We start from the raw sequence: 115,343 nt of genomic DNA on the forward strand, positions 1-115,343 counted from the left end.
AGCAGTTGCTAAATCACCTATCGGTAGGGGATTCCGAAAAGGCTATAGCTTTGTTACATCGTCATATCGATGAGGCAGGTAAAGAGCTGGTGTCCTATTTGAAAGCAACGAGTTAATGAGATCAATGTAGGTCAAGCTAAGTGGATAAAGCACTTTTTCACAGAAACGCCTCACAGAATTCTACTATTTATGCAGGATTAACTGCATTAGTTGCGGACGAGTTTGAAAACTCAAGAGTGTCGATTCGCCAAATGTTACAGGGCTTAGGTGTTCAGAACGTTGATCAAACAGCCAGTGGCAAAGGTGTATTAGAATCCTGTCGGGCTCGACGTTATGACATTATTTTGTGTGACTTCCGCTTAACCGGCGGAAAAAATGGCCAGCAGGTCCTGGAAGAATTGCGTGAGTTGAAGCTACTCAAGCCAACAAATATTTTTATTATTGTTTCCGCTGAAACCAGCCGAGATGTAGTAATGGGGATTATGGAGTCCCAGCCTGATGAGTATCTTTCTAAGCCTTTTACGCAGGCTGTGCTCGCGCGCCGTTTAGAACGGCAATTCCTACAGACTCAAGCGCTCGCCAAAATGAAGGAAAACCAAGCAAAGGGTCGTTATTCTCAGTTAATTCAAGCTTGTATTGAACATATTCAAGAAGAAGGTCGCTATACCCCTTGGTGTAAGCGTACCTTGGTAGATGCCTATTTGGCGACCCAACAATTCGACCAAGTTGAGCAGTTATGTCAGGCCGAGCTGAGTGTTCGAGATCTAGATTGGGCCTTGTTGGGCCTCGCCAAAAAAGAAGCTGCGCAGGGGCATAACGATGCAGCAATCGTCATACTTGAAAAATTATTACGCCTGTTTCCTCAAACAATTAATGCTTATGATTTGATGGCTAAATGTCTAGAAGACTCAGGTCGACTAGAGGAAGCGCAATCGGTATTAGATGACGCCATTAAGATTTCACCAAGGATTCATAAGCGCCAGAAACATATGGCCACAGTTAGTATGGCTAATGGTGATACTCAAAGCGCTCTTAAAGCCAGTCAGCAAACGGTTCGTCTTGGCATTAATTCTATTCATGAGAACCCAGATGATTATATTCAATTGGTGGATATCGTTGCTGAGTCGGCCGACTCTGTTGAAAGTAGCGTCGATCGAAAGCGATTGCTTAATGAGGCGAGTCAAGCATTGGCAATAGTCGGTAAGCGTTTCGCAGATGACGATTCGGTCAAGTTACGAAAATCACTAGCTGAAAGTCGTTTTCACGCAGCTCAAGGCCAAAAGAAAGAAGCTCAAAATGCGCTAACCAATGCTAAACAAATCGCAGCGGAGATGGAAGGCGGACTTCCTCCGGATTTAGTCGTTGAGTATGGTAAAACGCTCTACAATGCTGGTGAGCATGAACAGGCTGAATCGATTTTAGCCTCATTAGTAAATGACCAAAACAGCAGTGCTCATTTAAAGCAGCTGGCGGCTGATTTCTTGGATGAGCCTGTCAGCTCAGGTGCCAAAGCACAAGCTAAGGCGCTTAATAAAGATGGCCTAGCGAGTTATGCTAAAAAAGAATATTTAGAGGCAATTGAGCAATTCAAAACGGCGCTAAATTATTCTCCAAGACACCCAGGATTGAATCTTAATTTGGTCCAAACCTGCCTTAAATTAATGGAGGCAAAGGGAGAAGAGGCCTATTTAGTAGCAGAGTGCGTACAAGCGTTTCAACGCCTACGTCATGTCTCTCCTGCACATAAGCAGCACAAGCGACTTATCTCTTTGAAAGAATATCTTGTCAAGCATTACAACGTTACATTCTAGGAGCACGCTAGTATGCCTAAGGAAAATCCACTGCACTTTAAAAATGTCATCAGCGCATCGGTACAAGATATGCGTAATTCACTTGGCCAGGTGTTGTATAAGTTGGACACATTGATGGCACAGCATCTCAAGGATGAAGAAAAATACGACTTAGTCGATGCGCAGTATGAAATCGTGCGGATGCAAAACGTGATTAATCAGCTACATGGCTTGTATTTGATTGAAACCGATGCATTAACGGTACAAATGCAAGACTCTTATGTACTTGAGCTACTAGAAGATACCTTGGCTAGCTTTGAAGCATTGTTAGAAAATAAGCAAATTGACGTTGAAGTGTCTGGTGAGGATATTAGCTGGTACTTGGATCCGCATTTAATTGGCTCAATTTTACAAATTATTCTGCTTAACGCCATTCGTTATACCAAAGATAAGATCCAAATTAGTTTAGAACGACAGGATCATGGCTTGATGATTTCTGTGATAGACAATGGTAAAGGCTATCCTGATTCTGTTTTGGAAAGTTTTAATGCATTGGTATCAGGAGAAGTCATTACTGGTGTTTCTGGACAAAATGCTGGATGGTTATATTGCGAGAAGATCGCTAAGCAGCATAAAAATCAAGGTAGAGTCGGTTTCACGAGGCTAGGAAATGATCCAGTTACTGGTGGTGGGCGAATCGACTTGTATATTCCCTGATTTGGAAAGCCCAGAAAACAAAGTTTGTCAGGGCTTTAGCGAGAATGGTTCTTGCTATTGAGGAATATAAATAGCCAGTTTTGCACCACCTAAGCGCTCTGACTTGAGCTTTTTAATGACACCTTTACGATCTTCGATAGAGTGGGCTTCAGCAGAGAGCTCAGCAAAATATAATCCAAGTCCCGTATTTGTAGTGAACAACATATCATCTACTTTTTCGTCATTGGCTGTAAAGCCTTTGCCATCATCTTCAATCGATATGATTAGGTAAGAGTCTTCCATGGTTGCATTGATCTCGATTTTTGACTTGGCGAAGCGCAATGCGTTGTACACAGCAGTGCTGACGACTGCCGTCATTAATCGCTCATCAAAAACAGCCGTTAACATGTCATCCGCTTTATAAGTTAACGACAGCTCTTTCGCCATAGCTGAAGGTTTGAGAGCAAAGACTTGGTCATCTAGAAATTCTTCTAATGCATGTGAGTCATAATTAACATCGTAGCCGTCAGACGCCAATCGATAAAGGTATAGATATTCAACCCATTCATCATTCAGCTGTTTCATGCCTTCTTCGATTTTAGTTAGGGTTTTCTTCCCCTCAGAGCCTAACTCAAGACGCTTTAATGCTTCTAATTGATAGAGGAGGGAACCAAGCTGATTTTTGCTCTCATGTATTGCACTGGCTAGAATAGTAGTTAGTTCAATTTTCTGCATAGGGTTACTTTAAACTCTTGATCTGGTCTATTCGTCTTTTTGACGTTGCGGATAGGGGCGCAGCTTGACCTGATTCGATGTCGTGGTTTAAGACTTCTTCAATTTGATTCATGGTTTTCTTGTCCCCCAATGCTGAGTATAGCTCCATTTCTAACAAATAAGCTTCGCTACGCACTTCTGGAGAATTGAAAAAATTTTGGTGAACTTTACTAAGGGTGGTTTGAAAATTGTCTACTTGTCGACTCGGGATTTCACCTTCCCGAGCCAATGCAACGATTGAGGCCATATGCTGTAAGTAAACTTCTGCTTCATTAAAACAAGAGTGTTTAGCAAGGAACACTGCACGGCGAAAGGACATCTCAGCCATTAGGTTATCATTAACTTCCAAGCTCAATTTACCTAGCTCTATTTGACGCATTAGGTTTTTGGGTGAGCGGCTAACGGCATCCACTAAAACTGCTTGAGCTGAGTCAAGCTCGCCTTTTTTAACTAATGTTTTGGCTAGCCAATCGTAAGCGCTAACAAAAAACTTGTTATCTAGTGTCAGTTGGCGAAATTTTGCTTCTGCTTTATCGATATTGTTCAAGAAATAATGGCATTTAGCTTCACCGAACACTGCCCAAGGCATCTTAGAGTCCTTGCGACTTTCGACAAAAACATCAAGTGCTTCTTGATAGCGTTCTAAACTGATCAAAGCATCACCGATAATACGCTGGCAACGACTTTGTAAAGCAGGGTGTTTGTTGGCTACGACTTTTGCTTCTTGGATGGCGGTATCGTAATCATTGGCATCTAATGCTTTATTAACTTTGATCAGCAGCTCTTTATTTTCCATCAATTTTAACAATCGACGCTCAAGCATGGCTTGAGAAAAGGGTTTGGTAATGTAACCATCTGGGGCGTATTCAATAGCTCCCATCACCATCTCTGTTGATGTTTCGGCGGTAACCATTAGATAGGTTGATGTGTTTGGAATGAGATGAGAATGACGTACTTCTTCCAACAGTTGTTGACCATCTTTACCATTGCCTAAATTGTAGTCTGATAAGATGACGTCATAGGAATGAGAGCGTAATAACTCGATAGCGCTTTCCGCTTTCATAGCAATCTCTATGGATTTAAAACCAAAATCATTCAGCATTTTTTTCTGCATGATTCGAGCTTCAGCCATGTCTTCTATCAGTAATGCCTTTTTATCTGAAAAGTTTGGCTTATTCATCCAGGTTCCATCTCTCTTATACTAAAGGAACGATTTATTCGGGTTTGCAACAAGGTCATCAGAGAAAATCTCATCCTCTTCTGAGCTTTGTTGGGGAATGCTATAGCTTTCACTAGCCCACTCACCCAAGTCAATAAGCTTACAGCGTGCACTGCAAAAAGGTCGATCTTTGTTCTCAGTAGACCATGGAGTCTTTGTGCCACAAGTAGGGCAGGCAATCAGTGTTTTATTTTCCATTAATTTTTAGGATAGCAAGGTTTGTAATTTATTGTGAATTTGTACGACTTTAACACTCAAATCCGCGCTGTTACTAGTATTTTCCAAGATAAAATCTGCTTTGCTACAGCGAGCCTCATTACTTAATTGCGTATCTAAAATCCGTTCTACTTGCTCTTGAGTGTTATGATCACGCTGCATCACTCGTTCAATCTGTAACTCTCTTGGGACACTGATGGCAATTGTATAGTCACAGAGCGTATTTTGTCCTGTTTCAAACAACAAGGGATGCACCAATAGAGCGTAAAGGCCTGACATATTATCGATGTGTTCCATCATGCGCTTGCGAATAGCTGGGTGTGTGATGGATTCAAGTATTTTACGTTGCTCAGGGTCGGAGAACACAATCGTTCTGAGGTTGGCACGGTTCAACTCGCCGTTCTCTTTTACAACTTCTTGTCCAAAATGATTGATGATTTGCTGCAAGCAGTCCTCACCAGGTTGCACCACTTCTCGCGCAACGTCATCAGCATCAATATATTGGATGTTAAGCTCATGAAACAGCTTTGCAACCGTACTTTTTCCAGAACCAATGCCGCCTGTTAGGCCAATCAGCTTGATATGGATTGTGTGATTTTTGATCAAAGATAATATCCTGAATAAAAGTAGCTGAGCGCAGCGACAATTAAATATGGCCCAAACGGGATTTTATTATCTTTGATTTTACCTGTTAATAGGGCGCCAACAATACCTAATAGAGACGCTATTAGCATGATAGCAATCAAAGATGTTCCACCCAGCCAATACACTAAAACTGCTAAAAGTTTGGCATCACCTAAACCAATGGCTTCTATCTTTTTCAATTTAAGAAAAACATAACGCATAAAGTAAATGAAGAAGTATGCAAACAGGCCTGCACTGACATTCTCTAAAATCTGACTTTGATCAGAAAGATGGAATAACCCAGTTGCACAACAAAGAACGACGAAGCTGCACTCGTCAGGTAGCCAGTAGCGCTCAGCATCGATAATCATTGCACATATTAGAGCCGACATTAAAACGCCTAGAAGGATCCATTCTTGCAGACTAAGATTTAACCAATATAAAGGCGCTAAAAGTACAGCAGTTGTGACCTCGATTAATGGATAACGAAGTGCAATATGACTGTGACAATGTCGACAGCGCCCCCGTTGTAACAAGTAGCTCAGTAAAGGAATTAATTCTAAAGGTCCAAGCGTGTGTTTGCAGTGACTGCAGATCGACCGGCCTTTGCTAAACTTTAACGGCTCTGGCTCGTAGTAAGGCAACTCTAGAAACTCATGAGCCTCCTTACGCCATTCGTATTCAGCAAACAGTTGCCAGCGATAAGTGATGGCGGTAAGGGTGCTGCCAATACACAGTAATAAAAGCAGATACAGCAGAAAATAAAAGTCAAAATCCAAGAGCATTGGCATCCATCAAAGGGGCATAAAGTGCTATTAATGTTTGGGTAACAAATATTGCTGCTACCACTATACCTAAGATCGGGAAAGCTTTGGAGATTAGGCTTAGTATTCGTTCATTGTTTTCCTGCCAGGCACTTGCAGCAATTGTTAAGGGGGTAATTAAATCGCCTGTCATGTGAATCTGCTCAAGTTGCGTTTTAACCTGTTCCTCAAACCAATGACTTGGTAAAGCATGTTGAACCGGTCGCCCAGCTTGTAGTAACAAGTAGCATTTGTATAAGTGAAACTTGTCTTGTTTATGGCTGGTTGGTATTAGTTTTTTAACCGCATTTTGCAAAGGCTCACCACTTTGTAATAACGCCACAAGTATCATTAGGGTGTTGTAAATCCTGAGGCTGCGAAGAGTGCGACACATTGTGGGGTAGGCGTGGCCACAGTGTATCCATATGGCGAGGCTTATTTGTAGAAGGCCAATGAATAACCATGTGGTTGCCAGCATAAGCAATGGCTGTTTAGTTAGCAATGCATTCATGAAAGCCAGCAACAAAGACGATTGAATCACTAGAAATGGATAAACTAAGCTCTTTAGTAGCTTATTGCTTAATGTTTGCTGTGAATGGAGTATGTTTTTAGCAACGTTAAGAGCAGCGATCTTGGATTCCTCTGTGCCATCTAGTGGTATGCAACCGGCTAAATGCTTAATGTTGTTAGGCATAAAAATTGTTAACGCTCGGGCTACGTGCTGGCCCTCCGCAAGCATACATTGAATGGCTAAAACATGACGCTGTAAGTCGGAGCCAAATTGTAAATAATTTTGTTTCATTAGGGCACTTTGTAATGAGTGTCCGGTATCTAGGTTGTGTAAGATCTGTTCAAACAACTTTAAACAAGAACGAGGCGACAAAGCTGCGAGTTTAATCGGTTTTAGTTGTTTTAGTGCTGTGCCATGCTCTAGTGCATAGCGATATGCCGAGGTGGTGTTTGGGAAAGATAGGATCAGGTTCTCGTGTATCTGAAACCATGTCATAGGCTTTCTCCATCAACTTGTTGCCACAGCGCTGAATTCTGTATTAACTCGTCATAACAGCTTGGTAGCTTCTCCTGCCATTGCGGTTTTAGTGTGGTAAAAATAGGGCTCTGCTGACCTTCGTGATAATCCATGCATTGATGAATTATCAACTTGATAGTGCTGGCAAATGCGAAGTAGTCAACATTCCAGTTTTTACAGCGATGAACAACATTCAAAGCGCTATTAGTGTGCAACGTAGCAAAGACTAAATGACCGGTTAATGCTGCTGCGATGGCCAGATCAGCAGTTTTTGCATCACGAATTTCTCCGACCATGATGACATCAGGGTCTTGCCGCATAAAAGCTTTCAGTAAGTCATGAGTTGAAATGTCTAAGCTTGGATTTGGTTCGAATTGATAGAGAGTCTCTGTGGGGATCTCTACAGGATCTTCTATAGTGAATATTGCGCGTGAGCCATCATTGATTTCATCAATGCAGGAATAGAGCGTCGTGGTTTTTCCTGATCCAGTGGCGCCGCAAACCAATACCAATCCATGTGGCTGCTCAATCGTTCGTTTTAACGTTTCTAAGGCTCTGGCATTGATGCCTAGTTCGTTGAGCGGTTTCTTGATAGAAGATGTTAAAATACGAAGTGCAAACTTCTCGCCCTGATCAGAACACATAACACTTACACGGATGCAATAAGAATGGTTGTTGTGGCTAAAATTAAATTGTCCTTCTTGTATACGGCGCATTTCTGCGATATTTAATTGAGCGCTGATTTTTATGCGGTTAGCTAGTGTGTTGCCATTTGTATAGCTGCTCCTAGGTGTTAAACGCCCAGCAATACGCCAGCGAGCTTGAACGTTATCCTGCTGAATATGTAAGTGCAAATCACTGGCCTTTAGCTCAATCGTTTTTAGTAGTAGTTGATCAAGGTTCATGGTTGCCTCCTAAGGCTGCTGAGCGATAGGTGAGCAGCGTTCCGGCAAAAGATGCGTCGCTAATGTGGAATCACAAGACCACTTGCCTGTGTTTGCCCGGGCAAAGCGAATGTATTGATTCTCATCAATGCCAATATCATCGTTGAAGCTAATGGATACGGTTCCTTGAAGACTATCTACTTTGGTTAAACTGACTGATTTGATCAGCTCAATGTCTGAATGGTCGGCCTTAAAAGTGGCAAAAGTACTGCTGTCTGGAAATTCTGAGTGCGTGAGTATGTACTCATCAATGTCATTGGTAAGTGTGTTGCTATACAACTGAATATCGACCAAATTTGCTTTGGCGATATGCTTCTCAAAGGACGGTGCCGCAAAGGAAGCAAGAATAGAGATAATAGCAATCACCACCATAAGTTCAATGAGGGTAAAGCCTGACTGGTGGGTGTGACGAAATTGCATCATATATTCCTCCATGAATGATGATGGTATTTAAGTGAGCTTACATCCTGTAAGCCTTATATTTCTAGGCAACTAAGTCTATTTGGCTCCCAGAAGTATGTTTTGAACCCGATCTTTCATAGGCGGATTCAAGCGTTGATCGATTTGTAATGGCATTTTGCTTAGTAGAGTCTTCCTCCCCACTGCCAGCCACTTTTTGCGCCAATTCAGACATAGCTTCAGCGATATTTCTCTGTGCTTCGTTGGCAATGGAACGATCTGCCGAAGAAGGCTCCGCTGGTGCAAGCGCAGCACGGTAGACTTGTTTCATCTTGTCGATGGTGGCTTGTGGATCTCCAGGGATGGTGCTGATATCAATTGGCACTTCACCATCTGTAATGTAACGCTTACCATCAGGTCCTTGCTCATAGCTGTAAGAAGGGGAGCCTGCATATTGGCCGCCAGTTGCGGCATGAGCTTGCTCGTGAACACGTACTTCCTCATCACGGGCTTTCAGCTGTTTAACTTGGTCTTGCTCTTCTTCGGTTAAGCCTTGTTCATCGCTTTCTTCGCTGTCTGCTGCGTCACTATCTGCGAGTGTTTCGGATGGCTCAGATTGTTCATCAGGCTTTGCTACGTTGTTTGATTCAGGTTCTTGCTGCTCTTTTGCAAGTAAACCTTGCGCATCTTCCGATAAGCTGACGGTGTAGTCGGATGTTGCACGGCTAGAAATCGGATTGTGCTCAATTTCAGAGTCTTTAGATAAGTTTTGGCCAGCAGGTGTCCCGCTCAGAACAGAGCGTTCGTTAGAAAAGCGATGTGCTTCAATAGCGTGTGGAATACTACCTGACATAAAAAAAGGCCCTTTGCTTAATTGGTTAAATTTAAACAAACGGCCGTTTTTTGTCTAGATTGTGATCAATAAAAGCTTAATTATCGATCTGTCCAGCCTGAATAGCAGTAATGGCGATGGTATAAACAATATCATCGACCAAGGCGCCACGAGATAGATCATTGACGGGTTTGCGGATGCCTTGCAGCATAGGACCAATGCTTACTACTTCAGCACTGCGTTGTACGGCTTTATAAGTCGTATTGCCAGTATTTAGGTCGGGGAAGATAAACACTGTCGCTTTACCTGCAACTTTACTATTGGGTGCTTTTTGGCTGGCTACTTTTTCCATGATCGCGGCATCATACTGAAGTGGGCCGTCGATAAGTAAGTCTGGGCGGCGTTCTTGGGCGATACGAGTGGCTTCACGAACTTTATCAACGTCATTGCCAGCGCCTGAACCACCAGTACTATAACTGATCATCGCCACACGTGGGGTAATGCCAAACGCTTTGGCAGACATAGCACTTTCAATGGCAATTTCAGCTAATTGCTCCGCGGTCGGATCAGGGTTAATGGCACAGTCACCATAAACTAGGACTTGGTCAGGTAAACACATAAAGAATACCGACGATACTAAACTTGAATCAGGAGAGGTCTTGATTAGCTGCAATGCTGGGCGAATGGTATTTGCCGTAGTGTGCATGGCACCAGATACCAAACCGTCGACATCATTTTGTTCCAGCATCATGGTGCCTAATACGACGTTATCTTCGAGTTGCTCACGGGCAACAATATCGGTTAGACCTCGGTGCTTACGGATGTCTACCATAGGAGCGACGTATTTATCACGAATGGTATTAGGGTCAATGATCTCTACCCCGTAGTTCAATTCAATACCATTATTGTGAGCAATACGTTGTATTTCATCAGGATTGCCAAGTAAGGTGCAGCGAGCGATGCCGCGCTCAGCGCAAATAGATGCGGCTTGAATGGTGCGAATTTCTTCACCCTCGGGCAGCACAATACGCTTGTTTAACGCTCTTGCTTGTTCGATCAATCGGTAACGGAACGCAGGTGGCGACAATTTACGCTCTTCATCGTTCAAGGCAAAAGTGTTAATCCAGTCATGATCAATACAGCGTGCGATATGCTCTTTAACGGTTAAAATTCGTTCTTTGTCATCCAGAGGGATTTCTTGGTTAAAAGACTGCATCTTGATCGCTGTGTCCCAGCTATTCGAGTCGACCGAAAGAATCGGAAGCCCTTTAGCCATAGCCTTACCACATAAAGTCATTAGGGCTTCACTGGGTTGGTAACCACCAGTCAAAACCAACGCAGCAATTTTAGTATCATTCAAAGCGGCGATGGCCGTTGCCATGATGACGTCGGTACGATCCCCTGGTGTAAAAACCAATACGCCGGGGCGTAATGCTTCCAGCATATTTTCTACACCACGAGCACAAAGGGTGTAGGACTGAATGCGGCGTTGTTCCATCTCACCAGCGTTAATAATGCTAGCGTTCATGAAATCTGCCACGTCTTTAACGCGTGGGTACGTCAGCTCTTCCGAGACTGGGATTTGGCCTAAAAGGCTAAAATTACGCTTAAAAATAGGGCGCTGCGCAAAGCTATCACCATAAGACTTCATGCCCAAAGAGCCGGGTTGGGTTTTGTTGAGAATACAGCCGATTACGTCATCTGCCTTAATGCCGCCGTAGGAGCCTGCGGCAATTTCAACGTGATGCTCAAGCTCAGTGACACGCATTTTGTTTGGTGCCGTTACCAATACGATACCTGCATCTAAAGTTCTTGCGATGGCTTTATTTAGGCGAGTGGCGTAGGGATGGCCGGGAATTTGTGCCAAGCCTTCAACAATTACAGTGGAATCTGGTTCAATGCTGGCTTGGAAGCGACCAACGACTTCCTCCATGAGTTCATCGATTGCATCGTTATATAGGTAACGTTCTGCTTCATGTAATGGAATGGGGTCCGCTGGGCGTAACGTTGAGCCTTGAGCAACCATGGCTGTAGAGCGGTCTGGGCCGGTATCATCAGGGTGCGGTTGAGCAATTGGCTTAAAAAAGCTGGCTTTTAACCCCTGTTGTTCTAGTGCTCGAACTAAGCCAACAGAAACCGATGTCAACCCGACACCAGGACCCGTTGGAACGGTCATTAGGACATTTGTGGACATATGCTTCGTGGTTCCTTAGCGATGTTGCTCTGTTTCGGGTCGATTGATTAACGCCAAGGTGTCTTGCGCAATCAATAATTCTTCGTTGGTTGGAATAACCCATGCGAAAGCGGAAGAACTCTGTTTTGATATTCTTGATATTTCACCGCGCGGGCACATTTGGTTAGCGTGCTGATCCAGTCGAATGCCCATCATTTTGAGGCGATCACATATTTTACTGCGGATGACCGGTGAATTTTCACCAATTCCGCCAGTAAACACTATGTGCTCAACACTGTCTAAATTGGTTGCAACAGCCGCCAAATGTTTAGCGGCTTTTGAGGCAAACATATTAAGTGCTAACTCAGCGCGATCGTCACCAGCAGCTTGAGCCGTTTCAATGGAGCGGCAATCGTTGGAGATTTCAGAGATCCCTTTTAAACCACTTTCTTTATTTAAAATATCCAGTGCTTGTTTCATGGTGATGTGTTCGGCATCACTGATAAAGGCTAGTAGGCTTGGGTCGAGACTACCACTGCGTGTGCCCATCATTAACCCTTCTAGCGGCGTGATCCCCATACTGGTATCGACTGACTTTCCTGCTCTGATAGCACAGACACTGGCGCCATTACCAAGGTGAGCCACAAGCGTGTTTTGTTGTCCATAAGTCTCGTCCAGTGAGGCAAGCTTTTGTTCAATAAAGCGGTAGCTGGTGCCATGAAAGCCGTACTTGCGAAAATGATGTTCGCGGTAGAGTCTCATTGGTATTGGGTAAAGGTATTGATCTGCCGCCAAAGTCTGGTGGAACGCAGTATCAAACACGGCGACTTGTGGTAAGTCACCAAACAAGGCTTGAGATTCTTTTATGCCTTTTACATGCGCGGGGTTGTGTAAAGGCGCAAACTGTGAGCACTCTTCAATACCCTGTAGAACGTCTTTATTAATGACTACCGACTTGGTGAACAACTCGCCACCGTGGACCACACGATGACCAATGCCAACAAGCTTTATATCCAAATCACTGTGCTGATCAATCCAGTTTTTGATTGCCGTGACTGCACCTCGGTGGTCATTTTCATGTAGTGGCTGCTCATGTTTTTTGCCATCATACTTAAAAGTGATAATGCTGTGCTCTGATCCTAAGCGTTCGGCGATACCTTCCATTAGAGGGGGGGATTCTGAGCCATCCATAATGGCAAACTTAAGTGAAGAGCTGCCGCAATTAACGACAAGAATCTGTTCCATTGCTACTAAGACTCCTTGGTTACTCGTAGTGATAGATCAATGGCTTGAATATGCTTTGTCAAGGCACCCACCGATATAAAGTCAACGCCTGTCGTTGCGACCTCTTTGATATGTGCATCTGTCATATTGCCTGAGGCTTCAAATTTCACCTGACCTTTAAATTTTTGCACGGCAGTGGACATATCTTCTAATGAGAAATTGTCCAACATGATGATATCAGCACCAGCGGTCACTGCTTGAGCGACTTCATCTAGATTTTCTGTCTCGACTTCAATGGGTTTGCCTGGTGCTACCACTTTAGCTTGTTTGACTGCCGCTTCAATCGAACCTGCAGCCATGATGTGATTCTCTTTAATAAGGAACGCATCATACAGGCCAACCCGGTGGTTTGAAGCACCGCCCACTTTAATCGCGTACTTTTGCGCTAGTCGGAAGGTTGGAATAGTTTTGCGCGTATCCAAGATAGTCAGTGGTTGATTCTCAACCAATTTAGCGTAGCGGCGTGAAATGGTTGCTGTGTAGGACAGCATTTGGATGTAGTTTAAGGCGGTGCGCTCGCCGGTTAGGATGCTACGAGCATTACCTGAAAGCTTCAAAAAAGGCGTATTCGGCTGTAAATCGTCGCCTTCATTGGCGAGCCAGTGCACTTCAACGCTAGGATCAAGCTGCTGGAAAACTTCGTTCGCCCATGCTTGCCCGCACAGAACGGCATTTTCTCGGCTGACAACGAGTGCTTCTATGGTGTTGCTTTCAGGTATCAGTTGGGCAGTGATATCACCAGAGCCAATGTCTTCTTCTAGGGAAAGTGAAACGTGCTGTTTGATGTGTGCTTGGAGTTGCTCTGAAAGGGTTGTCATTACGTCTGTCCAATTTAAAAGGCCTATATACGACTGCAATTGTAACGAGTATCAAAGCTTTAGTCAGTTTAGAAATGGGTTTTGTAGCAATTGTTAGAAGTGGATTGTATTTGATCACAATAAATAATCTTTATGGTTGATATTCGTGTTGAAAATGATTAGCGTGATGCTCAGTAAAAGTGTGTGTTTGAATCATTGTAAAGATGCTTTTTGTACAAAAAACAATCACTTTAAGCGTTTAGGGCGCCTTTAAAAGGCGCGATATTTCGCTCTGTATCTATTCCTTGCAGGCATTAGGTGGTAATCTAGGCCGCGTTTTTTGTACCAACTCACGGGAATAACGGCCGCAGCAATGCAGTAAAATGCGTGCAAACAGCGTAAAGGAAGCGGTGATTTTAGTGATGTTTCGGCGTCTCTGAAGCTGTTTAAGTGGCATCAGTTAATGTCGGTTTTAGCTTTCTGCACTGCAAAACAGTGTGCAGAGTGTTAGGGCCGCGAAGGTTTGTTAATCAAACTTATAAACGGAAACAGACTAACCCGAATCGAAAGGGTAGTCGGTAATGATGGCGACAGGCATCTAACTAGAATAAAAAGCATGTTCACAATCAAGCCTACATACATAAGGCACCATAGATAGGTTAGTTTTACTGTATGTAAGTATCGGCTGAACTCAAGATCACAGGTGAGTTCGTACGGTCTGTTTAAACTGCTCTTAGGTTTGCGACACAACCAAATGCGCCTAAGAGTTTGAAGAACTGTTCTAATAGCGGGGGTTATAAACACTATGACGGAGCAGCATATCCTCGAAGATATCGATCCAATTGAAACCAAAGAGTGGGTCGATGCGCTCGAGTCTGTCCTTCGAGAAGAAGGTCCTGAACGTGCCCAGTATATTCTGGATCGCCTAAGTAAAGAGGCTGTTAAGCTAGGCACTCCAATGCCTGCGTCTATTACTACGCCATACCGAAATACGATTGCACCACAAAACGAGAAACCATTACCAGGCGACTTGTTTATGGAGCGTCGTATTCGTTCTATTATTCGTTGGAACGCATTGGCGATGGTAATGAAGGCAAACCGTGAAGACTCTACTTTGGGTGGACACATTACAAGTTTCTCTTCAGCAGCAACTTTGTACGATATCGCGTTCAACCACTTCTTCCGTGGTGCTAGCGAAACTCAAGAAGCTGATATGGTTTTCTTCCAAGGTCATATCGCACCAGGTATCTACGCGCGTTCATACGTAGAAGGTCGTTTGACTGACGAACAGCTAGATAACTTCCGCCGTGAAGTAGATGGCAAAGGTCTATCTTCTTACCCACACCCTTGGTTGATGCCTGATTACTGGCAATTCCCAACGGTATCGATGGGTCTTGGTCCGCTACAAGCTATCTACCAAGCACACGTAATGAAGTACCAAAATAGCCGTGGCCTTGTAAACCAAGGTGATCGTAAAGTTTGGGCATTCCTAGGTGATGGTGAGTGTGACGAGCCAGAATCACTAGGTGCTATCGCACTTGCGGGCCGCGAGAAGCTAGATAACCTAATCTTCGTTATCAACTGTAACCTACAGCGTCTAGACGGCCCTGTGCGTGGTAACAGCAAAATCGTTCAAGAGCTTGAGGGCGTATTCCGCGGCGCAGGCTGGAACGTAGTGAAATGTCTATGGGGTCGTCATTGGGACCCACTTTTTGAAAAAGATGAGAAAGGTCTTCTTCAAAAACGTATGGATGAAGTATGTGACGGCGAATTGCAAAACTACAAAGCAAACGGCGGTGCATACACTCGTGAGCATTTCTTCGGCAAATACCCTGAATTGCTAGAAATGGTTAAGGACATGTCTGACGATGACATTATGAATCTTAACCGTGGTGGTCACGACCCTTACAAAGTCTATGCAGCGTATGCAGCGGCAACGTCCCACAAAGGCCAGCCAACTGTTATCCTTGCGCAAACCGTTAAAGGTTACGGTATGTTTAAGGCAGCAGAAGCGCAGAACACTGCTCACCAAACTAAGAAACTGGATGAAGAGTCTTTGGCTCAATTCCGTGACAAGTTCGGTATCCCTATCAGTGATGAAGAGCTAAAAGATCTTCCTTACTACCGTCCTGCTGAAGACAGCCCAGAAATGAAGTACTTGCGCTCTCGTCGTGAAGTGCTACACGGCGACTTCCCAGTGCGTCGTAAAGAGTGTGAGGCGTTAGACGTTCCTACACTGGAAGACTTCAAAGCTCAGCTTAAAGGCACTGCTGGTCGTGAAATTTCATCGACTATGGCGTTTGTTCGCTGCTTAAACAACATGGTTAAGCATAAAGGCATCGGTGAGCGCGTTGTGCCTATCGTTGCCGACGAAGCACGTACTTTCGGTATGGAAGGCATGTTCCGTCAACTGGGCATTTACTCATCTGAAGGTCAGCGTTACACGCCTCATGACCACCAGCAAGTGATGTTCTACAAAGAATCTGAGAAGGGTCAGATTCTGCAGGAAGGTATCAACGAAGCGGGTGCGATGTCTGCATGGTTGGCGCTGGCGACTTCTTACAGTAACAGCAACTACCCAATGATTCCTGTGTACATCTACTACTCAATGTTCGGTTTCCAACGTATTGGTGACTTGGCTTGGGCGGCAGGTGACTCACAAGCCCGTGGTTTCTTGTTGGGTGCAACAGCTGGTCGTACAACCCTAAACGGTGAAGGTCTACAGCACGAAGATGGTCATTCGCATATCCTTGCGGGCACTATCCCGAACTGTGTGTCTTACGATCCTACTTACTCATACGAAGTAGCTGTTATCGTGCAGGACGGTCTTCGTCGCATGTACCAAGAGCGTGAGAGCGTGTTCTACTACCTAACAGTCATGAACGAGAACTACGAACACCCAGATATGCCTGAAGGTGTTGAGGAAGGCATTCTGAAAGGGATGTACAAGTTCAAGTCTGTTGAGAAGAAAGGTAATAAACAAACTGTTCAGCTTCTAGGTGCTGGCGTCATTCTACGTGAAGTAGAAGCAGCGGCAGAAATCCTAAGCGAAGAATTTGGTGTTAACTCTGATGTATGGAGTGTGACTTCTTTCAACGAATTGCGTCGTGAAGGTCTTGATGCAACACGTTGGAACATGCTGCACCCAACAGAGCAGCCACGCCTATCTTACGTAGAGCAGTGTCTAGGTGATAAAGGTCCAGTAATTGCGTCAACTGACCACATCAAACTTTACGCAGATCAAATTCGCCCATTCGTTAACAGCACTTACAATGTATTAGGTACTGATGGCTTTGGTCGAAGCGATACCCGCGCCAAACTGCGTCACTTCTTCGAAGTAAACCGTTACTGGGTAGTGGTTTCTGCTCTGAGCGCTCTAGCGAAAGACGGCAAAGTGAAAGCTGAAGTCGTTGCTGAAGCAATTAGCAAATTTGGTCTTGATCCTAACAAGCCAAACCCAGTTACCTGCTAGTAAGCGGACTAATCGGGACTGAGTCGAGTCGGTCGAAGATCGGCTCAGTTTGTAAAAGTTTGATGCGTCTTTACGACAAAGGAGATTTCCGTGAGTACTGAAATCATTCGAGTACCGGATATTGGTGGCGCGACTGACGTCGATGTAATCGAAGTTAGCGTCAAAGTTGGCGACATTATTGAAGTTGACCAATCAATTATCGTATTAGAGACAGATAAAGCGTCTATGGACGTTCCGTCTCCAGTAGCAGGTAAAGTAACAGCGATCTCTGTAAAAGAGGGTGATACGGTTTCTGAAGGTAGTGAAGTTCTTACTATCGAAGTGGAAGGCGCGGCATCTGCTGAAGAGCCTGCTCAAGAAGAACCAAAAGCAGAATCTGCACCGGCTCCCAAAGCCGAGCCTGCACCTCAAAAAACGGCAGCAGCAACAACAGCTGAGCAAACTGTATCAGTGCCGGATATCGGTGGCGCTACAGGTGTTGACGTTATTGAAGTGTGTGTAGCAGAAGGCGACGAAGTTTCTGAAGGTGATTCGATCATTGTTCTGGAAACTGATAAAGCCTCTATGGATATTCCATCTCCAGTAAGTGGCAAAATTGCTAAGCTGCTTATCAAAGAAGGTGACACTGTATCTGAAGGTGACGCTATTCTTGTGGTTATGGCTGAAGGCTCCGCGTCAGCAGAGGCTGACTCTGAGGCTCCTGCTGCAGAAGCTGATACTCCAGCTCCACAGGCGGCGCCAGCCCAAGCTGCAGCACCAGTTGCGGGTGGTGTAGAAAAAGTAAACGTTCCAGATATTGGCGGCGCAACTGATGTTGACGTCATTGAGGTGTCTGTTGCGGTAGGCGACAAAGTTTCTGAAGGTGATTCAATCATCGTTCTTGAAACGGACAAGGCGTCTATGGATATTCCTGCACCAAAATCAGGTACGGTTAAGTCTCTTTCTATTAAAGAAGGCGATAAAGTATCTGAAGGCACACTGATTCTTGAGCTTGAAGTGGAAGGTTCTGCTCCAGCAACGTCAGCTCCGTCGAAGCAAGAAGCACCTAAAGCGGCTGCTCCAGCGAAACAAGAAGCACCAAAAGCAGCTGCGCCTGCAGTTGATCAAGGTGCTGTACTTTCTTCACCAAACAAGAAAGTACATGCAGGTCCAGCTGTTCGTTTGCTAGCGCGTGAGCTAGGTGTTGATTTGTCTTTGGTTCGTGCAACAGGCCCACGTGGTCGTATCACAAAAGAAGATCTACACGCTTACGTGAAAGCTGCTGTTCAGAAAGCTGCTTCAGCTCCAGCGGCAAGTGCAGCGGTTGCTGAAGGTGCGGGCATTCCTCGTGTACCTGAGATCGATTTCAGCCAGTTCGGTGAAGTTGAAGTCGTTAAGATGAGTAAGATTCAAAAGATCACGTCGTTCAATATGACGCGCTCTTGGTTGAATGTTCCTCACGTAACACAGTTCGACAAAGCGGATATCACGGATCTAGAAGAGTTCCGTAAAGTGCTGAAACCAGAAATGGAAAAACAAGGTGTGAAACTGACACCGCTTCCCTTTATGATCAAAGCGGTTGCACAAGCACTGGTTAAGAACCCAGCGTTCAACGTATCTCTTCATGCTGACGGCGAAAGCGTTGTGCAGAAGAAATACGTTCATATCGGTATCGCGGTAGACTCTCCTGTGGGTCTAGTGGTACCTGTACTACGCGATGCGGATAAGAAATCGGTTGTTCAAATCGCAACAGAAGCGGGCGAGCTAATCAAGAAAGCGTTGGCTAAACAGCTGAAGCCTGCAGATATGCAAGGTGGCTGTTTCACTATCTCTAGCCTAGGTGCTATGGGTGGTACTGGCTTTACGCCAATCGTTAATACTCCAGAAGTGGGTATTCTTGGTGTTTCTAAAGCAGATGTTGAGCCTCGCTGGAACGGTAAAGAGTTTGAGCCACGTACAATGCTTCCATTGTGCTTGTCTTACGATCACCGTGCTGTGAACGGCGCTGATGCGGGTCGCTTTATGACTTACTTGAATGCATTGCTAAGCGACGTTCGTCGTCTAACTCTGTAATCAAGTTGTTGTGATAATGCAGTGAAAAGGCAGCCAAATGGCTGCCTTTTTTATTGCTATTTTTTCTAATCCGCAAAAAACTCTTCAATTTTGTCTCTTTGCCACATAGCGTCTTTGAAGCCTAGCTCCATCAAGGCTTTGCAATATTCAGGTGTAAATAGCAAATAGCTGGCAGCCGACGAAGCATTGCTGCTTTGATTGCCGCTGGCGGTTCGCAACAGCTTTTGAATGTGGCGCGGTAAAGAGTCTAGGTGCTCGTTTGCTAGAACGTTTAGGCCTTTTGAAGGTGAGATAATTAACGTCTTGCGCAGAGCAAGCTCAGGTGGTCGTTGATCCTCGGGTACTAATTCCAATACACGGTTTAACGTTTCAATATGGGTGATATCATCGTCGATGGTGTCCAAGAAAGCACTGTTAAATAAATGCCCTAATACTTGAACAATAGAAGGTTGCTCAGAATCTTCAGTGTTCGTGGATTGTTGCCATTCAATTGCTTGACGATTATCACTGACGCCGATAATGAATAACTTCTGAGCCCCCAATCGCATAGCGGGCTTGATAATAGAGCCTAAACGGACGGCGCCGTCGCCATAGTAATGCTGACCAATCTTACGGGCTGGAAATATGCCTGGGATAGCACTGGATGCAAGTAAGTGATCAATTTTAATGGCTTGTTTTACGCCTGACTTACGGCCAATGTTCCAGTTGCTGATCTCGGGATTTGAGGTTTGGAAAAAAGTGGTGGAATTACCATTGCTATAGTTAATCGCTGTCACTGCTAGGGTTTCAATCAGGCGCTGATTAAGAGAGACAGCAACATCATCCAGATTTAAATGGTGTAGCAACAGCTCTTCAAGCGGACTATTTGTCATCAGCGAGAGTTGATTGCCATTTCGTTGACTCAAGAAAATATTGGCAATACTGCGGGTTATAGATGAGGCAATTGGCCAGCGACTAACTTGATAGACCTGATCAGTCGTCAAATTGCTCCAGATATAGGTTAAATCTCTTACGCCACGATTAAAATTACTCGCACATGTAGCAAGTAATGCTGCATTCAGGGCGCCCGCTGAAGTGCCACACAGGATAGGGAAGGGTATTGATCGATGTTGGGGCACGAGTTTTGCAACGGCTTGCAATACACCAATTTGATAGGCGCCGCGTGCACCACCGCCAGACAACAAAAGGGCTGATTTCGACGTCATACTGCTCTCCTACTTCCTCAGTCCACTATCTGAGCATAGCTAAGCTTATTTCATTTTGCAGTGCAATCTTGTGGTGCAAGCGTAACTTTACGTTCGAATTGTCTGTGTAGTACTGATTTGTCTTTGCAGTGTAAGAATTACATTGTAAAAACAATAAATTATTGATTTTCATCGGTTATAGATTGCAACTTAAAGCGCGTTGCAAGACTATGAATAAATAGAATACATATGACAGGGGACTATATTTATATGGCGATTCATCCTCAAGCAGGGCAGCTTGCTTCATCTGACATCTTGGTCAATGTGCCAAAACTAATGAGTGCATATTATGCCTTGAAGCCAAATGCTGATTATGAGACGGAAAAAGTAAGCTTTGGTACGTCAGGGCACCGTGGTAGTGCATTTTCAAAAAGTTTTAATGAGGCTCATATTCTAGTAATTTGCCAAGCTATCTGTGAATACCGTCAATCACAAGGCATTGATGGACCGATTTATTTGGGTAAAGACACTCATGCTTTATCTGAGGCCGCCTTTGCAAGTGCTTTGCAGGTTTTGGTTGCGAATGGTGTACGAGTTCGTGTTCAAAAAGGAGATGGTTTTACACCAACACCGGTAATTTCCCATGTCATCCTCACGCATAATAAAGTTTCTAAGGATCAGGCAGACGGAATCGTTATCACACCGTCTCACAATCCACCTGAAGACGGCGGCATTAAATATAATCCACCCAAGGGTGGGCCGGCTGATAAAGACATTACCGACTGGGTAGCCAAACGCGCTAATGCATTGCTTACTGATGGTCTGGCCGAAGTTAAAACAGTATCTTTAGAAACGGCGCTCGCCAGCCAGCTGATTGAGCCATTTGATTACATTGAGCATTATGTTGCGGATCTTGAGAATGTGATTGATATGGCCGCCATTTGTGAAGCTAAAGTCCGTATTGGTGTAGATCCGCTGGGCGGATCGGGAATCGCTTTTTGGCAGCCAATCGCAGAACGCTACGGTTTGAATATCGAAGTGGTAAACGATCGTGTAGATCCAACTTTCGCTTTCATGCCACTGGATAAAGATGGCCGCATACGAATGGATTGCTCGTCCCCTTATGCCATGAACAACTTGCTGAAAATTCAAGATCAATTCGATGTGGCAGTAGGTAATGATCCTGACTATGATCGCCACGGTATTGTGTGCCCTGGATTTGGATTAATGAATCCTAATGCGTATTTAGCGGTTGCGATTGAATATCTGGCGACTCATCGTGATTGGCCTACAGATATTCAGTATGGTAAGACCTTAGTATCCAGTGCCATGATTGATCGTGTGGTGGCGTCGTTAGGGAAATCTCTTTGTGAAGTGCCGGTCGGTTTTAAGTGGTATGTTGATGGCTTGTTCGACGGCACCATGGCATTTGGTGGCGAGGAGAGCGCAGGGGCCTCATTCTTGCGTCGTGACGGTAGCGTATGGTCGACAGATAAAGATGGCTTTATTCTCGCCTTGTTGGCAGCAGAGATCATAGCGGTGACGGGTAAAAATCCTGCACAACTAGCAGCAGAGCAGGCCCAGCGTTTTGGTCAGCCTTATTATAAGCGTATTGATGTGGCGGCAACGCCAGAGCAGAAAGCCATTCTAAGTAAGCTTGAGGCTAGCTCGGTCAACGCTGACACACTCGCTGGTGATGCTATTGTGAGTAAGCTCACTCATGCTCCAGGTAATGGCGCCGCTATCGGGGGCTTAAAAGTGTCAACAGATAACGGCTGGTTCGCTGCGCGTCCATCAGGAACTGAGAACGTTTATAAAATTTACCTAGAAAGCTTTGTGTCAGAAGAGCACCTAGCCCTATTAGAAAAAGAAGCTGTGGCTTTAGTGAACAGTGTTTTAGGCTAGTGTTATAAGTCAGGCTTAGAAGAGGTTATTCTACCTCTTCTAAGCGATTTAGCCATTTGCTCAGTGGGAAGCCTAGTTGTTGCGAGAGCTTGTCACATTCCTCTCTTTGTTGCTTAAGATTCAAGTTATGCGGAGCGTTGGTGGCGAATACTACCCAATTGCCGCAGCCTGTATCCAGCCCTGTTACGGTGTTGAACATATCCTTCAGTGTTTCTTTCAAATCGTGCTGGTATTGATGCTCTTCCCAGCAATTTAATACCAGCATGCCGCCTTCTTTCATTTGCTTCTTAGCATCTTCAAGGAAAGCTTGTGTTGCAACACGGTTATCCATGCCAAAATGCTGATAAAGATCGGTAAATAAAATATCAAATTTCTTTGATTTATTACTGGCCACAAATCCGATTGCATCATCCGTTATCACTTCAATGCGCTTGCTTTTGGGGAGCCTGAAAAACTCTTCTGCAATAAAGACAATTTCTGCTCTTAATTCTACTGCCGTAATATGAATACCACTGACAGCTTTAGCAAGCGCATGTACCAAAGCGCCACCACCTAAACCTAGTACACAGGCTCGCTTAGGTGTTCTATCCATCAGTGCTAGCAACATTGCTTGGGTGTATTCGTGCTGCAAAATATGCGGGGTTTTAATTTGCACTCGGCTTTGTTCATCGCCGTCAGCAAATGAAAGAATTCGATATTTGCCATCGTCGAAGACACGTATAACACCAAACTCATCTTGAGTTTCATAAAGTAAAGACATGAGTGTTTCTCTTAGATAAAAAGAAAGGCCAGACAGTTGTCTGGCCTTTGTCTAGATCAGATCATAGCGAATTTTCCCTTCAGGCTAAATCTGCTTTGATATGTTCAAGTAAGATTTGGGCAGGGTGCTTAATTTTGGCATCATCCAATCGTTTAGCTTGGCAACGACAAGAATAGCCGGTCGCGACCAGTTTGTTGTTTAATGCGGGATCGTTCACCTTATCTTTCCAAGATAGGTTATAAATCTCAACGGACGTGGCCTTATTTCGAGATTCATGGCCGTAGGTGCCCGCCATGCCACAACAGCCAACGTTCTCAATCGCTAATTTTAATCCCAATAATTCATAGACAGACTGCCAGTCTTTAATCGATGGGGCTGCATTGGTCTTCTCAGTACAATGCGCCATCATATGGAAGGTTTCATCTTTGACTGAAATCGCCTGCTTTTGCAGATGTTCAGATTGGTTCGCAAGCCATTCTTGCATCAGCTGCACTTTAGGAATTGGGCGGCTGTTGCCAAATGTTTTAGCGTACTCAGAGCGGTAAGTCAGCGTCATGGATGGGTCAATACCGATCATAGGTAAACCGTAAAACGCTAGGTTTTGCAGCATATCTAGATTCTTCTTGGCCGTTTTTTCAAACGAACGCAAGAAACCGTGCACATGAAGAGGCTTGCCGTTCGGCATATAGGGTGCTAGGTATGCTTGGAATCCCAATCGGCTAAGCAGCTCCATTACATCAAGCACCAACTCTGTTTCAAAGTAGCTGGTAAAGGCATCCTGAACCACAATGACCGCACGTTTACGATCTTTTGGGCTCAGTGATTCGATCGCTAGTGGCGTTGCTAAGCGAATACCACGACGGGACATCTCTCGTTTAAGATTGTGTTTTGACAGTTTAGGGCTGTCTTCCATGCCAACAACCTTACTCATTAGTCGGTTCATTAGCTTATTGCCAACAAGCCAATTATAAGGCTGAGGAAAGGCTGCCAGCGTAGGCATCATGTATTCCAATGAGCCGACAAAGTAGTCTTTTGCTGGTCGCAAGTAACGACTGTAGTAAAGCTCTAAGAATTTAGCGCGAAACTCTGGCACGTCCACCTTAATAGGGCACTGGCCAACACACGATTTACAAGCCAAACAGCCCATCATAGATTCATGTACTTCATGGGAGAAGTCATATTCCCCCTTTCGTTTGGCTAAGGTGTTACGTAAACGAGGAATAAAGCTTCCGACAAATGTGGTGTGTTTTGCCTTGTGGCTGGCTTTACGCACATCGACGCCTTGTTCGCTCATGCCGCGAAGCCATTCACGCATCAAAGAAGCGCGGCCTTTTGGTGAGTGAATGCGTTGACGTGTGCCTTTCCAAGATGGACACATAGCATCGTGCGGATCAAAGTTAAAACACGCACCGTTACCGTTACAGTACATGCCTTCTTTAAATTGATCTCGGTTGGTCAGAGGAATTTGACGATCAAGCTGACCTCGCAGTGGCACTGCATCTATTTTAAGCAGTTCTGCGCCCAGCTCAAATGGCGTCGCAATTTTGCCTGGGTTAAGTTGGTTACGTGGGTCAAATGCGCCTTTAACTTGCTGAATACTTGGGTATAAATCACCAAAGAAGGCAGGCGCATATTCAGAGCGTACGCCTTTGCCATGTTCGCCCCAGAGTAAACCGCCATATTTTTGCGTTAGGGCTACCACTTTATCTGTAATTTCGCGCACCATGGGCTCTTGGGATTCGTCTTTTAAATCTAATGCAGGGCGCACATGTAAAACACCAGCGTCGACATGGCCGAACATGCCGTAAGCGACGCCATAAGAATCCAGCACTGCGCGGAACTCCATAATGTAATCCGCTAAGTTTTCCGGCGGAACCGCAGTGTCTTCAACAAATGGAATCGGGCGTTTTTCACCTTGAGCATTACCCAATAGGCCGACTGATTTTTTGCGCATCGCCCATAGCTTGTTAACGTTGCTGTGGCCATTGGCAACGCTGTAGCCCAGTGTGCTACTGGAGGCATCTTGAGACAAAAGATCTAATGCATCGGTGAGTACTTTCACGCGCTCAGCAACTTCTTCCTCACTGTCTCCGGTATATTCCACCAAGTTGATGCCTTGGGCGTCTTCACCTGGTTGCTCAGGAAAAAATTCCGCAACAGAGTTCCAAATGATATCGCCTTTGGCTAGGCCAAGCACTTTAGAATCTACGGTTTCGATGGATGTGGGCTTGGCTTCAAGTAGCTCTTTTGCATGACGCAAAGAAGCCTCAAAGCTGTTGTAGCGAATGTTAACCAAGGTCGCAAATTTCGGAATTTTAAGTAGGTTAACTTTGGCTTCTACAATAAATCCAAGAGTACCTTCTGAACCGCACAGAATATTGTTCATGTTAAAGCGGCCATCTGTGTCACGAATGTGCGCCAGATCATAGCCGGTCATGCAGCGGTTCAACTCAGGGAAGGTCTCTGCAATTTCCTTTTGCTTGGTTTGTGCGATGCTATCAATAACGCGGTGCGCATGAGCTGAGTAGCCTGAGCCTTGTTTGATTTGCTCTAGTTCTGCATCAGAGATAGGTGTGGTCGTAATCGTTTCACCGTCTAGCAAGACGGTTTTGAGCTCTAGTACGTGATCGCGTGTTTTGCCGTACATAACGGAGCCTTGACCACTGGCATCGGTATTGATCATGCCGCCAATGGTTGCGCGGTTACTAGTAGACAGCTCTGGGGCAAAAAATAGACCATCTGCTGCGATGGCTTTATTTAATTGATCTTTAACAACGCCCGTTTGAACACGCGCCCAGCCTTCCGCAACATTGACTTCCAGAATCTTGTTCATATGTTTGGAAAGGTCAACCACCAAACCGTCTGTTAGTGACTGGCCATTCGTACCAGTACCACCCCCTCTAGGGCTCAGAACAATATCGTGGAATTCACTGTTGTTAGATAGACGTGTGATCAGTTGAATATCTTCAGCTGTCTTTGGATAGATAACACCTTGAGGAAGAACTTGGTAGATTGAGTTATCGGTCGCTAGCACGACGCGATTGGCATAATCTGGATTGGTGTCCCCCTGAAACCCTGAAGCCTTCAAGCGCTCGATAAAGGCGAGGTACTTCGCTTGAACTGGCGAGACTTCAGACAATTTAGGAATCATGTAATATTCTCCGATATTTGCGACCTTGTGCGTGGGCTATTCTAACAAAGAATCTACGTCTAAACTTCTCAACTCGATGAAAAATAAGTTGTGTTAGCATGTTATATTTTCATAAACCGACGATTTTTTTGTATTTTTTGTTAGACTGCGACGTTTTTAAGGGGTGCTATGCTGTTACAGACTATTCGCCTGCCTGCTTGTCAGAATCGTCAGGAACAGTCATTTCTGATTTATCGAGGTGATTTAGAATGTGTGACGGCTCCAGGAAATAAGCAGCATAAACTCAAGTACCACTTACAACAGGCCCTATTAGAGCAAAAAGACTACGTCGCGACGTTCGGCGGTCCCCATTCCAATCACGTTGCAGCCTTTGTTGCTCGATGTGTTGAATTAGGCCTTAAGCCTTTAATTGTTGTAAGAGGGGAAACGTGGGCCACATTAACACCCACGTTGTCTCAAGCCGTTAGACAAGGGGCTGTGTTATTTCCAAGTCAACGAAGCGACTATCGACTTGGCTTGAACGCTGAAATGAAGCTTGCCATGGATGATTTCTACCAAAATAACGTCTACTGGGTTCCTGAAGGCGGCGGTGGAACATTTGGAGTATTAGGCTGTTTAGATTGGGCAAATGACATTTATCAGCAACTTGACGACGATGTGCATGTGTGTGTTGCCAGTGGTACAGGAACAACCGCTGCGGGTTTTGCAGCATCGAGATTTCGCTCACTATCCGTGTTTTCTGCCTTGAAGGGCGCTGAAGATCTGGTTGGAGTGTTAAACAATCATTGTCGGCAAGCTGATCTATCATGTCAGGCAACAGTTTTAGACGGTTATGATGAATCTTTGCATGGTGGGTTTGGACGAGTCAGCGATCAGTTACTAGACTTCCTTAGAGTTTTGAAGACGTTAAATCCAGGTATTCCACTTGACCCTGTTTACACATCGAAGATGGTATTTAAGGTTAATCAACTCGTGGAACAAGGTCTTTGGTTGCATAAGAAGACGCTGTTCATCCATACGGGGGGCTTGCAAGGGTGGCAGGGGTTGACCAATCAACAATGTCCGTATGATGACTATCAGTGCACATGATGCTTATTCATGTGTACTGCAAACAAGTGCAATAGCTAAGGCGTACGCTTTCTGATACATTCTTAGCTGTATGCTGTTTTGGGCTAATTGCTTGAAAGCAATACGAAATTAATCGCAATCATAGTGAAGCCATGAAATTGCGCTTTGCTAATGCAAATCAGTGATGGGAAAGATTGATTAATGAGTCTTTTTAGACGAATCGGTATTATCGCGCGCTTGGATAAACCACAGATTCTTGAAACGGTTGGACGCCTAACAGACTTCCTGATTAAGCAGGGGGTTGAGCCTGTTTTGGAGACAGACTTGGCGACTATGATGCCTTCTCCAAAAACATCAGCCGCCCCTTTGAAAGAGTTAGGGGACCATTGTGATTTGGTAATGGTGGTGGGTGGTGATGGCAGTTTCCTCGGGGCTGCTCGCGCAATCATTGATTACGATATTCCGGTTCTTGGTATGAACCGTGGAACCTTGGGTTTCCTAACCGATATTTCCCCTATCGATTTTGAGCAAGAACTAGAACCAATCCTTCGTGGTGAATACCTTGAAGAAAAGCGCTTTATGATTGAAGCGAAAATTAAACGTCAAAATCGTCCAAGCGGCGAGGGCATAGCGCTAAACGATTTAGTGCTTCATCCGGGTAAATCTGCCCGTATGATTCGTTTTGACCTATTTATTGATGATCAATTTGTCATGAATCAGAAGTCTGATGGTTTGATTGTTGCCACGCCAACGGGTTCAACTGCCTATGCCTTGTCTGCTGGTGGCCCAATCATGCTTCCCAAGCTAGAAGCGCTTGTTTTAGTGCCAATGCACCCTCATACACTGAGTAATCGACCCATTGTAATTGATGCGGATGCTAACATTCGTATCGTTGTATGTGAGTCTAATCTGACTTACCCAAGTGTAAGTTGCGACGGTCAACTTAATATTACGGCTGCACCTGGTGACGAGATTCATATTACACGTCGTAAAGGTGGGATTCGTCTGATTCACCCTAAAAATCACGATTTCTACGATGTATGTCGAACCAAGCTAGGATGGCAGTCCGGTTATCGCCAATAAAGGACTAAATTGATCTAATGCTGTTGATCTATGAATTTGCTCTAAACGAGCAGCCGCAAAGCTTTAGCAAACTGCTCTGGCAACATCGTATTGGTCATAGAATCGTTCAAGCGAATAACCGTGATCAATTATGGCTTCTTAGTCCAGAGGATGTTGAGCAAACTCAAACATTACTAGAGCTTTGGCAACGGGATCCAAGCGAAGCCCTGAAGTGGTCATCAACTCCTCGCCCTCGTGCAGTGAACCCAAATTTTAAAGATTGGCACAAATCCCCAGTAACCATTGCAACCTTGTTGATGGCCGCATTAGTGGCTCTTGTTACAGGGTTAGGGCAATACTTAGATACCCTAAGTTGGTTCACCATTTCTTCCTTTGAAATTATTGGTAATCGCATACACTTCGACCCGTTGTCGACGGTATTAGCTGAGGGCGAATACTGGCGTTTACTGACTCCGGCATTTATTCATTTTGGAGCGATGCATCTGATCTTTAATGCCCTGTGGGTATGGGAGATTGGGCGTAAACTAGAGCGTCTAATGGGCTCTTTAGCTTGGCTTCTGTTTGCTGCGACTGTTTCTATTGTCAGCAATGTCGGTCAATATTTGCTAAGCCAATACCCTCTGTTTGGCGGCCTATCTGGTTTGGTTTATGGACTAATTGGATTTGCTTGGATTATGCCATGGTTAATTCGAGGCTGGCCAAGCATCATCTCTAAACCTCTTATGGCATTTTTTATTGTTTGGCTTGTACTTGGCTATACCGATGTACTTGCCATGTTTGGCCTTGGTAAAGTGGCCAATGATGCGCATTTGTTAGGACTAATTTCTGGTTTAGCTTGCGCGGGTGTCTATAGCCTGGTGTGGAAATTATTCAAACGACGTTAACAAACCGATGATTCGGTACGAGTGATTTATGAACTTTAAAGATATGATCGATAACATGTCCCCTGAAGTGTACGGGCGACTAAAGCAGGCTGTTGAACTGGGTAAATGGCCAAACGGCGTAAAACTCACGCCAGAACAAATTGAACTCTGCATGCAGGCAGTGATCACTTACGATTACACCAATAAGCCAGAAGACGAGCGTGTTGGCTTTATTGATCGTGAAGCACACTTAGGTTGCAGTAGTAAAAAAGACACTCTTGAACATGAAACGGTGAAATGGGTGATTAACCCGGATGCGAAGCAATGATTCAAGGAAATCTGCGCAAGATGCCAGCCAAGGTGGCCGATGGCAAAGTGAGTTACGAGTTGAAGCTTGGTGATCACTTAGTACCTTTGGAACAAGCCATCGGCCAAAAAGTGTCGTTGAACTTCACTGGACAGATTCATTGCATTCACTGTGGCCGCGCCAGCAAAAAATCCTTTAGTCAAGGTTACTGTTATCCTTGTTTTAAAAAGTTGGCCGCTTGCGATACCTGCATTATGAGTCCTGAGAAGTGCCATTATTTCGAGGGTACCTGTCGTGAACCTGATTGGGCCGACAAGTACTGTATGCAAAGTCATTATGTATATTTGTCTAATACCACAGCCTTAAAAGTAGGGATTACTCGTGGTGATCAATTGCCAACCCGCTGGTTAGACCAAGGCGCGACGCAAGCGCGTGCTATGTTCTTAGTGGAAAATCGTCGTATGTCAGGGTTAGTCGAGACGCTATTTAAGTCGGAAGTGGCGGACAAAACCAATTGGCGTAATATGCTTAAAGGCATCGATGTTGAGCTAAACCTTGAGGTCGAGCAAGAGCGATTGATTAATCGTCTTTGGGAAGGTTTAGACGCACTACAAAATGAATATGGTCTACAGGCAATCCAAGAGCTTGGGGCCGATAACGCCACCCATGAATTTGTTTATCCAGTATTAGAGTACCCTACTAAAATCACCAGCATTAACGCTGAGAAGACGCCTCTCGTTGAAGGCACCTTGATGGGTATTAAAGGACAGTATTGGATATTAGACACGGGCGTTATCAATCTACGCAAATACACCGGATACGAAGCGGAATTCACGCTATAGGAGCCACTCATGGCAGAGCAAAAGCCGTCAGCAATTTATTTGAAAGACTACACTGTTCCAAATTTTCTGATTGATAAAACGGAATTGACGTTTGATCTTGATGAAACACAAACGATTGTCACTTCGCGCTTACATCTTCGTCGTAACCCAGACAGCACACAACAGACGTCGCCTCTTGTCCTAGATGGTGGAGAGGATGTGCAACTGATCGGTGTTGCCATTGACGATTACGCGCTGCCAAAAGAAGAGTACGCAATCAAAGATGACAAGCTGATCATTACTGCGACACCAAATGAATTCGTGCTGACTTGCGAAACCATGATTGAGCCGCAAAACAACACCAAGCTTGAAGGCTTATACCGTTCATCGTCTATGTTTTGCACCCAGTGTGAAGCCGAAGGCTTTCGTCACATTACCTATTACCTAGATCGTCCTGATGTGATGTCGATCTTTACGACCACTATCATTGCTGATGAAAACCGTTACCCCGTGATGCTGTCAAATGGTAACGAAATTGAGCGGGGCAAAACCGATGAAGGGAAGACCTTTGTTACTTGGCATGACCCGTTCAAGAAACCAGCCTACTTGTTTGCTTTGGTCGCAGGCAATCTTGAAGTGCTGAATGATAGCTTTACGACCATGAGTGGTCGTGATGTGAAGCTGCAAATTTTCACCGAGAAGCACAACATCGACAAAGTCGATTTTGCCATGGATTCGCTGAAGCGTTCTATGAAATGGGACGAAGAAGTCTATGGTCGTGAATACGATCTGGATATCTTTATGATCGTCGCGGTGGATGACTTCAATATGGGGGCAATGGAAAACAAGGGATTAAACATCTTTAACTCTTCTTGTTTGTTAGCCAGCCCTGAAACGACGACAGACGATGCTTATCTTCGGGTAGAAGCGGTTGTGGCACACGAGTATTTCCATAACTGGTCAGGTAACCGTGTTACTTGTCGTGACTGGTTCCAGTTAAGTCTTAAAGAGGGCTTTACGGTATTCCGTGATCAGTGTTTCTCAGCGGATACGCATTCTGATGTGGTGAAACGTGTTGAAGACGTCTCTTTCTTAAAAACAGCGCAATTTGCCGAAGACGCTGGACCGATGGCGCATCCGATTCGTCCTGCGTCATTTATTGAAATTTCTAACTTCTACACCTTAACGATTTACGAGAAGGGCGCTGAAGTGGTTCGTATGATTCATACGCTACTGGGCGCAGAAGGCTTCCGCAAAGGTTCTGATCTGTACTTTGAGCGTCATGATGGTCAAGCGGTGACCTGTGATGATTTCGTTAGAGCAATGGAAGATGCCAACGGTGTTGATTTAAGCCAATTTAAGCGCTGGTACTCGCAAGCGGGCACACCTCGCTTAACGGTTACAGACAGCTATGATGAACAAGCAAAAACCTACAGTTTAACCGTTCAGCAAATGACACCAGCAACGCCAAATCAGCCGACTAAACTGGCGCTTCATATCCCTGTTAAAGTTGGCTTGGTCAGCGCATCAAATGAAGCATTAACGTTTGATTACGCTGGGCAAACACAAGACGAAGTCGTGCTTCATGTGAACGATACCGAGCAAACGTTTGTATTTGAGAATGTATCGTCTAAGCCGGTGCCATCATTGCTACGTGGTTTCTCGGCGCCAGTGAAATTGGACTACGATTACTCTACAGAGCAATTGCTTCAGTTAATGTCTGGTGATCCGGATGGCTTTAACCGCTGGAGTGCCTCACAGCAACTTGCAGTAAATGAGTTGAATGCACTGATTAAGCAATACCAAAAAGGCGAAGCCCTAAGTAAAGAAACCCATTTGGTAGAAGGTTTCAAAGCCTTGTTAGCGGATAAAACTCTCGATCCAGCAATGGTGGCCTTGATTCTTAGCCTGCCAAGCCAGGCTTACCTATCTGAGTTGGCAGAGAAAATCGACCCGCAAGCGATCAAGGCGGCTCGCGAGCACCTGCGTGCTGTGGCAGGTAAAGCCCTACAAGCAGAATTCAAACACGTTTATGAAAGCAACACAGTGACTGAGGCGTACCAAGCGAGCGCTGAGCAAATTGCCAAACGTTCTTTGAAAAATGCGGCTTTGATGTACTGGGTCGCTGCGGGCAGTGATGAAGCCAAATCAGCCGTTGTCCGCCAATACCGTAATGCCGATAATATGACTGATCAGTTCGCGGCGTTGTCTTGTCTGGTCCACTTTAACCTACCTGAAGCCGATGAATTGTTGAATGCGTTCTTCGAGCAGTGGCAGCACGAAGTGTTAGTAGTAAACAAGTGGCTAATGCTATCTGCCGCTCGAGAGCAAGAGAACGGCCTTGAGCAGATTAAGGCGCTGATGCAGCACCCCAATTTTGATATTAAGAACCCCAACAAACTGCGTGCGGTCATTGGCGGTTTAGGTCAGAACGTTGATACTTTCCATAATTTGGATGGTAGTGGTTACGCTTTTTTAGCAGATCAAATTATTTTGCTTAATAAACGCAATCCGCAAATTGCTTCGCGTCTTTGTACGCCTCTGACTCGTTGGCAACGGATGGTGCCAGCTTTGGCAGAGAAAATGAAAGGGGAGCTTGAGCGCATTGCTCAAGAGGATCTTTCAAAGGATGTCTATGAAGTCGTTTCTAAAAGCCTAGCTTAGAAAAATCATGAAAAGCGCTGTTTAACAGCGCTTTTTTTTGAGGTAAAGGATCGTAACTAGAACTACAATTAAGTTATTGTTTTGACTGGTTTGAGCAGCAGAAGTGGGAGTTATAATAATGAAAAAGCCATATCGCTATGTTGTACCTGTGGCGCTTGGGACAATTTTAACGGCCTGTAGTCATACCTCTGTCATAACAGACAGCGCTTCATCCGAATCCAATGCTCAAACTTTGTGGTCTGCGTCCCCTCAAGATGTAGAGCAGAGCAATGTGTTAAGCCCAGCAAAAGTCTCCGAGCTGGAGCTCTTGCGCCAACGCATAGCAGACAACGCTGATCGAATTGTCCAACTGACTGCTCAGCTTGATGAGAAAGATCGTTTGCTAGCCGAACTTATGTCGAATGACAAAGATGCTGCGCTTTTATTAACTATACAGCAGCTTGAAAAAGAGCGTAATGCGCTCGAAATACGCTATAACCAACTACGCTTGGAAAACGATCGTCTTACTGCTCAGATTCACACTCTTGAAAATGATATTCAGGTTACGAAGCTAAGCTCGTCAGAACAACAGGCAGACTTTGTTGCACTTAATCGTAATTTTAGAACGTTAGATAGTGCTCATTATGCCTTGTCTAAAGATTACCGTGATTTATCCATCGAACACGCTCACTTAAAAAGTCAGCTTGATACCTTAACAGAGCAAAACAAACATCTCGCTCAAGAGTTTTCTTTGCTGAATGAAGAAAACCTGAAATTAGGTGGCGCGTTATCGGAAGCGCGCGCTCAGCATCAAGTGCTATGGGATAAAATACGAGTACAGGGTAATGTTATCGATACCCTGCAGACCCAAAATGCTGAGTTACAGCGCAAAGGTGGTTTAATTATTGCTGCTGAAGGAAATCCAGACAATCTTCCTGACTTGGCTAAGCTAGAAGCAAAGATCACTCGACTGAAAGCTGAGCTATCTGCCCAGAATGACTTAATTTCAGGTTATCAAGTTGATGTGGCGCAATTAGAATCTGCTCTAACGCGTCAAGAGAACGACCTAAATGGGCAACTAGAAACACTGCAAAACCGTTATCAAGAGTTAACCGCACGTCATAAGCAACTCAATGCAGAATTATCAAACATGCGTGATATGTTAAATGCGCGGGACCAGCGAATCGCGTCGCTACAACAAGAGCTTGATCGGTCTGATCAGCAAAAGGCTACGCTTTTAGCGGAGATTAAGCAGCTCCGTGAACAACATGAAGATTCACTGCAGCAGATTGTGAGCCTTGAGCAGCAAGCGGCAGTTGAAGCAGAGCAAAAGACCAAGTTGGAAAATCAGGTTAACAACTTGATTCCATTTGAAGGGGCAGTGATGTCACTGCAGCGTCAGCTACAAAGTGAACTGACCAACGTGCGCTGGACTTTGCCCACTTCAGCTAATCTTCATGATACCTTTGAGATCCAGTTGTCTGCGGAAGTGAATAACCCTGTACAAGGGCAGACTTACTACGCCGAGCTCTTTGTGGACAGCGCGCTCAGTATGATGAGTGCTGCCGAAGCTGAATCTACTTTGAATCAAGGGCAGCTGAATTTTCGTTGGCGTCTAAGTGGTTTAAATGAGCGCCCTAATGCCACTATGAATGTTTCCGTTACTCAAGAAGTGAACTACAACGGTCAGGTGATCTTGCGTAAAATTTATCGTGACACTGAGAGTGTGGAGCTGATTTCCAAAGATTGGTTAAGTAAATATGGTTTCTGGGCGGCTGCCATCTTGGGCGGTCTGCTGATGGGGTTCGGTGTGGGCAAATTAGGTCGTCGCACTTAAGTTTAGCGGCGTATATAAGCATTGGATCTGCTTGATAACGTCAGCGATACACATTCATTCACTTTGCTATTACTAAAATTCAACTACTTACATAGCTGGTTTGCTATAGTAGCCTCGCATTAAATTTTAGAGGTAGTGACAGTGGTCAAGTCTGGTTCGTATGACGTTATCGAAAGTCGTTTAAAGGATAATATCCTAATTCTGGATGGTGGTATGGGTACCATGATCCAGAGTTATAAATTGGAAGAGCAGGATTATCGTGGTGAGCGCTTTAGCGACTGGCATAGCGAACTAAAGGGCAACAACGACCTTCTGTCACTGACTCAGCCAAAAATCATCAAAGCCATTCACTCGGCGTACCTAGAAGCTGGCTCAGACATTATTGAGACCAACACCTTCAATGCTAACTCTATTTCGATGCTCGACTACCATATGGAGTCTTTGAGCTATGAGATTAACTTCGAGTCAGCAAAACTTGCCCGTGAAGCGGCAGATGAATTTACCGCACAGAACCCAAGTAAACCTCGATTTGTGGCAGGTGCTGTTGGACCGACCAGCCGTACTTGTACGATTTCTCCTGATGTAAACGATCCTGGATTTCGTAACGTTTCGTTTGATCAATTAGTAGAAGCCTACACGGTTTCCATTGATGGTCTTATCAAAGGTGGTGCTGATCTACTTTTGATTGAAACCATTTTCGATACGCTGAACGCGAAAGCCGCAATCTTTGCTGCGCTACAGTACTTTGACGATCATGGTGTGCGTTACCCAATCATGATTTCCGGTACCATTACCGATGCATCTGGCCGTACGCTGTCAGGTCAAACTACCGAAGCCTTCTGGAACTCGATTGCTCACGCGCGCCCAATTTCTGTGGGCTTGAACTGTGCCCTTGGCCCAAAAGATCTTCGTCAGTATATCGAAGAGCTATCAAACATTGCTGATACGCACGTATCGGCACACCCTAACGCAGGTCTACCAAACGCTTTTGGTGAATACGACGAATCCCCAGAAGAAATGCTGGAAGAGATCCAAACTTGGGTCGATGCGGGCTTTTTGAACATCATTGGTGGCTGTTGTGGTACTGAGCCAAGCCACATCAAAGCGTTTGCAGATGCTTTCCTTGAGGCCGCACCTCGCGTGATCCCAGAGATTCCAAAAGAATGTCGTCTATCGGGTCTTGAGCCATTCAACATCAGTGATGAAAGCCTATTCGTGAACGTGGGGGAACGTACCAACGTTACCGGTTCAGCGATGTTCAAGCGTCTAATCAAAGAGGGTGATTTTGACACGGCGCTTGATGTGGCTCGTCAACAGGTTGAGAACGGTGCCCAAATCATCGATATCAATATGGACGAGGGTATGTTGGACTCGGAAGCCGCTATGGAGCGCTTCTTGAAACTGATTGCCTCTGAGCCAGATATCTCTCGCGTGCCAATCATGCTGGACTCGTCTAAATGGGAAATCCTAGAGACAGGTCTTAAAAACATCCAAGGTAAGGGGGTGGTGAACTCGATCAGCTTGAAAGAAGGCGAAGAGAAGTTCATCGAACAAGCTAAACTGCTAATGAAATACGGTGCGGCCGTCATCGTCATGGCCTTTGATGAAGTCGGTCAAGCGGATACTCGTGAACGTAAGATTGAGATTTGTCGTCGTTCTTACGATGTTTTGGTTAACAAAGTAGGCTTCCCACCAGAAGATATCATCTTTGACCCGAACATCTTTGCCATTGCTACCGGTATCGAAGAGCACAACCGTTATGCGTTGGACTTCATCGAAGCAACCGGTGATATCAAACGTGAGTTGCCTTACGCAAAAGTATCTGGTGGTGTGTCGAACGTTTCCTTCTCGTTCCGAGGTAATAACCCAGTGCGTGAAGCGATTCACGCGGTATTCCTATACCACGCGATTAAAAATGGCATGACTATGGGTATCGTAAACGCGGGCCAATTGGCGGTTTACGAAGACATTCCAAAGCGTCTGCGTGATGCAGTTGAAGATGCCGTACTGAACCGAACGCCAGAGGCAACCGATAATCTGCTTGCAATCGCTGGTGACTTCGTTGGTACTGGCGAGGCCGCGGAGAAAGAAACGCAAGAATGGCGCAGCCTTCCTGTAGGTGAGCGTCTGACCCATGCTTTAGTAAAGGGTATTACGGAATTTATCGACGAAGATACAGAAGAGGCACGTCAGCAATTCGACCGTCCGCTGGAAGTAATCGAAGGTCCACTGATGGACGGCATGAGTGTGGTCGGGGATCTGTTTGGTTCCGGTAAAATGTTCCTCCCTCAAGTGGTAAAATCCGCCCGTGTTATGAAAAAAGCGGTAGCATACCTAATGCCATTTATCGAAGAAGAAAAGCTTCGTAACAAATCGACTGCTTCGTCCAGCGCTGGCAAAGTTATTATGGCGACGGTTAAAGGCGACGTACACGATATCGGTAAAAATATTGTAGGTGTGGTACTTCAATGTAATAACTTTGAGGTCATCGACTTGGGTGTCATGGTGCCATCGGAGAAAATCCTGCGCACCGCGAAAGAAGAAAATGCAGACATTATTGGTTTGTCTGGTTTGATCACGCCATCTCTAGACGAAATGGTACATGTGGCCAAGGAAATGCAACGCCAGAATTTTCACATTCCAGTGATGATTGGTGGTGCGACTACGTCGAAAGCACACACAGCGGTTAAGATCGAGCAGAACTACAAAAACAACCAAGTAGTACACGTAACCAACGCATCGCGCAGTGTTAGCGTCGCCAGCAACCTGCTAACTAAGGATGCGGAGCGTCGTGCGAAATTTATCGCCGAAGTGCAAGAAGACTACGAAAAAACACGTGAGCGCTTTAAAGATCGTGCCAAAGCAGGTCGTCGTGTATCGCTAGAGAAAGCCCGTTTGAATAAAACGCCTGTAGACTTCTCTGGAATCAAAACGCCTGAGAAACTTGGTATTACAGTCTTTGATGCGGCAGACATTGACTTCAACGAAGTGCAAAATTACATCGATTGGACGCCATTCTTCCAAACATGGGAGTTAGCCGGTGCTTATCCTCGTATCTTGACCGATGAAGTGGTTGGTGAAGAAGCTACCCGTCTATTTGCGGATGCTAAAGCAATGCTTGCAACGGTTATCGAAGAGAGCTGGCTGGATGCTAAAGCGGTTGTAGGCTTGTTCCCAGCGAACCAAATGAACCATGACGATGTGGTGATCTACACAGATGAATCACGTACAGAAGAAGTCATGACGCTGAATTTCCTACGTAATCAAAACGAGCTGAATGCACCGGGTAAATACAACCAGTGTCTATCTGACTTTGTCGCAACCAAAGAGCAGGGTAATGACTACATTGGTGCCTTTGCATGTGCGGCAGGTTTTGGTATTGATGCCATCGTTGCACGCTTCGAGGCTGATCATGATGACTACAACTCAATCATGATTAAAGCCGTGGCAGACCGTCTGGCGGAAGCCACCGCGGAATACCTACACGAGAAAGTGCGTAAAGAGCTTTGGGGTTACGCGCCGGATGAATCGCTAACCAACGAAGAGCTAATTAAAGAGCGCTACAAAGGCATTCGTCCTGCACCTGGTTACCCAGCATGTCCTGATCACACTGAGAAAGACAAGTTGTGGGAATTGTTAGATGTGACCAACAATACAGGCATGCAGCTAACGGAAAGCTACGCCATGCTACCGACTGCTGCCGTAAGCGGCTGGTATTTTGGTAATGCTGAGAGCAACTACTTTGGTGTTGGTAAAATTGGTCCAGACCAAGTGGATAGTTATGCTGAGCGTAAAGGCATGACTAAAGATGATGCCGAGCGTTGGTTGGCGCCGAACCTAGGATACGATCCAGAGGATGACCGAATCTAATTCGCCTTTTAGCCTTAATGTAGGCACTCAACTAAAGATCCCAAGCCAAGCGGCTTGGGATCTTTTCATACAGCCAGCGCAAGCCAACTGGAATCACGCACTACAATCTTTTGACGCGACACTTGGCTTTCATACGGGCTCGATTCTTACCATGAAATTTCAAGCACTGCGTGGGCCGGTGGTAATGAAATTTGAAATTTTGGAATCCAGTCCTGCCCAATGTCTCGTATTGGAACATTCATTTCGGCATTTATTGTTTAAGCATTCTGGACAAATATGCGTGCGCTTTGTTGAGCAAGGCAGCCTCCAATGTAGAGTGGAAATGCAATATGTTTTGATTGGTCCATTTGTTACGCGTGTGTGGACAGAAAAGAAATTAATCGTAAATAATATATTTAATTTATGGTTGGAAAGTTTAAAGCTTCAGTCTGAGAGGTTATAGGTTATGGCAAAAGCAATTCACGATCCGGAGAAGCATGCAGAACGCATGAAGAAGATCAAGCAGCATGTAGATAGACGAATTGCCAAAGCTCAAGAAGAAAAGGGTACCTTTGTTCTTCTAACGGGAAATGGCAAAGGGAAATCGAGCTCTGCTCTAGGTATGGTTGCCCGTGCGTTAGGCCACAATATGAAAGTAGGTGTGGTGCAGTTTCTAAAAGGTGAGTGGAACACTGGTGAAATAGACTTCTTTAAAGCGCAGCCTAATGTGACTTGGCATATTATGGAAACAGGTTTCACTTGGGAAAGCCAAAACCGTGAGCAAGACATCCAGAGCTCGAAAGAGACTTGGGTGAAAGCAGAACAACTCCTAGCAGACGAAAGCTATGATCTTGTGGTTTTAGACGAGTTAACTTACCTGCTTCATTATGAATACTTAGAAGCTGATAGAGTATTGAAAGCCTTGATGGAGCGCCCGGACATGCAGCACCTTGTGGTCACCGGACGTGGCGCAAGTGATGAACTCATTGAGCTGGCCGACACTGTCAGTGAAATCAAAGATGTAAAGCATGCCTTTAAGCGAGGTATCAAAGCACAAAAAGGCTTGGAATTCTAATCACCCACCCCAATTGAATGGGTGAATATCTCTGGTAAATCTAATTTTGTGGTCCAATATTCTAGAATATTGAAGCAAATAAGTCATAAAAACTGATTTTATATTGGTATTATGGTTTTTTTAACTACTGGAGAGTGAATATGCCTGCAATTGAACGTTTAGAAGTCGGTCAGCGTATGAGTCGCATTGTAAAAAGCAATGGTATGGTTTTTTTATGCGGTCAAGTTGCGGCAGATGCTAATACGGATATCACGGAGCAAACGCAGACTATGTTAGCAAAAGTCGATGCTTTACTAGATCAGGCAGGCTCTAGTCGCGAACATATGCTTTCAGCAACCATCTACCTTCGCGATATGAAAGATTTTGCTGCAATGAATGCAGTATGGGATGCATGGGTTCCTGAGGGGTGTGCACCAGCTCGAGCCTGCGTAGAGGCTCGTCTGGCACGTCAAGAATTGCTTGTGGAAATTTCTGTGGTAGCAGCAGAAAAGTAATCAATACTCAGGTTTACTTAGGTCGACGCTGATACCAGCGTTGGCCAGAGTTCGACTGAGAACTTGTATGTTTCGAGCCATGTCTCTGGATAAATTTAAAATTAAGATGCCGAAGTCAAAAGCAAAGTGGTCATGAAATTCGCCAAACACATTGTAATCAACTTCTAAAATAACCGTGTCACCCAGTGCTTTCGCGTAGCCGTTTCTTGGTGATAAGGAAATCATGCTTACATAGCCTAGCGCCTGACCAAAGGTTACCCTACGAATAAATGAAGTATCCATGTCATTGTCTTGGTAATAGCATAGTGCGCCTGTGATGATGATGTAAAAACTGTCACCTTTATCACCATCTTCAAACAACAGCTCGCCATCATCAAGGTGGGTTAACTTTCCTCGTTCAACTAAATAATCAATTGCCGAGGCACTGAGTGCACCAAAGATTGACCCTTTTTTTAACGTATCGGCACAAAGATCGTAAGGGCAGTTTTTAGTAGTAACTGTGTTCATAACAACCACCTCCCTTTGACTTAAGCCTAAGCCTGAAGTGGAATTTTAACCATGTGATTTATTAAGGATTTCGTAGCAAACCGTAATCATTTAGTTTATATGCTTAACGTCATTGTACGAACTAAGTAAATCCCCCCTTATTATTTACGTTTATCGGCATAAGGGTAGGAATCTTGATACTCAAGAACTTCTACTTTATCTCCTAATCTTATTTGGCCAATATTTTCAGCCACTAGATTCACACCAAAGGTGACGCCATCTCTCTCAAGTAAACGGAATTTAGCTAACGTTTTAAGGGGCTCTCCCTTACGGCTTCGTTGCGCTGTTTGAGGATCTAAAGTGGTAAAGATACAGCGCACGCAGGGTTTTACATTTTCAAATATGACCTCACCAATGCGAATGCGTTTCCAAGTGTCTTCCGCAAACGGCTGATTGCCTGAAATGACTATGTTTGGACGAAAGCGAGCCATTTCATTTGTCTGTGGGCCACTGCGATTAAGCTCATCTAGGGAGGCCTGAGTGGTTAAAAGGAAGGGATATCCATCAGCAAAGGCGACAGGTAGCTCAGGGCGACGACTGGTGAATCGCTCAGATTGTTCACCAAAATAGACAAGTGAAGCATTGGTGCCTAATAAATCACTCAGCCATTGATCTGCTAACGTTGTGGTTCTCTGGGCTAGTACAGGGACTTCCCAGATCTCAGTGTTGAAATATTCGCGATTAAAATCGAGCGGATTCAAAACTAAAGGAAGTTTTATATCTGGGTGGGTTAAAGTCAGTATGGCGCTATCAATATCGGCTTGAATTAAGCTAAGAGTAGGGTGCTCGCGCGCCGTCAGAAACATTCCTCGGTCATCTACAATCATATAGCGACGATCGAATTCTAAACCGCTCAGTGTAATGTTTGATTGTTGCAAAGGAATTGCTTTGCAGGATTTTAGAGGGTAAATAGCAAGTTCGGAAACTGTTAACGGCACATTGAGTCCTTATCAACGGAAAGAAAAACCAAGTGTGAAGACTTTATCTTAGCGATGCAACCCGCCCGGGTAAGCGATGCTTTAATCGCTTCTAAGCCCCAGCTTTATCCGGGGGGGGCAATACTTTAATCGCCCATATGACCTAAATTGTCAGGGATTAAAACAAAGCGGCCCCCTGAAATGTTGGGACATCTCAGGGGGCCGGTCTGTTACCTAATGCAAGGCAATTGTATTAGATGTAGTACGACGCCAATGGAGGGAAGCCATTGAACTCTACTGCACTGTACGTGGTTGTGTAAGCGCCAGTAGAAAGCCAGTATAGACGGTCACCGATAGCAAGATTCAATGGTAAGCCATACTTGTAGTTTTCGTACATGATGTCAGCACTGTCACAGGTTGGTCCAGCAATGATAACTTCTTCAAGCTCACCCGTTTTCTCAACGTGAATTGGGTACTTGATCGACTCGTCAAGCGTTTCAATCAAGCCAGAGAACTTGCCTACGTCCGTAAATACCCAGCGGTTAAGAGCGGTGTGAGATTTACGAGAAATCAACACTACTTCACTTACTAGAATACCCGCATTGGAAATCAAAGAGCGACCAGGCTCAAGGATAATGCGTGGCATATCATCGCCAAAGTCTTCCTCAAGGAAACGCGTGATTTCCTCTGCGTACGTAGCAAGGTCATTTGTTCGGCTGATGTAGTTTGCTGGGAAACCACCGCCCATGTTGATCATCTTAAGATGAATATCGTCTTCCGTTTTAAGACGCTCGAAAATAACTTTAACGCTGGCAATCGCCGCGTCCCAAGCACCAATGTCGCGTTGCTGAGAACCAACGTGGAAAGATACGCCGTAGGGCTCAAGACCTAATTCTTTCGCAAGGATCAAAAGATCCATCGCCATATCCGGACGACAGCCAAATTTGCGAGAAAGAGGCCAGTCTGCTGACACAGTGCCTTCGGTAAGAATGCGTACGTAAACGCGTGAACCTGGCGCCGCTTTTGCGATATTGCGCAAGTCAGCCTCTGAGTCCGTAGCGAACATGCGCACGCCTTTCTCGTAAAAGTAACGAACGTCTTTCGCTTTCTTAATCGTGTTGCCGTAACTTACTTGCTCAGGTGAAACGCCACCAATCGCTAATAACTTATCTAGCTCGTAGCGAGAAGCGACATCGAAGTTGGAACCGCGGTCACGAAGTAGTGTCAGGATCTCTGGAGCTGGGTTGGCTTTAATAGCGTAGAACACATCCGCTGTTGGAAAGCCTTTAGTTAACTCAGTGTAAGCCTCATCGATCATTTTAGTGTCGATGACCACAAAAGGCGTTTCCTTTGTGTCAGCTAGGGCTTTTAAACGGTTGAACTGTTCTGGGGTGTAAAAAGAATGAACGTCAATAGACATGGCGCATTGCTCCTTATCTTCAATAAAACATAATCCGAAAAATACGCCTTTACCTCCCTCCATCCTACTTATGGCTGTTACTTATCCGGCGGTGAAAGCCTTAAGCGACTAGCGCAGCAGTTGAAGCGGTGCGGAATATGTTCAGCAACGACGCGAGGCGAAATTTAAGACGCAATCTTGATTGCGTCAAGAAATTTCTTTTACTTTTTTTTAGGCTTAAAAAAAGGCCCCGAAGAGCCTTGATTGTATAGTGTTCTAACTATTATTTCGATGGTTTTGGAAGTGAAAAATTGCAGATCCCGTGATTAATGCACCAATGAAATAGACGCCTTCTGCCGGGTTGTTGGTCAGCGCCGTTAAGCCAGGGCCTGGGCAGTAGCCACTTAACCCCCAGCCAATGCCAAACATAGCGGAACCAAGAATCAAATTTTTATCAATGTCACGTCGAGTAGGAACGTACCATTTATCTGCCAGCCAAGGTTTAGTGCGACGATTCCGTATCGCGTAGCCAATCATCCCTACGGCCACTGCACCGCCCATCACAAAGATTAGGGAAGGATTCCAGTCGCCAAAAATATCGAGGAAACCTAACACCACCGCAGGGTTTGTCATTTCGGAAACGGCTAACCCTAATCCAAATAAAAGACCGGTTAAGAAAGTAATCAAAGCGTACATAATGGCCTCTTATTTAGTAATAAACACAGTGATAATCGCGGTTGTCATAAAGATTGCTGTCGCAATCAATGAGCGCGGCGATAAACGAGAAATACCGCATACACCATGTCCACTGGTACAGCCACTGCCAAGACGAGTACCGTAACCTACTAATAAACCTGAAATAATTAGCAAGATAGGGCTGCGAACTTCAGGAAATGGCTGTGAAGGCTCAACTAGAATACCGTATGCACTGCCGCCAACAATTAAACCGATCACAAATAAAAGTGGCAAAAAACGATCTTTGCTGAAAAGTGCTTGCGCTAAAATGCCGCTAATGCCGACCACTTTACCGGTAAACAGCAAATAAATAGCTGTGGTTAAGCCAATGAGCAAACCGCCGGCTAACGGGTATAAAAAGGTTTCCATAAAGGTTTTGTCCTCTGTATAAATCAACTACATAAGAATAATCTAATATATAGTGTGAATTCTATCGGAAATTAAGGATTAAAAGTAGGTTTTTTTGTATTCTTTATAAAATTTGTTTATGGGTCGAATGAGTAGAGAGCTTGCATGATATTTTTGCTTCCAAATGCGCCAAAGCTACCAGAGGGTGCCTCAAGTTATGGTGAATGCAGCTATGATGAAATAGTGAATCTAAATGGCAATCATTGGCGCAAAATACTCACAATCATTGCAAAGTTATGCAGCCAAGAAGATGAAGATTGGCGTATAGTTAGAGATCAATCTATTTGGCAAAGAGCCACCTTAATTTTTACGGTTGAGGAATTGACTTTAGAAGATGAATGGGTGTTCATTGTTGGAAAATCGTTTTCTAAAGATCTACCAATTCCTACTAGAGCCGTACTAGTTGAAGATGGTAAGCATCAAGCTTTTATTGAACATCGTCGTATTTGGACCCCTTACCTTGATTATCGACAGTTTCCCAATGCTCTGATTGATGCGCTGAAAAATGAAATTAGGAAGTAAATATGATTAGTGCCTTAAAAAAATTATTTTCATTCAGTGAAGACGCATCCGATCCAATCAGCTACCAGCGAGCTGTAGCGGCGTTGTTATTAGAGGTTATTATCGCCGACAATGAGATTCATCCCGATGAAGAGCAAGTCGCCAAAGCTTCCATCAAAGCAGTCAGCGATCTTGGTGAAGATGTGGATCAATTGTTTGACGAGGTCAAAAGCTCTATACGTGATGCTCACGATGCTTATCAATTTACTAAAGTGATTAACGAACAGGCATCTCTAGAGCAGAAGTTTGAACTACTTAAATGTCTATGGCGCGTTGCCTATGCTGATGGCAGCCTCGATGCTTACGAAGATCATCGAATTCGAAAAATTAGTGAGCTTCTGTTTATGCAGCATTCTGAATTTATTCAAGCTAAATTAGCGGCGAAGGAAGAAATGGAATAAACCACCTGCAGTATCTCAGGTGTCAGATCCCTTATACACCAAAATCATTTGAATATGCATTGAAGATTCTGTGTTAAAGGGATTTGACCCCTATAAGTTGAGCAAGGGATTACTGAGACTCTTGCTCTTCTTTAGCCTTCTTAGCTGCGTGGCTCATGCCTTCGTTAAGACCTGCTTCGCGGTCTACGGCAGCCAATACGCCGCGAAGAATCCCCAATTCCTGTTTCTCCGGGCGAGAGCGGTTAAAAAAGCGTTTCAGCTTATCTAGCACTTTTCCTGGGTGATTGCGTACCACGAAATTGATGCCGTATAAGGTTTCTTCCAAGTGTTCGTAGAACAAATCCATTTCTTTTTTGCGTGGGTACTCTGGCACCACTTTGTCATGTACTAGCTCGTTCTGATGGGCCATCCAGATTTCGTAGGCTACGATTTGCACTGCTTGTGAAATGTTTAGCACAGGGTATTCGTCGTTGGCATCGATGTACACTTGGCGATGACATTGAGCGATCTCTTCGTTCAATAACCCCATCGTTTCACGACCAAATAAAATGGCGATATTATGCTCTTTCGCTTCAGGAATGACCGTTTCAGCACATTCGCGTGCATTCATAATGGGTAATTGGAATGTGCGGTGACGGGCACTGGTACCGATCACAAGACTACAATCGCCAATCGCTTCTTCCAACGTTTTAACAATGGTAGCGTTCTCAAGAAGATCCACGGCACCGGCGGCACGGCTAGTTGCTTCTTCTGATGGGTAATCGTTTGGATCGACCAAATACAGGTTGCTAAGCCCCATATTCTTCATGGCGCGAGCGATCGCGCCAATATTACCAGGATGGAAAGTGTTAATTAGTACAATGCGAATATTGCTGAGCATGAAATAGTAACTCGTTTACGTTATCGGATTACGGCGTAACAAGGTTTCTAAGTGTGAGCGACTGTTCGGTGCTGGCAAAATTAACCTGATCCAACACGACTCTTTGGCGCTCATCGAAGAGAAAACGCTGACAGGCGTGATGATACAGTGAACCTGTCTCCAACACCAATCGGTAGTTACCTTTAGGAATAAAGTTCGCAGCAAAAGGCTGATTGGCATGCAAAAACACCGAGAAGGGTGGTTGTCCATCTAATGATTGGAATGTCAGCATGCTTGCGTCCGGAAGTTGATTTAATATGCGCAGCCGACTATTGCCGTTTGCACCACCAATAATCTCACCGTGATCGGGTGCTATACCAGGCTGGCCGATACAACCGGTTTCTTGAGCTCGCTCAACACTACCAAAGCCAAAATTTTCCGCTTTTGACCAACCAGTATTATTACCGTAGCGAAGCGTTAACCAATCCCCATCGGCTTTTAAAATATCGACATCTTGTAGGGCCGGAATTTTAGCCTTGATACTGGATGACACACTGGGTTCGGTAAACAATCGTGTTTCGTTTAAAGTGTAATGCTGACCCAAGCGATATTGAGGATATAGGCCACTAATGTATGGCTGTATTTCAATTGGATTGTCTTGATTCGACAGGGAGGACCAATAATTAGCACTGTAAATACCCATGGCAAACGTTGCTAAGTAAGTACATGCAATAAAAGCAGCTTTTGCTGCCCCCAAGCGATAAGGCTTAACACGTGAGGCGCCACTTGATTTTGCTGTTTGGTCGAAAGCGAAGTTATCTTGTTTAGCGGCTGAAGGGTTAACTTCCGGAGTTTCATAATCAAATGTTGAGAAGTCCGGCTCAGAATGGGTTGTGCTTGCATCCGCTTTTCGCATCTCTTCATATAGGGCATTCATTCGACGTTGATGCAATGTGCTGCGTGCATTACGAAGTGCTTCTTCGCGGGCGCGCTCTTTTTGTGCATTACTGCGCTTCATATCCTCATAAGCGCGTTGCTGCTCTTTCACATATTCACGTTGCTTTGCGTCGCTTTCAAACTCGTAGCGTTCAAAGCCAGATGTGTTTTTAGTCGAGGCGCGCTCGGTAAAATCGTAGGGTTTCCACTCTTGCCCTTGGCTACGCTTGATGGCTGACAATACATTTTGATACGCATCGTGGATACGTTGAAAATGCTCAGTGGTATCTTGGCCTGGATTTTTATCGGGGTGATAGCGACGAGCTAAACGACGGTAAGCAGCTTTCGCTTCCTGCTCCGTTGCATTGGTTGGCAATTCAAGAAGGTTAAAATCGTCGATTAGGCTCATAGGGTCAACTTACGTCAATTTCACAGCATTATGCCTTAATAACGTCTCAGTACAAAGTTATCGGACGCTTAACCCTTGATTTGTACAGAGGTTTTGCCAAACTAGGCGTTTTTTGACAGTTCTATTGAAATGAGTGAAATGGCATGAGCGAGACCTTAACCCACCTTGATTCTAACGGCAACGCACACATGGTTGACGTTAGTGATAAAGACGTCACTAAACGCACGGCCACCGCTCGTTCGGTAGTGAAAATGCTACCAGAAACCCTTAGAAAGGTGATTGAGGGCGGCTTACCAAAAGGGGATGTACTAGCGACAGTCCGTATTGCTGGCATTCAAGCAGCGAAAAAGACGCCAGACTTAATTCCTCTGTGTCACCCATTAATGCTTACTAAAATCACTTTGGATATTAATGTCCTAGACGAATGCCACATTGAAATTCTTTGTACCTGCGCTTTAAGCGGTAAAACCGGTGTCGAAATGGAAGCATTAACGGGCGCTAGCGTCGCTGCATTAACGTTATACGATATGTGCAAAGCCGTGGATAAGGGCATCGTTATTTGTGAAACCGCATTACTTGAAAAACACGGTGGTAAGAGCGGTTCATGGAGTGCAAATCGTGGCTAATCTTAAAATTGTCTTTTTTGCTTCCCTTCGTGAAACGATGAAATGTGACGAGCTTGAATTTGCAGTCGATGCAGCACTGACTGTTCGCCAACTGAAAGAGCTGCTCGCAGAACAATTGCAGCAACCATTGCTGCTTGAAGAGAAAATTAAAGCAGCGATTGATTTCGATTTCGCCAGAGATGACGATCTGATCAATCCCGAAAGAGTACGCGAAGTCGCATTCTTCCCACCGGTCACTGGAGGTTAAGCGTGATTGCTGTGCAAGAGCAGGACTTTAGTGTCCAAGAACTCTACGAGTCGCTGTGTGTAGCCCATAAAACCGGTGCCGTGGCGATGTTTGTGGGGCGTGTACGGGATTTTAGTGATGATCCAGCGCAATCCAGTTTTGTGCTTGAGCACTACCCGGGCATGACCGAACATAATCTTGAAAAGATTGTCTCCGAAGCCAAACGGCGCTGGACATTGCTAGATGTCATAGTCGTACACCGCGTTGGCAAGCTTTCTGTTAACGATCAAATCGTGTTTGTCGGCGTGTCATCAGCTCACCGTGCTGAAGCTTTCGCGGCTTGCGACTTTATTATGGACTATCTAAAAAGCCGTGCGGCCTTCTGGAAGAAAGAAATTACCCCAGAGAAAGAAGAATGGGTCGAAGCAAAAACAAGCGACGAAGAAAGCCTAAAGCGTTGGAAGTAATAAACTCATTGAGGATGATTGTGCCAAACTGGTTACGTTTTTTAATGCTACGCGGTCGTGTGCCATCAGTATGGCTATTACGACCTCTGTCTCTCATCACGGCATTTTTATTGGCGGTCCAAGCCCCCGAGATTCAAAATGCTAATCAGCGTATGTTTGCCTACGTTGGCTTGTCGGTAATTCTGCTTTGGTGCTTTATTTGGTTAGTATGGCACCTGAAAGATCGACTAAATAAGCGTTAATGAATTATTAGCTTGGTCTAAGCGATTTCTTACGTCCGCTAGCATGGCGTTCACGGTACTCGGTATCAATATAACGATCTGTGGTCGCCATGCTGGCATGACCCGCGTCTTCTCGAACATGCTCTTTCGGGCGCACCTTAACGTCCTCGGAAATACCGGTATGACGCAACCAATGGACCGTGGCAACGCGTAAGTCCTCGGCATCCGATTTCAGGCCATCGTCGCACATACGGTAATACGCTTGATCAAAGCAATGTTGAACAATATTTCGTACTTGCCTTGAACTGGTCATCGCGCCTTGACCACGATTCTTCGGGATAAGAGCAGTCTGCTCAGCCACGGTCGGTAAATCTGGCAGTTGGCGAAAACGGCGATAACGCGCTAGAGCCGTTAACATTTCATCAGAAACACTGACTAAACGCTCTTTGTTGCCTTTGGAAAGCACTTTAAACCACCAATTGCCATCAGAGTCTTTAATAAAGTCTCCCATGACAGGCGCAGAGCGTTCGTCGGCGACTAGCTCTGATATACGAAGATACATGCCCAGCAGAGCATTCATAATAAATAGCGTTCGCTCATGAGTCGCGGGATCTTCTTCTGCCATCATTTCTGCAGTCTCAATGACATAATCCCACTGTAAGTTTGAGATGCGACGTACTTGGCGTCGTGTCACTTCTTTCTTAACAAACTTACTTTTCTGGCGAATTAACGCAACAGGGTTTTGCTGTACCGCTTCTTCCTGCATTAAAAAGCCGTAATAAGAAGACAAGATAGAGAAAGTCGCGCGGATCGCCGCTTGAGAAAGATTGTAGTGCTGCGACAAAGGTACTTGACCATTGCGAAAATCAAGCTTGGAAACATGAGCCACAAAAGGGCGCCATTCTTCGTTAGGCACCCGTTCTCCCATTTTGTTTTTAAAGCGAGCAACGTTTTTAGTGCCGATCCAGTCCTCTGGAGGTGCATTGCAAAAATGGATGAATTCTTCGATTTGATCACGGCGCAAGTTCATAGCTGGCGACTCGACGACAAACCACGACCATAAGAGTAGGCGCTCAACTTCTCGGCGATAAGAGTTAAACGTCGCTTGTGAGCCGTTATAGCTGTAGATAAAGCATAGGGCGAGTTGTAAATCTCGCTGGTAATCAACTTTAGTTAACTGCGAGATATCGTTTTGCAACGCCCCAAGAATACCGTGAAACTGAGTGAATGGATTTGGTAAGTGTTCAAGGTTGTCGATAAGAGGAAGTGGGGCAGCCATGCAAATCTTTTCTTCGTAGTGTAGTGTGTTCGTAGAGCTATTCTAGCACGAATCCGAAAACTGATTGTATAACAGTAATTTAGAGCCCAAAGAAAAAAGCCAGCTACCGCTGGCTTTTTAGAAGGTTAGATAAGCATTACTCAGTAATGCTTTCAAACAACTCAAAGTAAGTTGGGAAGGTTTTAGAGGTGCAACCCGGGTCATTAATGGTGACAGGAGTGTCTGAAAACGCGACCAATGAGAAACACATAGCAATACGGTGATCGTTGTAAGTATCGATCGCTGCGTGCAGTAGGTTCTCAACCGGCGTTATCGTGATGTAATCTTCGCCTTCGATCACGTCAGCACCCAGTTTCTTAAGCTCTGTCGCCATGGCATACAAGCGATCTGTTTCTTTTACGCGCCAGTTGTAAATGTTGCGAATGGTAGTCGGGCCTTTCGCGAATAGGGCTGTTGTGGCAATGGTCATGGCTGCATCCGGAATATGGTTCATGTCCATGTCGATGCCGTTCAGCTCGCCGCGTTCCGCTTCAATCCAAGTCGGCCCATAAGTGATTTGAGCGCCCATTTTTGCCAATACATCTGCGAATTTGACGTCGCCTTGAACACTTTCCGAGCCGACACCATGAACCTTGATTTTTCCGCCTGCAATGGCCGCTGCAGCAAGGAAGTAAGAAGCAGACGATGCATCACCTTCAACCATGATTTCACCAGGGCTCTGGTATGTTTGATTGCCTTTGATAACGAACGCTTGATAATTTTGATTGTCGACTTCGACACCAAACTGTTTCATCACGTGCAGGGTGATATCGATATAAGGCTTTGAAACTAATTCGCCATCGACTTTGATGACTAAGTCTCCCTTTGCTAAGGGGGCACTCATTAGCAAAGCCGTCAGAAACTGGCTAGAGATATTTCCTTTAATGGAAACTTCACCACCTTGAATGCCATTCGCTTTGATTAGCAAGGGCGGGTAGTCCTTGTTTCCTTGGTATTGAACGTCCACACCTAGCTCATGCAATGCATCCACTAGATCGCCAATTGGGCGTTCATGCATACGTGGCTCACCGTGCAGATGGTACTCACCTGTGCCAAGACATAATGCCGCTGCAAGTGGGCGCATAGCGGTACCAGCATTACCTAAGAAAAGGTCAGCTTGTTCAACATTAATCGGACCACCTAGACCTTCAAGAATACAAGTACGGCCTTCGTCTTGTAGTTCATAATTAACGCCCATTGTTTTTAGAGCGTTTAACATGTGACGAATGTCATCACTGTCTAATAAGTTCGTGATTTTTGTAGTGCCTTGGGCAAGCGTAGCAAGTAACAAAATGCGGTTAGATAGGCTTTTTGAGCCTGGAATTTGGATCTCGCCGTTAGCGCTGTGAAGAGGGCCTAGAGTTATGGAGTTCATCGACTTTTCCGTAAATACACTATCTTTCTAAAAAGTAGGAAGATAGGTTCGTTATTTTCTTACATTTTATGCGTACCATACGTTTACTCAGAGCGAACTGCAACAGTTTTACATAGGGATCTTGTGGGCCGTTTAATATTTAAACAACACACTGATTCAATTACGTTTACATGAGTTGGTATTGAGTAAAGATTGGTAAGCACGCTCTTACCAATCTAAGTTTCTACTTGTAATATTTGAAATGTGAAACGTTGAACCCAAAACATGTTTCTAGCAAATTTTCAATCGCTTAAGACAAGGAGCAGAGAAATGAAATCCATTTTTAGCGCAAAAATTTGTGCATTAACAATTGGGGCTGCTCTGCTTTCTCAAGCAGCCTTTGCTCTCGAGGCACCAACTGGACGAGTCATTTTGACTGTGTCAGGGAATATTACTGAAACAAACAGTGAACAAGGTGCTCAATTTGACCGCGAAATGCTATTAGCGCTTGGTGCTGATCAGCTAACAACAGAAACTCCGTGGACGGAAGGCATAAATACCTTTACCGGTCCAAGGTTAGCGGCTCTGCTCAACGCTGTGGGTGCGTCTAAAGACAGCATATTGTCAGTAACAGCCCTAAACGATTACAGCGCTAATGTGCCAGCACAAGATGCTTACGATCACAACATCATGCTGGCGATGGATATGAATGGTAAGCCAATGTCTGTCCGTGATAAGGGACCAATTTTTGTTTTATATCCTTTTGCCAAGAATCCTGCTCTTAATAACGAAATGATCCACAATCGCTCGGTATGGCAGGTCAAATCGATTACCGTCAATTGAGACTAGTTAATGCGGTCAGTTTTTAAATTTAAGTACGGACGCTTCATAGGCGTTTTAGTCGGGACAGCGGCCATTTTTCTAGTGACCGTTGTTTTGCTTTATGTACAGCTTTTAGAAAGGCAGGAAGCCTTGTTGTCCGCAGCCGAGGAGGACGCTTTATGGGCGTCTTATCAACTGGATAGAGAGGCCCTTAAGTTTCGTAATTCTGTTCGTTTACTAGTAGATTCAAAGACTCAGTCGCAACAATTAAATCGTCTCGATGAGGCTCAGTTGCGTTTCGATATTCTGTATAGTCGCCTCAATATTATTTCTGCTGGTCAGCTGAAAGATTTATTCAATCAATTACCTGATGCTGATACTAATCGACGTATTATACGTCAGCATTTGGATGTCATTGATGGGCTTTTGTTTATCGATGATCCAAACCAAATTGATAAGCAAAAAATATCTGAGCACGTTGAGTCACTGTTGCAAATTACCGAATCAGTGGTGTTTAACGCTCTAGAACGTCGTTCTGGTGATAAAGTCAGTCAACGTAAACAAATGGAGTCCTTGTATCATTATTTGGGGCTGTTAGTCAGTGCTCTAACGTTCATCATGCTCATCATTATAGGTATGTTGTTCCGACAAGTGGTGATAAGCATACGTTCTTACAAGAAAACTAGGCAGTTAGCGAACGAATTACAGCGTACTGCAGAAATAGCGCAAGCCGCTACACGTGCCAAATCGGACTTCTTGGCCACTATGAGTCATGAGATTCGAACGCCAATGAATGCCATCTTAGGCATGTCACACTTGGTTCTTGATTCGGAATTGCAGCCAAAACAGCGTAATTACATTAACAAGATTCAAAGTTCTGCCAACAACCTGTTGTTGATTATTAATGACATTCTTGATTTTTCTAAAGTCGAAGCAGGTAAGCTTAATCTTGAGTCTGCCCCATATAAGTTAGATGACGTCTTAGAATACGCCTATCAGATTTGTCGTAATGCTGCAGAAGACAAAGGCCTACGCTTTACCGTAGTACGTGATTTTAACATCCCCGACACCTTAATGGGTGATGAAACACGGGTTAAGCAAGTGCTTGTCAACATACTGGGTAACGCCGTCAAGTTTACTCTCCAAGGGGAAGTTGAGTTGCACGTTTCCCTAAAGCATGATGCTTTGATATTTCGTTTTCGCGATACAGGAATTGGCATTTCTTCAGATAGCGATATTTTTGAAGGGTTTAGCCAGGCTGATACCAGTACCACACGACTGTATGGCGGTACGGGATTAGGATTAGGAATTTCAAAACGTCTTGTTGAATTAATGCAAGGTAGCATTCGATTTGAAAGTGAGGTTGGTAAGGGCTCCACTTTTTGGGTACAACTTCCGTTGCAAACTGTTCCAAATAGCACTCAACCTAATGGCTGCTATCTAGAGCTTTGTGTATTACTAAGCGACAATGCGATGATGCGCCAACTGGCTAATCTAAATATTCCGCATACGCTGGTGACCGAAGATCAAGTTACCCACAATGATCAGTATTTGATTATCAGCGATCAATATTACTCTGTTTTACAACAAGTCGTAGAACAGCAACTACATAACAATTTCGCAGGACAGGTTCTTATTTTTGGTCGTCAACTCTCTCATGAAAGCATGTTTGCTTGGCGCAAACTATGTTTGTTGACCAGAGCAAAACTGAATAGCTACATGACAGTAAGCCATGTGCCAGATGAAAGTGTATCCCATTCACTTAACCGCTTTCATGAATGCGACAGCTTACTAGGGCGTAGAGTCTTGCTCGCTGAGGACAATCCAGTTAATGCTGAAATTGCTTGCGCTTTACTTGAAAAACTTGGTGTGGTGGTAGTTGTTGCGAATAACGGTCAGGAGGCTGTGACGGCTGCAAGCGATGAGGCTTTTGATCTGATTCTTATGGATGTGCAAATGCCAATCATGGATGGGTATCAGGCAACAGAGGCAATTATTCATCGTTTAGGCGAAGAGCACCCACCCATTCTAGCGTTAACGGCCGGTGCTCTTGATTCCGATCGCGAATTTGCCATGAATGCTGGAATGAGTGACTTTTTAACCAAACCGCTAGATCCGCTACTTTTATTAAACAAATTAGAAGAGTGGTTAGTGGGCCACTCCGCAGATCAAGTAATCAGTGGTGAAATTCAATCCAAGCGAATATTTGCTCCTGATATGGGGTTATACCGTATTGGTGGTAATGCGCAGCGCTACCAAGATATGCTTGAAAGGTTTTTGAAGCTTTTGACGCCTTACAGCAGTCAGCGTAGCAATAACTTTCCGATTACATCCTATGAGCTGCACAGCATCAAAGGTGCTGCTGCCAACATTGGGGGGGAGAGATTTGCTGCCGAAGTAGCACAGTTGGAACGCGATCTAGCAGAGGGCGGCAACAGCGGTGATAAAGAGCATACAGTTCAAATTGTGAAGGTGACCGAAGCTGCAGATGAACTTATATCTCAGATTAAAGCATTTTTAGCTGCCAATTCTGTTAGTGAACCTGCACCAACGACTGATAATTTTACATCTTATGACGCTGATGAATTCATTCAAATGATTAATCAATTGATTGAAAATCTTGCAATGGGTATTGCGGATGTGAGTGCCCCCTTAGAGCACCTGATTAGTCTGGCCTCCGCTGAACACTCCAAAGACCTGAACCAAGTGAGAGATAAAATTAATAACTACGATTACGATCTTGCTATCGAGCTACTGCAGCAACTGAAACAAAAGCTTTGATAGATTCGTGCGGTAAGGGATAAATGGTAAAAAGAGCTAGATGTTCATTAGCCCCTAATAATTAACCATGTAGTGCCCGAATCATTGATCATACGAGCTGAGGTCTACTTCAGCTCGTACCCTAGTAATATAAATTTAACCACAACACTTCTTATATTTTTTTCCCGAACCACAGATGCATGGATCATTGCGACCAATTTTATCTGTTTCTGGTGCTACATAGGGGGTGTGCCCCTGGATCTCATGGTCACCCGATACGTACATCCAAGCCCCATCAATTTTCTCAAACAGGGAGCGCTCACTTAAACGGCCAGTGTTACTGCCTTCTTTAAAATGCGCAACAAATTCCACCATGCCCGTCTTATCTTTGGCGCCACCATCTTGAGTCGCAAGGATTTCCAGTTTTACCCATTGAGTTGCACCGTTGCTGTCTTCGATTTCACTAGCCGCTTGATCAGGGGTTTCTTGTATGCGCTGGGTCGCGGCAATGTAGTCAAACTTTTGCAGTGAAAAAGCGCAGTATCGAGAGCGCATCAATGCCTCAGCCGTAGGCGCAGTGCCTGGGTTATTGTGATACATTCCACAACACATTTCATAATGGGTTTTTGAACCGCAAGGGCATTGAGCTGGGGTAGACATATACAATTCCTTCATCGCCAAGTGCTTGTTTAGATGCGTATAATACCCATTTTACTAACACCGAACAGGACTTATTTGTGAGTAACAGTGCGACCACCTCGTTTTTTTGGTACGACTTTGAAACCACGGGCGTAGACCCTGCAAAAGACAGACCAATGCAATTTGCAGGCATTCGCACCGATTTAGACTTCAACCCAATCGGTGAACCGATCAATTTATACTGTAAACTGGCTGATGATGTGCTACCACATCCTGATGCTTGCTTGCTTACTGGCATTACCCCGCAAGACGCTCTTCGTGAAGGGCTGTGTGAAGCGGAGTTTATGGCGCAAATCGAAAAAGAACTCGCCCATCCCGGGACTTGTTCGTTGGGTTATAACACTCTTAGATTTGATGATGAAGTGGTCCGTCACGGCTTCTACCGCAACTTCATCGATCCTTATGCCCGTGAATGGCAAAATGCCTGCTCCCGTTGGGATGTAATTGATTTAGTGCGCATGACTTATGCCATGCGTCCAGATGGCATTGAATGGCCTAAGAAAGAAGATGGCACTTATTCTTTTAAGCTAGAAGATTTAACTAAGGCCAATGGCATTGTCCATGAGCAAGCCCACGATGCCTTGTCTGATGTTTACGGCACTATCGCCATTGCTAAATTGATCAAAGAAAAACAGCCAAAGCTATTCGATTACTACTTCTCGATGCGTGACAAAGGTTCACTGCAGCAGTTTGTCGACCCAGTTCGTATGAAGCCATTCTTGCACATATCAGGTATGTTTGGGCAAGAGAAGAAATTTGCAGCCTTTGTCGCCCCCCTTGCGCCACACCCTAGCAACAAGAATGGCGTTGTTGTCTTCGACTTAATGTCCGATGCTAAGCCCTTGCTGGATTTAAGCGTAGAAGAAATCCAATACCGCGTTTTTACCTCAAAAGATGAGCTTGGCGATGTGCAACGCCTGCCTCTCAAGGTTATCCATTTAAATAAATGTCCTGCGGTGGCGCCCGCAACCTTTTTGAAAGATGAGGCCGTGGTCAAGCGCTTAGGATTAGACGGTGATATTTGCCGTAAAAACTTGGCGCTCATAAAAAGTGCACCGGGGTTAGCGGCCAAACTTTCTCAGGTTTTCATGCAGGAATATGAAAAAATTGATAAAGATCCCGATCTGATGCTCTACAGTGGTGGCTTCTTTTCCCGTGATGATAAAGCTCGTATGGATGAGATTCGTAATACCCCCGCAGATATTTTAGGTGAACTGGAAATGACATTTGACGACCGTCGTTTGCCTGAAATGTTTACGCGTTATCTTGCCCGTAATTACCCAGAGCAAATGAACGGCCAACAACGGGAGGAATGGGAAGAGCACCGTCGTGTCAGATTGTTGCAGAAAGATGGCGGTGGCAGTATCACTATGGAAGAATTTGAGAAACACATTATGGAACTGGCAAACGATGAGACTTTATCAGATAGTAAACGCCTAATGCTTCGAGACTTGGTGGATTACGCCCAAGGAATATACCCCTATTAATTAATAGGATAGAAACTAAGGAGAGCAGGGTAAATGAGTGATTCACGTGGTACCACAACCTGGTTAGTAGGCATCGCTGCCTTTATTTTAATCATTGCAGGTTTGAAAGAGGCGTCGCAGATTGTCGTTCCATTTATGCTTTCTGTGTTCATCGCTATTATATGCTCACCTTTGTTAAATACATTTCGTCAGCATAGAGTGCCGATATGGTTATCCATCGTTTTTATTGTATTGATTATCCTCGCATGCCTTGGGTCAATAGGATTGTTGGTAGCGGCCTCATTAGATAACTTTTCTCAACAACTGCCGACCTATCGAGAGCGCTTTGGTACAGAAATGTCCGCTATCTTCGAGCAACTCAATAGTTTTGGATTAAATATCTCCTATCAAAAGATTCGTGGTTATGTGGACCCGTCTTCACTCATGAATCTCTTTACCAACACATTAACCAGCCTTGGCAATGTGCTCACTAATGTATTTCTAGTCATCATGATTGTGGTGTTCATTCTGTTAGAAGCTGCAGAAATTCCTAAGAAACTGAGCTATGCATTGGGTGATGCCTCAAACTCTATAGAAAAAGTAGAGCGCTTTATTGCGACCGTAAACCAGTATTTGATGATTAAAACGTTGATTAGTCTTGGAACGGGGTTATTTATCGGTATTTGGGTGTGGTTTCTAGGAGTGGATTTCCCCATCCTTTGGGGGGTATGTGCATTTTTGCTCAACTTCATTCCAAATATCGGTTCTATTATTGCCGCGATACCTGCCATGTTCTTGGCATTTGTTCAACTGGGGAGCTTTGATGCACTCTTAACCGGAATGGGATTCCTGGCCGTCAACTTGGTGATGGGAAACTTTATCGAGCCGAAATTTATGGGGAAAGGCGTCGGTTTATCCCCATTGGTAGTGTTCTTATCATTAATGCTATGGGGTTGGGTATTTGGACCTGTTGGCATGCTGCTATCGATTCCGCTAACCATTATTGTAAAGTTTGCATTAGAAGCGAACCCCAAAATGCGTTGGCTAGCCATTCTGCTAGACTCAAAAGCGCATCCTTAAGTGTTACGCAAAATTAATGGTTTCGCTTGTACGCGGGTTGCAATCCCGCGATAAAAGCTTTGCTCCCCCGAATGGCGGGTCGTACAAGTGAGAAAAGAATGACAAAATCACAATTGAAGTGAATTGTGCTTTTGGAGATTTGATCTAGCCTTATGCTTTCTTTTGCAGTATAATGCGCGATTGTTTTTTGGTGCGAATCCTCGCACGTCTCTTATCCTACTTAAAGGTTACCATCTACATGTCTGACGCTGATATTCAGCCTACTTTTGATTCTCTGGGTCTGGCCGCCCCAATTCTAAAAGCGGTAAGTGAACTAGGTTACGAACAACCCTCTGCCATTCAGGCGCAAAGCATTCCATTTTTGTTAGAAGGGCATGACCTTCTAGGTCAAGCGCAGACAGGTACGGGTAAGACGGCGGCATTCGCTCTGCCATTGCTATCTCGCATTGATGTAGCAAATAAAGCACCACAGTTATTGGTGTTGGCGCCAACACGTGAGTTGGCGATTCAGGTTTCTGAAGCATTCCAGAGCTATGCACGTTACATTCCAGATTTCCACGTGCTACCGATTTACGGTGGTATGTCTTATGACTCTCAACTACGTCAACTAAAACGTGGCGCGCAAGTTGTTGTAGGTACGCCTGGTCGTGTTATGGACCACATTCGTCGTAAAACACTTGTACTCGACGGCTTACAAGCTCTCGTGCTGGACGAAGCTGATGAAATGCTTCGCATGGGTTTCATCGATGACGTAGAGTGGATTCTTGAACACACTCCTAAGTCTCGCCAAATCGCATTGTTCTCTGCAACAATGCCAGCAGTGATTCGTAAAGTGGCGCAACAACACCTTAACGACCCGAAAGAAGTTAAGATCCAAACTAAGACGTCTACTGCAACAACGATCATGCAAAAATACTGGCAAGTAAGTGGCCTTCATAAGCTAGATGCGCTAACGCGTATTCTAGAAATGAACGAACACGACGGTATGATCATCTTCGTACGTACGAAGGCGGCAACGGTTGAGCTTGCTGAAAAGCTGACGGCACGAGGCCACGCTTGTGAAGCCCTAAATGGCGACATCAGTCAGAACTTACGTGAACGTACAGTTGATCGCATTAAAAATGGTCAAATCGATATACTTGTAGCAACTGACGTTGTTGCGCGTGGTCTAGACGTTGATCGTGTTAGCCACGTTGTAAACTACGACATTCCTTACGACACTGAGTCTTACGTACACCGTATCGGTCGTACGGGCCGAGCTGGTCGTTCTGGTACGGCGATCCTATTCGTAGGCCACCGTGAACGTCGTATGTTGCAACAAATCGAACGTGCGACTCGTCAAACAATCGAACGTATGCAGCTTCCAACAGCGCAAGATATCAATGAGCAACGTGTTACACGTTTCAAACAACGCATCACTGATACCATTGATAATGGAGATCTAGATTTCTTCATTGAATTAATTGAAAGCTACCAGAAAGACAACGAAGTTGATCCGACTAAAGTAGCTGCAGCGCTGGCATTCATGGCTCAGGGTAAAACCCCGTTGCTATTGAAAGAAATGGAAATCAAACAGCGCGATCGTGCTGACCGTCCGGAACGCGGTGATCGTCCAGATCGAGGCGACCGTAGTGATCGCGGTCCGCGTAAACCACGCAACATCATTAAAGAAGCGATGCCGCTGAAGGATGATCCTTCAATTGAAATGAAGCGCTACCTTCTTAAAGTGGGTTACCGTGATGGTGTTAAGCCTGGCAACATCGTGGGCGCGATTGCTAACGAAGCAAACTTAGATAGCCGTATGATTGGTCACATCGAGATTTTTGAAGATTTCGCAACAGTTGACCTACCTGCGGATATGAATAAGCAAGCTGTTGGCAAGCTAGCAAAAACGCGTATTTGTGGTCAGCGTTGTGATATCACTATTCTTGAAGATGCGGATGACAAAGTCTTTGAACGTGAGCGTCCGGCTGGTGGTAACCGTCGTCGCCCAAGCAATGACCGTGGCGACCGCGGAGATCGTGGTGAACGTAAGCCTCGCACCTTTAGTAAGGAGCGCGGAGATCGTAGCGACCGTGGTGAACGCAAACCACGTCCTCGTTCAAACAAAGAGTAATACCAAAAAAGCCGAGCATTGCTCGGCTTTTTAATGAAAAGAATAAATCGCTGATTAAAAACAGCTTGCATGACCCGATCCAATCGGGGGACTGATAGAAATTCGGCGTATGTTCGCCAGTACACTAAAACTTGATTTGAAAGCAGGGTTAGAGATGGATCAAATTACGATTATTCGTCCAGATGATTGGCATTTACACTTCCGTGATGGCGATATGCTAAAGGAAACCGTACCCGCAACCGCTCGCTGTTTTGCCCGTGCGATTGTAATGCCTAACCTAGTACCACCTGTAACTAACGCAGAATTGGCCGTCGCGTACCGCAGTCGTATCGAAGCCGCTATTCCAGCGGGTTCCAACTTCACGCCTTTGATGACTATCTATTTAACGGATAAAACGTCTATCGAAGACATTCGCGCCGCTAAAGCTGCAGGCGTGGTCGCTGCGAAAATGTATCCAGCAGGTGCAACAACGAACTCTGATGCGGGTGTTAGTTCTTTAGATAGCCTTTACCCTGTTTTTGAAGCACTAGCCGACGAAGGTATGTTGCTATTACTTCATGGTGAAGTAACGCAAAAGCACATTGATATTTTTGACCGCGAGAAAGAGTTTATCGATCAGCATTTGGTTAAGATTGTCGAAAAAATCCCGCATCTTAAGGTGGTGTGTGAGCACATTACGACTAAAGACGCTGCTGATTTCGTTATGTCTGCTCGTGAAGGGGTCGCAGCAACGATCACTCCACAGCATTTAATGCTGAACCGTAATGACATGCTAGACGGTGGTATTCGCCCTCATAACTACTGTCTCCCAGTGTTAAAACGTGCGACCCATCAAGAAGCATTACGTGCTGCAGTGAAAACGGGCTCATCTAAGTTTTTCCTAGGTACTGACTCTGCGCCCCATGCTCAACACCGTAAAGAATCAAGTTGCGGTTGTGCAGGATGTTACAGCGCTTGGTCAGCAATTGAGCTTTACACTCAAGTATTCGATGAGTTAGATGCGCTGGATAAACTAGAAGGTTTCGCAAGTTTACATGGTGCGGATTTCTACGGGCTGCCACGTAATACTGATACCATCACTTTGGTTCGCGATGAATGGGTTGTGCCTGATTCTATTATGCTTCCGACTAATGAGCCGATTGTGCCATTTTTCGCAGGACGCCAAGTCGGTTGGAAACTGCAAGACTAACTTGAATCTTTAGACAGACATGCAAAGGAGGCTAAGCCTCCTTTTTTATTTAAATACTGACCCTAATTAAGGAAATCTAATAAATAACAAAATTTGATCTATTCCAATAAATTATGAAAAAAACCATGAAGCTTCATCCGTGTTAGAGCAAAATTAGTACGGCTTGGTATCATTAGCAGCCAGAGATTGTGCTTAAGATTAAGTTGACGTGCTAGAGCATTGTCAGCGTTTGGAGCAATGCTATGAATAAATTCCCCGCGTTATTTCTAACCACAAATATTTTGATGTCGTCAGTGTTTCCAATCCTTTCTCATGCTGCAAGTGAAACCAGCGTTGTGGCCAAAGATAACGTGATTGAAGTACACAAAAGCCCAACATGCGGCTGCTGTAGTGGCTGGGCAAAACACATGGAAGAGAGTGGCTTTAAAACTCATGTAAATCACCCACAAAATTTAACCGATATGAAAAATCAGATGGGCGTACTAGCCAATGCACGATCATGTCATACCGCTATCTCCCAGCAGGGATATATTTTTGAAGGGCACATTCCGGCGAAATTAATTAAACAATTCATTTCAAACCCACCTGAAGGTGCTAAAGGTTTGGTTGTGCCGGCTATGCCAGTGGGCTCACCGGGGATGGAATACAATCAGCAGTTTATGCCATATTCAGTATTATTGTTGAATCAAGATGGAACTGTCTCACCTTACGCCGAGATTAACTCACCAGCGGATCAGATTTAACGAGTATAAAGAAGCCAGCCATGTCGCTGGCTTTTTAGTATCTGATTATTGGTAAAACCACCACACCGCGCCCGCGATTGATAAAGAGAGCGGTAACGACAACATGATCATTAAGGCTATTTCATCCTTAGGGCCATTAAACTTAGTGGCGAGCATGTAACTAATGACTGCAACCGACATGCTCATTAAGGTGATGAGTGTCGCTTCTTGGATTTGACTGAAACCAAACCAAGGAACAATTAGACAAGCCATGGCGGCGCCGGCAAAGGGTCTAAACAAAGCGAATGAGCATGCTCGGTAAAGCTTGCCTCGATCAGATAGATTTAAACTTGCCAGTGATTTACCTAACAGCATTAGCATGACCGGTAGGGTCATTGCACTAAGCATTTGTAGGGTGTTTAAAATAGGCTCGGGGAGCGATACCTGGAAAGCTAACGCTAATATACCTAATAGAAGCGCGACAACGGGCCCATTTTGCAGCAATTGTTTGGGCTGGTAGCTGCCAGACATAAAACCTACGCCTAAAGTAAAATGACTGACTTGTACCACAGAGCTAACCACCACTGCGACCGCCAGTCCTTCGTCTCCGAATAATGCATAGGCAACAGGTATCCCTAAGTTTCCAGTATTAGGGTTAACCAAAGGTGGTAAATAAAAGCGCAGCTCTAATTTGCACGCTTTAAGAAACGCATAGGAGACCAATGCCATGCCCAGTAAGCAGCAAAGCGTTGCGGCAACAATTGACAGCATACCCGTTAAATCCATTTCCATGTTTAGAACGGCAGACAGCAGCAGAGCCGGCAAGCCAACATTCGAAACTAACGATCCGAGCTGGGGGTTATCTAAGTAGGACGTTTTCTTAGCAAGAAGTGCCCCTAAAGATGCCAATAGAACAATAGGAGTGAGGGCGGTGATAAAGGCGGAAATCATATTTGTCCTGTCAGTGATTGACTAAAGTCTCTGAGCTTAGTTGACCTTTGTGTTACACATAGGTTTTATACTAGTTGTATTCAATCATACATGGAGGCGGTAATGAAAGTTAGCGAACTTGCCAAACGAGCTCAGGTGACAGCAGAAACCGTTCGTCACTACACGCGACAAGGTCTGATCCATGCAACTAGAAACCCTCTGAATGGTTACCAAGAATACGATAGCGTTGCCCTTCAGCGAGTCCGTTTTATTCAACAGGCGCGGGAGCTAGGCTTTAGTTTAAAGCATGTTAGTGACATCTTTGAGCAATCTGATTCGGGTGACTCACCATGCCCAATGGTTCGTGATTTGCTTAGACAAAAAGTCCCTGAAACAAAGCGTCAGATCGCCCAATTACAATCTCACTTGGCCAAGATGGAGGCCGCTCTTGAAGCATGGGACGAAATGGAAGATGGCGTACCCAATGGCCATTCAATCTGCTGCTTAATAGAAGATTGGCAGAAAACAGCAACATGTTGTGAAGGGGATGAATAATGAATAATCGTGCTCAATTAGAGTCCGTTCATCAAGTAACGGGGATGACGTGCCAAGGCTGCGTTAACAAAGTTAGACAGCAGATCTTAAGCCTTGATGAAAATGCAAAAGTAGAAGGCACACCACAAGAGAGTTGCTTAGTCGTCAGTTCAACACTTACCAACGAACAAATTGCTGAGGCTGTTCGCGCAGCAGGTTACCAATATGTTGCGGATCAGTCTGATTATGCAAAAGAAAGCAATTACCACGTCGAAGGAATGTCGTGCCAAGGGTGTGTTAAGAAAGTCAGAACAGCTATTCAAACATTAGATGAGCGTGCTCATATAGAAGGTTTTCCGAAAGAGAATCGCTTGCATGTCAAAAGCATTCTGAGTTTAGACACTATCGCTAATGTGGTGAAAGACGTCGGCTATACATTCGTTGGTGAATATTCCGACACTGCGAATGAAAGTCCCTTAACAGTCAAGGAGGCAAGACCACCTGTTGCAAACAAAGAAACAGTTAATGCAGAAGCTCAAAAGCAAAGCACCAAAGCAACAGATCACAATGCAATACAACTGTCTCTCAGCGGTATTACCTGTGCCGGTTGTGTCAATACTATTCAGAAAGCTCTAGATCACGTTTCTGGTGTAAATCAGGCTGAGGTGAATTTTGCCAGTCGTACGGCTCAAATCACTGGAGAAGCAACAGTAGAGCAATTGATTCAAGCCGTAGAAGAGGCGGGCTATGGGGCATCCCTAATCGAAGATCCAAACAAAGCACAGGCTGAGCGCGCTCAGAAAGAACAAGAAGAATACCGTAACAAGCGTATTTATGCATTCTCAGGCTTAGCGGTCGGTGTTCCGCTAATGCTCTGGGGGTTACTGGGCGGTGCAATGCACGTCTCGACAGTCAATGACCAGCTCGCTTGGGGCGCCGTCGGTCTAGTGTCGTTGGCTGTGATGATTTTTGCTGGACGTCACTATTACATAAGCGCTTGGAAAGCGTTTAAACATCGTCACAGTAACATGGATACTTTAATTGCCATTGGTACAGGTTCCGCTTGGCTCTACTCTATGGCAGTTGTGTTGTTTCCTGATGCTTTGCCCAGTAATGCTCGCCATTTGTACTTTGAAGCTAGCACTATGATTCTGGGTTTGATCAACCTCGGTCAAGCATTGGAAGTCAGGGCTCGGGGTAAAACCAGTGAAGCTTTGAAGCGGCTGCTGGATTTGCGCCCAACGCAAGCCGCTGTGATTCGTAATGGTAAAGCTGAAACTGTCGATGTAAGTAGCATTCAGATTGATGATGTGATTCGTATTAAATCCGGTGAAAAACTACCTGTTGACGGGATCATTACCGAAGGTGAGGCGGCGATTGATGAATCCATGCTAACTGGTGAGCCGATTCCGGTTGAAAAAACCATAGGCAGCCAGGTTAATGCAGGGACCATTAATGGTAACTCGAGTTTTCACTACAAAGCGACCAAAGTAGGTGGTGATACCCTGTTAGCTCAGATCATTACTATGGTGGGTAAAGCGCAAAATTCTAAGCCTCCGATCAGCCGTTTAGCGGATCAAGTTTCCTCGATCTTTGTTCCCAGCGTGATGATTATAGCGATCATAGCGGCTTTGTTTTGGCTGAACCTTGGTCCAGCGCCTGTATCCGTTAACATGCTGGTCGCAGCAGTCTCTGTCTTAATCATTGCTTGCCCTTGTGCCCTAGGCCTAGCAACTCCCATTTCTACTATGATTGGGGTTGGTAAAGCGGCTGAATACGGTGCTTTAATCCGTAATGGTGATGCCCTGCAGAAGGCCAGCGAAATTGATACCATCGTATTAGATAAGACTGGAACCATCACAGAGGGCAAGCCAAAAGTGACTCACAGTGAATGGTTTGCAATTGAAGAGTCACAGGCAAAAGCCGTTATCCATGCGCTAGAAAGCGGAGCTAACCATCCACTTGCCCAAGCATTGCTAGCCTTTAGCGAAGCACAACAAGATACGTCAATGAAAGCGGAAAAATTTTCCTCCATAACAGGACAAGGAGTTAAAGCATCGATAAACGGTGACACCTACTTATTAGGCAACGATAAGTTAATGCAGGACCATCAATTAACCTTACCCGAAACGTCATTGAGCAATGTAGTGGGCTCCCATGTCTATCTGGCGTCAACCGAAAAAGTGCTCGGGCTTTGTGTGATTGAGGATGAAATCAAAACCGGCTCCAAAGCTGCTATCGAGCATTTTCATAAGGCTGGCATCAAGGTGATCATGCTCACTGGAGACAACGAGGCTACCGCCAAAGCTGTCGCTAGTCAGGTTTCTATTGATGATTATAAGTCCCAGATGCGTCCAGAAGACAAATTGAACTTTGTTAAGCAATTGCAAAAACAAGGTGCCGTGGTAGGTATGATTGGCGATGGTATCAATGATGCGCCAGCTCTAGCACAGGCTGACGTCGGTTTTGCGATGGGGGCAGGTACAGATGTGGCAATGGAGAGTGCTGACATTACCTTGATTAGTAACGATCTTAATAATGTTGCTAATGCCATCAGCATCAGTAAAGCCACACTGACTAACATTAAGCAGAACCTTTGGGGGGCGTTTGGTTATAACACACTCGGTATTCCTTTGGCTGCGGGGGTATTGTTCCCATTTACGGGCTGGCTATTGAGCCCAGTAATTGCAGGAGCGGCCATGTCATTGTCATCGGTAACCGTGGTACTTAACGCCAACCGACTACGTTTGTTCAAACCTAAAGATCAATAAAGGAGGCTAGTATGCATATGCTGTTAAATATACTTGGCATGATAGCCATTGGTTTTATCATTTGGTGGTTTTGGCTCAGCAAGAAATAGGTGCCCAAATGGATCGTTCGGCTTTTACAAACAAACTCTCGCATAAGTTTTCCGGCGTAACTGTAGAGAATGCGTCTTTAGTTGAAGACGCACTCAGGGCTTATCAGGGAGTTCAGTTTGTACAGGTTAAGCTTCAAAAGTCGTTAATTCGACTGAATTACGATGTCCAGCTAACAAATCTAGACGAGCTTATGGATTTGTTAGCTGAATTCGACGTCACAAAATATCAGCGTAGTTTGTGGTGGAAATGGCGGTGGCGTTTTGCAAAGCAGATTGAGCAAAACATCAAAGCCAATGCCGCTCATGTGCCGCATTGTTGTGGCAAGGCACCTTCTAGTGCCCGCCGCCGCTAATTTCAGCTGGTTGTAGGTTTAGTTTGGCGATGTAGATAATCACTAGCAATGATAACCCAGCTACCAAAGCACCCACATAGCCAACAAATTCCAATCCTATATGATCGATGGTTAAACTGCCCACGAGAGCGCCTGCACCAATTCCTAAGTTAATGATGCCAGAGAACAATGACATGATGATGTCTGAAGCAGTTGCATCAATCCCCAAGACTCGTGCCTGCATGGCTAGGATGGTTAAAATCATCGCTGCTCCCCAAGTAACCGTGATCAAAATAAGTGCGGTTTGCGAGGTGACCGAAATGACCATTAGAGCCATACACGCAGTCATCCCAACCGCGCTGCCAATCATTAAGGGTGCACCAAATTTATCGCCGAAGCTACCAAACAGCGTACTACCAATAATCCCAGCACAACCAAATGTTAGAAGTAATACAGTGGTGAAGCCACTCGATACACCACCGAATTCAATCATAAAAGGTTCGATATAGCTGTAGGAGGCATAGTGCGCAGTAAACATCAAAAATACAGCCAAATACATGACAAATAGAACTTTATTGGTAAAGACGGATTTCACTTTCGCCTTTAAATTTGTTGAGGTGAGGCTGGGGAGTTGTGGTAATAGACGAAACACAGCGAGGGTAATCACCAAGGCCGCTAGTCCTATCACTTCAAAGGCCATACGCCACCCCATGTATTCGCCAATCAGTCGGCCTAAAGGCACACCTAGAACCATTGCCATACCTGTGCCTGTGGCCAATACACTCAAAGCAAAGTTCATTTTGCCTGGCGGCGCGACGCGAATTGCGATTGAGGCAGTAATAGACCAAAAAATTGCATGGGCAAACGCCACGCCAATACGACTTATGAGTAAGCTTTGGAAATCCCAAGCAAACGCGGACAATCCATGGCTAACGATAAATACCGCACAAGTGCCAAGCAAAAGCCTTTTTCGCTCCATACGACTGGTAATAAGCATCATCGGCAACGACATTAATCCAACGATCCAAGCATAAATGGTCAACATCCAGCCCGTTTGTGATGGAGTAATGTTAAAATCATTGGAAATAGCCGTAAGCAAGCCAACTGGGACGAACTCGGACGTATTAAAGATAAAAGCACAGAAACCTAACGCGAGCACACGCAAGTATTGCACGTATTTCGGTGTGGTTTGCGCAGGTGGTAACTGAGTCATAAAAATCCTGATAAATAATGCGATAGCAAAGGTGATCTATTCTTCATGTTCTCGCTTTGATTAAAAGCTGCAATTATGGATCTTTTGAACAAGCGTTTAGTTTGCCACATAGTGGTTCGATTAAGCTGACCTAAAATTATTAATGTAAGATTTCATACCCGATGACGCTCTCTGGCCCACCTAATTTTGTCACTATTCGACGCCAATTCGATTTCAAGAGTATTGAAATGGGCCAATGGGTAACCGTAGAAGAAAGAAACCGAGCCGCGCTGAATTTCTACAATGCGCTGATGGATTTAATGAAGGTGCTTAATTCACCTGAAACGCTAATTTCTTTAAGGGGAAGTCTTGGCCTGCAATACGGCAAAGGAGGGCGCCCAGGCATATCAGCACATTACATTCCAGCAATTAGAAAGTTATCACTTGCCAAAAATGCAGGAGCGGGTAGTTTGGCACATGAGTGGTTTCATGCTTTCGATCACTACATGGGGGAGAAAATGTTTCCTATTGCTGATCGCATGGCATTTGCTTCGAAATTATGGCTTAACGACTATCCCTACGGGCCACACACATTAAATACCTTGCTAGCGCAATGCTATGAAACCATTCTGTTATCGCCGGATGGAAAACACCCCAGTGAGTTATTTATTGCCTCGCAGAAAACGGATGAGCGGCTTAATACCTTGTATTATTCCAAACCTGAAGAAATGTGCGCGCGAGCATTCGAAGCGTTTATCGAAGACAGCGTTCCAAACAGCCGTTTTTTAGTGCGGGGGACCTTAGACTCGGACGAGGCGAAGCTTGGCTTATACCCTAAGGGTGAACAACGCTTATTGATCAATGAGATGTTTCAGCAGTATTTTTCATTGCTTGGCGATGCATTGCATCGAGAACAAAGGAAACTGGCAAACCAAGCCACTGGTATTTCCTAAGCCAGTTTCCAACGGCTCATTAACTGTCTTTCAAAGGCCTCTCAGGCGGAGGACTCTGCTCTGAAGCGACAGGGTTAAGCGGACGAATGCCAACATCTGTGCGCACAAAACCAATATCACGCAAAATGTGGTTTTCTAAATGACCGAAGGTCTGATTTAAACGACGTTGTTCAAAGTAGTCTTTTGCTAGGTTTAAAAGTGCAATAAAGCTCATAATCTATCTCCACTAAAGGGTGATCATGAGAACTTACGAGGAAAAACTTGAAGAACCGAATTGACCGCGTAAATTCTCGCGATCAATGTCAATAACAACACTAAACGCGAATGCCCAAGGCCCAATTGGCTTTTCGGACATAAATTCGAGGCGTATTGATAGATGTTGTCATGGTTTGATGCATGCTAATCATAACGGCCTCCAATAGTGCGTTTGTGATAAATGAAATGTCTCTGAGGACTTACTCATTGAGCCGTTTTTGTAACGGTTTGTCAATTTAATGATTAAGAAATAAACAAGGATCAGTGAAATAGTGTTTGATCAAATATTGGTGATTACAAAATGATTTATTCATTGCTGGATTTTTCACCAAAATAGTTTCGATGTGGCATTAGAGAACTCGGAATTATATCGCCAGCGATTAGATAAGCTTTAAACGGATAATCAACCTTCAATGGCCATTATTCGGACTAAGTAGCATATTTACCGCGGGATGCTTATAGGCGCATGGCACGGTTAGGAAACAACAATTCTAGTGCAGTGATGTCACTTATGTTTAGGAAGTTCACGCAGAAGGTTATTAGATAGATCATCAATTGAATCTATGTTTTGTCCTGTAATTAGAATGACTGTTTGGAGCTACGCGGGCGCTACATGGTATATAAGTGAGAAGATTTCTTTCACGAGCAACAGTTGCATACAAGATGACATGCCAGCGTCATTGGAAATTTCTAACACAATTAAATTTACGCTAAAAAGGTGCTAATTCTAGATATTTCACTATTTCCGATAATAACATTTATCGGAAATAGTAGACCTATCTCCAGTGATTCAATTGGGCTTATTGATACATCTTCACCATATTTTAATGTTCAGCATTATTCTGACAATAATTGTCTGATCGCTCATCGATTATACCGCTGCGCAAAACGTTTCAGTTTGCGTAGCTAGTCTCTCGTTTAAAATGCTTTGCCCACTGGAAATTACATCGTCAATCATCACCGCTGTTTTAACTAGATACTGCTTAATAACACCTGTACTTGACGATCACCCAAGCGATGTTTTTGAACGATCATGTTTGGGTGCTGGCTGTAAGTCGCATTTACAACAGCACTTGGCACCGTACAAATTTCATCTAATGAATGATACGTAGCTCAGGTGCGGCTAATCCAACTTGCGTAGCGCCGTTAACGCAGACATGATACGTAAATAAGATTCAGTATCAGGAATTCGACGACCATTAAATGTACCCAGCCGCGCCCTCCCATGATCTTTATCAAGGATACGGCTATTCGCTGATCATCTAAACAAAGTGCCCAAACAATATTTTCTGGGCATGTCGATTTTTCGACTTTTTACTATCGTTCAAGAGGCGTAAAGCTCACTGTGAATAAAGGGAGCGAGAGCAAGTATTAATGCTTGGGTGTAGACACTTTCTCGGGTCTCTAAGTGATTAGTTAGAATACCGATGGCCCCGCCTTTTTGACGGATATTGTGCTCATTGAAAATATCGTCCATTACATGTGCTAGTTCTTCACCATGTTCAAGACGAGTATAGACCGATGGCGGCAACGGAAGATTAGCACTGCGTCCACTGTAAATTGGCCCATTAACGTGACGTATTACCATGTAAGCAAAGGTTGCGGCACCGTCATCAAAGTGATCAACGCCCCCTTCCATGGCTACGTAGAAATCATACTCTTGCCGAACATCTTTCTGTGCACAGTAGTTGACGCGATTGTAGGCACCAAGTTTGGTATCCGCTTCGTTCATAGGCTGATCCGCAACGCCTGAGTGCGCAGCCTGCACTTCACATTGGACAACACGATCAGGAAACACCTTTTCAAAGGCTTTCAGCGCAGCATTACGTTTTACTGGATTCGTAGATGCAACTAGGATACGAATGACTTGAGTTGTCATGCTTACTCCATTTCTTATCTTAATTATTCAAAAATAAAAAAAGGCCGCAAAGCGACCTTTTGTTAAAACGATTGGGATTATTCTGCTTGCGCCTTAATCACCGGCGTGGTGCATTGCACGTCAGCATTTTGACCACGGTTACGTAATAGATGGTCAATCAGCGTCAATGCCAACATAGCTTCCGCAATCGGCGTTGCGCGAATACCCACGCAAGGATCATGGCGACCTTTGGTAATCACATCGATTGAGTTACCTTGGCGATCGATACTCTTACCCGGCACCGTGATACTTGAAGTAGGTTTTAGTGCCATGTGTACTACGATATCTTGTCCCGAAGACATGCCACCTACCACACCGCCTGCATGGTTGCTTAGGAAGCCTTCTGGTGTCATTTCATCTCGGTGTTCGCTGCCTTTTTGCTCAATCACATCAAAGCCATCACCGATTTCCACGCCTTTAACGGCGTTGATGCCCATCATAGCTTTGGCAATATCGGCATCGAGTCGGTCAAATACCGGCTCCCCTAATCCTGGCATCACGTTTTTCGCGATTACCGTGATTTTTGCGCCTACTGAATCCCCTTCACGTCGAAGGTTCGTCATGTATTCTTCCAATGCTGGAATCGCATCTGGGTCTGGGCTAAAGAACGAGTTCTCGTAGACTTGGCTCAAGTCTTTTACTTCAAGCTTGATTGGGCCCAGTTGTGACAAGAAACCTTGAATTTCAATGCCGTAACGCTGTTTTAGCCATTTCTTTGCAATCGCTCCGGCTGCCACACGCATGGCCGTTTCACGTGCAGAGGAACGACCACCACCACGGTAATCGCGGAAGCCAAACTTTTGATCGTACACATAGTCCGCGTGTGCTGGGCGGAAAGTGTCTTTGATATTGCCGTAATCTTTGGAACGCTGATCAGTGTTACGAATCAATAAACCAATTGGTGTTCCAGTCGTCTTGCCTTCGAATACACCCGATAAAATTTCCACTTCATCAGGTTCGCGGCGCTGAGTTGTATGCTTAGATGTACCTGGTTTACGTAAATCCAGATCGCGCTGAATATCGGCTTCGGTTAATTCCAAACCAGGAGGACAACCATCAACAATGGCTCCTAACGCTAAACCGTGACTTTCACCAAAAGTGGTGACCGTGAATAATGTACCAAATGTATTGCCAGCCATCGTTCTAGATTACTCTTCTTGTAATGTCTTTAGTTCGTCTTTAGTGAGTACAAAGACGCCATTGCCGCCGTTCTCTAGCTCCACCCACATAAATGGTGTGTCAGGATAAGCTTCTTGTAGTGCCACTTCAGAATTACCGACTTCGTATACCACAATACCGTTATCGTGTAGGTAATCTGCAGCCTGCGCTAGGAACGCACGGGTAAAATCTAACCCATCTTCACCAGAAGTCAGTGCAATTCGCGGCTCATTATGAAATTCTTCTGGTGCTGTGTTGTAATCACATGCATCCACATACGGCGGATTGCAAATAATTAAATCGTATTGTTTACCTGCAAGACCTTGGAACATGTCTGAGTGAATCGCTGTCACTCGATCTTGAACCTCGTGTAGAACAATGTTTTGCTCCGCCACGGCAAGCGCTGCCTCACTAACATCGGTAATATCTACTTTCGCTTCTTCAAAAGTTAACGCCGCAGCGATGCCTAGACAGCCACTGCCTGTACACATGTCCAAGATGTTTAATGGGTAATTCTGCAACCAAGGTTGAAACTCGCTTTCAATCAACGCCATGATTGGTGAACGCGGAATCAAGGTGTCTTTGGTAACCTTAAATGGTAAACCCATAAACCAAGCCTCGCCCAATAAGTATGGTAGAGGTTCTCTTTTGTTGATTCGTAAATCAACAAACTTAAGAATGCGTTTCTTCTCGTTATAGGTTAAACGACTGTCCAAATGTTCTTTAGGAAAGTCCAAGGGTAGAGACAAAGAACCTAAGACAAGTTGTACCGCCTCATCCCAAGCATTGTCGGTACCGTGGCCGTAAAAGATATCGGAATTACGAAAGCGCGAATAGGTCCAACGAATGTAGTCTTGGATCGTCTGTAAGTCGCGTATTGCTGATTGATGTCGGCTCATGAAACTTTATCTTAATTCAAAGGGGTCATTATAGCGGCAAAGCCCCGTAGACTCTACGAATCCAATTTACTCGTCTTTAAAGTTTTTGCTAAATCCTGCAAATCACTCAATGCATTGGTTAATAATTGTTCGTATTGACTATTGCTCTGCTGCTGTAACTGTTTTATCTGCTGCTGCGCGTTGGTTAACGCGTCATTGAGCATGACAATCGTTTGGTCTTGTTTTGCTAGATCAACCTGTGCTTGGCTCAGTTGCGTGTCGGCTTCTTGTAATTTACGGGCACTGTCAGCCAGTTCGTTTTCCAAGACTCGATTTCGAACTAAAGTATGTTCCAGTCGTTCGCTCAGCTGCTGTTGCTGGGCTTGCAGTACGGTCTCATTGGCTTTTGCAGTATCTAATTCGAGTAGAACCTTTTCCAATTGAGCTTCGGACTCAATATAAGCCGTCGAAAGCGAATCATTTCTTCCCTCAAGGGCCTCTTTGCGCAAACTCATTTGAGCTTCAAAAGCGTGGACCTTTTCATCTAACAATACGGAAAGCGATTGCACAATATCTCGTTCGAATCGTTTAAAACTTGGTGAAAGATGCTCGGCAACATCCTTCACTTCACTTTCTTGATATTCGCGGTATGCCTCTTCCCATTCATTAATGGCGTTGAGTAATGTTGTGTTCGAACAGCCTCGGCCATCCAGATCTTTAAAGAACTGGCTTAATCGCGGGATATTAGGAAAGGTATTGTTTTCAATTAACTTCCAACACGCTTCGATGATTTCTTCTTTAGCAATGTTCGCTTTACGAGCCATTGTTGTATCGACCTCAATAATTTAATTGAAAATATAGATATGCAGTTTACGCTATTTATCTTTTATTTCCCACCTTAGTGGCCGCCTGGAAAAGAGTAAAGCTGACGCTCACTATCATTGAGTTGCGCAAGGGCTTCGCTAGTGACTTGGTAACCTAAATCAATCAACTCTTTAGACCGCCAAAACTCATAAAAACTGCATGCATCTTTGGGGATTGAGATAAGTAGATCGGGAGGATAGCCTGCCACTTTGTATTGAGTTAGGGACTCCTGCATAGTTTCAAACATCATGTTAATCGTTTGAATACGCCCCCAGCTTTGCGTGTTATAACGGGTTTCTGGCTCAATAGATTCATCATCCGCTTCACTTTTGACCCGACCAAAGAAGTCTTTTACCCCACGCCACCATTCAGATTCTTCTTTGACTGACTCAACAAATGGATGTGGGCTGGTATTACGAGCCGGTCCATTTAAATCTACGGCAATGATGTAATCAGCACCTGCAGAGATAGTTGGGATAATGGGCAAAGGATTGAGGACGCCGCCATCGACATAAACTCGCTGGCCCACTTGTACTGGGTTAACGATAGATGGTACGGCAGAAGAAGCTCGCATGGCTGGCAACAAAAGGCCATTTTGAAGCCAGAACTCTTTTTGACTCAGAATATCGACACCAACAGCGGTATAAGGCAGAGATAAGTCCTCGATACGGACTTGGTCGCCTATTAGCTCTTCAATAAATTGAAAGTATCGATCTCCGCGGATATAGCCCCCCATCAATACGGCCATATCCAACAGTTTTAATACGTTAAGCCGATCTAGTTGTTCAGCCCATTTTTGATATTCCGGCAGTTTACCGCACAAGAAGACGCCACCAATAATGGCTCCAATTGAGCAACCTGAGATCGAAACAATTTTATAGCCTTGTTCTTGAACGGCATTAATCACGCCAATGTGGGCATGCCCACGAGCGGCGCCGCTCCCCAGCACTAATGAAACAGTTTTCTGTGGCATATTTGTACGCTTAGATTAGTTTACGTTGCGTACAAAAATAACACGATGCTCGCCATAATTGGTATTGCCCATATTGGCTAAATTGATAAAACGTATTGCTGCTCGTTCGTCAGGATTTAATCCTAAACGAATTTCCTCGATATACGCATCACCCACATCAATAGCACTACGCTCATCTGCGGCACTGGTCACAAATGCAACCACACCTTGATAACTATCTAAGGTATTTAGAAAACGGCGAATTCGAGGCACATCCGTGGCAGCTAATTGCGCAAGAATCTCAATTTTTGCATCGCTACCTTTTGGAATCACTTCATCTACACGAACCATCACGTCGCCAGCACCACGACGATTCAAATAGACTACCCAGTAATGCATGCTTGCATCTTTAACCACCCAAAGGGACTGACTCGAGTCTGGGCCATACAATAAATAGTCATTAAAAAAATTATTGGCCCAGGCATTAGAGCTGCCACAGGCACGGCTTTGACAGCTATAGAGGATATCCCCTTCAATACCTTGAATTGCTTGCTGATAAAAGCTTTCGACCGACGACATCGGCACATTTCGAGCGATCTTGTATAAGGTGCGAATAGTTGAACCTTGAACAGTTTCTACCTTTTCTGGCTCCCAGCCGCGACCGGATCGATAGATTTTTGCCAACGGAATCTCGATATAACTGTTTTCAAGCGGTTCACTTTTAATCATTTCAGCACCGCGAAAAACAGGAAATCCCTTTTCGTCGGCAAAAGCCGAAGACGGTACACAGAACGCTAATAAGGATGATAAGACCACACCAGCAAATCGAAACATAACCACTACTCCTTAGGCTGAAAGCCTAGTTCTGATCTACAAATCGACGAATTTCCATAGCTACATACGGCACCGTTTCCGGCTCTAGATGAAAATGATGATTACCATCTAACCTTTTTAGCTTAATCCATGGAAAGACTTTAGCGCGATTTTTGACCAATTCTTGCTGTTGGATATAGATGCCTTGATTGGCTACTAGAGCCATAGTGGGGCATTTAATGGACTGAATAAACGCCTCAACCGAGGCATCATCCATGCGAAATGGAGAAGGAAAAGACAACTTATAATCAGCGCGCCAGATCCATTCGCCGTTGACCACCGTAGAGCCTCGCTCTACTAGGGGTTTAGCGGCAGCATAGGACAGCTCCGTAAAACCTTTCATACGAGCATATATCAGATCTTCTTGGCTCGGATAACGTGAAAAGTGCCCCGAACGTTTCTTAAGCATTTTTTGCATAGCACGTTGCATGGTGGTAACACGCTGTTCCGGTGTCGCCGTCGCTGGACCCATGCTATCTAAAATAATCAGGCCGCGAACTTTATCAGGTACTAAAGCCGCCACCAACATGGCAACACTTCCTCCCATGCTATGACCTATAAGCCAAACAGATTGATTAGAGGTATTCAGTACACTGATCACATCTAAAGCATAATCCCAAAGATGATAAAAACTACCGTCAGGTCGATGATCAGATAAACCGTGACCAGCTAGGTCAAGAGCCGTTAAATTGTACTCAGAAAGATGTGAAGCAAGATTTGAAAATGAAGCAGCGTTGTCTAACCAACCATGCAACATTACTAAGCGTAATGCATTGTGATTCGTCGACAGCCACTGCTTAGCGGCAAGTTTTGTATGGCCAAGATTAAATGCCGTTTCATTGGACATAATTAAAGACTTCTATCAATGTTTAGGAGAGATTGCCCACCTAAATTGACAACATGCCGTCGCAAAAAGTTCCCCTTCAAGGGCTGCAATCGCGGCCGTTTCCATCTGAAATACAGCGGGTAACGGTTGATCCGCCAGCATATCCACTAACTGATAAGCGAATGGCTGATGTGTCACCAACAAGATTGAATCATAGGGCAGATCGTACAGCCATAAAGCCACATCCAACTCTTTGCCACTTGGGGTAATGCTATCTAGGGTTTGAGGCAATGTCTTAGTCCCCAACACTTTTATAAACTCATTGGCAGTTTGTTGAGCCCGTAAATATGGACTCACAAAAATGGCATCAAAATCTTCATTAAGCGCAGCGAACTGCTCGGCAGTGCTACGAACTTCATCGTAGCCCTGCTCGGTCAATGCCCGCTGAGCATCTTGGTCGTAACCAAACGGCTCAGCGTGGCCATGGCGCATTATGTATAAGCGCTTAGTCTTCACGACCATCGCTTTCTGGCCAAGACTGAAATGGGAATGGCTTTTCATCTTTCGTGAAAGACAAGAAAGAAATTGTTTGTTTGATGAAAGTACCAGTTGATGATACCCACTGATCAAGCAATGAAACTTCAGACTTAGAAGCAAAACGAACCAATGTTGCAATGATTACTAGGAAGCCAAACACTGTCAAAGCAATGTTCAATACACCCCAGTAGACCAGCATAAACAACATTCTGATCCAAAATTCTTGATTAGCGTAACCAGGTTTACTCATTTCTATTTACTCCAGCAGTCGCGAATTCAACATCCCATTTTTGCTCGCCAGTCATCATACTGCCGATCAAGGAATCCAAACTCGCATTGTCAAAAATCAGTTTGTACAAACCTGAGGCAAGTGGCATATAAAGACCGTGTTTATTGGCCTCTTCGACCACCATGCGCAAAGTGTTCACACCTTCTGCCACTTCACCAATGGAGCCCACTGCTTTCTCTAGTTCTTCACCAGAGCCCAAAGCAAAGCCCACTCGATAGTTTCGACTTAACGGTGAGGTACAGGTTGCGATTAAATCCCCCATGCCCGCCAACCCAAGAAATGTCATTGGATTCGCACCGAAATGTACGGCAAATCGGCTCATTTCAGCCAAGCTGCGCGTCATAATCATCGCCATGGTATTTTCGCCAACCTTCATAGCCTTAGCTAAACCACAGACAATGGCATAAATGTTTTTCAATGCCCCGGCTAATTCTACGCCAGTACTGTCGCGATTTTCATAAACTCTAAAGGTACGAGATTTCAACAACTCAATCACTGTTGCACGTAACGCATCATCGTTACTCGCAATCACTGAACCAGTCAAATGCCCTGCAGCAATTTCTTTGGCTAAGTTTGGACCACTTAACACCCCAATGCGTTCCGTTACACCGTTTCGGCGCAGAATGTCGCTCATTAACTCAAAGCGATTTGGGTTAAAGCCCTTCGTGGTACTGATCAGGATTTTATCCGCGGTCAGCAATGGCTTAATACGCTCAACAACCTGCTCAAAGGACTTCGATGGGATGGATACAAAAATCGTATCACTGGCACGAATCGCTTCTTCTAAGTTGCTGGTCGCTAAAAGCTCACGATGCAATGGTGCATTAGGTAGGTAACGGCTATTCAGCCCCGTCAAATTGATCTCTTCGACCTGTTCTTCGTTTCGCATCCACTGGCTGACCTGATGGCCATTTTTAGCCATAATGTTTGCCAATGCGGTGCCAAAACTACCGCCACCTAATACACAAACCGATTGCTTATCCATAGTTTCTTCAATGCCTTATCGTTAAGAAGAACAGCTTACTTCTAAATGACGCCCCCAATCTGGAGCACGCTTCGCTAAAGCTTCACTTTCCGGATGCTCATCATAGGGACTACTTAGTACCTTGAGCAACTGTCTAAACGGCAAGTAATTACCTGACTCAGCCGCTTCAATTGCTTGATGAGCAAGATAATTTCTTAGAATAAATTTCGGATTCACTCGTTGCATCTGTTTGCTGACGGCTTGTTGATCTCGTCCGTCATTTCTTACAGACCAATAGTAGTTGAGCCAATCCGCCATTGCTTTTCTATCTACGACTTCATCCATTAAAAATTCCGGCTTATCCGCTTCAAAAAGGCTCAAAAAGCGGAAGAAAATAGTAAAGTCAACATGCTCCTTTCTCAGTAAAGAAAACAGCTGTTCGAGCAATGGCTCTAGTTCTACCGTGTTTGCTAAACCAAGCTTCTCCGCCATCAATTCATCGTAGTGTGATTGAAGACAAGGCTCGTAATGTTTCAGAATTTCGATCAATTCTTCCCGTGAGAAATGCTTCGAAAAGGCAAACATCAGACAGTTTAAATTCCAAAGACCGATTCCTGGCTGACGGTGGAAGGCGTAACGGCCTTCGTAATCAGAATGATTACAAATCCAACGCTCGTTGAAATCTTCCATGAAACCGTATGGTCCATAATCAATGGTTTCGCCAAGAATCGAAAAGTTATCCGTGTTCATAACGCCATGCTGAAAACCAACAGACTGCCATTTCGCAATCATACGAGCGGTTCGCTGAACAATCTCGATCAACATAGATTGAATGGGCTGAGCGTCTTCTTTCAGATGGGAAAAATAGGTATCTAGGGTGTAGTCGATCAATTGTTGCAATTCGTCATACTTCTTATGGGCAAAGAAGTATTCAAAGTGGCCAAAACGAATATGCGTTTTGGCCGTTCGAATCAACATAGCACCAGTTTCAGGTCGCTCACGGTAGACTGCTTGCGTACTGTCGTATAACGCCAGCGCACGTGAAGTGGGAATTCCTAAGCCATGCATAGCTTCACTGGCAAAATACTCGCGAATAGAAGAGCGTAGCACAGCGCGACCATCACCTTGACGACTAAACGGCGTTTTTCCTGCACCTTTTACATGCAAGTCATGCAGCACCCCTAGATTGTCTTTCACTTCTCCCAGCAGAACACCACGACCATCACCCAAGCGTGGTGTAAAACCACCAAACTGATGACCGGCATAAACCATACTTAAAGCACCATCAACTGCTTCTTGACCGCTCAACTGTCGCTGCACGAACTCATCTGAGAAGTCTATGCCAAGCTCCTGAGCTAGCGACTCATTAAATTCAACCAGACGCTGTGCTTGCAAAGGCTGAATTTGAGTATGCGCATAAAACTCATAGCCAAGCTCGGCAAAATGATGGTGTAGCAGCATGCTTCCTCGTTAGTCTTGGTCGCGTACGTATTCACAACGAATCGATGCGCCGATGGTCGCCTCGATTTCAGGGATCATGAAAGAATCATTTTCCGTAGCAAAACTAACGGATTTACCCATTTCTCCGCCACGTCCAGTACGGCCGATGCGATGCACGTAATCTTCAGGATCTTCAGGCAAAGTGTAGTTCACAACTAGATCAATGTTATCCACATGAATACCACGACCAGCAACATCAGTCGCTACTAAAACCTGAATACTGCCGTCCTTGAACTTCGAGAGCGTTTTCACACGCTTATCTTGTGACACTTCACCAGACAACATGGCGCAGTTAATGTTTGCTTGTTTCAGCTTTTCATTGAGGTCACGTGTTTCATCTCGACGATTAGCGAAAATGATCGTACGCTGATAATCATTTTCTTCGATCAGTTTTTTCAAAATCGGCCATTTCTGATCGTCTGATACGGTGTAAATCACCTGATCAATGTTTTTGTTAGTGGTTTCTTTTGGTACGACAGACACTTCTTGCGGATGGAACGTCCACTGACGGGCCAAAGCCTGAATATCTTTCGGGAAAGTTGCGCTGAATAGCATTGTTTGACGACGCTCTTTATGAGGCGTCATACGAATAATGCTTTTCACATCAGGAATAAAGCCCATTGAAAGCATGCGATCAGCTTCATCTAGCACGACGCACTCAACTTTATTCAACATAACCTTCTTGTTGCGCGCAAAATCCAGTAAGCGACCAGGCGTTGCGACAACTAAATCAACGATCTCTGTTTCCAGCTGATTACGCTGTTTGTCGTAGTCCATCCCGCCTACTAAAGACACTACATTGAGGTTTGTGTACTTCGTCAGCTTCTCAGCTTCATCGGCAATTTGAAGAGCCAATTCACGAGTTGGAGCGATAATCAGGCCACGAGGAAAATGATTCGGACGTTCACCTTCAACTGGGTAGTCTAAGAAATCACTAATCATAGCGATTAAGAAAGCGGCTGTTTTCCCAGTACCTGTTTGTGCTTGACCAATTAGGTCATAACCTTGCAATGTTGCGGGTAAGGTTGCTGCTTGAATTTCACTGCAGTATTCAAAGCCCATTTTCTGGATAGCTTTCAATACACGATCTGGAAGGTTTAAGTCGTGGAAACGAACTTTTCCTTCTACTTCTGGCACTTTGAAGTCTTGGATAGACCAAAGTTCATCACTTTCCTGTTCAGCAGCCGGAGTTTTCGCTCCCGTTGCGTTAGCACTGCTTTTGTTGTGTTTACGACGGGGTCTGCGTTGGCGCTTAGGTCCCTTTGATTCAGGGCGCGCGGCTTCTTGCTGTTTTTCCATGTGAGAGTATTTAATCTCTTTTGATTGAATGTTTATTAACAAGGCTCAGAGTGTACCTAAATGGTTCACTATTATCACCTTTAGTTTGTTAAATCTGTTTATAGGGTGGCAAGCTGTTGATTAGCTGAGCACCGTAACGTTTAGTTTTCAAGCGCTTATCAAGGATGTGAATTTCACCGCTATCATTCTCACTACGCAACAAACGTCCCGTTGCTTGCACCAATCTTAAAGAGGCATCCGGAATGGTGATTTCCATAAATGGGTTGCCGCCTCGTTTTTGAATCCACTCAGCTAAAGTGGCTTCAACGGGATCATCAGGGACCGCAAACGGGATTTTTGCAATGTAGACACGCGTCAGGTAATTACCTGGCAAATCCACCCCTTCCGCAAAACTTGCAAGACCAAAGAGCAGACTTCCCTTTTCCTCATCGATAGCATCTTTATGGCTATCTAGAATGATTCGTTTGGATTGCTCACCCTGCATTAAAAGAATTTCTTTTAAGTCATCTTTAAGACCTGCTGCCACGTCTTCCATCTGACGACGGGAAGAAAACAGCACTAATGAGCCTAGTTTGGTATCAATTTTTTCGTTCAGATACTTGATTAATTCTTTGGTATGCGCCTCCGCATGATTCGGTTCAGATTCCATTTCTGGTACGACTAACGTGCCTTTATTAGCAAAATCAAACGGACTGATAACGCGTAGATATTCACTTTCACGAGGCACGCCGGAGCGCATATTAAAGCGATGAAACTCATTCAATGCCGTCAATGTCGCAGAGGTCACCACTGCACCAAAGCATTTATCCCAAAGTTGCATGCGCAATGTATGAGCGGCCAAAATGGGCGAACCGCCCAGCTCAATATCTTGCTCCATGCCCTGCCCAACGACCACTAACCAGCGAGCATTAGGTGGGTAATTCTGGTCATCTTGCGTGGAATACAATTTCCACAACTCTGTACAAGCTTCCAAACGTCCGAGAATCACTCCAAGAATAGGAAGCCAGCTTTCTGCCGTATCTTCTTTTATTCCCATGCCTTCGTTTTGTTTAACTTTCTTGCACTCTTCCTGAATGTTCTCGATCTGGTTAAACAACTTCTGGTAAGACATGGCCAAGCTGTAGGCCAGTTGTCGTAACTCGTCAGGTATGACACCAAATTCAAAGCGATGTTGACGCGTTTCTTGATCTAAGCCCAAGTTTTGAATAAATGGAGCCAGCCCCTGCTGCACATACTGAATAAAATTGATGGTACTTTGAATTTGCTGTGGGATTTTCAGCAAAATCTGACCTGTTGTACTGATCTCCTCAGTCAGCTCTTGCCGCAAGTTAATCAAATTTTTATCTAGCTGTTTCAACCAACTAATGCTTTGCTGTAAACGCACCTCATGTCGAAAATGACCAATTGCCTTATCTGGTAGGTGATGACCTTCGTCGAATACATAAATGGTTTCCTTTGGATCGGATAAAATAGCACCACCACCCAAAGACAAATCTGCTAACACTAAGTCATGGTTGGCCACAATAACATCTGCGGTTTCCAGCTCCGCGCGCGCTTTAAAGAAGGGGCAAGCCGAGAAATTAGCACAATTTCGATTAGTGCATTGCTGATGATCCGTTGTCAGGCGTCGCCAATCTTGTTCGCGAACGATGCCTTCCCAATTGTCTTTATCGCCATCCCATTTTCCTTCACGGATAGCATCATCCATCTCTTGGTAAAGAGCAGTATTCACATCATCCGCTGCTAAGTGTTGTTCAAATAAGCCGGCAAACATGTCCTCTGTGGCTTGCTCTTCAGCACTTAGGAAGCTTTCCAGATTGTTTAAACACATATACCGACCACGACCTTTAGCTAAGGTATAGCGAAAGCTGTAATCAGTATACTCTAGAAGGCTTGGCAGCTCCTTATGCAAGATCTGCTCTTGCAATGCTACCGTAGCCGTTGAGATAACCAGCTTCAGACCTTTGTCCTTGGCAATAGGAATAGCTGACAAGCAGTAAGACAGAGTTTTACCTGTCCCTGTTCCCGCCTCCACCACTGCAACATGCTTCTCGCCAAGCCGCTCTCCTTCTGATCCTTGTCTTATATTGCCAAGGGTTCTAGCGATGGTTGCGATCATATGACGCTGTCCCACGCGTGCCTTATGCCCTTTCGCTTCAAGGTAAGCTCGGTAGGCGGTTTGGATTTTTTCTTTAATCTTGTCTGAAAGCATGGATTTTAGTTGAGCAATTAATGATTAGCTGTATATAATAACAGTAACTGTATAAACAAACAGATGCCATATGATTAAATTAACAAAAAGACAGTCTGATGTACTCGAGACAATTCGCGAATTCATCATCGAAACCGGTTTCCCACCCACTCGTGCTGAAATCGCTACGCGCTTAGGCTTTCGTTCGCCTAATGCTGCCGAAGAACACCTCAAGGCACTGTGCAAAAAGGGCGCGATTGAAATGCTTTCTGGCGCTTCCCGCGGCATTCGTTTAGTAGATCAAGAGCCCGCTTCCAGCGCAAATGACGAAAACGGCACCTTGCCTATCGTAGGTCGTGTAGCGGCTGGCTATCCAATCCTAGCTCAGGAAAACATTGACTCACGTATCAGCATTGCTGCAGAGATGTTCTCACCGAAAGCTGATTACCTGCTCTCGGTTAACGGCATGAGCATGAAAAACGCAGGCATACTAGACGGAGATCTATTAGCCGTTCACAAAACCCATACTGTTCGCAACGGTCAAATTGTGGTCGCTCGTATCGGCGACGAAGTGACCGTTAAGCGCTTTGAACAGAAAGGTCGAGAAGTACGCTTGATCCCTGAAAACGAAGAGTTTTCCGACATCATTGTCGACCTAGAAAGCGAAGACTTCGCTATTGAAGGCTTATCTGTTGGTGTTATCCGTCGCGGCATTTAAGCTCATTACTAAAGAAATAAGGCATGGTTTGAAAGCATCAAACCATGCCTTTTCTATCATTAGAGCCAACACCTAATCCTTAGTGTAAAATGCGCGGCATAAACTCTTCATCGTGCGCATCCGTTTCACCAGCCCCATCGAAATCACCAAAATCTTCTGAGTAAACAAAATCGATGCCAGCATGGAACATGCATTTGGCTAATTCAAAATAACGATCTTTCAGAAAATCCTTGGTGTCGTCAGAGATAGTCAGCGTTGCGATCGGTGTTTTATCATCGTCTTCACCAGCTGCCCGAAGTACGATTTCACCATTTTCAAGTTCTACTATTTCTAAGTAAGTATCTTTCATTGTTAATATTCTGCTGCGTCTTCACGAAAGCGTAAGACTAACTCAGTCAATGAGTTCAAAATGAATTTTGTGGAAGCTCCCGCATCGGTTCCACGACCGATCAACTCAGTGCCAGCTGAGTAGCTAGCATTCCCTACTTGCCCTACTTGGCATAGTAAAACCGCACTGAAAGCAGTGAACAACTGAGTCAACCAAGACTGGCCGCTATCCTTTAGCTGCGACAATTCTATCAGAACCGGAACACTAATGCCTTTGTCATGACAAGATTCAATCAATGCATCAATATCTAGCGTGCCCTGCAAACTGTAGGATGTTTTTACTTCTTGCAACAAACCATTGAGCCCACTACGCAATTGGAACAAGGCTGATGACTCAAGACTTTCACTCATCCAATCATTCTCTACGTCTTGGCTTTGCAACAACAAACGACGAGCAGCGTCCAAACGTTGGTTAGTTATACTCGCTAAACTGGATCCACTCATTTTTTCTTACCGTGCTCTATCTTCCATTTGCCACCTTCGTAGAACGCCTTCCAGCCAGTAGGCTTACCTTCCACTTCGGTCATAATGTACTGCTCTTTGGTCTTACGACTGTAACGAATAACCGTAGGGTTACCTTCATCGTCTTGCACTGGCGCCGTATCGAAATAATGATACTTAGGATCAATCTGATCCATGTAAGGCTTCAATTCCTTCACCAATGGTGGACGTGTCTCACGTTTACGTGGAAATTGGCTTGCCGCTAGGAATAAGCCCGTTGCACCATCACGCAACACGTAATGGTCTTCAACTTTCTGACAAGCCAAGTCAGGCATTGGCACTGGATCCATTTTTGGCGGAGCCACTTCACCATTTTTCAGCAACTTACGAGTATTTTTACACTCTTCGTTTGTACAGCCGAAGTACTTACCGAAGCGACCGGTTTTCAGTTGCATCTCTGAGCCACACTTATCGCATTCAATGACAGGACCGTCGTAGCCCTTCAATTTAAATGCACCTTGCTCAACTTCGTAACCTGGACACGATGGATTGTTACCACACACATGCAACTTACGATGTTCGTCAACTAGATAGCTGTCCATGGCAGAGCCACAAATACCACAACGATGCTTGTTGATCAGAGCTTTAGATTCACCTTCCTCATCATCAACAGCAACCGCCTCATCGCCACTCACCAAGTTAATAGTCGCTTTACAACGCTCTTTTGGCGGCAAGGCATAACCAGAACATGATAGGAACACCCCCGTGCTCGCGGTACGAATCTGCATCGGACGACCACAGGTCGGACATGGGATATCTGTTGGTGTAGGCTCATTCGGAGCCATACCACCTTCTTCCGCTTCTGCTTGATTAAGGGTCTGACTAAAATCTTCATAGAAGCTGTTAAGAACCTTAATCCAGTCCTTTTCACCTTCCGCGATATCATCCAGCTTCTCCTCCATTTGCGCAGTGAAGCTGTAATTCATTAAGTCATCAAAACTTGCTACAAGACGATCGGTGACAATGTCACCCATTTTTTCGGCGTAGAATCGGCGATTCTCGACACGCACATAACCTCGATCTTGAATGGTTGAGATGATAGACGCATAGGTCGACGGACGACCAATACCTCGCTTCTCAAGCTCTTTTACCAAGCTCGCTTCGCTGTAACGAGCGGCAGGCTTAGTAAAATGTTGCTCAGGGTCTAGATTAATTAAAGTCAGCTCCTCACCCTGCTGAACATCAGGCAAAATGCTATCTTCAGCCTTTTTACCCACTGGCGTTAGGACTCGAGTGTAACCATCAAAACGCAAGATACGCCCTTTAGCTCGTAACTCGTATTCACCTGCCATAACTGTAATCGTGGTAGAGGTATACTCCGCTGGAGGCATCTGGCAGGCAATAAATTGATTACGAATTAAGTCATACAAGCGATGCGCATCTTTATCCATGCCTTGCAGCATGTTTTGCGTCACATCCACACTTGAAGGGCGAATTGCTTCATGGGCCTCTTGGGCCCCCTCTTTGCTTGAGTAGCGCAGCGCCTCTTTTGGCAAATAGGCGTCACCAAAGGCACTTTGAATATACTCACGAACCGCCTCAACCGCCTCTTGGCTCAAATTAGTCGAGTCAGTACGCATGTAGGTGATGTAACCCGCTTCGTACAAGCGTTGTGCTAACATCATTGTTTTCTTAACACCAAACCCAAGTCGCGTACTTGCGGCTTGTTGCAGCGTCGAAGTGATAAAAGGTGCAGATGGCTTTGACTTAGTAGGTTTATCTTCACGACTAGCCACTTTGAATGGTAGCTTCTCAATTCGCTGCACATGCTCATCTGATTGAGCCTTTGAGGTTGGTCGGTACTCTTTGTCTTGATACTTTGCCGTTTCAAAAGTGATATTAGCTTTATCTTGGGTCGCAAGGTTGGCATCTAATTCCCAAAACTCTTCTGGAATAAAAGCACGAATTTCTTTCTCACGTTCAACAATTAGACGAACGGCAACCGACTGGACACGGCCTGCCGATAAGCCACGGGCAACTTTAGCCCAAAGCAATGGCGACACCATAAAGCCAACAACGCGGTCTAGGAAACGACGGGCTTGCTGAGCATTAACGCGGTTCATGTCGAGATCAGATGGGGTTTCAAATGCTGACTTGATAGCATTTTTGGTGATTTCGTTGAACACCACCCGCTTGTAGCGCGTATCGTCACCACCAATGGCCTCACGTAAGTGCCAAGCAATGGCTTCCCCTTCTCTATCCAAGTCGGTTGCGAGATAGATGGTTTCTGCGTTTTTAGCTAAACGACGTAGTTCTTCTACGACTTTCTCTTTGCCTGGCAAAATCTCATAGTGAGCGTCCCAGTTATGCTCTGGATCGACCCCCATTCGGTTAATTAGCTGCTTGCGAGCTTTGGTACGTTTGTATTCTGCTTTTTCTTCAGGGCTCATCTTACGAGTAAGAGCAGCCTGCTTAGCACGTTCTTGTGGTGTAGACGTTGAGGTCGTACCAGCAGGAAGATCTCGAATATGACCAACACTCGACTTCACGACATAATCGTTGCCGAGATATTTGTTAATAGTTTTCGCCTTGGCTGGCGATTCCACGATTACCAGAGATTTAGCCATTGGGTTGTTCGAGCCTTAATTACTTTTGAAAGATGAACGTGCTTAGAATACTTTAGGGGCGCAGATATTAAGCAAAGCGCTAATATATGACAAGCAATCCCTGATAGATTCGCAACATTCCTATTGCCGAGTCCAGCATTTGCCCTTTAACATACTGAAATCATTTAAAAAGGACAATCATGGCTACGCTTCAGATCCTAACTATAGTCATTCTTTTCATAATCGTACTGGTTTCAGTGGTGATAGGCTCACGCGCGCACCAGAAAGAACAAGAGTTAAAAGAACGTCGCCTAAAATATCTACAATTACAAAATCGTGCTGACCGGATGGAGCAGCATATTATCGGGTTGCGCACATTAAACACCGACATGATCGTCAGCGATGTCTTTTACGACTTCTATCTAGAAAACCTTCGCGAACTGATTTCCTACTCTGATGATCCGGAGAAAATTGAAGCGCGCATAGCCAAAGCTGAAGCTGAGCGCGAAGACGCACCAGCCGAACTCAATCTCGAACCAGACGAAATGAGTTTTCACGAGAAAACCAAATACAAAGAGCGCCTGACAAAAGCCGCAAAAATGCTACTTTACATGCGTCGCAAAGGGCGCATCAGCAACACCCACTACAAACTATGCTATTCCTATTTGCGTTGGCTAAATCTTTGGATTCAGCTTAATCGTCAGATTGTTCAAGCCAATAAAAACTTCCATTCCGGTGATCTACGCGTTGCTCAGACTCTCTACAGCGTTATTCACTCACATTTAAAATCTAACAACATTGATCGAGCCGAAAAGAAGCAATTGGAGAAATTCGTCGACGATCGCATGAAAGAAATTATTGCTCCGCAAATCATGGCCATACAAGACTCTGACAACCCAGAAGAAGCTTTATCAGAGTTTATGCACACACTTGAAATAGAAGATAAATCTGACGCAAAGAATCCTTAACGTAATTGTAACAGTGCATTAAGGATCGCATTAGCGTCTTCAACAACGCTATCGTCGCCTTTTTCACGCCAAAACAAACTCACATTGCTTGGCGTTACTTCAATAGCAACAAATACCTCATGATGCTTTTCAAGCAGTTTGGCAGTCTCTTCACTCAATGCAAATGGCTGACTAGCGAACCACCCTTTGCAAATCGATTCGTATTTCCATACCTCGTATGGGTAAAGCTTAATTTCAGTAAAGTCTTTAAGCGTTTTTTCCCGGTATTTGTGATACGCACAAACATTACTTTCTTTAGTGGTCATCTTATCCCACTTGTCGGGTAGGTCCACCGAGGTTAGTTGAACGGTGATGTTGTGCTTTCTAGCCAACATGCGTAATGCCATTTTTTCGCGTTCACGCTTTGATGGCATAATCCATAATGCCGACCCCATCAAGGAAAGGGTAATAAACACTACTATTAGAGCTGTCATTGAATTACTCTTAAGTTGTCGAAATAAAATGGAACCCAAACATAGGAGGTATCCCATGCCCTACCAACGCATTGTTTTAGCGGTGGATTTAACGGACGAAAGTATTGAGGTTGCCAATAAGGCCGCGGCAATGTGCAAGGCCTTTGAAGGTCAGCTCACCATCATCCACGTTATTGAGTCACTTAACTACGCTTACGGCGGCGATGTGCCGATCGATGTAAGCGATATTCAAGAACAACTCCAAACCACAGCCACCAAGCACATGGCGGCTTTGGTTGACCAACTGGATATACCAGTTGAATCTACCATCGTTACTCAAGGTGGTATCGAGAGTGAAATCCACCGAGTCGCAGAAGAACTTCGTGCTGACCTGATCATTGTTGGCAGCCACGGGCGCCACGGTTTGGCGCTATTGCTAGGTTCAACAGCAAATGGCGTCCTTCATGGTGCGCCATGTGATGTATTAGCTGTACGCGTTAAATCTAGTCACTAATTCTGAGTAAATAAAAGGGAGGCAAAGCCTCCCTTTTTGTTCTTTATAGGCCTCGATTAACCACGCGTCCAGGTTGTTCCTTCACGTGTATCAAGCAAAGTAATGCCCTGCTCTAGCAATAAATCACGAATTTCATCACTGCGCGAAAAGTTCTTATCTTTACGGGCTTGAGCGCGCTCAGCAATATAATCTTCGATAGCTTGTGCAGACAAGCCGTCGTTTACCGTGCTGTTTTGCATGAAGTATTCGGGATCTTGTGATAGTAGACCAACTAACTCAGCCAGAGCTTTTAATTCTGCTGCCAAGGTTGCCGCCTGTTCACTTCCTTCAGCACGCGCCTTATTAAGTTCGCGCACCAATTCAAACAAGACAGAAAGTGCCACTGGAGTATTGAAATCATCACGCATCGCGTCTTCAAATCGCGAAGTGTACTCTGTCGCGACATAACTCTCAGCAACCACTTGTCCGCGCAGCGCCGTATACAAACGCTCTAAGGCTGTTTTTGCTTCTTTCAAGCTTGCATCTGAATAATCGATACTGCTGCGGTACTGACTAGATACCATCAAGTAGCGCACCACTTCAGGGTTAAACTTCTCTAGCACTTCACGAATGGTAAAGAAGTTGCCCAAGGATTTAGACATCTTCTCGTTGTTCACGCGCACCGCGCCACAGTGCATCCAGTAGTTTACGTACTGCTCGCCTGTCGCCGCTTCAGACTGCGCGATTTCATTCTCATGGTGTGGAAATTTAAGGTCTGGACCACCACCATGAATATCAAAATGATTACCAAGGCAGTGAGTAGACATAGCAGAACACTCGATATGCCAGCCTGGACGACCTTTACCCCATGGCGACTCCCAAGAAACCTCACCCGCTTTCGCCGGTTTCCACAGCACGAAATCTGCTGGGTGCTCTTTGGAAGCTTCAACTTCGATACGTGCACCGGCTAGCATCTCTTCCAGCTTACGGTTGTTTAGCTTACCGTACTCTTCAAACTTACTGGCACGGTAATACACATCACCGCTTTCGCCTTGGTAAGCAAAGCCTTTGTCTACCAGCACTTGAATCATATCGATGATCTGCTGCATAAACTCAGTGGCCTTTGGCTCCAAGTCAGGAAACTTGTTACCCAGCGCCACTTCGTCTTCATGCATGGCTGCAATCATACGCTCAGTAAGCTGCGCCGTGGTTTCACCATTTTCTTCTGCACGCTTAATAATCTTGTCGTCAACGTCAGTGATGTTACGGACAAATGTCAAATCGTAGCCAATGTGACGCAAGAAGCGTGTGATCACATCAAATGAAATCATCGCGCGTGCATGCCCGATGTGGCAGTAGTCATAGACTGTAATGCCACATACGTACATTTTTACTTTACCTTCCTCGATCGGCTTGAATTCTTCTTTCTTGCCAGTCATGGTGTTAAACACTTTTAACATGCTATGCCTTAGCCTTTTGCTTCGATTTTCGCCCAAGAATCACGTAGTGTGACGGTACGATTGAATACCATACCCTCTTCTTTTAAATCGCGACAGAAGTAACCTTCACGCTCAAATTGGAAACCAACGCCAGGCTCAGCTTGCGCCAGAGAAGGTTCAAGTTTCGCATGTTCGGCAATAGCCATAGATTCAGGGTTAATGAAATCTAGGAATGTTTTGCCTTCATGCTTCGCATCAGGCGCTTCGTCGTTAAATAGTCGATCATACAAACGTACTTTTGCATCCACGGCATGCTTCGCACTTACCCAGTGAATAACCCCGTTTGGTTTGTAACCCTCAGGGTTCACACCTAACGTGTTTTCATCATAAGTACATAGCAATTCAACTACGTTACCCTCTGCATCACGAATCACTTCGTTACAAGTGATCACGTAACCACCGCGTAGACGAACCGCCGCATTTAGACTTAGACGCTTCCATTTACGTGGCGCTACCTCTTCAAAGTCCGCCGCATCAATGAAAAGCTCTTTGCTAAACGGCACTTCACGAGTACCCGCTTCTTCATTTTTCGGGTGGTTGCCTAACGTGAAGATTTCTTCTTTATCTTCTGGATAGTTAGTTAACGTTACCTTGATTGGATTTAGAACCGCCATTGCACGATTAGCGTTGGCATCCAAGTCTTCACGTATTGCGTGTTCTAGCATGCCGACGTCGACAATACTGTCAGACTTAGTGACGCCGATACGTTCACAGAAATTACGAATCGATGCTGGCGTAAAACCACGACGACGCATACCAGAAATCGTTGGCATACGTGGATCATCCCAAGCTTCCACATGACCTTCGTCTACTAGCTGCTTCAACTTGCGCTTACTTGTTACCGTGTAGTTCAAGTTCAAACGTGCAAATTCAATTTGCTGCGGATGGAATGTATTCAGCGTTTCCAATGTCCAGTCGTAAAGCGGACGGTGATCTTGGAATTCAAGAGTACAGATAGAGTGCGTAATGCCTTCTAATGCATCCGATAGGCAGTGAGTGAAGTCGTACATTGGGTAAACACACCACTTATCACCTGTCTGGTGGTGGTGAACATGACGAATACGGTAAATAATCGGATCACGCATGTTGATATTTGGGCTAGCCATATCAATTTTCGCACGAAGCACTTTTTCACCGTCGGCATATTTACCGTCACGCATCTCCATGAACAACGCCATGTTTTCTTCTGGTGTACGATCACGGTAGGGGCTATTTTTACCTGGCTCTTTTAGGGTGCCACGGTATTCACGCATTTGTTCCGCGTTCAACTCACAAACGTATGCTTTGCCAGCTTTGATTAGCTCGCAAGCAAAATCAAACAATTGATCAAAGTAGTCAGACGCGTATTTAGGCTCATCCGCCCAATTAAAGCCTAACCACTCAACATCACGTTTGATGGATTCAATGTACTCAACGCTTTCTTTTTCAGGGTTGGTATCGTCGAAGCGTAAGTTACATTGGCCTTGGTAGCGCTGAGCAATGCCGAAGTTTAGGCAGATAGATTTAGCATGGCCGATGTGAAGATAACCGTTTGGCTCAGGCGGGAAGCGTGTTAAGACCTTGCCGCCATGTTTGCCAGTTTCGTTATCTTTATCAATAATTTGGGTGATGAAATTCCCAGTTTTAGACGCTTCTGACATGTTATGTTCGAATCCCGATTGGTGTTCATGTAACGATTAGAAAAATTAGCGCACAAGTATATCTGATTTTGTTTGTTGATTGGTACGCTCAAAAGCGATTTCTAAGCAACCAACAACAATTTCATTAAGAAAAATACCAACACCCCAACACAAATGGTAAGCAATTGACGCTTAAATACTAAACCGATCAAAAGTGACGTCAGAGCCCCGACAAACCATGGATTCATAAAACTCAGCGCTAACCCTTCACTATTGGTCAGTGCCATAGGCGCGATAATGGCTGTCAGCACAGAAATGGGTACAAACTTTAACGCTTTATCAAGCCATTCGGGAATTTCTGCCTTATGAGCACTAGCAAACAACACTACACGAATGCCATAGGTAACCAAGAACATCCCAACAATAATCAACACCAATTCAACAGTCGTCATTGGCCACTCCTTTTTGAGCACTATTGATTGTCATGTGATCTAGAAAATAACCTGCGAGCACAGCCAGCAAAGTCGCCACAATTAGCCCTAAATGATTCGGCATATCCTTTAGTGCGATTGAAGCAACAATTGCCACAACAAATGCTCCCCAATAAGGCACATTTCTTAGATACGGAGTCACAATACCAATAAAAGTTGCCACCATAGCAAACTCTAATCCCCATTCACTGATGCCTGGGATAAATTCACCCGCTAAGGCACCCACTATGGTGGTGACATTCCACATAAAATAAAAACTTAGAAAGGAGCCTATATACACCTGATGGCCATTACTTTTATTCGCTGATCCCATATCGTACATGGGGCGCACGGCCGCATAGGTTTCGTCAATCAAGCCAAAACCCATAAACAAGCGCAGTCTTATTGGCAAATGCTTCACAAAGCGCAATAGGTCTGCGGCATAAAGAATATGACGTAGATTCACCACGAAGGTGGTCAGAATAATTACCCAAAGAGGCGCATCAACAGCAATAAGCCCAAGCGCAACAAATTGCGCTGAACCTGCAAAAACGATGCTCGACATGGCTATTGCGAACCAAATACTGAGACCATTAGCAGCGGCTAATGATCCAAACAAAAGACCAAAAGGGATCCCGCCAATGATCATCGGAATGGAAGCTAATGCACCACGCTGTGCGTTTTGAAAAGCGTTCATGCTAGGCCTCCAAATCCTTAATCATCCGAACGTTTGCACGAGGCACACTGTACGGTTCATTTGAGCTATCAACTTTGAAGCCCAGTTTTTGATACAGAGCAAGGGCCGGCGCAAGCGATGTATGAGACTCTAGCATTAGCGCTTTCACCCCCATCTCTCGCGCCTCAATAATGGCGTCTTGTAACAATCGCTCACCTAAACCTAAACGCTGAAATGGCTCACTCACCGCCAGTTTACCTAGCTCCATCACACCTTGATCACTAGGCTTAATGAAGTACGCACCAATCACACAGTCATTTAAGGTCGCAATTTTTACTTTACCGCCCTTATTAAGAATCTGCCCCTGTGGATCGTCTAACAGCAGGTGGTCCTTCTCATAAATGTCGTTAACAAAAAAGCGCTCCAACCAAGCCACATTCAACGCTTTGAATGCAGCAAATTCACTGTTTGTTTGGCAATGTTTGATGGTCAACATGTCTGGATGTAAACGCAAGATGACTCGCTTGGCATAGGGAGCATTGAGAAGATGGCTTTCTAGGCCTTCTAGTTGCTGCATAAAAGAGCCGGACTCCCGATTAAGATAGTATTCAAGTTCTTTTCCGATGGCTGTCAGAACGGGCTCGGCCTTCTGCATCTCACAACGACAAAGTTCAGATAAGCAAATCTCTGAACGGCGCTGATCATGCTCATCCTGAAGTTTTAACAGCAGCCCCTCTTTTAGCATCTTTGTCACTTGCTTACTCACCGCTGGATGAGACAAACCTAAGCGCTCAGAAATCTGCACAACAGACAACGAATGCTCCTGCTGTAGTAAACGCAATATTGGAAAATAAGTTGATGAAATCATAAGCGCTTCATTGGCGTAAACGGCTTGCACTTCACTATAAAGAAAATCACTTAGGCGCTTAAGGCGGCTGCCCAGCGACAAAATACCAAATTGCTCCACAAACAATACCTCTTTAAAACTATGTAACTGGTTACGAATATTATATACGTAACCAGTTACGCACAAGGCTTGTTTAAACAGAAATAAAGCAATTCCCCATTAATACTGGTTACTGGAAGGCTATTTGCTATAATTCGCGACCTCAAAACGAAGGGGAAACATTCCATGTCAAACAAAGCCGTTGTGGTCTATTCAGGAGGAATGGATTCATACACAGTGCTGCACACAGCACTTGCCGAAGGAAAAGAGGTTTACGCACTGTCGTTTAACTACGGTCAGCGCCATAGTAAAGAACTTGATGTAGCGGCCGCCGTCTGCGCTAAGCACGGCATTTCGCACAAAATTGTTGATATCTCCGCCATTAATAGCCTCATGGCTGGCTCATCATTGACCAGTGATATTGAGATCCCAGAAGGTCATTATGCTGAAGACAGCATGAAAAATACCGTCGTTCCGAATCGCAACATGGTGCTTTTATCCATGGCAATAGCTTATGCCGTATCATTAGAAGCCCCAGAAGTGTATTACGGCGCTCATTCGGGTGATCATCACATTTACCCCGATTGCCGACCAGAATTCGTTCACGCTATGAATGCGGTATCTAAAATTGCTAACTACGAACCTGTTGAAATCGTGACTCCATTCCTTAACAGCTCTAAAGGCGAGATTCTTGCGGCTGGCTTAGGGATGAATTTGGACTATGCCGACACTTGGACTTGTTACAATGGGCGTGAAAAGGCATGCGGAAAATGCGGCGCCTGTAATGAACGATTAGAAGCGTTTGCCGAACAAGGCGTAACGGACCCACTAATTTATGAAGTTTAAAGGTCAAATCGATCACTAAACGACTGCTTAACCCGATTTAGCCTTTGCCAAGCAATTCGCTAATGACTGTTATCGCTATCAGCCCCGACTGTTTTCGGGTGTTTGAAGGAATAACCATGTACTCAATTAAAGAAGCGTTCTATTCCCTACAAGGTGAAGGCGCTCATGCTGGTCGCCCCGCGATCTTCTGCCGCTTTACCGGCTGTAATCTATGGACTGGCAAAGAAAAACATCGCGCCAGCGCCGCATGCCAATTCTGTGATACCGATTTTATCGGGACCGATGGTCAAAATGGCGGCAAGTTCCATAGCGCCGGAGCACTTATACAGCATCTAGACAAACTATGGCCGACCAATACTGACCATAAATATCTTATCTTTACTGGTGGCGAGCCCGCTCTTCAGCTAGATGATGCACTCATTGCAACGGCCAAAGCGGCAAATTACACGTTAGCCATCGAAACCAACGGCACTCTCCCCCTTCCTGATGGTATCGATTGGATATGCGTTAGCCCGAAAACAACGGATCCGCTAGTTGTGAACCGTGGTAGCGAACTAAAACTGATCTTTCCACAAGATCACCTACCACCACATTTATTTACAGACCTTGAATTTGATCACTTTTACCTCCAACCAATGGATCAAGGTGCACTTCCTGAAGGTCGAGAGCGCATAGATGATGCTCAAGCACAGACAATTCGCTATTGTTTGCAGAATCCACAGTGGCGTCTCAGTCTACAAACACATAAAATGCTAGGCATTGATTGATTTAATACACCAACTAATTAAAGGAAAAGTTACATGATCGTTTTCCATACGAATTTTGGCGATATCACTATCGAACTTAACTACGAAAAAGCGCCAAAAACGGCTAAAAACTTCGAGGAATATGTAACATCTGGCTTCTACGATGGCGTGATCTTCCACCGCGTAATCAACGGTTTCATGATCCAAGGCGGTGGTTTTGAGCCTGGCATGAAACAAAAAGAAACTCGTGCGCCAATCGAAAACGAAGCAGACAATGGCCTAGAAAACGTTGCTGGCTCTTTAGCAATGGCTCGCACAATGGATCCACACTCAGCGTCTGCACAGTTTTTCATCAACGTTTCTGACAACAGCTTCCTAAACCACCGTAGCAAAACTCCAGACGGTTGGGGCTACGCAGTTTTTGGTAAAGTGACAGCTGGCATGGACGTTGTAAATAAGATCAAAGAAGTTCAAACAACGATCAAAGCAGGCCACCAAGATGTTCCTGCTGAAGACGTTATCATCGAATCTGCTGAGCTCATCAAAGAATAAGCTCATGCTTCGATACTTCATCTCAGATTTACATTTGAGTGACAAACGCCTGGATTTAATCCAGGCGTTTGTACATCTAACGGATGAAATTTGCCAAAGCACTGAAGCATCCGAGTTATATATCCTAGGGGATTTTTTTGAAGCCTACATTGGCGACGATTACCAACCCGATTGGATGAAAGCCTTAGATCAGCAATTTGCCAAGTTACATCAGCGCGACATTTCGACATTCTTTATTGCAGGAAACCGCGACTTTCTAGTCGGTAAAGACTGGTTTGAACGCCATCATGTTACCGAGCTGAACGAACAATTTGCGTTGCTTCAAACACCGCTTAATATTGTTTTGACTCACGGTGATGAATTCTGTGTAGATGACCAAGAATACCAAGCGTTTCGCTCCATGGTACGGAAACCAGAATGGCAACAGCAAGTCTTAAGCATGCCACTGGAACAACGCTTAGCGTTAGCACAAAAACTGCGAAACGACTCTAAGAACATGTCTGCAGACAAAAGCATGGATATCATGGATGTGAATACCGATGCGATCAATATAGCTTTATCAGCAAACACAGATCTGTTAATTCATGGTCATACCCACCGCCCAGCACTACATAAAGACGATTACGTCCCTCGCCTAGTACTCGGAGATTGGGATGAATTTGTGTGGTGCGCTGTTATGAACGCCGAAGGCATCAGTCAATATCAGATTGCAACGCAGGTTTATCTCAGTAGCCCAATAGCGATAAAAGATTGGTCAAAGACACAATACCTAAGCTTAGGCTAACTCAAGCTGGTAATCTAGAAACAAAAAAGAGCAGTTGAACTGCTCTTTTTTTATAAATGAAGAAGCTCTCTCACCCAATCCGTTTCTGCGCGATTTCGAGAGCGCTTATACTCTAAATTTCGATCGTGGAGGACAGCAATTGCACGAAAGAAGGCGTTGTTAACCGTCACCGGACTTAACTCAACACCGTATTTTGACCACCAGTGTTGCTGAGCCTTACTTGTTAGCACTTGATATAAATAATCAAGCTCGACAGTCCCTTGATACACTTGTTCAAGATCGATACCTGGATCGCTCTTGGCAATTTGCAATGTTAGCCAATAAGTCACATCTGGCAGTAAATCATTCATTTGTGTGCCCATCGTAACGCCCTCCTCTTGTTAGAGCAGTTACTTCGAGATTAGCACATCAAAAACGTTTGTGAAGGAAATTCTTCACAAACGTTTGTTTTAATTAAGTAAACAATTGTACTGGAATCCAGTATCAAGCTGCTTTTGGAGGCCCGCTGTGCACTCGAAACTCAACGTCTGGCTCAGTAATGAGTTGGCGTTCAATCTCTCGGAAAAACTGCACGCGCTCGTCAATCGGCTCTCCAGCATATTCTTCTGCCAGTGATAAATAATCTTCAAAATGACGTGCTTCAGACTTCAACAAGGATTTATAGAACTTCGCGACTTCATCGTCCAAATGAGGAATCAATACTGCAAATCGCTCGCATGAGCGCGCTTCAACGAAAGCGCCAATGATTAGGGTATCAATCAACTTAGCTGGCTCATGGGTACGAATATGCTGGCGCAAGCCGCTGGCGTAGCGAGATGCTTCCAAATGGCCATATTCCACACCACGATTACGCATAATTTTCAAAACCTGCTCAAAATGCAGCAACTCTTCTCGGGCCAACTGTGACATCTTATGTAACAGATTCTCCCGATCAACATAGCGATACATCAGATTCATCGCAGTAGAAGCGGCTTTCTTTTCGCAGTGTGCGTGATCGATTAATAGAAGGTTTTCGTTTTCCAAAGCCCACTGAACCCACTCTTTTGGGGATTCGCATGGCAAAAACGCTACCAACTCGGGATAATCAGTTAACATCAAGGCTACCTTTTCTCTGAAAAAAAACGGATTATACTCTGATTAAGCCGCATTATCAGCACAAGCAAAACATTGATTTGGATATCAATTCGGCAATGAATCAATATTACGACGTAACGAAACTAAGCATTGGACAGCAGGTTGGCGTAGAGGTAGATCCCTACGTATTAAACTATCCATTAAGCGACGATAAGAGTGTATGGGTTGCCGACCAAGGCGGCCAATCATTTGTGCTACGCTTTTACCGCTCTGATCGCGGTGAAGTTAACCAGTTTTTATCCATTGCACGGCGCCACGCAAAGCTCAATCACCCGTCGATCACTCGCAGCTACCCGCCGTTTTACTCTAATCTTTGGGTGTTTTCGATCTATGCTCTTTGTGGTGGTGAACGCTTATTTAGCTATTTGGGGAAATATCCAGATGGCGCTTCCTTAAAGGTTGTACTGAGTATCTTTGATCCCATTGCTAAAGCATTGGATCAGGTACATCAGCATGGCTACATTCATGGACACTTGGATCTAAGCAGCGTTCATGTCGTTAATGGTGCAGGAGTGCTCACCGGATTCGGTACTCATAGCTGGCTCGATAAGATCACCGACCAGGATATGGACGGACGTTTTATTCCACCTGAATACAGTAAACGCCGACCAACTATGTCTGTTGCCTCTGATAATTACATGTTCATGCGCTTATTAGTCGCCACATTGGTTGGGGAATCATGGCTTGATAATGGCAAAGTAGACGCGTTACCTCATCATCACGAGGAACTTAATCAAGAAACTTGGAAAAAAATCAAACAATGGGCACGTCCTGCAGAGCGTCATCGCCCAAAATCACTGATTGAAGTCATGCGACTGCTTCGCGCAAATTTATTTACAAATAGTGCCAAAGCCACCGTAGAGCCACCGCCGCCACGCCCTAGAGCACAATCATCTAAGGTCATTTATGCTGGTGTAGGTATGGGTGTGCTTGCTGTATCTACAATTGCGGCGACTTTATTATGGCCCTCGAATTCTGAGTCAACCGCGCAAGCAGGTAAAACACCTGTTGTCAGTAACCAAAGTCGCTTTGATGCTCTTCCGCAAATGTTAGAAGAAGATTTAAAAGATGGCGGCAAGGCACCGAAAGTTGAAAAAATTGCCCCAGCGAAATTTAAGATGGGAGACATTAATAACTCGGGAGACGCCAACGAATCCCCTGTTCATGAAGTGGACATTCCAACAGGGTTCTACTTCAGCAAAAACGAAGTCACCTTTACCCAATATGACCGCTTCGCCAAAGCAACTGGTCGCATCGCGCCACCAGATAATGGTTGGGGGCGAGAAAATCGACCAGTGATCAATGTCAGCTGGTACGATGCCAAAGCTTATACCGCGTGGTTATCAGAACAAACAGGGGCAGAATACCGACTCCCAACAGAGATAGAATGGGAATATTCTGCCCGTGCAGGATCGACAACGGCTTATTGGTACGGCAACGAAGTCAAACCTGGTTACAGTGTTTGTGATAGCTGTGGCAGCCAATGGGACGGCGTATCAACTGCCCCAGTAGGTTCGCAGGCCAGTAACCCCCTAGGTATTTTCGACATGCACGGCAACGTGGCCGAATGGGTTGAGGACTGTTATCACGATAACTATCAGGGAGCACCAACAACTAATCAGGTTTGGTTGTCCGATCAATGTGATGGCCGTGTGTTGCGCGGTGGCTCTTGGTTTGATGTACCAACAGTTGGGCGCAGTTCGACCCGTTACCGAGCCGAACCGACGTTACGAGCCAGCAATTGGGGGTTCCGTGTTGTCCGTTTGGTATCACCGTAACTTTATAAGGCCGCTAAGCGAATAAGTGACATAAATACTACCTATTCTAAATATATATGGCGATAACTGCCTAACTCCTCTGATTTTTATATAGAATACTCAAACGGATTAATTTGCCAGTGCTAGGCTTTGTTGGATTTTTGGAAAATCACACAACAAAGCTGAGGCTTTAAACAACATCGATCATTAAGAACGATGTCCAAATATAGGGGAACTATTGTGTTAGAAGCATATCGTAAACACGTCGAAGAACGTGCCTCTCAAGGTATTCCAGCAACTGCATTAAATGCAGAACAAACCGCTGCACTTATCGAGCTTCTTAAAAATCCACCAGCAGGCGAAGAAGATTTCATTCTTGATCTTCTTAAAAACCGCATTCCTGCAGGTGTAGACGAAGCAGCTTACGTTAAAGCTGGCTTCCTTGCAGCTATCACTAAAGGCGAGGCATCCTCACCACTTATTGATAAAAAACTTGCGACAGAGCTTCTAGGCACAATGCTTGGTGGCTACAACATTCAACCACTAATCGAATGTCTAGATGACGCTGAAATTGCACCTATCGCAGTTAAAGCATTGTCTCATACACTGCTTATCTTCGATGCATTCCACGATGTAGAAGAAAAATCAAAAGCAGGCAATGAATTCGCGAAAGCCATCATCCAATCTTGGGCAGATGGCGAGTGGTTCACATCTAAACCTAAGCTTGCAGAAAAAATCACTGTGACGGTATTTAAAGTACCTGGTGAAACAAACACTGATGATCTTTCTCCAGCACCTGATGCTTGGTCTCGCCCAGACATCCCACTTCATGCTAATGCGATGCTTAAAATGGCTCGTGACGGCATTACACCAGATCTTGACGGTGAAATCGGCCCGATCTCTAAGATCAACGAGCTTAAAGAAAAAGGCTTCCCTCTAGCATACGTAGGCGATGTGGTAGGTACAGGTTCAAGCCGTAAATCTGCAACAAACTCTGTACTATGGCACATGGGTGATGACATTCCATTCATCCCTAACAAACGCGGTGGTGGTGTTTGTATCGGTAGTAAGATTGCCCCTATTTTCTTCAATACCATGGAAGATGCCGGCGCACTACCAATTGAAATGGACGTTGATGGTATGGAAATGGGCGATATCATCGACATTTTCCCATACGAAGGCGTTGTTAAGAAACACGGTACAGATGACGTTATCACAACGTTTGAACTTAAAACTCAAGTTCTTCTTGACGAAGTACGTGCTGGCGGTCGTATCCCACTGATCATCGGTCGTGGCTTGACTAATAAAGCACGCGAATCTCTAGGTCTAGGTACTTCTGACTTATTCCTTAAACCAGGTGACATTGCTGATTCTGGTAAAGGTTTCACTCTTGCTCAGAAAATGGTTGGTAAAGCATGTGGCGTTGACGGTATCCGTCCAGGCTCATACTGCGAACCCAAAATGACGACTGTAGGTTCTCAAGACACTACTGGTCCTATGACTCGTGACGAACTTAAAGACCTTGCATGTCTAGGCTTCAGCTCAGACCTTGTTATGCAGTCTTTCTGTCACACTGCGGCATACCCTAAACCAGTTGACGTGGTCACTCACCACACCCTACCGGACTTCATCATGAACCGTGGTGGTGTTTCTCTACGTCCAGGCGACGGCATCATCCACTCTTGGTTGAACCGTATGCTTCTTCCTGACACAGTAGGTACAGGTGGCGACTCTCATACTCGTTTCCCATTAGGTATCTCTTTCCCTGCGGGTTCTGGCCTTGTTGCTTTCGCGGCAGCAACGGGTGTTATGCCACTCGATATGCCTGAATCTGTATTGGTTCGCTTTAAAGGTAAAATGCAACCAGGTATCACACTACGTGACCTAGTACATGCGATTCCTTACCAAGCAATCCAAGATGGTCATCTGACTGTTGAGAAGAAAGGTAAGAAAAACATTTTCTCTGGCCGCATTCTAGAGATTGAAGGTCTAGAGCACTTAACCGCAGAGCAAGCATTCGAGCTTTCAGATGCGTCTGCAGAGCGTTCAGCAGCAGGTTGTACAATCAACCTATCTGAAGAATCTGTTGCAGAGTACCTAAAATCTAACATCGTAATGCTACGCTGGATGATTGCAGAGGGTTACGGCGACCCACGTACACTTGAGCGTCGCGCTAAAGCAATGGAAGCATGGCTAGCTAACCCAAGCCTAATGCGTGCTGACGCAGATGCTGAATACGCTGCGGTCATCGAAATCGACCTAGATAACCTAAAAGAGCCTGTTCTTTGTGCGCCGAACGATCCAGATGACGCTCGTCTTCTATCTGATGTTCAAGGTGCGAAGATTGATGAAGTATTCATCGGTTCTTGTATGACCAACATTGGTCACTTCCGTGCCGCAGGTAAGCTTCTAGATGCTGCTGGTAAGGTCGTGCCTACTCGTCTTTGGGTGTCACCACCAACTAAGATGGACCAACAGCAACTAACAGCTGAAGGCTACTACAGCATCTTTGGTAAAGCGGGCGCGCGTATGGAAATGCCTGGTTGTTCTCTATGTATGGGTAACCAAGCACGTGTAGCAGACAAGGCAACAGTCGTGTCTACTTCTACTCGTAACTTCCCTAACCGTCTAGGTAATGGCGCTGATGTGTACCTAGCTTCTGCTGAGCTAGCAGCGGTTGCATCTCTACTTGGTAAGCTTCCTACTACTGAAGAATACCTAGAGTACGCAACTAAGATCGACAGCATGGCATCTGAAGTTTACAACTACCTAAACTTCGACAAAATGGGCGAGTACGTTAAGAAAGCCTCTTCTGTGATCGCTACTGACGCGACTGCGTAAGATCAACTGATTGAGCTTAAAAGCCCGCTTAGACAACTAGGCGGGCTTTTTATTTTCGATCTCGTTTTAAATAGCAGGCACAAAAAAGGGCGCTAACAGCGCCCTTCTCTATCTTACGAAGTCATGAATTAGATCGCATCACGGCGTTCTAGTTCATTAAACTCTTCTTGTTCTTCACGCTCTTCCTGAGACTCTACATCGCGTGCATCAGGGTGATGTTTACGACCCTCGTGTTTCGCTTTGTGTTTTAAAAGCTGCTTCTCCAACTTTTCAACCAAGGCATCCACTGCAGCACCAAGCTGTTTGTCCGTCGTCACAGATGCGAACAGATCATGCCCTGGAATATGAACTCGAGCCTCAACAATCAGCTCACTTTTGTTCTGGTGATTTTCAGAATTAACTATAACGTTGATCGAGGTGATGTGACTGTTGATGTCAGCAAGCTGATCCATTCCTTCTTTAATCGTTGCCTGAACTTCTTCCGAAGTGTGTACATGGTGACCGCTGATATCTAATGTGTACATAATAATTATTCCTTATTCCTATCCCATTTAAGCGGGGACGTTTAGCGTTTCATTGTCACACTAATAAACTAAGGCCGTATGAAATGTTTTTCAACTCCCTTTGTGTAAAAAGAGTAAGAAATAGTAGCAAGCAAGGTGTCACCGCAAAAAATAAAAAGCCTTTAAATTCAATTCATTAGCTTTTTGATTGTTTTTTGAGCAAAAAGTACTAGTGCAGTACGCCACTTGATTTGTAGATCCCCCACCGATGCTCATCTAAGCTTGCTAGTTTGGCTCTATGCCTAACTCAACTATTCATGATATCGATTCTCCTTTCCTGCGATAAAAACAAAAATTTAAGAAAATTAATTGATAAAGTCACATATCTATAATGTCGTTTATTGAATAAAAAATGACGTATATGAATTAGAACTTATATTAATTTAAATGTATGAGGTGAGTTTATATTTATAAATAATATCTTTTTTTAGGATTATTTTTAGGTCGATTTATGCATACACCGTGTCGTTTTTTGAATATAAAAATAAAAGAAAATCAAATGCAAATTATTAAAATATTGAACCTATCCAGAATGAAATTAACCCTTACAATTCAAAAACTTAAATACATGTGATTATGATTTTAATTATATGACTGAACAAAAATACGCGCTACCAGGATTAATAAAAAAGACCCAAAACCGTCCTCTTGAAAAATCACAATTAGAAATAAATTTCCTTAAAATGACGTTGTCGTGCACATTTCATGGTGTTATGTTATTTACGAATTTGTTAACAACTGCAGCAAAAAATGTGGAAGTTACAAGAAGTCGCTGAATAGCAAATAAATGAAAGGAACAAATTTATGATCATGACTAAAAAAGTTTTGGCAGTAAGTGTTTTAGCTGGTTTAGGTTCTTTAGGACTATCTCAATCAGCTCTTGCATTCAACGTTGATGCTGGCGATGTACAAGCAAGTGTTTACGGTTACGCTCAAATGAACGCTGTTTACGATATTAATGAAGACATCGGTATTAGCACGCAGTCAGGTGACTTCGGTGGCCTAACAGATGCGAACAATGTTCCAGAAGGTCATTTCGATGCTGATGCTCTGCAATCACGTATTGGCGTGTCAGCTCAACACAAAGATGGTGCGAAAGTCGTTGTAGAAGGTGACTTCCGTGGTACTAACAAGGGCTTCCGCCTACGCCATGCTTACGGATCTTACGGTAACTGGACGGTCGGTCGTACTTGGTCTAACTACAACAGCTGGACAGGTTGGACTCCTACGCTTGATTTTGATGGCATTGCTGGCGCTCCTGGCGTACAAGATCGTGTTGAGCAGGTTCGCTACACAGACGGTGGTCTTTCTTTCGCTCTTGAGAAGAACTACGGCTCAAGTCTAAATGGCGGCACTACAAAGGACTCTTTACCAGCCTTTACTGCTCGCTACGAAGGCGCAGCAAGCGATAGCGTTAACTTTGTAGTTGCTGGTTTAGCTCGTCAACTTTCACATGACACAGGCACTCAAGACGACACAGCAGTTGGTTTTGGTGCTTTCACTGGTGTTGATGTAAACATGGGAGCGGTAACGCTTCATGCCGCTGTTAACTACTCTGACGGTGCAAACTCTTACCTATACCGCTCTGGCGGCGGCTGGGGTGGTACTGATGCCTACCTACAAGGCGGTAAGCTAGAAACGGTTTCTGGTTGGGGCGGCACAGTTGGCCTATCTACTAAGATTGGTGAAGGCGACTTCAACATCGTTTACGGTACAGCAAAAATGGACCTAGACGATATGAACAACGATCTAGGTAGCGTGGGTAGCAACAACGAGTCTAACTCTAACGCTTTTGTTAACTACATGTGGTACCCAGTTGACAACGTAATGATGGGCGTGGAAGTTGCTTACTTCAAGAGCGATTACTACAACGGCGGCGATGCTGACGCAACTCGCGTAATGTACTCTGCTCAGTACAGCTTCTAATACTATTATGTTCAATCGAAATTGATAGCTCCCTCTTTCTTCCCCTGAAGGGGGGGACGTTCAAAAATCGACCTTTCTTTAAATCGGGAATGCTGCTGTAGGCATTCTCGATTTTTTTTCTGAATAGCCAAGATCCAAACGCCCCTATTTATATAGATTGATTTCCATCTTATAGCTTTTATACCTAGGACAATCAGAAACTAACGGATAAAAAAAGTTAGTCATGCACGGAAGACTGCTATTCTTAACTTGTCAGACAAGTAATCTGGAGAGGCAGACATGAGCATCGCAGATGATATTCATAACTATTACGAGAAATTGTTGTTTGAACACCTTGAAGCAAACGGGCTTCTTGATAGGGATCCTAACTATCTTGCGGATTTGTGTTGCATAGTGCTTAACCACCTACCTACAAAGTATGTTCGTCACGATGTCGATACTGCTTTTTTTCTAACAAGAGCAGAACGGGCTAGGATGGACATAAAAGTAAACAAAGCTTTAAAGGATGCCCTAGAGTACTTGGAGCAGGAAAACGCCAACAGTTAGTTATGGCATCGCCAAGGATAAAGTCTTACCTGCGTGTAGGGCTTTGGTTGGCTACTAAATTATGTTAATAAGTGAATTAGAGTCTTATTTAATTAATTTGTAGGGGTCACATGGATAATAAAGTAGCACTTACCGAAGTAGTTAACGCTGATGAAAGAGATTGGTTTCTACAGGACCTGATTGAAATTGCTAACAGTGGAAAAATGAGCTTCGACATTACATTAACTGTTGGAGGTTTCCTAGTATCAGGAACTTTAGTTGGTGGTAAAGAATACTTTGAAGGATTTGGTGAAGAGTTCTCATTTGGACTAAAAGAAGCCGCCGCGGAAAAAGTAAAGGCCGCCTTTGCAAAAAATGGTGAAGTCTATGATACGTCGGCTAATAGCCCATCTATGTTACCAAGTTACATTCACCTCAAAAACGCTCATTTCTTTCATACGTCCGGTTCTCCCGTACCAGAAAACCGAGGTGTATGGTGGCGGGGCCGTGTTTCTGAAGTTACAGGCTTCTCTCTCGGAGCACTCATCGCTGGCTAAGAGTCACGTCTTGAATTAATGCAAAAAAGGGCTGCTCTCAGGCAGCCCGATCATAACGAAGCAATCGAGCTAAACTATCATGCAAAGATATTTTCGACTTGTGGGTCTTTGGCTTTGAATCGAAATAACCTCAAGTACTTAGCTGACCGGTAACATTTTTAATTGCCTAGTTAGAAATGATATTCATATACCGCTATTTTCTGCATTTTCATCATGAAATCTTACAAAAGTTCTGGTGCTTAAGCCTGATTATTATTAGAGTACGCTAATATTAATCTCATATATTTAACAAGGACTGCTTATCTGCATGTTAAATAAGGCTTATCTATGAAAATCAAATCAAAACTCTTAGCTGCGCTATCTGTTGCGACAGTGATGCCAATAGCGGTTATTGGCGGTATCACTTCCTACCTAAACTCAACCCAAACGATAGAAAATTTTGAAAATAGCAGTAGTCAAACGCTATCTGCGATAGAAAAAAACTTTTCAGGCTTTGTTGGTAATATCAAGAAAACAGTTAATTTTCTAGCAACAAGTGACCTTTTAACATCCCAAGCCACTCCACTCACTCACTACAATGAAACGGTAGGAAAAGCTCCTGCATTAATTGCAGAACAAAATGGCGGTTACGAACGCGACGTTTATCGCATGTTCAAGGACTTAGGGAAAAATTACCCTGAGTTAGTCTACGTCTACGCTGGCGATGAACAAGGTGGCTATATCGAATGGCCTGGCACCTATGAATATGCCCAATGGGAGCCTAAAAAAGAATCTTGGTACGTTAGCGGTATTAAAAGCATCGATAAAGTTGTCTTGCCAGGCGCATATTATTGGGAACCAGACGATGCAGTATATGTGAATGCGGTCAGAGCCATGGTCCGTGATGGCAAAGTTGACGGCGTTGTTGCCGTTGATGTGTCCATCAAGACTTTAACCGATATGGCTGCTAGTACGGTTATCGGTGAAACCGGCAATCTGATGGTGATCGAAGATTCAGGGACTATTCTTGTCGATGTAATTACCCCTGATAACAGCTTTAAAAATATCCATGATTTAACGGACTCCTCTTACGAAAAGCTGGCTGAAACAAACGCCGGAGTTTTAGACGTTTCATTTGCTGGAGAATCATACAAAGCCAATATCCTAACGTCCCCGAGCCTAGGCTGGAAATTTATTGCTTTAGTGCCAACAAAAGAAATTTATGCCAGTACTATTTACTTAATAGAAACAACTGTTTTGGTGTGTCTTGGTTTGCTAGCTATTTTTATTGCAATTAGCTTTGTCATGGCCCGTCGCCTGATCAAGCCGATTGAAATGGTTTCAAATAGCTTGCAAGTGATTGCCGAAGGCGAAGGCGATCTAACCGCCAAAATTAAGATAGATAACAAGGATGAGACAGGAATTCTGGCAAACTGGTTTAATCTCTTTTTGGAAAGCACCCGCTCGCTGATCCAGGATATTAAACAAAAGAATAGTGAAATCACTTCGGTTGCAGAACAGACGGCAGAAAAAGCTCACCAAGTAGCCGCTTCTACGACTGAGCAACAGCACTCGATTGATCAAATTGTTTCTGCGGGCCATCAGATGGTTCAAGCCTCCAGTGAGGCGGCTCAAAACTGCGCTGAGTCAGCACAATTTTCTGAGCGTGCACTCGATACTACCCAGTCGGGCAAAAAGCTTATTAAAGAAAGCTCTGATGGCGTTAACCGTTTAGGTGAGCGTCTACATCAATCCAATAAGGTCATAATTGAGCTTGAAAATGAGACAAGTAATATCAATCAGATCTTATCCACCATCCAAGATATTGCTGAGCAAACAAACCTACTGGCATTAAACGCTGCTATTGAGGCTGCTCGGGCAGGTGAACAAGGCCGTGGCTTTGCCGTGGTTGCAGATGAAGTTCGAGGATTGGCTCAGCGTACACAAGAATCCACCGAGCAGATTAATAAGATTCTGGGACTTTTAATGGATCGTACCAAGAATGCCAGTAAGTCTATGGTGGAATGCCTTGGCGAGTCTGAGCGCGCCATCGAATTATCAGGGCAAGCACTTGACTCATTTCAGAATATCGAGGAAATGGTTAAGCAAATGAACGATATGACATTGCGTACCGCTGCGTCAGCCGAAGAACAAAGAGCCGTTACTGAAGATATTAATAGCAATATCAGCTTAATCAGTGCTTCTTCACAACTCATTTCGCAGATTTCTGATGAGGTTGCCAGTCTCTGTGAACGGCAGGATGATCTTAGCAAACAGGTTCAGGGAACGGTTTCCAGATTCCGTACCTAATCTTAAATCAGTGATCAACAAAATGCTCGATGCAAACCATCGAGCATTTTTTTTTGGCACGGACGGTCAACTTTAATAGTGCCCCATTCTTCGAAACACTTCACTTTTGTAACGCTCTCAAACGAGCAAAGCTAACTTCGGTAGCTTGAGCTCAGTGCAGGTGCTACAATAATTGTTGCATATGAAACAAAAAGATCGAGGTGGTTATGCCAATTAAAAGTTTCAAACCTAGTGGAAAAGTGAGGCACGGGCTTATGGCCGCTTTGTCATTATCTAGTGACCCGATTAGTGCATCCGTTCAACTAGAAGAAGGTTTTGAAGCCTCAATCCTTGATAATATGGTGAAAATCTCAAAACTGGCCCAAGGCACTGTGGTAAAAGTGATTGGTATTGATCGAGCTACCCTAAGCCGCCATAAGAAAACACATTCTAAATGGCACGGAGCGACCGCCACAAAAGTCTACAATGGTGCACGAGTACTAGACGCAGCATTGGACTTATTTAACCAAGACCCACAAAAGGCTGAGCAGTGGCTGAACACTCCTGCAGTGGCATTAGGGGGCATTTCCCCTTCTGACTATGCTAAAAACCCACTGGGACAAGAGGCGGTGCTTGACCTGATCGGTCGCATCAAGCATGGCGTTATGAACTGATGAAGCTTTTTCGATTATGCAGAATGGAGTTTTCAGACACTGCATTTGATGGTTATGGCGCCAGAACATACGGTGGTCGCTGGAATCCCAAAGGCACAAGCTGTGTCTACCTAGGCGAATCTAAATCCGTCTGCCTTCTTGAGACAGTCGTTCACTTGCATGATGCCAGTGCCCTAGATCAATTTGCTATGCTTTCCATCGACGTGCCTAACGATTTGATTTTGCAATTCCCAGAAGAGGTACTGCCAAACAACTGGCAAGCCTACCCTGCTCCTCAGGAGCTTGCTGACATTGGTGCTGAGTGGTTAGAAAGTCACGCCAGCTTAGTCTTGTTGGTGCCCAGCGTCATATCAGGGGATTACTGTGCGCTACTTAACCCAAATCACCCTCGCTGCAAGGAATTTACCTCTGTCGCACAAAGAGAAGCCTTTCGAATTGATCAACGATTAGCACCGCGCATGAAAGAGTAAGCCAAAGTAAACGGTTGGATCGTTATTTAAACAGCTACACTTCCAAGTTTATTGTTGTCATACTTACACCCTGAAAAGTTAATAAAGAGATCGCCGATACTATGAGCAATATGAATTCTTCATCACACGAATTGCAGGAAACACTTAATCAACTGACTAATGACTATATTGAAAGTGAAGATCTTGGTGATGGCCATACGCTACTAGTAGCCGCTTGCTTTGATAATGACCTAGACGCACTGAAAATATTTCATAAGAAAGGCGTGGATTTCACAGTACGTAATCATATAGGCACCAGCACTCTAGAGGCTTGCGCTATGAACGGCTCCATTGAGTGCCTCTCTTACATCTTGGAGAACCATATCGTCGACGAAATGATCAATGAACAAGAGCCAATGTCAGGCTTTTATCCGGCTTTTTATGCTGCCTCACAGAATTTTGAGGACTGCTATAATCTTCTAAAACAATATGGTGCAGATGTGAATATGGAAGGGCCATTTGATAAGACCGCCTCCGAAGTGCTGCAATTGATTAAAGAACAAGCTAATTAAAATCCGACTCTAACCCCTTCAGCTTTTATTGACTCAAGCAAAAGAAAGCCAGCTCTAATTAGAACTGGCTAATTGGATGCAATCCTTCATAGAGACATTAACCAGATGTGTGGTTAGCTGTAATGCCCAGTCCTTCAGCTCAGATACTTTAATAATATACTCAGTGCAGAAATAACCATTACGGCAAAGGTAGTCACCATACCGCACTGACGAAAGAGTAAGGTTTCATTTTTCTGACTCACACCATAAGCATGAAGGATACGACCCACACATAACGCTACCCCCAGAATATGTACCAATAAAGGTGCACCGTTCATCGTCTCATACATCCATACCAGCAGGAGTGCAAAGGGAACATACTCTCCAAAATTACCCTGCACTCGTATCGCTCGGGCCAATAACGGATGCTCACCATCTCCGATGCCAACTTGATACTTGAGCCTCAATTTAATAACTCGGCCACTAAGGAAGACAAACAGAAAAGCCAGTAACGCCGCATAAAATGGAGTAATCATAACTCAGTCCTTGCTTAAGAATTAAACGAGCAGATTACTCTTCCTAACTAAAGAATCAACCAGTTACGAGTAGTGCAAACAAACAGCTATATGTATGTTTCTGCTGTTTCTAGAGTCTTGCCCTACCCAATCACAAAAGTACTGATTTATTGCTAACCGTCAAAAAATCCACTATAAAGGATATTAATTCCAATATGGTGGAAATCATGAATGTCGACAAATTAATTGCTTCGAAAATAAAAGCCTCCCGCAAAAGGCTGCATCTAACATTGGACGCCTTAGCTGAGCGAAGTGGTATTAGTCGCTCCATGATCTCATTGATAGAACGAGGACAGTCAAGTCCAACGGCCGCGGTCCTTAACCGATTAACGGATGCCTTAGGAATGTCCCTGCCAGAGCTATTTTCAGATCAGCTGGCGGATAACGTGGCGGCGCCACATTGCCACTCTAGCTTGGGCGAACAAAAGACTTGGAAAGATCCCGAGTCAGGCTACATACGTCGTCAATTGACACCTAGAAACGCGTTTTCCACCGTTGAGCTAACGGAAATAACTTTTCCAGCCAAGCAGCGCGTTACCTTCGACAATATGCTTAGAAACATCGAAATACATCAACAAGTATGGATGCTCGCAGGGGAAATCATTATCTCTGACGATGAGTCAAGTTGGCACCTAAAACAAGGTGACTGCTTAGTCTTTAAGCAGAAAGAGCACACAATATTTTCTAACCCTAGCGAAGTAGAAGCTCGATACTTAATTGCCCTGACTAGTTTGCCAAACACATAAGGAAGAACCCTCATGGAATACAAAGTCGTCCCTTGCACCTATGAAAAACATGCCCACAGTATTCTAGAAACATTTAACGATGCAATAGAAAATTCTACCGTGATCTACGAATACCAAAAGCTTTCATTAACCAGCATGGTCGAATGGTTTGACACTAAAAAAGCCAATGGTTACCCCATTATTGGATTGGAGTCAGTAGACGGCCAACTCCTAGGATTCGCCAGCTATAGCGCGTTTAAAATTAGGCCAGCATACAAATACTCGATCGAGCACTCCATCTATGTTCATAAAGATTTTCGGGGACATGGACTAAGTCACATTCTTCTTGAGCTCATTATTAATGCCGCGAAAGAGAATAACTACCACGCTTTAATCGGTGGCATCGACGCAGATAATCAGGCCAGCATCGCGTTGCACGAAAAGCATGGATTTAAACATGTGGGAACCTTGCCTGAGGTAGGCTATAAATTTGGTCGTTGGCTTAACCTAGCTTATTACCAACTGATTTTGCCGACTCCAAAAACACCAAGCGAAGATTAGTTTTCAGCGCCAGACATTAAGAGCGCAATAACAGCAATAACGTTGAATAAAGAGGAGTATCATGCCCGTTTTAAAGTAACTAATGGGTTCTTTTTTACTATAGGTCTCTGATTTGTTAGCCTTATTAGCGTGCTACTTGAACTCAACCATTAGCACCTTTCCATAAGGACTTAAAATGAATAAAACCGCTCGCCGATGGGTATATCGCTTTGAAAGGCGCTATGACAAACTAAAACATCGCTACAAGCGTTGGCGTGGCTACTCCCCAGTTATTGTTGAGCCTTATATGACCTATGGCACAGTTGATGAGCTATGGGTGGCGGGTAGGCTTCTAGAAGCGAAAGGCGTTGAAGGTGCTTTTGAAGACAGCAATTGGAAGAAGCTCGTTCACATGATGCGCCGCTACCAAAGCGCTGAAATCCCCTTCACAGAGATCCAGTTAACGCTCGGTGCGGACAAACGTAAGATTTACACAGATGGCAATGGCTACTTTCACTACCGCTGGCCCACCCCTGCACGCAAAGATGTTCAACAGCCTTGGACCACGCTTACTCTTCAGCCGGCCGATCCTGAGCTACCAAAAGCCAAAGAATACACGGTTGCCGAAGTCTGCATCCCCTGTAATAACGCAGAATTTGGCGTAGTCAGCGATGTTGACGACACCATCATGCACACGGGGGCGACGAACTTCCTCCGCCACACGCAAACGGTTCTGTTCAACAATGCCCACACGCGTGTGCTAATGCCAGGTACCGTTGAATTTTACAGTGCATTGCACAAAGGCGCTTCAGGCAAAGCCAACAACCCTTTCTTTTATGTCTCCAGTAGCCCTTGGAATATTTACGACCTGATAGCCGAGTTTATTCGCATCCATAACCTACCCAAAGGCCCAGTACTACTGAAAGATTTTGGTTTGCGTGAACACCGTTGGTTCAAAGATGGCCATGAGAACTATAAAACGGGTCGTATCGAATCCATCTTAAAAACGTACCCGAAACTTAAATTAGTTTTGGTAGGCGACTCAGGACAAAAAGATGTCTACGCCTATTTACAAGTTGCTAAAGACTACCCAGATCGAATCTTAGCGGTTTATATTCGAGACTTAAAACCAGACTCGCGTTCCCATAAAATGAACGCAGCCGCCTCAGAGTTCTCCGACTATAATGTGCCCTTCGCATTTATTAGAGATGCAACAGATGCTGTAGAACACGCTCAGATGCTGAACTTAGTCACCGATCAAGCAACTCAGAAAGTAAAAAACGATGCGGCCCAGGATCGGTCCGATTCCCAGAAAAATGAGCCCCCAAAGAAAACTGTATAGAAGGGCCAAAATATTCAAAGCTATAAATAGGCGCATTTGTGGCTAGGAGCAGACAAGAGATATGACTTCCTTGATCTTGATGCCATACGCCTTTGATAAAAAAAATGGCCTTTATACTCAAAGGCCATTTTATACTGACTAGACGAAGGTATTAGATAAGATTACCCCGCTCGCTTTCCTTCTTCTGGTATCGGGTCTATGTCTGAATAGCGAATCGAGTTACTTTGATCTTGGATGATATGGACGTGTTGTCGTGTCAGCTCTCTAGGCTCTGAAACGCCACACGCATGAACGATCAGACCAACGCTGTGTTTCATTTCGCTGACATAATTCGCCACGCGCTCGGCCTTTTCTTCCGGCACCAATCCTTTTTGCAGTTTCTTATCATGGGTTGTGATTCCGGTCGGGCACGTATTATGGTTGCATTTAAGCGCCTGAATACAGCCAAGGGAGAATAGAAAACCTCGTGCACTGACTACGGCATCAGCCCCCATGGCAAATGCCCAAGCCACCTTACCCGGAATGATAAGCTTACCCGTAGCAATGATTTTGATGCGCGGCCTTAAACCGTAAGAGGTCACGCGGTTGACGACACCCGGCAAACTTTCTCGAACGGTCATACCGACATAATCCATCAAGGTTTGTGGCGCCGCCCCAGTGCCGCCATCTGCACTGTCTAAGGTAATAAAATCAGGCGCGTATTCTAAGCCTCGTCGATGAATTTCACTGAACAAGTCGTCAAAAAATTGCATCTCACCCACCACCAGCTTGATGCCGGTCGGCTTGCCCGTGAGTTCTCTTACCTTGACGATCATGTCCAGCAGTTCGTCAATATTGCCGATATCGATATGACGGTTTGGACTGATTGAGTCTTCGCCCTCTTTGATATTACGCACCTCGGCGATTTCAGCGGTCACTTTCGCCCCAGGCAACATACCACCTTTGCCCGGTTTCGCGCCTTGGGACAGTTTGATCTCAATCATTTTGACTTGATCGTGCGCCGCGACTTTTTTGAGTCGATCCGTGTCC

108 protein-coding genes (2 of these 108 only partly in view) are annotated in these 115,343 nt (G+C 44.7%); 53 read left to right on the forward strand and 55 right to left on the reverse strand.

The features are described 5' to 3' along the window. The 3 genes in view from ASC49_RS06325 to ASC49_RS06335 are tightly spaced (at most 24 nt apart) and all read left to right on the forward strand, a layout consistent with a single transcriptional unit that may run on beyond the window. A protein-coding gene (locus tag ASC49_RS06325; protein WP_055462384.1) for a GntR family transcriptional regulator crosses the window boundary here: on the forward strand, nt 1–116 show its final stretch. It extends 508 nt beyond the left edge of the window; 116 of the gene's 624 nt are visible here — the last part of the coding sequence; the start codon falls outside the window, past its left edge; the stop codon is at nt 114–116. 24 nt (nt 117–140) lie between these two features. Then, on the forward strand, nt 141–1,811 hold the full coding sequence (locus tag ASC49_RS06330; protein WP_055462385.1) for a tetratricopeptide repeat protein: 1,671 nt from the start codon (nt 141–143) through the stop codon (nt 1,809–1,811). Between the two features lie 12 nt (nt 1,812–1,823). Beyond that, nucleotides 1,824–2,507, forward strand: coding sequence for a sensor histidine kinase (locus tag ASC49_RS06335; RefSeq protein WP_055462386.1), 684 nt, complete (start codon nt 1,824–1,826; stop codon nt 2,505–2,507). Between the two features lie 54 nt (nt 2,508–2,561). On the opposite strand, the gene ASC49_RS06340 is transcribed toward ASC49_RS06335, so the two are convergent. From ASC49_RS06340 to nadC, 12 genes are all read right to left on the reverse strand, one after another. Next, nucleotides 2,562–3,221 carry a sensor histidine kinase gene (locus tag ASC49_RS06340; protein ID WP_055462387.1) on the reverse strand — a complete coding sequence of 220 codons (660 nt, stop codon included), beginning with the start codon at nt 3,219–3,221 and terminating at the stop codon, nt 2,562–2,564. A gap of 4 nt (nt 3,222–3,225) precedes the next feature. Then, nucleotides 3,226–4,440, reverse strand: a complete 1,215-nt coding sequence (locus tag ASC49_RS06345) for a response regulator (RefSeq protein WP_055462388.1) — start codon at nt 4,438–4,440, stop codon at nt 3,226–3,228. A 21-nt stretch (nt 4,441–4,461) separates the two neighbouring features. Next, nucleotides 4,462–4,677, reverse strand: a complete 216-nt coding sequence (locus tag ASC49_RS19580; RefSeq protein ID WP_072242056.1) for a DNA gyrase inhibitor YacG — start codon at nt 4,675–4,677, stop codon at nt 4,462–4,464. Nucleotides 4,678–4,683: 6 nt separating this feature from the next. Then, nucleotides 4,684–5,301 carry a dephospho-CoA kinase gene (coaE, locus tag ASC49_RS06350; RefSeq protein ID WP_245624653.1) on the reverse strand — a complete coding sequence of 206 codons (618 nt, stop codon included), beginning with the start codon at nt 5,299–5,301 and terminating at the stop codon, nt 4,684–4,686. Then, nucleotides 5,298–6,098 carry a prepilin peptidase gene (locus tag ASC49_RS06355; protein WP_162265197.1) on the reverse strand — a complete coding sequence of 267 codons (801 nt, stop codon included), beginning with the start codon at nt 6,096–6,098 and terminating at the stop codon, nt 5,298–5,300. The genes coaE and ASC49_RS06355 overlap by 4 nt, the downstream gene beginning before the upstream one ends. Continuing rightward, nucleotides 6,088–6,924 (reverse strand): type II secretion system F family protein, encoded by an 837-nt coding sequence (locus ASC49_RS06360; protein WP_162265198.1) that lies wholly within the window; start codon nt 6,922–6,924, stop codon nt 6,088–6,090. The genes ASC49_RS06355 and ASC49_RS06360 overlap by 11 nt, the downstream gene beginning before the upstream one ends. Before the next feature lie 200 nt (nt 6,925–7,124). Continuing rightward, nucleotides 7,125–8,054, reverse strand: a complete 930-nt coding sequence (locus ASC49_RS06365) for a GspE/PulE family protein (RefSeq protein ID WP_055462391.1) — start codon at nt 8,052–8,054, stop codon at nt 7,125–7,127. A gap of 9 nt (nt 8,055–8,063) precedes the next feature. Beyond that, nucleotides 8,064–8,516: a pilin gene (locus tag ASC49_RS06370; RefSeq protein ID WP_055462392.1), complete on the reverse strand. Its 453-nt coding sequence runs from the start codon at nt 8,514–8,516 to the stop codon at nt 8,064–8,066. Nucleotides 8,517–8,577: 61 nt separating this feature from the next. After that, entirely contained in the window at nt 8,578–9,345 is a 768-nt protein-coding gene (locus tag ASC49_RS06375; protein WP_055462393.1) for a putative metalloprotease CJM1_0395 family protein, read from the reverse strand. A 76-nt stretch (nt 9,346–9,421) separates the two neighbouring features. Further along, the gene (gene pta / locus ASC49_RS06380; protein ID WP_055462394.1) at nt 9,422–11,518 is read right to left on the reverse strand and encodes a phosphate acetyltransferase; all 2,097 of its coding nucleotides are present in this window, start codon (nt 11,516–11,518) and stop codon (nt 9,422–9,424) included. A 15-nt stretch (nt 11,519–11,533) separates the two neighbouring features. Next, entirely contained in the window at nt 11,534–12,742 is a 1,209-nt protein-coding gene (locus ASC49_RS06385) for an acetate/propionate family kinase (protein WP_055462395.1), read from the reverse strand. A gap of 5 nt (nt 12,743–12,747) precedes the next feature. Next, entirely contained in the window at nt 12,748–13,599 is an 852-nt protein-coding gene (gene nadC, locus ASC49_RS06390) for a carboxylating nicotinate-nucleotide diphosphorylase (protein ID WP_055462396.1), read from the reverse strand. A 784-nt stretch (nt 13,600–14,383) separates the two neighbouring features. On the opposite strand from nadC, the gene aceE reads away from it, so the two are divergent. After that, nucleotides 14,384–17,050, forward strand: coding sequence for a pyruvate dehydrogenase (acetyl-transferring), homodimeric type (gene aceE, locus ASC49_RS06395; protein WP_055462397.1), 2,667 nt, complete (start codon nt 14,384–14,386; stop codon nt 17,048–17,050). A 90-nt stretch (nt 17,051–17,140) separates the two neighbouring features. Then, complete coding sequence (aceF, locus tag ASC49_RS06400; protein WP_055462398.1) at nt 17,141–19,102, forward strand: pyruvate dehydrogenase complex dihydrolipoyllysine-residue acetyltransferase; 1,962 nt, start codon at nt 17,141–17,143, stop codon at nt 19,100–19,102. A gap of 65 nt (nt 19,103–19,167) precedes the next feature. Here the strand turns inward: aceF and ASC49_RS06405 are convergent, their stop codons facing one another. Further along, nucleotides 19,168–20,307, reverse strand: a complete 1,140-nt coding sequence (locus ASC49_RS06405) for a patatin-like phospholipase family protein (protein WP_055462399.1) — start codon at nt 20,305–20,307, stop codon at nt 19,168–19,170. Between the two features lie 249 nt (nt 20,308–20,556). Here ASC49_RS06405 and pgm point away from each other — a divergent pair, with 249 nt between their 5' ends. Next, nucleotides 20,557–22,191: a phosphoglucomutase (alpha-D-glucose-1,6-bisphosphate-dependent) gene (pgm, locus tag ASC49_RS06410; protein WP_055462536.1), complete on the forward strand. Its 1,635-nt coding sequence runs from the start codon at nt 20,557–20,559 to the stop codon at nt 22,189–22,191. A gap of 25 nt (nt 22,192–22,216) precedes the next feature. Here the strand turns inward: pgm and ASC49_RS06415 are convergent, their stop codons facing one another. Together ASC49_RS06415 and ydiJ are read right to left on the reverse strand one after the other, a co-directional pair. Then, nucleotides 22,217–22,951 (reverse strand): spermidine synthase, encoded by a 735-nt coding sequence (locus tag ASC49_RS06415; protein WP_055462400.1) that lies wholly within the window; start codon nt 22,949–22,951, stop codon nt 22,217–22,219. A gap of 79 nt (nt 22,952–23,030) precedes the next feature. Beyond that, nucleotides 23,031–26,102 (reverse strand): D-2-hydroxyglutarate dehydrogenase YdiJ, encoded by a 3,072-nt coding sequence (ydiJ, locus tag ASC49_RS06420; protein ID WP_055462401.1) that lies wholly within the window; start codon nt 26,100–26,102, stop codon nt 23,031–23,033. Between the two features lie 168 nt (nt 26,103–26,270). On the opposite strand from ydiJ, the gene ASC49_RS06425 reads away from it, so the two are divergent. The 11 genes from ASC49_RS06425 (at nt 26,271) to ASC49_RS06475 (ending at nt 40,142) form a co-directional block, all read left to right on the forward strand. Further along, on the forward strand, nt 26,271–27,191 hold the full coding sequence (locus tag ASC49_RS06425; RefSeq protein WP_055462402.1) for a 1-aminocyclopropane-1-carboxylate deaminase/D-cysteine desulfhydrase: 921 nt from the start codon (nt 26,271–26,273) through the stop codon (nt 27,189–27,191). Nucleotides 27,192–27,371: 180 nt separating this feature from the next. After that, a complete protein-coding gene (locus ASC49_RS06430) occupies nt 27,372–28,253 on the forward strand; it encodes an NAD(+) kinase (protein WP_055462403.1) in 882 nt (293 codons plus the stop codon). Nucleotides 28,254–28,270: 17 nt separating this feature from the next. Further along, nucleotides 28,271–29,137, forward strand: a complete 867-nt coding sequence (locus ASC49_RS06435; RefSeq protein WP_055462404.1) for a rhomboid family intramembrane serine protease — start codon at nt 28,271–28,273, stop codon at nt 29,135–29,137. A gap of 28 nt (nt 29,138–29,165) precedes the next feature. After that, on the forward strand, nt 29,166–29,444 hold the full coding sequence (locus tag ASC49_RS06440) for a YeaC family protein (protein ID WP_055462405.1): 279 nt from the start codon (nt 29,166–29,168) through the stop codon (nt 29,442–29,444). Further along, nucleotides 29,441–30,265: a DUF2797 domain-containing protein gene (locus tag ASC49_RS06445; RefSeq protein ID WP_055462406.1), complete on the forward strand. Its 825-nt coding sequence runs from the start codon at nt 29,441–29,443 to the stop codon at nt 30,263–30,265. Before ASC49_RS06440 ends, ASC49_RS06445 begins: the two co-directional genes overlap by 4 nt. A 9-nt stretch (nt 30,266–30,274) precedes the next feature. After that, complete coding sequence (pepN, locus tag ASC49_RS06450; protein WP_055462407.1) at nt 30,275–32,908, forward strand: aminopeptidase N; 2,634 nt, start codon at nt 30,275–30,277, stop codon at nt 32,906–32,908. Between the two features lie 118 nt (nt 32,909–33,026). Further along, nucleotides 33,027–34,724, forward strand: a complete 1,698-nt coding sequence (locus tag ASC49_RS06455) for a coiled-coil domain-containing protein (protein WP_055462408.1) — start codon at nt 33,027–33,029, stop codon at nt 34,722–34,724. 141 nt (nt 34,725–34,865) lie between these two features. Further along, nucleotides 34,866–38,594, forward strand: a complete 3,729-nt coding sequence (metH, locus tag ASC49_RS06460; protein ID WP_055462409.1) for a methionine synthase — start codon at nt 34,866–34,868, stop codon at nt 38,592–38,594. Next, nucleotides 38,581–39,036 (forward strand): SRPBCC family protein, encoded by a 456-nt coding sequence (locus ASC49_RS06465; RefSeq protein WP_055462410.1) that lies wholly within the window; start codon nt 38,581–38,583, stop codon nt 39,034–39,036. The genes metH and ASC49_RS06465 overlap by 14 nt, the downstream gene beginning before the upstream one ends. Before the next feature lie 3 nt (nt 39,037–39,039). After that, nucleotides 39,040–39,648, forward strand: coding sequence for a cob(I)yrinic acid a,c-diamide adenosyltransferase (gene cobO, locus ASC49_RS06470; RefSeq protein WP_055462411.1), 609 nt, complete (start codon nt 39,040–39,042; stop codon nt 39,646–39,648). Nucleotides 39,649–39,788: 140 nt separating this feature from the next. Continuing rightward, complete coding sequence (locus tag ASC49_RS06475) at nt 39,789–40,142, forward strand: RidA family protein (protein ID WP_055462412.1); 354 nt, start codon at nt 39,789–39,791, stop codon at nt 40,140–40,142. Here ASC49_RS06475 and ASC49_RS06480 read toward each other — a convergent pair whose 3' ends face one another. The 5 genes from ASC49_RS06480 to ASC49_RS06500 all read right to left on the reverse strand — a co-directional run bounded on the left by ASC49_RS06480 (nt 40,143) and on the right by ASC49_RS06500 (nt 44,108). Further along, the gene (locus tag ASC49_RS06480) at nt 40,143–40,649 is read right to left on the reverse strand and encodes a Crp/Fnr family transcriptional regulator (RefSeq protein ID WP_055462413.1); all 507 of its coding nucleotides are present in this window, start codon (nt 40,647–40,649) and stop codon (nt 40,143–40,145) included. It lies immediately after the preceding gene. Nucleotides 40,650–40,789: 140 nt separating this feature from the next. Further along, nucleotides 40,790–41,626 (reverse strand): MOSC domain-containing protein, encoded by an 837-nt coding sequence (locus ASC49_RS06485; RefSeq protein WP_055462414.1) that lies wholly within the window; start codon nt 41,624–41,626, stop codon nt 40,790–40,792. 232 nt (nt 41,627–41,858) lie between these two features. Then, nucleotides 41,859–43,025 carry a type III PLP-dependent enzyme gene (locus ASC49_RS06490; RefSeq protein WP_055462415.1) on the reverse strand — a complete coding sequence of 389 codons (1,167 nt, stop codon included), beginning with the start codon at nt 43,023–43,025 and terminating at the stop codon, nt 41,859–41,861. Nucleotides 43,026–43,280: 255 nt separating this feature from the next. Next, nucleotides 43,281–43,700, reverse strand: coding sequence for a DUF6691 family protein (locus ASC49_RS06495; RefSeq protein ID WP_055462416.1), 420 nt, complete (start codon nt 43,698–43,700; stop codon nt 43,281–43,283). 9 nt (nt 43,701–43,709) lie between these two features. Beyond that, nucleotides 43,710–44,108: a YeeE/YedE family protein gene (locus ASC49_RS06500; protein ID WP_055462417.1), complete on the reverse strand. Its 399-nt coding sequence runs from the start codon at nt 44,106–44,108 to the stop codon at nt 43,710–43,712. A gap of 144 nt (nt 44,109–44,252) precedes the next feature. Between ASC49_RS06500 and ASC49_RS06505 the strand changes: the two genes are divergently transcribed. Continuing rightward, complete coding sequence (locus tag ASC49_RS06505; protein WP_055462418.1) at nt 44,253–44,669, forward strand: DUF6942 family protein; 417 nt, start codon at nt 44,253–44,255, stop codon at nt 44,667–44,669. Nucleotides 44,670–44,671: 2 nt separating this feature from the next. Continuing rightward, complete coding sequence (locus tag ASC49_RS06510; RefSeq protein ID WP_055462419.1) at nt 44,672–45,109, forward strand: tellurite resistance TerB family protein; 438 nt, start codon at nt 44,672–44,674, stop codon at nt 45,107–45,109. A 109-nt stretch (nt 45,110–45,218) separates the two neighbouring features. Here the strand turns inward: ASC49_RS06510 and trmJ are convergent, their stop codons facing one another. Then, nucleotides 45,219–45,989: a tRNA (cytosine(32)/uridine(32)-2'-O)-methyltransferase TrmJ gene (gene trmJ / locus ASC49_RS06515; protein WP_055462420.1), complete on the reverse strand. Its 771-nt coding sequence runs from the start codon at nt 45,987–45,989 to the stop codon at nt 45,219–45,221. 28 nt (nt 45,990–46,017) lie between these two features. Then, complete coding sequence (locus ASC49_RS06520; protein ID WP_055462421.1) at nt 46,018–47,313, reverse strand: J domain-containing protein; 1,296 nt, start codon at nt 47,311–47,313, stop codon at nt 46,018–46,020. Between the two features lie 143 nt (nt 47,314–47,456). Here ASC49_RS06520 and moaC point away from each other — a divergent pair, with 143 nt between their 5' ends. Genes moaC through ASC49_RS06540 form a run of 4 tightly spaced genes read left to right on the forward strand, consistent with a single transcriptional unit; the run spans nt 47,457 to nt 48,874 of the window. After that, complete coding sequence (gene moaC / locus ASC49_RS06525; RefSeq protein ID WP_055462422.1) at nt 47,457–47,939, forward strand: cyclic pyranopterin monophosphate synthase MoaC; 483 nt, start codon at nt 47,457–47,459, stop codon at nt 47,937–47,939. Beyond that, the gene (locus ASC49_RS06530) at nt 47,932–48,186 is read left to right on the forward strand and encodes a MoaD/ThiS family protein (protein WP_055462423.1); all 255 of its coding nucleotides are present in this window, start codon (nt 47,932–47,934) and stop codon (nt 48,184–48,186) included. The genes moaC and ASC49_RS06530 overlap by 8 nt, the downstream gene beginning before the upstream one ends. Nucleotides 48,187–48,188: 2 nt before the next feature. Beyond that, entirely contained in the window at nt 48,189–48,632 is a 444-nt protein-coding gene (gene moaE, locus ASC49_RS06535; protein WP_055462424.1) for a molybdopterin synthase catalytic subunit MoaE, read from the forward strand. 20 nt (nt 48,633–48,652) lie between these two features. After that, nucleotides 48,653–48,874, forward strand: a complete 222-nt coding sequence (locus ASC49_RS06540) for a hypothetical protein (protein WP_141656807.1) — start codon at nt 48,653–48,655, stop codon at nt 48,872–48,874. Nucleotides 48,875–48,881: 7 nt separating this feature from the next. On the opposite strand, the gene ASC49_RS06545 is transcribed toward ASC49_RS06540, so the two are convergent. Continuing rightward, nucleotides 48,882–50,132, reverse strand: a complete 1,251-nt coding sequence (locus ASC49_RS06545) for a tyrosine-type recombinase/integrase (protein ID WP_055462426.1) — start codon at nt 50,130–50,132, stop codon at nt 48,882–48,884. Nucleotides 50,133–50,268: 136 nt separating this feature from the next. Continuing rightward, nucleotides 50,269–51,546 (reverse strand): 3-phosphoshikimate 1-carboxyvinyltransferase, encoded by a 1,278-nt coding sequence (gene aroA / locus ASC49_RS06550; RefSeq protein WP_055462427.1) that lies wholly within the window; start codon nt 51,544–51,546, stop codon nt 50,269–50,271. A gap of 309 nt (nt 51,547–51,855) precedes the next feature. On the opposite strand from aroA, the gene ASC49_RS06555 reads away from it, so the two are divergent. Together ASC49_RS06555 and ASC49_RS06560 are read left to right on the forward strand one after the other, a co-directional pair. Next, nucleotides 51,856–52,368 carry a molybdopterin-dependent oxidoreductase gene (locus ASC49_RS06555; RefSeq protein ID WP_055462428.1) on the forward strand — a complete coding sequence of 171 codons (513 nt, stop codon included), beginning with the start codon at nt 51,856–51,858 and terminating at the stop codon, nt 52,366–52,368. Between the two features lie 132 nt (nt 52,369–52,500). Beyond that, nucleotides 52,501–55,128, forward strand: a complete 2,628-nt coding sequence (locus ASC49_RS06560) for an ATP-binding protein (RefSeq protein ID WP_162265199.1) — start codon at nt 52,501–52,503, stop codon at nt 55,126–55,128. 135 nt (nt 55,129–55,263) lie between these two features. Here ASC49_RS06560 and ASC49_RS06565 read toward each other — a convergent pair whose 3' ends face one another. Next, nucleotides 55,264–55,767, reverse strand: a complete 504-nt coding sequence (locus ASC49_RS06565) for a YchJ family protein (RefSeq protein ID WP_055462430.1) — start codon at nt 55,765–55,767, stop codon at nt 55,264–55,266. 77 nt (nt 55,768–55,844) lie between these two features. Here ASC49_RS06565 and sbcB point away from each other — a divergent pair, with 77 nt between their 5' ends. The 5 genes from sbcB (at nt 55,845) to ASC49_RS06590 (ending at nt 62,400) form a co-directional block, all read left to right on the forward strand. After that, entirely contained in the window at nt 55,845–57,293 is a 1,449-nt protein-coding gene (gene sbcB / locus ASC49_RS06570; protein WP_055462431.1) for an exodeoxyribonuclease I, read from the forward strand. 33 nt (nt 57,294–57,326) lie between these two features. Continuing rightward, the gene (locus tag ASC49_RS06575) at nt 57,327–58,352 is read left to right on the forward strand and encodes an AI-2E family transporter (protein WP_141656808.1); all 1,026 of its coding nucleotides are present in this window, start codon (nt 57,327–57,329) and stop codon (nt 58,350–58,352) included. Between the two features lie 238 nt (nt 58,353–58,590). After that, entirely contained in the window at nt 58,591–60,468 is a 1,878-nt protein-coding gene (locus ASC49_RS06580) for a DEAD/DEAH box helicase (protein WP_055462432.1), read from the forward strand. A 154-nt stretch (nt 60,469–60,622) separates the two neighbouring features. Beyond that, nucleotides 60,623–61,657, forward strand: coding sequence for a dihydroorotase (gene pyrC, locus ASC49_RS06585; RefSeq protein WP_055462538.1), 1,035 nt, complete (start codon nt 60,623–60,625; stop codon nt 61,655–61,657). 242 nt (nt 61,658–61,899) lie between these two features. Then, nucleotides 61,900–62,400: a DUF411 domain-containing protein gene (locus ASC49_RS06590; RefSeq protein ID WP_055462433.1), complete on the forward strand. Its 501-nt coding sequence runs from the start codon at nt 61,900–61,902 to the stop codon at nt 62,398–62,400. A gap of 45 nt (nt 62,401–62,445) precedes the next feature. Here the strand turns inward: ASC49_RS06590 and ASC49_RS06595 are convergent, their stop codons facing one another. Then, nucleotides 62,446–63,330, reverse strand: coding sequence for an AEC family transporter (locus ASC49_RS06595; protein ID WP_055462434.1), 885 nt, complete (start codon nt 63,328–63,330; stop codon nt 62,446–62,448). 102 nt (nt 63,331–63,432) lie between these two features. Between ASC49_RS06595 and ASC49_RS06600 the strand changes: the two genes are divergently transcribed. From ASC49_RS06600 to ASC49_RS06610, 3 genes are all read left to right on the forward strand, one after another. Then, nucleotides 63,433–63,864: a MerR family transcriptional regulator gene (locus ASC49_RS06600; RefSeq protein ID WP_055462435.1), complete on the forward strand. Its 432-nt coding sequence runs from the start codon at nt 63,433–63,435 to the stop codon at nt 63,862–63,864. Further along, nucleotides 63,864–66,614, forward strand: coding sequence for a heavy metal translocating P-type ATPase (locus tag ASC49_RS06605; RefSeq protein ID WP_055462436.1), 2,751 nt, complete (start codon nt 63,864–63,866; stop codon nt 66,612–66,614). Before ASC49_RS06600 ends, ASC49_RS06605 begins: the two co-directional genes overlap by 1 nt. 97 nt (nt 66,615–66,711) lie before the next feature. Next, nucleotides 66,712–67,056, forward strand: coding sequence for a hypothetical protein (locus ASC49_RS06610; protein ID WP_055462437.1), 345 nt, complete (start codon nt 66,712–66,714; stop codon nt 67,054–67,056). On the opposite strand, the gene ASC49_RS06615 is transcribed toward ASC49_RS06610, so the two are convergent. Further along, a complete protein-coding gene (locus tag ASC49_RS06615) occupies nt 67,037–68,248 on the reverse strand; it encodes a sugar transporter (protein ID WP_055462438.1) in 1,212 nt (403 codons plus the stop codon). The two genes, ASC49_RS06610 and ASC49_RS06615, sit on opposite strands and share 20 nt — an antisense overlap. Before the next feature lie 161 nt (nt 68,249–68,409). Here ASC49_RS06615 and ASC49_RS06620 point away from each other — a divergent pair, with 161 nt between their 5' ends. Then, nucleotides 68,410–69,180 carry a CLCA_X family protein gene (locus ASC49_RS06620; protein ID WP_055462439.1) on the forward strand — a complete coding sequence of 257 codons (771 nt, stop codon included), beginning with the start codon at nt 68,410–68,412 and terminating at the stop codon, nt 69,178–69,180. 19 nt (nt 69,181–69,199) lie between these two features. On the opposite strand, the gene ASC49_RS06625 is transcribed toward ASC49_RS06620, so the two are convergent. The 14 genes from ASC49_RS06625 to dinG all read right to left on the reverse strand — a co-directional run bounded on the left by ASC49_RS06625 (nt 69,200) and on the right by dinG (nt 83,705). Beyond that, complete coding sequence (locus ASC49_RS06625; protein WP_055462440.1) at nt 69,200–69,394, reverse strand: hypothetical protein; 195 nt, start codon at nt 69,392–69,394, stop codon at nt 69,200–69,202. Nucleotides 69,395–70,759: 1,365 nt separating this feature from the next. Continuing rightward, nucleotides 70,760–71,314, reverse strand: a complete 555-nt coding sequence (gene yjjX, locus ASC49_RS06630; RefSeq protein WP_055462441.1) for an inosine/xanthosine triphosphatase — start codon at nt 71,312–71,314, stop codon at nt 70,760–70,762. A 77-nt stretch (nt 71,315–71,391) separates the two neighbouring features. Beyond that, entirely contained in the window at nt 71,392–72,492 is a 1,101-nt protein-coding gene (gene aroC / locus ASC49_RS06635; RefSeq protein WP_055462442.1) for a chorismate synthase, read from the reverse strand. Nucleotides 72,493–72,501: 9 nt separating this feature from the next. Beyond that, complete coding sequence (gene prmB / locus ASC49_RS06640; protein WP_055462443.1) at nt 72,502–73,410, reverse strand: 50S ribosomal protein L3 N(5)-glutamine methyltransferase; 909 nt, start codon at nt 73,408–73,410, stop codon at nt 72,502–72,504. Between the two features lie 53 nt (nt 73,411–73,463). After that, a complete protein-coding gene (locus ASC49_RS06645; RefSeq protein ID WP_055462444.1) occupies nt 73,464–74,213 on the reverse strand; it encodes an HlyD family secretion protein in 750 nt (249 codons plus the stop codon). A gap of 74 nt (nt 74,214–74,287) precedes the next feature. Then, nucleotides 74,288–75,226 (reverse strand): patatin-like phospholipase family protein, encoded by a 939-nt coding sequence (locus ASC49_RS06650; RefSeq protein WP_055462445.1) that lies wholly within the window; start codon nt 75,224–75,226, stop codon nt 74,288–74,290. A 15-nt stretch (nt 75,227–75,241) separates the two neighbouring features. Continuing rightward, entirely contained in the window at nt 75,242–76,039 is a 798-nt protein-coding gene (locus tag ASC49_RS06655; protein ID WP_055462446.1) for a DUF4892 domain-containing protein, read from the reverse strand. Between the two features lie 25 nt (nt 76,040–76,064). Then, on the reverse strand, nt 76,065–76,925 hold the full coding sequence (locus ASC49_RS06660; RefSeq protein WP_055462447.1) for an alpha/beta hydrolase: 861 nt from the start codon (nt 76,923–76,925) through the stop codon (nt 76,065–76,067). A 15-nt stretch (nt 76,926–76,940) separates the two neighbouring features. Next, nucleotides 76,941–77,420, reverse strand: coding sequence for a phosphohistidine phosphatase SixA (gene sixA, locus ASC49_RS06665; RefSeq protein ID WP_407067171.1), 480 nt, complete (start codon nt 77,418–77,420; stop codon nt 76,941–76,943). Then, the gene (locus ASC49_RS06670; protein WP_055462449.1) at nt 77,410–77,691 is read right to left on the reverse strand and encodes a DUF4389 domain-containing protein; all 282 of its coding nucleotides are present in this window, start codon (nt 77,689–77,691) and stop codon (nt 77,410–77,412) included. The genes sixA and ASC49_RS06670 overlap by 11 nt, the downstream gene beginning before the upstream one ends. After that, nucleotides 77,684–78,715, reverse strand: a complete 1,032-nt coding sequence (locus ASC49_RS06675) for an NAD(P)H-dependent glycerol-3-phosphate dehydrogenase (RefSeq protein WP_055462450.1) — start codon at nt 78,713–78,715, stop codon at nt 77,684–77,686. Before ASC49_RS06675 ends, ASC49_RS06670 begins: the two co-directional genes overlap by 8 nt. 21 nt (nt 78,716–78,736) lie before the next feature. Then, nucleotides 78,737–80,155: a protein adenylyltransferase SelO gene (locus ASC49_RS06680; protein WP_055462451.1), complete on the reverse strand. Its 1,419-nt coding sequence runs from the start codon at nt 80,153–80,155 to the stop codon at nt 78,737–78,739. A gap of 9 nt (nt 80,156–80,164) precedes the next feature. Continuing rightward, nucleotides 80,165–81,493 (reverse strand): DEAD/DEAH box helicase, encoded by a 1,329-nt coding sequence (locus ASC49_RS06685; protein ID WP_055462452.1) that lies wholly within the window; start codon nt 81,491–81,493, stop codon nt 80,165–80,167. Between the two features lie 88 nt (nt 81,494–81,581). Next, entirely contained in the window at nt 81,582–83,705 is a 2,124-nt protein-coding gene (gene dinG / locus ASC49_RS06690) for an ATP-dependent DNA helicase DinG (protein WP_055462453.1), read from the reverse strand. A gap of 70 nt (nt 83,706–83,775) precedes the next feature. Between dinG and lexA the strand changes: the two genes are divergently transcribed. Continuing rightward, complete coding sequence (gene lexA / locus ASC49_RS06695) at nt 83,776–84,402, forward strand: transcriptional repressor LexA (RefSeq protein WP_055462454.1); 627 nt, start codon at nt 83,776–83,778, stop codon at nt 84,400–84,402. A 79-nt stretch (nt 84,403–84,481) separates the two neighbouring features. Here the strand turns inward: lexA and ASC49_RS06700 are convergent, their stop codons facing one another. The 3 genes from ASC49_RS06700 to topA are packed head-to-tail and all read right to left on the reverse strand — an operon-like array spanning nt 84,482 to nt 87,857. Further along, a complete protein-coding gene (locus tag ASC49_RS06700) occupies nt 84,482–84,751 on the reverse strand; it encodes a hypothetical protein (protein ID WP_055462455.1) in 270 nt (89 codons plus the stop codon). Between the two features lie 2 nt (nt 84,752–84,753). Continuing rightward, nucleotides 84,754–85,233, reverse strand: coding sequence for a DUF6586 family protein (locus ASC49_RS06705; RefSeq protein ID WP_055462456.1), 480 nt, complete (start codon nt 85,231–85,233; stop codon nt 84,754–84,756). Then, a complete protein-coding gene (gene topA, locus ASC49_RS06710; protein WP_055462457.1) occupies nt 85,230–87,857 on the reverse strand; it encodes a type I DNA topoisomerase in 2,628 nt (875 codons plus the stop codon). The genes ASC49_RS06705 and topA overlap by 4 nt, the downstream gene beginning before the upstream one ends. A 179-nt stretch (nt 87,858–88,036) precedes the next feature. Here topA and ASC49_RS06715 point away from each other — a divergent pair, with 179 nt between their 5' ends. Then, nucleotides 88,037–88,804, forward strand: a complete 768-nt coding sequence (locus ASC49_RS06715; protein ID WP_055462458.1) for a hypothetical protein — start codon at nt 88,037–88,039, stop codon at nt 88,802–88,804. Here ASC49_RS06715 and ASC49_RS06720 read toward each other — a convergent pair. Further along, on the reverse strand, nt 88,801–89,277 hold the full coding sequence (locus tag ASC49_RS06720; protein WP_055462459.1) for a hypothetical protein: 477 nt from the start codon (nt 89,275–89,277) through the stop codon (nt 88,801–88,803). The two genes, ASC49_RS06715 and ASC49_RS06720, sit on opposite strands and share 4 nt — an antisense overlap. A gap of 55 nt (nt 89,278–89,332) precedes the next feature. Between ASC49_RS06720 and ASC49_RS06725 the strand changes: the two genes are divergently transcribed. Continuing rightward, nucleotides 89,333–89,770: a universal stress protein gene (locus ASC49_RS06725; protein ID WP_055462460.1), complete on the forward strand. Its 438-nt coding sequence runs from the start codon at nt 89,333–89,335 to the stop codon at nt 89,768–89,770. 56 nt (nt 89,771–89,826) lie between these two features. Here the strand turns inward: ASC49_RS06725 and cysS are convergent, their stop codons facing one another. The 5 genes from cysS to ASC49_RS06750 form a co-directional block, all read right to left on the reverse strand. Next, complete coding sequence (gene cysS / locus ASC49_RS06730) at nt 89,827–91,209, reverse strand: cysteine--tRNA ligase (protein ID WP_055462461.1); 1,383 nt, start codon at nt 91,207–91,209, stop codon at nt 89,827–89,829. Nucleotides 91,210–91,217: 8 nt separating this feature from the next. Then, a complete protein-coding gene (locus ASC49_RS06735; protein WP_055462462.1) occupies nt 91,218–92,888 on the reverse strand; it encodes a glutamine--tRNA ligase/YqeY domain fusion protein in 1,671 nt (556 codons plus the stop codon). 101 nt (nt 92,889–92,989) lie between these two features. After that, nucleotides 92,990–93,319, reverse strand: a complete 330-nt coding sequence (locus tag ASC49_RS06740) for an AzlD domain-containing protein (RefSeq protein WP_055462463.1) — start codon at nt 93,317–93,319, stop codon at nt 92,990–92,992. Next, nucleotides 93,306–94,034 (reverse strand): AzlC family ABC transporter permease, encoded by a 729-nt coding sequence (locus ASC49_RS06745; protein WP_055462464.1) that lies wholly within the window; start codon nt 94,032–94,034, stop codon nt 93,306–93,308. The genes ASC49_RS06740 and ASC49_RS06745 overlap by 14 nt, the downstream gene beginning before the upstream one ends. 1 nt (nt 94,035) lies before the next feature. Next, nucleotides 94,036–94,980, reverse strand: coding sequence for a bifunctional helix-turn-helix transcriptional regulator/GNAT family N-acetyltransferase (locus ASC49_RS06750; RefSeq protein WP_055462465.1), 945 nt, complete (start codon nt 94,978–94,980; stop codon nt 94,036–94,038). A 165-nt stretch (nt 94,981–95,145) separates the two neighbouring features. On the opposite strand from ASC49_RS06750, the gene queC reads away from it, so the two are divergent. The 4 genes from queC to ASC49_RS06770 all read left to right on the forward strand — a co-directional run bounded on the left by queC (nt 95,146) and on the right by ASC49_RS06770 (nt 97,887). Continuing rightward, nucleotides 95,146–95,805: a 7-cyano-7-deazaguanine synthase QueC gene (gene queC, locus ASC49_RS06755; RefSeq protein ID WP_055462466.1), complete on the forward strand. Its 660-nt coding sequence runs from the start codon at nt 95,146–95,148 to the stop codon at nt 95,803–95,805. Between the two features lie 116 nt (nt 95,806–95,921). Next, the gene (queE, locus tag ASC49_RS06760) at nt 95,922–96,572 is read left to right on the forward strand and encodes a 7-carboxy-7-deazaguanine synthase (protein WP_055462467.1); all 651 of its coding nucleotides are present in this window, start codon (nt 95,922–95,924) and stop codon (nt 96,570–96,572) included. 33 nt (nt 96,573–96,605) lie between these two features. Then, complete coding sequence (locus ASC49_RS06765) at nt 96,606–97,103, forward strand: peptidylprolyl isomerase (RefSeq protein WP_055462468.1); 498 nt, start codon at nt 96,606–96,608, stop codon at nt 97,101–97,103. A 4-nt stretch (nt 97,104–97,107) separates the two neighbouring features. Beyond that, nucleotides 97,108–97,887: a UDP-2,3-diacylglucosamine diphosphatase gene (locus ASC49_RS06770; protein WP_055462469.1), complete on the forward strand. Its 780-nt coding sequence runs from the start codon at nt 97,108–97,110 to the stop codon at nt 97,885–97,887. Nucleotides 97,888–97,937: 50 nt separating this feature from the next. Here ASC49_RS06770 and ASC49_RS06775 read toward each other — a convergent pair whose 3' ends face one another. Continuing rightward, a complete protein-coding gene (locus ASC49_RS06775; protein ID WP_055462470.1) occupies nt 97,938–98,249 on the reverse strand; it encodes a hypothetical protein in 312 nt (103 codons plus the stop codon). A gap of 121 nt (nt 98,250–98,370) precedes the next feature. Then, nucleotides 98,371–98,982 (reverse strand): tRNA-(ms[2]io[6]A)-hydroxylase, encoded by a 612-nt coding sequence (gene miaE, locus ASC49_RS06780; protein WP_055462471.1) that lies wholly within the window; start codon nt 98,980–98,982, stop codon nt 98,371–98,373. A 95-nt stretch (nt 98,983–99,077) separates the two neighbouring features. Here miaE and ASC49_RS06785 point away from each other — a divergent pair, with 95 nt between their 5' ends. Both ASC49_RS06785 and acnB read left to right on the forward strand, forming a co-directional pair. Further along, complete coding sequence (locus tag ASC49_RS06785; RefSeq protein ID WP_055462472.1) at nt 99,078–100,799, forward strand: SUMF1/EgtB/PvdO family nonheme iron enzyme; 1,722 nt, start codon at nt 99,078–99,080, stop codon at nt 100,797–100,799. Nucleotides 100,800–101,018: 219 nt separating this feature from the next. After that, nucleotides 101,019–103,619 carry a bifunctional aconitate hydratase 2/2-methylisocitrate dehydratase gene (gene acnB, locus ASC49_RS06790; RefSeq protein WP_055462473.1) on the forward strand — a complete coding sequence of 867 codons (2,601 nt, stop codon included), beginning with the start codon at nt 101,019–101,021 and terminating at the stop codon, nt 103,617–103,619. A 128-nt stretch (nt 103,620–103,747) separates the two neighbouring features. Here the strand turns inward: acnB and hpf are convergent, their stop codons facing one another. Beyond that, nucleotides 103,748–104,143, reverse strand: coding sequence for a ribosome hibernation-promoting factor, HPF/YfiA family (gene hpf, locus ASC49_RS06795; protein WP_055462474.1), 396 nt, complete (start codon nt 104,141–104,143; stop codon nt 103,748–103,750). A gap of 843 nt (nt 104,144–104,986) precedes the next feature. On the opposite strand from hpf, the gene ASC49_RS06800 reads away from it, so the two are divergent. The 7 genes from ASC49_RS06800 (at nt 104,987) to ASC49_RS06830 (ending at nt 111,153) form a co-directional block, all read left to right on the forward strand. Further along, entirely contained in the window at nt 104,987–106,108 is a 1,122-nt protein-coding gene (locus ASC49_RS06800; RefSeq protein ID WP_055462475.1) for a DcaP family trimeric outer membrane transporter, read from the forward strand. 279 nt (nt 106,109–106,387) lie between these two features. Next, nucleotides 106,388–106,654, forward strand: coding sequence for a late competence development ComFB family protein (locus ASC49_RS06805; RefSeq protein WP_055462476.1), 267 nt, complete (start codon nt 106,388–106,390; stop codon nt 106,652–106,654). 110 nt (nt 106,655–106,764) lie between these two features. Next, nucleotides 106,765–107,190, forward strand: a complete 426-nt coding sequence (gene gvpU, locus ASC49_RS06810; protein WP_055462477.1) for a gas vesicle accessory protein GvpU — start codon at nt 106,765–106,767, stop codon at nt 107,188–107,190. Nucleotides 107,191–107,517: 327 nt separating this feature from the next. Next, the gene (locus ASC49_RS06815; RefSeq protein ID WP_055462478.1) at nt 107,518–109,479 is read left to right on the forward strand and encodes a methyl-accepting chemotaxis protein; all 1,962 of its coding nucleotides are present in this window, start codon (nt 107,518–107,520) and stop codon (nt 109,477–109,479) included. Between the two features lie 254 nt (nt 109,480–109,733). Then, nucleotides 109,734–110,132 (forward strand): type II RES/Xre toxin-antitoxin system antitoxin, encoded by a 399-nt coding sequence (gene parS / locus ASC49_RS06820; protein ID WP_055462479.1) that lies wholly within the window; start codon nt 109,734–109,736, stop codon nt 110,130–110,132. After that, a complete protein-coding gene (locus tag ASC49_RS06825; protein WP_072242057.1) occupies nt 110,132–110,602 on the forward strand; it encodes an RES family NAD+ phosphorylase in 471 nt (156 codons plus the stop codon). The genes parS and ASC49_RS06825 overlap by 1 nt, the downstream gene beginning before the upstream one ends. Before the next feature lie 110 nt (nt 110,603–110,712). Next, entirely contained in the window at nt 110,713–111,153 is a 441-nt protein-coding gene (locus ASC49_RS06830; RefSeq protein WP_162265201.1) for an ankyrin repeat domain-containing protein, read from the forward strand. A 134-nt stretch (nt 111,154–111,287) separates the two neighbouring features. On the opposite strand, the gene ASC49_RS06835 is transcribed toward ASC49_RS06830, so the two are convergent. Then, nucleotides 111,288–111,668, reverse strand: coding sequence for an MAPEG family protein (locus tag ASC49_RS06835; protein ID WP_055462482.1), 381 nt, complete (start codon nt 111,666–111,668; stop codon nt 111,288–111,290). A 206-nt stretch (nt 111,669–111,874) separates the two neighbouring features. Here ASC49_RS06835 and ASC49_RS06840 point away from each other — a divergent pair, with 206 nt between their 5' ends. From ASC49_RS06840 to ASC49_RS06850, 3 genes are all read left to right on the forward strand, one after another. Continuing rightward, a complete protein-coding gene (locus ASC49_RS06840; protein ID WP_055462539.1) occupies nt 111,875–112,453 on the forward strand; it encodes a helix-turn-helix domain-containing protein in 579 nt (192 codons plus the stop codon). A gap of 12 nt (nt 112,454–112,465) precedes the next feature. Then, nucleotides 112,466–112,993 carry a GNAT family N-acetyltransferase gene (locus ASC49_RS06845; RefSeq protein WP_055462483.1) on the forward strand — a complete coding sequence of 176 codons (528 nt, stop codon included), beginning with the start codon at nt 112,466–112,468 and terminating at the stop codon, nt 112,991–112,993. 175 nt (nt 112,994–113,168) lie between these two features. Next, nucleotides 113,169–114,314, forward strand: a complete 1,146-nt coding sequence (locus ASC49_RS06850) for an App1 family protein (RefSeq protein WP_055462484.1) — start codon at nt 113,169–113,171, stop codon at nt 114,312–114,314. Nucleotides 114,315–114,475: 161 nt separating this feature from the next. On the opposite strand, the gene ASC49_RS06855 is transcribed toward ASC49_RS06850, so the two are convergent. Next, on the reverse strand, nt 114,476–115,343 hold the 3' portion of the coding sequence (locus ASC49_RS06855) for an FMN-binding glutamate synthase family protein (RefSeq protein WP_055462485.1). It continues 644 nt past the right edge of the window; only the last 868 of its 1,512 coding nucleotides appear in the window; the start codon falls outside the window, past its right edge — the gene reads right to left on this strand; the stop codon is at nt 114,476–114,478.

The sequence above is a fragment of the Marinomonas fungiae genome (assembly GCF_001418205.1).
GTDB classification, from domain to species: domain Bacteria; phylum Pseudomonadota; class Gammaproteobacteria; order Pseudomonadales; family Marinomonadaceae; genus Marinomonas; species Marinomonas fungiae.

What these genes read in the sequence shown, in the direction of transcription:
- ASC49_RS06575 (WP_141656808.1), top strand. Translation starts at nt 57,327, where the DNA reads ATGAGTGATTCACGTGGTACCACAACCTGGTTAGTAGGCATCGCTGCC.
- queE (WP_055462467.1), top strand. Translation starts at nt 95,922, where the DNA reads ATGTACTCAATTAAAGAAGCGTTCTATTCCCTACAAGGTGAAGGCGCT.
- pgm (WP_055462536.1), top strand. Translation starts at nt 20,557, where the DNA reads ATGGCGATTCATCCTCAAGCAGGGCAGCTTGCTTCATCTGACATCTTG.
- ASC49_RS06605 (WP_055462436.1), top strand. Translation starts at nt 63,864, where the DNA reads ATGAATAATCGTGCTCAATTAGAGTCCGTTCATCAAGTAACGGGGATG.
- yjjX (WP_055462441.1), bottom strand. Translation starts at nt 71,314, where the DNA reads ATGACAACTCAAGTCATTCGTATCCTAGTTGCATCTACGAATCCAGTA.
- ASC49_RS06405 (WP_055462399.1), bottom strand. Translation starts at nt 20,307, where the DNA reads ATGACGTCGAAATCAGCCCTTTTGTTGTCTGGCGGTGGTGCACGCGGC.
- prmB (WP_055462443.1), bottom strand. Translation starts at nt 73,410, where the DNA reads ATGAGCCGACATCAATCAGCAATACGCGACTTACAGACGATCCAAGAC.
- aroA (WP_055462427.1), bottom strand. Translation starts at nt 51,546, where the DNA reads ATGAACTCCATAACTCTAGGCCCTCTTCACAGCGCTAACGGCGAGATC.
- ASC49_RS06345 (WP_055462388.1), bottom strand. Translation starts at nt 4,440, where the DNA reads ATGAATAAGCCAAACTTTTCAGATAAAAAGGCATTACTGATAGAAGAC.
- ASC49_RS06430 (WP_055462403.1), top strand. Translation starts at nt 27,372, where the DNA reads ATGAGTCTTTTTAGACGAATCGGTATTATCGCGCGCTTGGATAAACCA.
- ASC49_RS06545 (WP_055462426.1), bottom strand. Translation starts at nt 50,132, where the DNA reads ATGGCTGCCCCACTTCCTCTTATCGACAACCTTGAACACTTACCAAAT.
- ASC49_RS06835 (WP_055462482.1), bottom strand. Translation starts at nt 111,668, where the DNA reads ATGATTACTCCATTTTATGCGGCGTTACTGGCTTTTCTGTTTGTCTTC.
- trmJ (WP_055462420.1), bottom strand. Translation starts at nt 45,989, where the DNA reads ATGCTCAGCAATATTCGCATTGTACTAATTAACACTTTCCATCCTGGT.
- ASC49_RS06620 (WP_055462439.1), top strand. Translation starts at nt 68,410, where the DNA reads ATGACGCTCTCTGGCCCACCTAATTTTGTCACTATTCGACGCCAATTC.
- ASC49_RS06735 (WP_055462462.1), bottom strand. Translation starts at nt 92,888, where the DNA reads ATGTCAGAAGCGTCTAAAACTGGGAATTTCATCACCCAAATTATTGAT.
- pta (WP_055462394.1), bottom strand. Translation starts at nt 11,518, where the DNA reads ATGTCCACAAATGTCCTAATGACCGTTCCAACGGGTCCTGGTGTCGGG.
- ASC49_RS06495 (WP_055462416.1), bottom strand. Translation starts at nt 43,700, where the DNA reads ATGTACGCTTTGATTACTTTCTTAACCGGTCTTTTATTTGGATTAGGG.
- ASC49_RS06705 (WP_055462456.1), bottom strand. Translation starts at nt 85,233, where the DNA reads ATGAGTGGATCCAGTTTAGCGAGTATAACTAACCAACGTTTGGACGCT.
- ASC49_RS06455 (WP_055462408.1), top strand. Translation starts at nt 33,027, where the DNA reads ATGAAAAAGCCATATCGCTATGTTGTACCTGTGGCGCTTGGGACAATT.
- ASC49_RS19580 (WP_072242056.1), bottom strand. Translation starts at nt 4,677, where the DNA reads ATGGAAAATAAAACACTGATTGCCTGCCCTACTTGTGGCACAAAGACT.
- ASC49_RS06845 (WP_055462483.1), top strand. Translation starts at nt 112,466, where the DNA reads ATGGAATACAAAGTCGTCCCTTGCACCTATGAAAAACATGCCCACAGT.
- ASC49_RS06720 (WP_055462459.1), bottom strand. Translation starts at nt 89,277, where the DNA reads ATGACAGCTCTAATAGTAGTGTTTATTACCCTTTCCTTGATGGGGTCG.
- ASC49_RS06615 (WP_055462438.1), bottom strand. Translation starts at nt 68,248, where the DNA reads ATGACTCAGTTACCACCTGCGCAAACCACACCGAAATACGTGCAATAC.
- ASC49_RS06800 (WP_055462475.1), top strand. Translation starts at nt 104,987, where the DNA reads ATGATCATGACTAAAAAAGTTTTGGCAGTAAGTGTTTTAGCTGGTTTA.
- aroC (WP_055462442.1), bottom strand. Translation starts at nt 72,492, where the DNA reads ATGGCTGGCAATACATTTGGTACATTATTCACGGTCACCACTTTTGGT.
- miaE (WP_055462471.1), bottom strand. Translation starts at nt 98,982, where the DNA reads ATGTTAACTGATTATCCCGAGTTGGTAGCGTTTTTGCCATGCGAATCC.
- ASC49_RS06445 (WP_055462406.1), top strand. Translation starts at nt 29,441, where the DNA reads ATGATTCAAGGAAATCTGCGCAAGATGCCAGCCAAGGTGGCCGATGGC.
- pepN (WP_055462407.1), top strand. Translation starts at nt 30,275, where the DNA reads ATGGCAGAGCAAAAGCCGTCAGCAATTTATTTGAAAGACTACACTGTT.
- ASC49_RS06645 (WP_055462444.1), bottom strand. Translation starts at nt 74,213, where the DNA reads ATGGCTCGTAAAGCGAACATTGCTAAAGAAGAAATCATCGAAGCGTGT.
- ASC49_RS06490 (WP_055462415.1), bottom strand. Translation starts at nt 43,025, where the DNA reads ATGTCTATTGACGTTCATTCTTTTTACACCCCAGAACAGTTCAACCGT.
- ASC49_RS06625 (WP_055462440.1), bottom strand. Translation starts at nt 69,394, where the DNA reads ATGAGCTTTATTGCACTTTTAAACCTAGCAAAAGACTACTTTGAACAA.
- ASC49_RS06680 (WP_055462451.1), bottom strand. Translation starts at nt 80,155, where the DNA reads ATGCTGCTACACCATCATTTTGCCGAGCTTGGCTATGAGTTTTATGCG.
- ASC49_RS06415 (WP_055462400.1), bottom strand. Translation starts at nt 22,951, where the DNA reads ATGTCTTTACTTTATGAAACTCAAGATGAGTTTGGTGTTATACGTGTC.
- ASC49_RS06385 (WP_055462395.1), bottom strand. Translation starts at nt 12,742, where the DNA reads ATGGAACAGATTCTTGTCGTTAATTGCGGCAGCTCTTCACTTAAGTTT.
- ASC49_RS06765 (WP_055462468.1), top strand. Translation starts at nt 96,606, where the DNA reads ATGATCGTTTTCCATACGAATTTTGGCGATATCACTATCGAACTTAAC.
- ASC49_RS06655 (WP_055462446.1), bottom strand. Translation starts at nt 76,039, where the DNA reads ATGTTTCGATTTGCTGGTGTGGTCTTATCATCCTTATTAGCGTTCTGT.
- ASC49_RS06360 (WP_162265198.1), bottom strand. Translation starts at nt 6,924, where the DNA reads ATGAAACAAAATTATTTACAATTTGGCTCCGACTTACAGCGTCATGTT.
- ASC49_RS06370 (WP_055462392.1), bottom strand. Translation starts at nt 8,516, where the DNA reads ATGATGCAATTTCGTCACACCCACCAGTCAGGCTTTACCCTCATTGAA.
- aceE (WP_055462397.1), top strand. Translation starts at nt 14,384, where the DNA reads ATGACGGAGCAGCATATCCTCGAAGATATCGATCCAATTGAAACCAAA.
- nadC (WP_055462396.1), bottom strand. Translation starts at nt 13,599, where the DNA reads ATGACAACCCTTTCAGAGCAACTCCAAGCACACATCAAACAGCACGTT.
- ASC49_RS06675 (WP_055462450.1), bottom strand. Translation starts at nt 78,715, where the DNA reads ATGGATAAGCAATCGGTTTGTGTATTAGGTGGCGGTAGTTTTGGCACC.
- ASC49_RS06700 (WP_055462455.1), bottom strand. Translation starts at nt 84,751, where the DNA reads ATGAAAGATACTTACTTAGAAATAGTAGAACTTGAAAATGGTGAAATC.
- ASC49_RS06670 (WP_055462449.1), bottom strand. Translation starts at nt 77,691, where the DNA reads ATGAGTAAACCTGGTTACGCTAATCAAGAATTTTGGATCAGAATGTTG.
- ASC49_RS06510 (WP_055462419.1), top strand. Translation starts at nt 44,672, where the DNA reads ATGATTAGTGCCTTAAAAAAATTATTTTCATTCAGTGAAGACGCATCC.
- ASC49_RS06440 (WP_055462405.1), top strand. Translation starts at nt 29,166, where the DNA reads ATGAACTTTAAAGATATGATCGATAACATGTCCCCTGAAGTGTACGGG.
- ASC49_RS06715 (WP_055462458.1), top strand. Translation starts at nt 88,037, where the DNA reads ATGGCTACGCTTCAGATCCTAACTATAGTCATTCTTTTCATAATCGTA.
- ASC49_RS06600 (WP_055462435.1), top strand. Translation starts at nt 63,433, where the DNA reads ATGAAAGTTAGCGAACTTGCCAAACGAGCTCAGGTGACAGCAGAAACC.
- lexA (WP_055462454.1), top strand. Translation starts at nt 83,776, where the DNA reads ATGATTAAATTAACAAAAAGACAGTCTGATGTACTCGAGACAATTCGC.
- ASC49_RS06480 (WP_055462413.1), bottom strand. Translation starts at nt 40,649, where the DNA reads ATGAACACAGTTACTACTAAAAACTGCCCTTACGATCTTTGTGCCGAT.
- ASC49_RS06475 (WP_055462412.1), top strand. Translation starts at nt 39,789, where the DNA reads ATGCCTGCAATTGAACGTTTAGAAGTCGGTCAGCGTATGAGTCGCATT.
- ASC49_RS06685 (WP_055462452.1), bottom strand. Translation starts at nt 81,493, where the DNA reads ATGGAAAAACAGCAAGAAGCCGCGCGCCCTGAATCAAAGGGACCTAAG.
- ASC49_RS06335 (WP_055462386.1), top strand. Translation starts at nt 1,824, where the DNA reads ATGCCTAAGGAAAATCCACTGCACTTTAAAAATGTCATCAGCGCATCG.
- ASC49_RS06785 (WP_055462472.1), top strand. Translation starts at nt 99,078, where the DNA reads ATGAATCAATATTACGACGTAACGAAACTAAGCATTGGACAGCAGGTT.
- ASC49_RS06425 (WP_055462402.1), top strand. Translation starts at nt 26,271, where the DNA reads ATGCTGTTACAGACTATTCGCCTGCCTGCTTGTCAGAATCGTCAGGAA.
- pyrC (WP_055462538.1), top strand. Translation starts at nt 60,623, where the DNA reads ATGGATCAAATTACGATTATTCGTCCAGATGATTGGCATTTACACTTC.
- ASC49_RS06580 (WP_055462432.1), top strand. Translation starts at nt 58,591, where the DNA reads ATGTCTGACGCTGATATTCAGCCTACTTTTGATTCTCTGGGTCTGGCC.
- ASC49_RS06340 (WP_055462387.1), bottom strand. Translation starts at nt 3,221, where the DNA reads ATGCAGAAAATTGAACTAACTACTATTCTAGCCAGTGCAATACATGAG.
- ASC49_RS06505 (WP_055462418.1), top strand. Translation starts at nt 44,253, where the DNA reads ATGATATTTTTGCTTCCAAATGCGCCAAAGCTACCAGAGGGTGCCTCA.
- ASC49_RS06365 (WP_055462391.1), bottom strand. Translation starts at nt 8,054, where the DNA reads ATGAACCTTGATCAACTACTACTAAAAACGATTGAGCTAAAGGCCAGT.
- ASC49_RS06520 (WP_055462421.1), bottom strand. Translation starts at nt 47,313, where the DNA reads ATGAGCCTAATCGACGATTTTAACCTTCTTGAATTGCCAACCAATGCA.
- ASC49_RS06590 (WP_055462433.1), top strand. Translation starts at nt 61,900, where the DNA reads ATGAATAAATTCCCCGCGTTATTTCTAACCACAAATATTTTGATGTCG.
- ASC49_RS06610 (WP_055462437.1), top strand. Translation starts at nt 66,712, where the DNA reads ATGGATCGTTCGGCTTTTACAAACAAACTCTCGCATAAGTTTTCCGGC.
- ASC49_RS06660 (WP_055462447.1), bottom strand. Translation starts at nt 76,925, where the DNA reads ATGTCCAATGAAACGGCATTTAATCTTGGCCATACAAAACTTGCCGCT.
- ASC49_RS06500 (WP_055462417.1), bottom strand. Translation starts at nt 44,108, where the DNA reads ATGGAAACCTTTTTATACCCGTTAGCCGGCGGTTTGCTCATTGGCTTA.
- ASC49_RS06825 (WP_072242057.1), top strand. Translation starts at nt 110,132, where the DNA reads ATGAAGCTTTTTCGATTATGCAGAATGGAGTTTTCAGACACTGCATTT.
- ASC49_RS06595 (WP_055462434.1), bottom strand. Translation starts at nt 63,330, where the DNA reads ATGATTTCCGCCTTTATCACCGCCCTCACTCCTATTGTTCTATTGGCA.
- ASC49_RS06850 (WP_055462484.1), top strand. Translation starts at nt 113,169, where the DNA reads ATGAATAAAACCGCTCGCCGATGGGTATATCGCTTTGAAAGGCGCTAT.
- ASC49_RS06565 (WP_055462430.1), bottom strand. Translation starts at nt 55,767, where the DNA reads ATGTCTACCCCAGCTCAATGCCCTTGCGGTTCAAAAACCCATTATGAA.
- ydiJ (WP_055462401.1), bottom strand. Translation starts at nt 26,102, where the DNA reads ATGATTCCTAAATTGTCTGAAGTCTCGCCAGTTCAAGCGAAGTACCTC.
- dinG (WP_055462453.1), bottom strand. Translation starts at nt 83,705, where the DNA reads ATGCTTTCAGACAAGATTAAAGAAAAAATCCAAACCGCCTACCGAGCT.
- hpf (WP_055462474.1), bottom strand. Translation starts at nt 104,143, where the DNA reads ATGTACACATTAGATATCAGCGGTCACCATGTACACACTTCGGAAGAA.
- ASC49_RS06465 (WP_055462410.1), top strand. Translation starts at nt 38,581, where the DNA reads ATGACCGAATCTAATTCGCCTTTTAGCCTTAATGTAGGCACTCAACTA.
- moaC (WP_055462422.1), top strand. Translation starts at nt 47,457, where the DNA reads ATGAGCGAGACCTTAACCCACCTTGATTCTAACGGCAACGCACACATG.
- topA (WP_055462457.1), bottom strand. Translation starts at nt 87,857, where the DNA reads ATGGCTAAATCTCTGGTAATCGTGGAATCGCCAGCCAAGGCGAAAACT.
- ASC49_RS06815 (WP_055462478.1), top strand. Translation starts at nt 107,518, where the DNA reads ATGAAAATCAAATCAAAACTCTTAGCTGCGCTATCTGTTGCGACAGTG.
- ASC49_RS06805 (WP_055462476.1), top strand. Translation starts at nt 106,388, where the DNA reads ATGAGCATCGCAGATGATATTCATAACTATTACGAGAAATTGTTGTTT.
- gvpU (WP_055462477.1), top strand. Translation starts at nt 106,765, where the DNA reads ATGGATAATAAAGTAGCACTTACCGAAGTAGTTAACGCTGATGAAAGA.
- ASC49_RS06745 (WP_055462464.1), bottom strand. Translation starts at nt 94,034, where the DNA reads ATGAACGCTTTTCAAAACGCACAGCGTGGTGCATTAGCTTCCATTCCG.
- ASC49_RS06830 (WP_162265201.1), top strand. Translation starts at nt 110,713, where the DNA reads ATGAATTCTTCATCACACGAATTGCAGGAAACACTTAATCAACTGACT.
- ASC49_RS06435 (WP_055462404.1), top strand. Translation starts at nt 28,271, where the DNA reads ATGCTGTTGATCTATGAATTTGCTCTAAACGAGCAGCCGCAAAGCTTT.
- ASC49_RS06840 (WP_055462539.1), top strand. Translation starts at nt 111,875, where the DNA reads ATGAATGTCGACAAATTAATTGCTTCGAAAATAAAAGCCTCCCGCAAA.
- parS (WP_055462479.1), top strand. Translation starts at nt 109,734, where the DNA reads ATGGCCGCTTTGTCATTATCTAGTGACCCGATTAGTGCATCCGTTCAA.
- ASC49_RS06725 (WP_055462460.1), top strand. Translation starts at nt 89,333, where the DNA reads ATGCCCTACCAACGCATTGTTTTAGCGGTGGATTTAACGGACGAAAGT.
- cobO (WP_055462411.1), top strand. Translation starts at nt 39,040, where the DNA reads ATGGCAAAAGCAATTCACGATCCGGAGAAGCATGCAGAACGCATGAAG.
- ASC49_RS06740 (WP_055462463.1), bottom strand. Translation starts at nt 93,319, where the DNA reads ATGACGACTGTTGAATTGGTGTTGATTATTGTTGGGATGTTCTTGGTT.
- ASC49_RS06650 (WP_055462445.1), bottom strand. Translation starts at nt 75,226, where the DNA reads ATGCCACAGAAAACTGTTTCATTAGTGCTGGGGAGCGGCGCCGCTCGT.
- cysS (WP_055462461.1), bottom strand. Translation starts at nt 91,209, where the DNA reads ATGTTAAAAGTGTTTAACACCATGACTGGCAAGAAAGAAGAATTCAAG.
- ASC49_RS06375 (WP_055462393.1), bottom strand. Translation starts at nt 9,345, where the DNA reads ATGTCAGGTAGTATTCCACACGCTATTGAAGCACATCGCTTTTCTAAC.
- queC (WP_055462466.1), top strand. Translation starts at nt 95,146, where the DNA reads ATGTCAAACAAAGCCGTTGTGGTCTATTCAGGAGGAATGGATTCATAC.
- ASC49_RS06775 (WP_055462470.1), bottom strand. Translation starts at nt 98,249, where the DNA reads ATGGGCACACAAATGAATGATTTACTGCCAGATGTGACTTATTGGCTA.
- ASC49_RS06555 (WP_055462428.1), top strand. Translation starts at nt 51,856, where the DNA reads ATGAAATCCATTTTTAGCGCAAAAATTTGTGCATTAACAATTGGGGCT.
- ASC49_RS06770 (WP_055462469.1), top strand. Translation starts at nt 97,108, where the DNA reads ATGCTTCGATACTTCATCTCAGATTTACATTTGAGTGACAAACGCCTG.